We start from the raw sequence: 114044 nt of genomic DNA on the forward strand, positions 1-114044 counted from the left end.
CTGGAGGCCAACCAACCGCTCATGGTGGTCTACGTGATGAAAGAGCAGCTCAAGGCACTGTGGAACGCCCCAACGGCGCAAACGTGGCGTCGTGCATGGAAACAGTGGCTACGCCATGCCCATGAAAGTGGCATCCCGGCCCTGATCCACTTCGCCAAGTGCCTGAGGCCTTATTGGCGCGGCATCGTCAGCCGGGTGCGCTGGCCCATGCATACAGGCCTTCTGGAAGGCATCAACAACAGAATCAAGGTCATCAAGCGCATCGCCTACGGCTACCGCGATGACGCCTATTTCTTCCTGAAGATCCGGGCTGCCTTCCCCGGACTTGGGTGAAGAACCAATAAAAAGCCCCGCAGGCAGGGGGGGCCGGCGGGGCTGGGGAGCAGGACCTGGGGAGGGGTGCCTGCTCCGGGGATCACTCCAGGGGAGGGAGAGATCTGCGACAGGCGTTGCACCTGTCACGGTCTATATGACCACTTCCAACATGGATGGTTCGTGAAGATTCGGGTTAAGGATTTGTTGGATTCAGGAAACATTCATTACGGGAAAACCATCACAAATGCCGGCATCTCCGCCGTTTAGTGCGCTTCGTCCCAGTTTTGCCCGCTGCCGCTGTCCACCACCAGCGGAACCCGCAGTTCGGCGGCACCCGCCATGCGGCCGGAAACCTCCTCCAACAGCGTTGGCACAAAGTTCGCCTCCACTTCGAACACCAGTTCGTCGTGGACCTGCAGCACCATCAACGCGCGCTCACGGTGGCCCGCCAGCCAGCCGTCGATGTCGATCATGGCGCGCTTGATGATGTCGGCCGCGGTGCCCTGCATCGGGGCGTTGATCGCCGCGCGCTCGGCGCCAGCGCGCAGGCCCTGGTTGCGGGCGTGGATGTTGTCCAGGTACAGGCGGCGGCCGAACACGGTTTCCACGTAGCCGCGCTCGCGCGCTTGCTGCCGGGTGCGCTCCATGAACTCGCGCACGCCCGGGTAGCGGTCGAAGTACAGCGCGATGTAGTCCTGGGCTTCGCCACGGCCGATGCCCAGCTGCCGGGCCAGGCCGAACGCGCTCATGCCATACATCAGGCCGAAGTTGATCGCCTTGGCGGCGCGGCGCTCGTTGCCGCTGACCGCGTCGATGGCCTTGCCGAACACCTCCGCGGCGGTGGCGCGGTGGATGTCCGCGCCGGCGGCGAAGGCGCGCAGCAGGCCGGCGTCCTCCGACAGGTGGGCCATGATCCGCAATTCGATCTGCGAGTAGTCGCAGGCGACGATGCGGCGGCCCTCGGGGGCGACGAACGCGCGGCGGATGCGGCGGCCGTCGTCGGTGCGGATCGGGATGTTCTGCAGGTTGGGGTCGCTGCTGGACAGGCGGCCGGTCGCGGCACCGGCCTGGTGGTAGCTGGTGTGCACGCGGCCGGTGTCGGGATTGACCATCTCCGGCAGCTTGTCGGTGTAGGTGCTGCGCAGCTTGGCCAGGCCGCGGTACTCGAGGATCACGCGCGGCAGCTCGTGCTGGTCGGCGATCGCCTCCAGCGCCTCCTCGTTGGTCGAGGGCGCGCCGCCGGGGGTCTTCACCAGCACCGGCAGCTTGAGTTCGTCGAACAGCAAGGCCCCCAGCTGCTTGGGCGAATCGAGGTTGAAGGTGCGGCCGGCCAGTTCGGTAGCCTTCTGCTGCGCGGCCAGCATGCGCCGGGACAGGTCGGCGGACTGGCGCCGCAGTTCATCGCCATCGACCTTCATGCCAGTGGCTTCCATCCGCGTCAGCACCGGCACCAGCGGCATCTCGATCTCGCGGTACACGCGCTGCAGCATCGGTTCGGCGGCCAGCTTCGCCGCCAGCACACGGTGCAGGCGCAACGTGACGTCGGCGTCCTCGGCGGCATAGCGGCTGGCATCGTCGATGGCCACCTGCGGGAACGGGATGGACTTGGCGCCCTTGCCCGCCACCTGCTCGTACGGGATGGTCTCGTATCCCAGGTAACGCCGGGCCAGCGAATCCATGTCGTGGCGGGTGGCGGTGGCGTTGTAGACGAAGCTCTCCAGCATGGTGTCGTCGGCGTAACCGGCCACGTCCACGCCGTGGCGGCGCAGCACGTGCAGGTCGTACTTGCCGTGCTGGCCGAGCTTGCGCTTGCTGGCGTCGCTGAACAGTGGACGCAGCGCGTCCAGCACCGCGGCGCGGTCCAGTTGCGCCGGCACGCCCGGGTAGTCGTGGGCCAGCGGGATGTAGCAGGCCGCCCCTGGCGTCACGGCGAAGCTCATGCCGACCAGGTTGGCGCGCATCGCATCCAGCGAGTCGGTCTCGGTGTCGAAGGCAAATTCGTCGGCGGCGCGCAGCTTGGCGATCCACGCGCTGAGCTGCGCGTCGGTGAACACGGTCTCGTACTCGCCGGGCGCGGCGAGGGCCGGATCGAGCGCTTCGTCGTCGGCGCTGGAGCCACGCGCGTAGCCGGCCGCGGTGCTGCGCAGGCCGGTAGCGCCGCCGCCTGCGCGAGCTGACCCGCTTGCGCCCCCTGCGTCGCCGCCATCGCCGGCACCGCCCTCACCACTCGCGCCTTCCAGTTCCTTCAACGCCTGCTTGAAGCCATAGCGCGCGTACAACACCTTGAGGTCCTCTACGTGGCGCTCGCGCAGCGCGAGGTCGGTCGGTGCCTGCTCCAACTCGACGTCGGTGCGGATCGTGGCCAGCTCGCGGTTGAGCGGCAGCCGGTGCAGCACCGCGCGCAGGTTCTCGCCCAGCTTGCCCTTCACCTCGTCCGCATGGGCCATCACGCCGTCCAGCGTGCCGTACTCGTCCAGCCACTTGGCCGCGGTCTTGGGCCCGCATTTGTCCACGCCGATGATGTTGTCGACCTTGTCGCCCATCAGCGACAGGTAGTCGACGATCTGGTCGGCGCGCACGCCGAACTTCTCGATCACCGCCTCGTCCGAATCGGTGCGGCTGCCGGTCATGGTGTTGACCAGCGCGATGTGCGGGCGCACCAGCTGGGCGAAGTCCTTGTCGCCGGTGGAGATGGTGACGTCGATGCCGTGCGTGGCCGCCTGCACCGCCAGCGTGCCGATCACGTCGTCGGCTTCCACGCCGGGCACGCGCAGGATCGGCATGCCCAGCGCCTCCACCACCTGCATCATCGGCTCGACCTGCGCGCGCAGGTCATCCGGCATGGGCGGGCGGTTGGCCTTGTACTGCGGGTCCAGGTCGTCGCGGAAGGTCTTGCCCGGCGCATCGACCACGAAGGCGACATAGTCGGGTTTGTCCTTGAGCGTGGCGCGCAGCATGTTGACCACGCCGAACAACGCGCCGGTGGGCTCGCCGGCATCGTTGCTCAGCGGCGGGAGCGCGTGGAACGCGCGGTACAGGTAGCTGGAGCCGTCGATCAGGACGAGGCGGGGGCGCGGTGCGTTCATCCGGCGATTCTACGACGCCGCGTTCAGCGCTCCGTGGCCGCCGGCAACCCCAATCGGCTGCAGGCCGCCTGCCGGCGCGACTTGCCCGCCTTCACCTCGGCGCGCGTCTGGGCCAACGCACCGGCCCAGCGCGGATCGCGCCCGGGGTGGGCGTCCAGCACTGCCAGTGCTTCGCGACGACATCCCAGTTCGCCCAGCACGCTGGCGAAGTTGTTGGCCAGCACGGCATCCTGCGGTGCCTGCGCCAGTCCGTCGCGGTAGAAGCGCGCCGCGTCTTCACGCTGGCCGGCGGCATGCCGCAGGTTGCCCATGGCCAGCAGCATCGACGGCTGGGTGGGCCACCGGCGATAGGCCGCTTCGTAGGCCGGCCGGGCCGCCGCCGCACCCGCCACCGCTTCGAAATCGGCCACGGCGGCCAGGTACGGCGCGACGTCCGGCTTGGCCGGCAGCTCACCCGGACGCAGCGCCACCAGGCCCCAACGCCCGCCCCAATCCCACGTACGCAGGAAGCTGCGCGCCGGCATCGCCAGCGCGCGCCGGGTACCGCTGTGCAGTATGATCCGGTTGCGCGCCGGGTCCGAACCCACCACCACCGCGTAGTGCCACCGGGGCACGCTGCGGGTCAGCAGGTTCTGCAGCACCAGCACCGGGCGACCGGCGTGCACTTCCTGCAGCAGCCCTTCCGGCGATGACGCCACCGGATAGGGGATGCGCCCGGCGCGGCGCATGGCCGCCCCGAGTTCCACCTGCAGGCTGCCCTCGCGGCCCGGCAGGTACACCTGGTCTACCAGGGCATCCGGTTCAACCGTGACGCCGCTGGCCCCGAGCACCATCGCCAGCGCGGCAGGGCCGCACTGGTACGCGTCCTGCGGATGGAAGGGCACCTGTTCCAGCAGCACTGCCGGCGCGTCAGGCACGGCATCGGCCACCCGCAGCGCAGGCCCGATCGCGCAGCCTGACAGCGCGGCGGCGAGCAGGACGCCCGCGGCCGCCTTCATGCCAGCGGGCATCAGGCGCGCTTGAAGATGTCGATCACGCCGACCAGTTCGAGGATCAGCAGCACGACGAAGACCACGCCGATCACCGCCAGCGCACCGCCACCGGCCGGCAGCCGGTCGATCTGGCCCTGCACCTGCATCAACTCGGCATCGCTGAGCGAGGCCACGCGAGCCTCGGCATTGGCCGGGTCCACGCCCATCCGCTCCATGGCCTGGCGCACGTCGTCGCGGGCGAAGGCCTGCATTACCTGGGTTTCCGTGGCGGCGCGACGCTCGGCCGACAATGCCTGCTGGGTGCTGATCACCGCCGCCTGGGCGGTGCTGGCGTAGCCGCCGGCCACCAGTGCGGCGACCAGGACCGGCGCGACAACGAACTTGCGGAACATGGGGCCTCTCCTGTCATGGGACGCACCCGTAATGCCACGCCCGGGGTGAAGCTCCCGAGAAATAGGCGCCCGCGACCCATCCCCCGCCTGGAGCGGCCATCCCGTTCCGATCCGCACGCGACCGGGTATGCTGGAGTCCCGCCGCCACGGAATCCGGCCATGCGCCTGCTGCCCATCGTCCTGCTTGCCGCCTGCCTTGTGGGCACGTCGGCCTGCGCCAGCCTAGACAACAGCGACCCGACGGCGGCGCTGGAAGGCGCCACCGTCACCACCCGCAGCGGCGAGAACGGCGACGTGATCGAGGAGCACCGCGTCGCCGGGCAGCTGAAGGTGGTGAAGATCACCCCGCTGCGCGGTGCCCCGTATTACCTGATTGACCGCGACGGCGACGGCCACCTCGACAGCAGCAAGGGCGAGGGGCCGGTGTCGCCGGTGTACTGGAAGCTGTTCGGCTGGTGAGCCGGACAGCCGGGGTCACTTGACCTTGGCGTAGGTGCCCTTGAGCGCGACGCCCGCGACGAACGTGCCCGCGTGGCACTCGTAGTTCGTGCTGCTACGGAACTCGTTCTTCTTGTAATAGCTGACGATGTCCACCACCGCGTTGGCCCCGCGCGCCTTCGCGCTGTCCTGGAACGCGCGCAGCGCCGACAACGCCACCCAGCGGCAAGCCTCCTCGTCGGACTTGTTGGCGGCATTGGTCTTGCGGTTGGCCACGCCCTCGCCCATGCGGCTGGCCACGGCAACCTTCTGCCCGGCCAGGTGGAAGCTGACGCTGCCATCGATGCCCGCGGCCTTGGCGGCATCGGAGCTGACCAGTTCCTGCAACGACAGCTCCAGGCGCGTTTCGCGCGCGTCGGCCGTGGGGGCGAAGGCCAGCAGCGCGGCCAGCGTGGCAATGGTGATCCGGGTCATGCAACGTACTCCTTGTCGAGATGAAGGCATCGGCGCATGCCGGTGCCGGGGTTTGCCGTGGGCGTCAGTCCTGCCAGCGGCGGAAAATCAGCGAAGTGTTGATGCCGCCGAAGGCGAAGTTGTTGCTCATCACGTATTCGGTCTGCAGCGCGCGGCCGCCGCCGGTGATGTAATCCAACTCGCCGCAGCGCGGGTCGACCTGCTGCAGGTTGAGCGTGGGCGCGAACCAGCCGTCACGCATCATCTCGATGCTCATCCACGCTTCCAGCGCGCCACACGCGCCCAGGGTGTGGCCCATGTAACTCTTGAGCGAGGAGAACGGCATGCGCGTGCCGAATACCTGCCGGGTCGCATTCGACTCGGCGATGTCGCCGTGGTCGGTAGCGGTGCCGTGGGCGTTGACGTAGCCGATCGCCTCCGGCGGCAGGCCGGCATCGTCCAGCGCCAGGCGCATCGCGGTCGCCATCGTCTCCGCGCTGGGTTGGGTGACGTGCGCGCCGTCGCTGTTGGTGCCGTAGCCGACGACCTCGGCCAGGATCTTCGCGCCGCGCGCCTGCGCGTGCTCCAGGTCTTCCACGATCAGCGTGCACGCGCCCTCGCCCAGCACCAGGCCGTCGCGGTGGGCGTCGAACGGGCGCGGCGTCAGGTGCGGCTCGTTGTTGCGCACGCTGGTGGCGAACAGGGTGTCGAACACCGCCGAGGCGGTGGCGTCCATCTGCTCGGAGCCGCCGGCGAGCATGGCCACCTGCTTGCCGGCGCGCACCACTTCGTACGCGGCGCCAATGCCCATGCTGCCCGAGGTGCAGGCGCTGGAGGTGGTGATGACGCGACCGGTGAGCCCGAAGAACACGCCGATGTTCACCGGCGCGGTATGGCTCATCATCTTGATGTAGGTGGTGGCGTTGATGCCGGCGGTGGTGTGTTCGTTGAGCATGCGCCCGAAGTCGCCGATGGCCGCATGCGTGCCCGCGGAGGATCCGTTGGACACGCCGACGCGCCCACTGGTGAGCACCGGATCGCCGAGCAGGCCGGCGTCTTCCAGCGCGAGTTCGCTGGCGCGCACCGCCATCAGCGCCACGCGGCCCATGCTGCGCGTGGTCTTGCGGTTGTAGTGCGGCGGAAGTTCGAACGGTGCCGCCGGCGCGGCCAGCTTGGTGTTGAGGCCTTCGTAGACGTCCCACGCATCGATGCGCTGCACCGCGTTGCGGCACTCGCGCAGGCGCGCATGAATGCTGGCCCAGTCGTTGCCCAGTGGGCTGATGCCACCGGCCCCGGTGACGACCACGCGTCGTTGCAGCTGGCTCATCCGACCATGCCTCCGTTGACCGAGATCACCTGGCGGGTGATGTAGCCGGCGTCCTGCGAGAGCAGGAATGCGACCGTGGCGGCCACTTCCTCGGGGCGGCCGAGGCGGCTGGCGGGAATCAGTTTCATCGCGTGTTCGATGACCTCTTCGCCCAGCATCTCGGTATCGACCAGGCCGGGCGCCACGCAGTTGACGGTGATGCCGCGGCTGGCCAGTTCCAGCGCCAGCGCCTTGGTCGCGCCGATGATGCCGGCCTTGGCGGCGCTGTAGTTGGTCTGCCCGCGGTTGCCCACCAGCCCCGACACGGATGACAGCGTGACGATGCGGCCCGGCTTGCGCCGCCGCACCATCGGCATCACCAGCGGGTTGAGCACGTTGTAGAAACCGTCGAGGTTGGTGTGCACCACGCGGTCCCACTCCTCGCCGGTCATCGCCGGGAAGGCGGTATCGCAGGCGATGCCGGCGTTGCACACCACGCCGTAGTAGGCGCCGTGCGCTTCCACGTCGGCGGTCAGGACCTGTGCGGCGGCATCACGGTCGGCGATGTCGAAGCCGAGCACCCGTGCCTGGCGACCGAGCGCGCGCACCTGCGCGGCCACGGCCTCGGCGTCCTCCGCGCGGCTGCGGTAGTGCACGACCACGTCGAAGCCGTCCTGTGCCGCACGCAACGCGATGGCGCGGCCAATGCCGCGGCTCGCGCCCGTGACCAGCACGGTCGTGTCCATCCCCATTCCACTGCCCCCACTCATGCTTCGTTTTCCAGGTAGGCCATCGCGTCCGGTGGTTCGAACACCGATACGTTGGCCGTGGCCAGCTCCCGGCCTTCGGCCAGGATGCGGCAGGCGAAAACCCCCAGGCCATTTTCGCCCAATATCTCGCGGCGCGCCTCTACCCGCAGCCGCTGCCCGCTGTCGAAGGCGGGCACGGCGCTGTCGTAGCGGCGGGTGCCGAGCAGGAAGCCGACCGGCGGCGGCATGCCGCGCTCGCGCGCCTGGCACCCGGCCCAGCAGGCCACCGCCTGCGCCATGTACTCCACGCCGACATAAGCGGGCACGCCGCCATCCACGTGGAAGGCGCTGTCGATGGGCACCGTGAGCTCGACGGCGACGGACTCCGCATCGCAGTCCAGCACGCGATCCAGCAGCAGCATCGCCCCACGGTGCGGGATCACCTGCTCGATGTCATGGATGGGAAACCCGTGCGCCATCAGCCTTCTCCCAGCAACAGCACGGCATTGCTGCCGCCGAATGCGAACGACTGGCTGAGCACGTAGCGCAACGGTGCCTGCGTGCGACGGCCAGGGACGACGAAATCGAGCGGGGGCAGTCCGGGATCAGCCGCGCCGTCCCACCAGTGCGGCGGCAGGTGGTTGCCCGGGTTGCGGGCCATCGCCAGCCAACACAACCCGGCTTCGATCGCACCGGCGGCACCGAGCGCGTGCCCGGTCAGTGGCTTGGTCGAACTCATGGGCACCGCCTCGCCCAGCGTGGCGAACACCGCCCGGCTCTCCATGGCATCGTTCTGCGGCGTCGCGGTGCCGTGCAGGTTGACGTAGCCCACGTCGTCGGCACCGATGCCGCCGCGCGCCAGCGCCTGTGCGATCGCGGCGATGGCGCCGGTGCCCTGCGGTTCGGGCGCCGACATGTGGTGCGCGTCCGAGCTCTCGCCCCAGCCGGCCAGCCGCACCGGGCCGGGGCCACGGGTCAGCAGGAACAGTGCCGCGCCTTCGCCGATGTTGATCCCGTCGCGGTGGCGTGAGAACGGATTGCAGCGGCGCGCGGACACCGATTCCAGCGCACTGAACCCGCCGATGGTGAACGCGCACAGCGAGTCCGCACCACCGGCGATGACCGCATCGACGATGCCGGCGCGCAACAGGCGGGCCGCCGAGGCCAGCGCCTTGGCACTGGACGAACACGCGGTCGAGATCGTCCACGCCGGACCGCGCGCGCCGGACTCGCGGGCGACGAAGCGCGATGGCGCGCCCATCTCCTGCTGCTCGTAGTGGAAGTCCGCCGGCCACTGTCCGTGTGCCAGCAGGTGCGGCAGCGCGCGCTCCGGCTCGCCGATGCCCGAGGTGCTGGTGCCGATCACCACGGCCACCCGGTGCGCGCCATGGCGCTCGATGGCGGCGGCGGTTGCCTCGCGGATCTGGGCGAAGGCGGCGCGCAGCAGGGCGTTGTTGCGGCTGCGGAAGGGCATTTCGCAATCGGCGAGGTCGGGCAGCGCAGACTGCACCGCGCCCAGCGGCAACGGTCGCCCCGGCGTGTAGCCATCCGTGGTCGCCACGCCGCGCGCGGCGTCGGCGGCGAACAGCGCGCCGGCAACGGCCTGCTGGCCGCATCCCAGCGCACAGACGATGCCCAGTTCGTTCAAGTACACCGGCGGCGCGCTCATCGACGCCCGCCCTCGGCCGATTGCGATCCGGGCGTCGCGTCTTCACTGGCGATGGTGGCGATGTCCAGCCGATAGCCTTCGGCCAGGTTCTCCAGCCGCAGCCCGCCCGCTTCACCGCGGGCCACCGACAGCCACGCGCGCCCGTCGTGCATCAGCTGGCGGACGTCGCCGGCCTCGTGCAGGGTCCATCCTGGCGGCAACGCGCGGCGGATCGCATCGACCGGCCACAGCGCGAACTGCAGGTCGTCCAGCACCCGTTCGGCACGCACCGCGGGCGGCAACCATGCGGCACGCTGTTGACGCAGCGCCTGTCCGTCCCAGAACAGCCGCACACCGGCCTGCCCCATGGCCTGCACCACCAGCCGCACCTCGCCTGCCTCGACCTCCAGCAGCGCGTCCATGTCGCGCGCCTGCGTGCCGAAGCTGAAATGCAGTTGCTGCTGGACCGCGACCTCCCGACCCAGCGAGGCCGGCGACAGCCGCAGCGGCGGCAGCTCGATTGCTGGGCGCGGCGGTGCATGCGCGCACGCGGCCAGCACGAGCACGGCCAGCAGTGCGGCGATCAGGCGGCGCACGCGGCGTCCTGCTGGCGCTTCACCACCTTGGTCACGGTGTGGCTGATGCCCACGCCATCGACCTCCTCGGCCACCGCCAGTCCGGCGCGCTCGATGCACCGGTGCAGCACCGAGGAGTGGTACATCTGGCTGTTGCCATTGGCAATGCAGGTGAAATACAGCGAGGTCTGCTGCAGGCAGAACGCGGCATTCTCGAAGCGCTGCCGGTCCCAGTACGTTTCCATGATGTACAGCCGGGTCCGCGGCGTCATCACCCGCGCCGCCTTCTCCAGGACCATCACGATCTCGTCCTCGGAGAAACAGTCCAGGAACTGGCTCATCCAGATCACGTCATGGCCGCCGGGCAGCGGCAGCTCCGGCCGCAGAATGTCGATGGGGTGTTCGGCCACCCGGTCGCCGAAGCCGCGCGCATCGACGTGCACGCGTGCCTGGGCCAGTTGCCCGGGCAGGTCGCACATGGTCACACGCACGTCGGGCGCATGGTTGGCGCAGGCGATGGCCCACTTGCCGGTGTTGGCGCCCACGTCGAGGATCGACGCCACCGGCTCGCTGAAGATCAGCGGCAGCACGCTCTGGAAGGAATTGTCCGAGTAGTAGTGGTCGAACCTGAACCAGCTTTCGCGGATGTGGCCCGGCAACGTGGCCAGCGCCTCGTACACGGTCCGTGATCCGGGCGCGATTTCCTTCAGTCCGGCGGGTCGGCCCTCGACCAGGCTTTCCTGCAGGTGGAACAGGCCCTTGTAGTTGACGTCGTGGGTGAAGTCCATGTTCACCTGGGTCATCGGGTCGTTGAGCAGGTACCAGCCCAGCTTGCTGAGCACGAAGCGGTCCTGCTTCAGCACCAGGCTGCCGATGCCCAGTCCCGCTTCCGCCAGCACGCGTACGGCATACGTGGACAGCCCGACCCGCTCGACGATCTCCTCCAGCGCCAGCCCGTCGTCGCCCGCGGCCTCGATGGCGCGCAGCACGCCCAGGTCACGGAGCGCCTTGGAGGCCTGGAAGACGAACGGGCCGAAGGCGATGCGCTGTGCTTCCTGTTTCGCCTGCAGGGCGCTGTGTCGGTCTTGGTCGAAGTGGTTCACGTGTCGGGTCCGAGGGTGGTGGAATGCCGGCAGGCCTTTGCGCGGCAGGTAGGGAGGCCGGCATGGCCGGCAGCGGCAGTCGGGGAATACGTGCCGGTCGCCCGGCGGATGTGGGTGCGGCGGACAGTGGCCGCGATGTGGCGGGAACGGCTAGCCATGGCCCTGCTCCGCACGCGGCCGGAACAGCGGCGACAGCAGCCACACCAGGCCGATGCCCAGCAGCAGGGTCAGGCCGAAGGCGCGCAGCGCGGGCGTGGCCGACAACGCGAGCAGGCCAAACGACAGCCACGTGCTGGCCGCGCCGACGCACACCGCCAGCCAAGCGGAGGCATCGCCGCGGTGTTCGAGCAGGAAGATGCCGTAGTCGATGCCCATGCCGAGCAGCAACAGCAACGCGAGCACGTTGAACAACTGCAGTGGCAAGCCCAGCCAGCCCAGGGTGGCGACGGTGAGGACGCCGGCCAGCAGGGTAGGCACGGTGGCGCGCCACGCATCGCGGCGGTAGCGCATCGCCAGCGTCACCGCCACCAGCACCATGCCGGCCAGCAACAGCCAGCCCATCATCTGCCGGTAATGGCCAAGCAGCGCGGAGAACTCGGCGGTGCGGTTGACCCAGCGCACGCCGTCGAGGCCGTCCGCCTGGGCCTGTAGCGCGGCCAGTGCCGCGGAGCCACCCACCGCGTCGACCAGCACCACGCTGCCGACACCGTCGCCACTGCGGCCCAGCCAAAGGTGGCGCAGTGGCTGCGAGGCGGGCGCGGCCAGCCACGCCTGCAACGTCAGCGGTTGCGATGCGAAATCCGCGCGCACCAGACTTTCGCCGGTGGCGGCCGATACGCGCTCCAGCACCGCCCCTTCCACCCGTGCGCCCAGGCGCGCATCGGCGCCCTGCTGGCGCTGCGACGGCAACCAGTCGCTGATCGCGCGGTATCCATTGATCCCGCCCTGCGCGTGCAGCGCCGCCAGCCGCGTGGTCAACGCCTGTTCGCGTTGCAGCAGCGTCTCCGCGTCGGGCGCCCGCACCAGGAAGAACTGCGCCGGGCTGGGCAGGCCCAGCAGGCGGCTGATCTCCATCTGCTGATCGACCAGCGTCTTGGGCGAGGACTGCAGGTTGCGCAGGTCATCATCGCTGCGCAGCTGCCACAACCCGCCGAGCGCCAGTGCACCGGCGATGACCGCCGCGATCGCCCACGCACGGGTGGCGTGCACACGCGGCCAGCGCGCCAGCCAACCGGCGATCGCCTTCGACAGCGGCGTGGCCGCCGGCGCGTCACGCTCCAACCACGGGAACCAGCAGACCACGGTGGCGAATGCGGCGGCCAGCCCCGTCACCGAGAACACCGCCATCTGCCGCAGTCCCGGGAACGGTGCCAGGCCCAGCGCGAGGTAGGCCAGTGCACTCGTCAGCCAGGCCAGGAACATGCCGGGCAACAGCCAGCGCAACAGGCGCCATTGCGAGCGCCGTGGATGGCCCTGGCGAGAGGCGAACCAGTGGATGCCGTAATCCTCTGCCACGCCCACCAGGCTGGCACCGAACACCAGGGTGAGCAGATGCACCTGGCCGAACATCAGCGCTGTCACCGACAGCGCGGTGGCCACGCCCACCAGCAGCGACATCGCCACCAGCAGGATCGGCGTCAGCGAGCGGAAGGCCAGCCACACCAGCAGCAGCACCGCGGCCAGCGAACCCAGGCCGATGATGTTGACCTCGTGGCTGGCCCGCACGGCGGCGGTCTCGGCGTGCAGCGGAACGCCTGCGCGCAGCTCGCGCAGGCCCGGTGCCACGCGTTGCGCCGCGGCGCCGGCCTCATCCAGCGCAGCCTCGATCACGCGCTCGCCATCAAGGCGGAATGCCGAGCCGCGGGTCTCGAACTGCAACACCGCCCAGGCGCGGCCTTCGGCGTGCAGCAGGCCTTCGCCATCGAAGCGCAGCCCCGTGCCGGAGGCGCGCTCCTGCCACCACTGCGGCCAGAGGTTGAGCGGGTCGGCGCGCCAATCGGTCAGGCGCGGTGCGCCCATCGGGCCGTACAGTGCGGCCAGCGCTTCCTCGGCCAGCATGTCCGCGGATTGCGTGAGTAGCCGCTCGCGTTGCGCGGCGGTCAGCAGCCGATCGCGCCAAGGCGCGTAGAACGCGCGCGAAGCCTCGAACCAGCCGGCCATCGACGCACCCTCGGCGAACGGCAGCGGCTGCCGGCGTTCGGCCGCCTGCAACGCGGTGCGATATGCCGATGCGGCCGCCTGCGCCTGCGCCGCATCGGCTGCACCCAGCAGCACCACCATCTGCCGCGCGCTGGCATCGGCGATGCGCCGGGTGGCTTCCGCCAGCACCGGGTCGTGCGCATCCTGGGGCAACAGGGCAAGCACGTCGCTTTCCAGGCGCGATTCGCCCCAGAAGCGCAACTGGTGCGCACCCACCGCCAGCACCACGCCGAGCCACAGCCAGGCCAGCCAGCGCCAGCGACGGCGTGTGCGCGCCTCAGTCAAAATGACGCGCCTCGTCCGCGGTCAGGCGCGCGGGCGCCTCCGCCAGGCCGGTGAACCGCAGTTGCGTGCGGTCTCCGCTGCGCTCGTCGATGTCCACGCTGCGCACGTAGCGGTCGCCCTGCAGCGTGACCCGCTGGAACGCCTGCGCCATTGCGCCGGGCCGCGGGCTCAGCACCAGCCGCCAGCCGTTGTCCGGCAGCAGGGTCGGCTGCACATCGAAGCGCGCGGCCAGCACCTGCAGGTCGCCGCTCATCAGCGCGAACATCATCGCGTTGACCTCGCGCAGCGCAGGCTGCTGGCGTGCATCGACCTCCACCCGCGAGCGGCCGTCGGCCTGGCGGGTGAGGATCCGGTCGCGCGTCAGCACCACCTCGGAAGGAAAGGGCTTGAGCGTGGACCACACCACCCCGCGGTCGCGCGCGATCAGGAAACGGCCCTGCGATCGCAGCGGGTTCCGGAAGCCCTGCAGGCGCTTTTCCTGGGTGAACTCGCCGCGCAGCACCGGCACCTGGGCGATACGGCGCTGGACCTGGGCGACCGCACCTGCGCTGGCCGCGGGCCCTGCGGCATTGGCGGCTCCGGCCGCTGCGACCGCCGCGGCGGTCGTGCGCACGCCGGACGTCGCCGTGGCCATCGATGCCGGGGCAAGGGTTGCCGCTGCCGTTGCGAGCGCAAGGGGCGCGACCGCGGCCACCAGCATGACGACAACGACCCGCATCGGACCGCGCGTGCGGGATATCGCATTCGGCGGGTGGCCGTTTCCTGGCGTGTCGGCGCGCTGTTCGCTTCGCGGCACCACGGCCTTGCGGGGCGGACTCATGCCGGCTGCACCCCCAGCCGCTCCCAGAGCACCGGGGGGCACACGTAGAGCATCTCGCCCGACTCCGCGCCCACCGCGACCTGGATGGTGTGGGCGCGGGTCAACACCTCGCCGCTGGCGGCATCGCGGATCTCATAGTCCATCTTCAGCCGGTTCTCCCATTCGGTGATCCGCGCGCGCACCTTCAGCGGCTGGGCGAAACGCAGCGGGCGGATGTACTTCACCCGCGCGTCCACCACCGGGAACAGGTAGCCGGACTCGGTCATCTGCGGGTAGTCGTAGTCGTGGCGCTGCAGCAGTGCGCAGCGCGCGATCTCGAAGTACTTGAAATAGTTGCCGTGCCAGACCACGTGCATCGGGTCACAGTCGTGGAATGCCGGCGCGAGGTCGATCTCGATCGCCAGCCGGTCGCTGGCCGGCACCCCGAAGTGAACATGCTCAACGTTCATACAGGCTCCAGCGCTGCGCACGCACGTCGTCCAGCAGCGCGCGCAGCTCGCCATCCAGCGCGCGGTCCTCCTCCACCAGCGGGATGCGCGCCGCCAGATCGTCCAGCATCGCCGCAGGCGCGCCTTCGATCCGCGTGTCCGGTGCCACGCGCTGGCGCAACGCCACGCCCTGGCGCGCGGCCACCAGCATCGCCGCCACCACCTGTTCGGTCAGCTCGATCACGCGCAGGCAGTCGCGCGCGGCAATCGTGCCCATGCTGACCTTGTCCTGGTTATGGCACTCGGTGGAGCGCGAGAACACCGACGCCGGCATGGTCTGCTTCAGCGCCTCGGCGGTCCACGCCGACACGCTGATCTGCAGCGCCTTCAACCCGTGGTTGATCGCCGCGCGCGGACCGCTGGCGGCCGACAGGTTGGCCGGCAGCCCATGGTTGAAGCGCGTGTCGACCAGCAGCGCCAGCTGGCGGTCGAGCAGGTCGGCGAGGTTGGCCACCGCGTTCTTCATCGCATCCATGGCGAAGGCGATGTGGCCGCCGTAGAAGTGGCCGCCGTGCAGGATCTGTTCGCGGTCGGGATCGACCAGCGGGTTGTCGTTTGCGCTGTTGAGTTCGGTCTCGATCAGCTGGCGCAGGAACGGCAGCGCGTCCTCCAGCACGCCGATCACGTGCGGCGCGCAGCGCAGCGAGTAGCGGTCCTGCAGGCGCTGTTCGTTGCGCGATGGACGGTCGCTGTGCAGATCCTCGCGCAGGCGCGTGGCGATGCGCGTCTGCCCCGGGTGCGGCTTGGCGGCGAACAGCACCTCGTCGAAGTGGTGCGCGTTGCCGGCGCTGGCCACCACGTTGTACGCGGTCAGGCGCGTGGCCAGCCGGCACAGGTACTCGGCGCGGTCGTAGGCCAGGCAGGCCAGCGCGGTCATCACCGCGGTGCCGTTCATGATCGCCAGGCCTTCCTTCGGACGCAGGCGCAACGGGGTGAGGCCGGCCTCGCGCAGCGCCTCCGCGGCGGGACGGCGCACGCCGTGGTGCAGCACCTCGCGCTCGCCGCACAGCACCGCGGCCACGTACGACAGCGGCGTCAGGTCGCCACTGGCGCCGACCGAACCTTCGGCCGGGATCAGCGGCAGGATGTCGTGCTGCAGCAGTGCGGCCAGGCCTTCCAGCAGCGGCAGGCTGACCCCGGACATGCCCACCGACAGCGAGGCCAGCCGCGCGACCAGCACCGCGCGCGTCTCCCCGGCATCGAGGAAACGGCCGAGGCCGCAACCGTGGTAGGTGAACAGGTGGTGCGGCAGCTCGGTGAGCAGCTCCGGCGGGATCACCACCGTGCACGAGTCGCCGTAGCCGGTGGTCACGCCGTAGACCACGCCGTCCTCGCGCAGCAGGCGATCAAGGAATTCGGCGCCACGGGTGATGCGCGCACGGAACGCGGGATCGGCCGAAAGCGCTGCGCCGCGCTGGCGGCGGGCGACGGCGACGACGTCCTCGATGCACAGGCGGCCATCGCCGAACATCAGCGGCGTGGGGTCAGCGGGAAGCGGGGTCATGCGGCACCTGGTCCCAGAACGGGAAGAAGTTGAACCAATCCAGCGGCGAGTGGCGCACCTGCGCCTCCAGCCAGCCGGCGAAATGGGCGACCTGCTCGGCCAGGGCGGCGTCGCGCGTACCGCGCGGCAGCACCACGCGGTCGCTGAAGCGCTCGAAGCGCAGGCGGTAGCCATCGCCCTCGTGGGTGCAGGCCATCGCGAACAGCGGGCAGCCCAGCGCCGCCGCCAGCACGTACGGCCCCACCGGGAACGGCGCCGGCCGGCCGAGAAAACCGGCGAACACGCTGCGCCCACCGTGCACCGGCACGCGATCGCCGGTGATGGCGACGAACTCGCCGGCAGCGACGCGCTCACCCAACCGGACCGCCATCGCCGCATCCAGCTCGGTCACTTGCAGCAACTCGACGCGGGTATCGGGATTCAGGCGCTTGAGCAGCCGATTGAAGTCGTTGGCGTGGGCGGTGTGCACCAGCGCGGTCAGGCGGAAGCCGGGCACCGTGTCCGCCAGCGCCTGGCACAGCTCCAGGCAGCCGATGTGGCCGGTGACGATCACCCCGCCTTCGCCACGCGCGATCTGCTGCAGCATCACCTCGCGTTCGGCGCGCACGCGTGCCACCGGGTAGCGGCTGTGGGCGGCCAGCAGCTTGTCCAGCAGCGTTTCGGCGAAACAGGCGAAGTGGCGCAGGCTCAACCACCTGCCAGGCGCGCGCGGGAAGGGCGCGTGCGTGGCCTGCAGGCGCGCCAGGTACTCGCGCGAGGCCTGTCGCGCGGTGCGGTTGAGCAGCCAGTGCACGAGCACCACCGGGTACAGGCACAGCCGGAACGGCCAGCGTCCCAGCCAGCGCTCCACCAGGCACAGGAAGCGGATCCCGACGACGAACGTGGATTCCTCGATCCCGGCCCAGTGCGGCGCACGCACCACGGCGCTCATCGCCACTTCCTCGCCAGCAACCACGGCAGGCGGCGCAACATGCCGAAGAACAGCCGCGCGTGCATGCGGCTGATGCGCACGTTGTCGCCCCACACGTCGAAGTGCGACACGCCGTCGCTCGGGTAGCGCACCGGGGTGGGCACGTTGCGCACCGGCACGCCCTCCCAGCACAGGCGCACGATGATCTCCGGGTCGAAGTCCATGCGGCGGCCGATCGACGCGGTCCGCACCAGCGCCAGCACCGGCGCCAGCGGGTAGACGCGGAAGCCGCACATTGAGTCGCGGATCGCCAGCGACAGGGTGTTGATCCACACCCATACGTGGGTCAGGTAGCGACCATACAGCCGGCCCCTGGGCACGCTGGCGTCGTACACCGGCGCGCCGTTGATGATGGCGGCCGGCTCCGCGGCGGCGGCGGCAAGGAAGCGCGGGATGTCACCCGGGTCATGCTGGCCGTCAGCGTCGATCTGCAGCACGTGGGTGGCGCCCAACCGCGCCGCTTCGTGGAAGCCGGCGATCATCGCCCCGCCCTTGCCCTGGTTACGGTCCAGCCGCAGCAGGTGCACGCCCTCGCGGCGTGCCAGTTCGCGCAACACCGTGGCGCAGGACTCCCGCGAGCCATCGTCCACCAGCAGGCAGTCCTGTCCGCCCGCGCGCACGCCATCGACCATCGCGCCGATGGCGTGCTCGTGGTCGTACACCGGGATCACCACCAGCGGACGGAATGCCCCGGTCACTGCGCCGACGGGCAACGCGCTCATGCCGTCGCCTCCGCCGGGCCCAACACCACGCGGCCACTGGCGTGTGTCCCGAGCTCGGATTCATAGCGGAACGCCAGCACCGACTTCGCCTCCAGCCATTCCAGATGCAGGTGGATGCGCATGCCCGGCCGCGCCACGCGCTGGAATTTCAGCGCCTCGGTGCGCAGGAAGCGTGGCGGCAGCGCGAACGCTTCGCGCCCGAAGCGCACCGCCCAATCGAGCTGCGCCACGCCGGGCAGGATCGGCATCCGCGGGAAGTGGCCGTCGAAGACCAGCAGATCGGCATCCAGCGCGAGCTCAAGCTGCGCCTGCGTGGCGTCGCACCGCACCCACACCGGCGCCGGACGTTCCGGCCGGAACAGTGCACGCAGTGCGGCGTCGGTGGTCTTGCCCTGCGCGTTGCCGGGCAACGCATCGACAAAGCGCCAGCGGCGTGGGCGCGTCACCGCGTCCTGTCCATCGGCCAGCGCCTGGCCCAGCGATTGCGCCACTCGGCGACGTCCGTCCGCACGCAGGCGGGCCTGCCCCTCGCCCGTCAGCACCACCACCGCTGCGAGCTCGGCGCGCGGGCCCTCGACCAGCACGACGCGTGCTTCGGCGACCTCGGGCCGTTCGCCCAGCTGGCGCTCCAGTGCGGTCAGCGACACGCGGCGCTCTTCCACCTTGACGATGCGGTCGGCACGACCGAGCAGGCGGAAACCGGCCGTGCCGTCCGCCTCCACCCGGTCGGCGCTGCGCCACCACGCGGCATCGGGCAGGTGCGGCGACGCCACTTCCAGTTGGCCATCCGCAATGCGCCAGTCCACGCCGGGCAGCGGGGTCCACGCGGGCCCGTCGGTATCGTGCTGGCGCCACGCGATGCCGCCGGTTTCGCTGCTGCCATAGATCTCGATCGGTGCGTGGCCCAGCATGGCATGCGCCGCGGTCGCCGCCTCCGCCGGCAACGCCCCGCCGGAGCTGAACACCGCACGCAGCCGGGTGCGCGCGCCGTTCCAGTCCAGTGCTTCGGGGATGCGCTTGAGGTGGGCAGGGCTGCTGACCAGCAGCGCCGGTGCGTCCATCGCCGCGGCGATTTCCTCGTGGAAGAACAGCCGCGGCGCGATCGCGCGGCCGGCCGCCAGCGGCCACAACACACGGAACAGCAGCCCGTAGATGTGCTGGTGCGACACCGTGCCGTGCACCACCGCCCCGTCAAGCCGCTCGCCGAACGTGGCCTGCAACGCTTCGACCTCGCGCACAAGCTGCGCCAGGCGTTTATCGATGGCCGCGGCTTCGCCGGTGGAGCCCGAGGTGTAGACCACCAGTCGCGTGGCCTGCTCGTCCAGCGGCATCCATGCGCTATCGGCATCACTGGCACCCACCGCGTCCGCGGGCGGTGCCGTGCCAGTCAGAGCGGAGTTCGCCTGCGTGTGCAGCGCGATTGCCGCGCACGCCTCCGGGAAGTCGCCGGCGAAGCCATCGACCCCGGCTTCCAGTCGCGCCACGGTCACCGGCAGCGCGTCGGCGCACAGGCAGACCGTCTTGCCCGCATGCCAGGCACCGAACAGGGCCGCGGCGAAGGCCGCGGTATCGTCGAAGTGCAGCGCCCAGCGTTCGCCGCCGCGTGCGGTGAACGCATCGCGCCAGCGCGCCGCCTCGGCACGAAAGCCAACATGGTCCAGGCATGACCCCGCACCAAGCGCCACCACGCGCCCCGGCACGGGCCGCGCCGCCACTTCCGCCAGCGCGATCCACTCAGCCATGCGCGCGCGCCTTCACCCGCTGCCGCACCAGCCATTCGACGGCGAACAGCGTGCCGATCAGCCCGTAGGCGACCAGGCCGTTGTACAGCGCCCACACGCGTTCGCTGGCCCACAGCGCGGTGGCCAGCGCCAGGCTGCCGTTGAGCACGAAGAAGCCGCACCACACCTGGGTGACACGACGGGTATAGGCCACCGCCGCCGCGGGCAGGTCCGGCTGCTGCAGCCGTGCCAGGCGTTCGGCGACCGGCGCACCGAAGCGCAGACTGAGGCCGAACACCAGCAGCAGCACGCCGTTGACCAGCGCCGGGTACAGCTTCAATGGCAGGGCCGCATTGGCCAGCATGGCCCAGGCGGCCAGCAAACCGGTGCCCAGCGCCGCCCACAGCCAGTGCTTCTCGCGGGTCGCGAATGCGCGCAGCAGCGCCAGCGCGAACAGCAGCACCGCCAGCCAGCGCGGTTCGAAGCGGCCGAGCATGGCGTACACAGCCAACGGATACGCCAGCGACAACAGGATGAACAGCAACATGCGCACCCGGCCCACGGCGTCCCCTGGCCGCCGGCGGATCAGGCGGCTTCGCGGATCAGGCCGTGCAGCACGTCCACGACGTCCTGCACCGTGCGCACGGACTTGAACGCATCCGGCTGCAGGCGGCCACCGAGCAGGGGCTTGAGCTGCACGATCAGGTCGACCGCATCGATGCTGTCGATGTCCAGGTCGGTGTTGAGGTGTGCTTCGGGGGTGATCCGCACCGGATCGATCTCGAAGGTGTCCTGCAGGATGCCGCTGATGCGGTTGAAGAGTTCGTTCTTGGTCATGGTGCCTGCTCCCCTGCGCTCATGCCGGCCGCGCGGAAACGAACCGGGCCAGCGCATCGACGCTGGCGAAATGCTGGCGGGTTTCCTGCGAATCGGCGGACAGGGTCACGCCGTAACGCTTCTGCAGCGCCAGGCCCAGTTCGAGCGCATCGATGGAATCCAGGCCCAGGCCCTCGCCGAACAGCGGCGCGGCGGCATCGATGTCGTCCGGCGTCACGTCTTCCAGTGACAACGACGAAATGATCAATTGCTTGATCTCAAGCTCAAGTGGCTGCACGCAGGTCCCCCGCCGCGAAATACTGGGTCAGATGTTCGGTAAGTTGGCGCGCGGCCAAGGCCTCCCCCTGTGCCCCGCCCAGGAAAGGCGCGATTTCGAGGTCCGGCTGGACGTCCACCACCACATGGAACCGGCGCGCCGGGACACGATACCACTTCTCGCCTTTGCCCAGCGTCATGGGCGTGCAGGTCAGGCGAACCGGGGTTACGTCCAGGCCGCCACGCACGGCGATGTTGGCCGCCCCACGTTGCAGTTGCATGGACCCGTCGCGCCGGGTGCGGGTGCCCTCCGGAAAAACGACAAGGGTGCCCCCACGGCGCACCGCCGCGATGCAGTCCTCGACCAGGCCCGCGCCATCGTCGTTGAACACATAGCCGGCCGCACGCACCGGGCCACGGGTGAACGGGTTGCGGGCCAGCGACGACTTCACCACGCAATCGGCATTGGGCAACAGGGAGACCAGGAACACCACGTCGATCAGCGTCGGGTGGTTGGCCAGGATGAGCAGGCCCTCGCGCTGCAGGCGTTCCCTGCCGTGGACCTCGTAGGTCAGCACGCCCAGCACGCGCATCAGCTCGATGTGGAAAGCGAAGCTCTTCTGCACCAGCCGCCGGGCCCGGCGTCGGCGCCGCGCGGGATCGCGCACGGCAAGGTTGATCAGCGGAAACACCAGCACGCCCAGCAGCAGCCCACCCACGCCGAACGCGAGGAAGCTCAGGCCGGTGGCGACGATCCGCCACAGGCGGTTGAGCCGCCCGGAGGCGGGCAGCATCGCGGCAGCCTCAGCCATGGCGCCGCCACCGCCAGCACAGACCGTCGGCCCGGTGCACATGCATGGGCTCGCCGGCCAACAGGAAGCGCAGTACTTCAAGGCCAGCGGGGAGCGCAGCGCCTGCAGTGGCGGGCTGTCCGGTCGCCGTAGGCACGCCCGCGATGGCGTGGGGCGAGGTGCCGGAGGCGCGCTCGTCCTCACCCACCCCAGCGCTCTCGGGAGTTCCTGGTCCGCCGACGTGGTCCACGTCCTCCGTCCACCCCAGCGCAAGCCGCGTGCCCTCGCCGTCCGCGCGGACGCGCCAGCTCCATGCATGGAACGGGTCCGGCTCGTCCACGAAGCCGGCATAGGCTTCCGGCATGCTGGCGTCGTATACCACCACCAGCACTTCCGGCGCGCCATCGGCCAGCAGGCCGGCCGCCTCCACCAGCGCCGCCTCGGCGGTGGCCTGGCCGGCGGCAAGCGCCAGGTAGTTGCCGCGCTCGCCACGCACGATGGAATACAGCGCGGCGATGGCGTTGTGCACCGACAGGCCAAACTGGGTCGGCGACATCGGCTCGCCACGGGTCATCTGCTCCAGCAGCACGAACGAGCGCTGCACGTCGCCATGGCGCGAGGCGAACACCAGCGGCACGCCGGCCGCCTCCGCCTGGCTGCACCACCACGCGACCTGCACCGCCATCCGGCCCAGCCGGTCGATGCGGCGGCGCTGCATGGCCGGCACTTCCGCCAGCGCCGGGGTATCGTCACCTGATGGCACGACCGGCGCCTTCGACCACGCCTGCCATGTTTCGCGCTCGTGCAGGCCGGGGGCCCACGCCGCCCAGTCCGCCACGGTGAATTCGATCATGCCCCTGTCATCCGCCAACGCCCCGCGCACATTCTAGCGTCCGGCACCCGCGTGAACCTGAGCAGGGCGATGGGTAAATGTCGCGCTGCCCATCAAGCCGGTTGCAGGTTGGCGTACGCCAGCACCAGCCACTTGCTGCCGGCGTCATCGAAATTGACCTGCACCCGCGCGTGGGCACCGCTGCCCTCGTAGTCGACCACGGTGCCCGTGCCGAAACTGGGGTGGCGCACCTGCGCGCCCAGCTTGACCGGCGGCGCCTCCAGCGACGCATGCCCGCGCCCACCGGCAGGGAACGCGCGCGGCGCGCTGCCATGCACCGGCCGCGACACCTGCACCTTGGGCCGCACCTCGTGCAGCAGGTGCGACGGGATCTCGCGCAGGAAGCGCGACGGCATGCCGTACATGTCCTGGCCGTGCAGGCGCCGGCTTTCGGCATAGCTGAGCACCAGCTTCTGCCGTGCGCGGGTGATGCCCACGTAGGCCAGCCGCCGCTCCTCCTCCAGCCGGCCGGATTCCTCGCTGGACTTGGCGCTGGGAAACAGCCCCTCCTCCATGCCGCCGAGGAACACCAGGGGGAACTCCAGGCCCTTGGCGCTGTGCAGGGTCATCAGCTGCACGCCTTCCTCGCCGGCCTGGGCCTGGCCTTCGCCGGCCTCCAGCTGCGCGTAGCTGAGGAAGGCGATCAGTTCAGGCATCGCCGCATCCACCTCGTCGTCGCCGCGGGTGAAGCGCGAGGCCACCGACACCAGTTCATCGAGGTTGTCCACGCGCGAGTCGAGCTGGCCGCGCGACTCGTTGAAGTAGTGGTCACGCAGGCCGGAACGGATCAGTGCGTGGTCGATCTTCTCCGGCAGGGTCATGTGCTGTACGTCGGTGTCGATCGCATCGAGCAGGGTGAGGAAGCCGCCCAGTGCGTTGCGTGCACGCGCGGTCATGCCGCCTTCGTCGACGATGCGGCGCGCGGCGTCCCACAGTGCCACGGCATCAGCGCGCGCGCGGCGTCGCACTTCGTCCAGCGTCTTCTCGCCGATACCGCGCGCCGGGGTGTTGACCGCGCGCTCGAACGCCGCGTCGTCGCTGCGGTTGGCGATCAGGCGCAGGTAGGCGAGCGTGTCCTTGATTTCGGCGCGTTCGAAGAAGCGCATGCCGCCGTACACGCGGAACGGCACCTGCTCGGCCAGCAGCAGCTCTTCGAACGCGCGCGACTGTGCATTGCTGCGGTAGAGCACGGCGCAATCACCGTAGCTGCCGCCGTCGCGCACCCATTGGCGGATGCGTTCGACCACGAAGCGCGCCTCGTCCATCTCGTTGTACGCGGCGTACAGGTCGATCGGCTCGCCCTCGCCGGTATCGGTCCACAGTTTCTTGCCGAGACGATCGGGGTTGTGCGCGATCACCGCGTTGGCGGCATTGAGGATGTTGGCGCTGGAGCGGTAGTTCTGCTCCAGGCGGATGGTCTGCGCACCGCCGAAATCCTTGAGGAAGCGCTGCACGTTCTCCACCTTGGCGCCGCGCCAGCCGTAGATGGCCTGGTCGTCGTCGCCGACCACGAACACGTGCCCCGTGTCGCCCGCGAGCACGCGCACGAACGCGTACTGGATGGCGTTGGTGTCCTGGAACTCGTCGACCAGGATCTCGCTGAAGCGGTGCCGGTAGTGCGCCAGCAGGGCCGGGTTGTCGCGCAGCAGCTCGTGCGCGCGCAGCAGCAGCTCGGCGAAGTCGACCAGGCCGGCGCGTTCGCAGCGCTCCTGGTAGGCCTCGTAGGCGCGGCGCATCACGTCGGCCCACGGGTCGTTGCTGGCCTGGATGTGCTGCGGGCGACGGCCCTCGTCCTTCTGCGCGTTGATCCACCACGCGATCTGCCGCGGCGGGAATCGCACGTCGTCCAGCTCGAGCTGCTGCACCACACGCTTGACCAGGCGCAGCTGGTCGTCGCTGTCCAGCACCTGGAAGCCTTCGGGCAGCTTGGCGTCCTGCCAGTGCAGGCGCAGCAAGCGGTGCGCGAGGCCGTGGAACGTGCCAACCCACATGCCGCGCGCGCCGTGGCGCAGCTGCGCATCCAGGCGGTGGCGCATCTCGCCTGCGGCCTTGTTGGTGAAGGTCACCGCGAGGATGCCGTGCGTGGGCACGCCGTGGACTTCGTTCAGCCAGGCGATTCGGTGGGTGAGCACGCGGGTCTTGCCGGAGCCGGCGCCGGCCAGCACCAGGTAGTGGCCGGGCGCCGCGGACACGGCCTCGCGTTGCGCCGGGTTCAGCGCGTCAAGCAGGTGGGAGACATCCATCGCACCATTCTACCGGGCGCGGTGGTCCACCAGCCGAATGCGGCGCCATGCAGCCCACATGCCGCAAGCTGCGGCATGCTTCCGGCTCGGCGGTGGCTCAGTGGTGCGCTTCGTGCTCGCGCTTGGCCGAAACACCGGTCATCAGCTTGTCGGTGTAGGCGATGCCGATCGCCGACAGGATGAACACGCAGTGGATGATGGTCTGCCACATCACCCCGGTGGCACTGGCCTTGGTGCACAGCACGCCGGCCTCGACCGCACCGCACATCGGCAGGCCCAGCTGCCCGGCCTCGATGAAGGTCTTGAGCAGGTGGATCGAGGAGATGCCGATGATCGCCATCGCCAGCTTCACCTTGAGCACGCTGGCGTTGACATGGCTCAGCCACTCCGGCTGGTCCGGATGGCCTTCCAGACGCAGGCGGGACACAAAGGTTTCGTAGCCGCCGACGATCACCATCACCAGCAGGTTGGAGATCATGACCACGTCGATCAGGCCGAGCACGATCAGCATGATGCCCTGCTCGGTGAGCGAGGTGGCACTCCGGATCAGGAGCCACAGTTCATGCAGGAACAGGTACACATATACGCCCTGCGCCGCGATCAGGCCCAGGTACAGCGGCAACTGCAGCCAGCGCGAGCTGAAGATCAGGGCGGGCAAGGGGTTGAGCGTGGGGCGCGGCTGGGACATGGGGGCGGTTCGGGGCGTGAAAGGCGCCTAGGGTAACGGTCGGCCCGGCCTTCGCCAACGGACACCACGGCTCGGCCGGCCATGGCCTCAGCGCGTACACTCGCCGTTCCCCCCGCCCGGAGCCACGCCATGATCGATCTGTACTACTGGCCCACGCCCAACGGCCACAAGATCACGATCTTCCTCGAGGAGGCCGGCCTGCCCTACACCGTGCACCCGGTGGACATCGGCGCCGGCGACCAGTTCAAGCCGGAGTTCCTCGCGTTTTCGCCCAACAACAAGATGCCGGCGATCATCGACCGTGCGCCCGCCGACGGCGGCGCGCCGATCAGCGTGTTCGAATCCGGCGCGATCCTGCAGTACCTGGCGGGTAAGACCGGGCGCTTCCTGCCCGCCGATGCCCGCGCACGCATCGAAGCCAACGAGTGGCTGTTCTGGCAGATGGCCGGACTGGGGCCGATGACCGGCCAGTACGGGCACTTCCATGTCTACGCCCCGGAGCCCATCGCCTACGCCAGGGACCGCTACCGCAACGAGGTCCTGCGCCTGCTCGGTGTGCTCGACCGCCGCCTGCAGGGCCGCGCGTTCGTGGCCGGCGACGAGTACACCATCGCCGACATGGCCATCCACCCGTGGGTCAACGCCTACGACAAGGCGCCGCTGGACCTGTCCGGGTTCCCCGATCTCATCCGCTGGCACGCCGCGGTCGCCGCGCGCCCCGCCGTGCAACGCGCCTACGCGCTGGGCGAGCAGTACGGCGCGCAACGCGAAATGACCCCCGAAATGCGCAAGCACCTGTTCGGAACCCCGACCCCGTAACCCATGAACGACACCCTTCGCCGCGGCCTTGCCGCCAGCCTGCTCGCCATGTCGATGATCGCCCCCGCCGCCGTTGCCGCCACTACCGCGCCGGCCTCCGGCAAGCTCACCCTTGAAGCCATCACCGGCAGCACGTCGCTGTCCGGCCCCAGCCTGATGAAGGCCAAGGTCGCACCCGACGGCAGCCGCGTGACCTTCCTGCGCGGCAAGGATGCGGACAAGAACCGCCTTGACCTGTGGGCCTACGACATCGCCACCGGCACCACCGCGCTGCTGGTCGACTCCAACGACGTGCTGCCCGGCGCAGAGGTGCTCAGCGACGAGGAGAAGGCGCGCCGCGAACGCCAGCGCATCGCCGCGCTCAGCGGCATCGTCGACTACCAATGGTCGCCGGATGGCAAGCAGCTGCTGTTCCCGCTGGGCGGCGAGCTGTACCTGTACGACCTGGCCAAGCCGGGCAAGGCCGGCGTGCGCAAGCTCACCCATGGCGAAGGTTTCGCCACCGACCCGAAGCTCTCGCCCAAGGGCGGCTTCGTCAGCTTCATCCGCGAGCGCAACCTGTGGGTGATCGACCTGGCCACGGGCAAGAGCGCGCAGCTGACGAAGGACGGCAGCGCGGTGATCGGCAACGGCGTGGCCGAATTCGTCGCCGACGAGGAGATGGACCGCCACACCGGCTACTGGTGGGCGCCGGACGACAGCGCCATCGCCTTCGCCCGCATCGACGAAAGCCCGGTGCCGGTGCAGAAGCGCTACGAGGTCTACCCGGACCGCACCGAGGTGGTCGAGCAGCGCTATCCCGCCGCTGGCGACAAGAACGTATTGATGCAACTGGGCGTGGTCGCGCCCAAGCCCGGCGCCAGGCCCACGTGGATCGACCTGGGCCAGGAGGCGGACATCTACCTGGCGCGCGTGGACTGGCGCGATGCGAGGCACGTGACCTTCCAGCGCCAGTCGCGCGACCAGAAGCGGCTGGACCTGGTGGAAGCCGACCTCGCCAGCGGCAGGCAGCACGTGCTGCTGACCGAGAACAGCAAGACCTGGGTGCCGCTGCACAACGATCTGCGTTTCCTCAAGGACGGCCGCCTGCTGTGGAGCAGCGAGCGCAGCGGCTTCGAGCACCTGTACCTGATCGGTACCGACGGCGCCGCCACCGCACTGACCACTGGCGAGTGGCCGATCGATGCGCTGCTGGCGGTCGACGAGGCCGCGGGCTTCGCCTACTTCAGCGCCGGCAAGGACACTCCGCTGGACGTGCAGGTGTACCGGGTACCGCTGGCCGGCGGCGCCATCGAGCGCCTGTCCAAGGTCGATGGCATGCACAACGCCACGTTTGCCGCCAACGCCAGTGTGTACGTGGACAGCTGGTCCAACCCGACCACGCCGCCGCAACTGCAGTTGTTCCGCAACGACGGCACGGCCATCGCCACGCTGCTGGCCAACGACCTGGCCGACGCCAAGCATCCCTATGCGCCCTACCGCGATGCGCAACGCCCGGTGGAATACGGCACCCTCACCGCCGCCGACGGCCGCACGCCGCTGCATTACAGCGTGATCAAGCCCACCGGCTTCGACCCGAAGAAGCAGTACCCGGTCGTGGTCTACGTCTACGGCGGCCCCGCCACGCAGACCGTGACCCGCGCCTGGCCCGGCCGCGGCGACCACTGGTTCAACCAGTACCTGGCGCAGCAGGGTTACGTGGTGTTCTCTCTGGACAACCGCGGCACCCCGCGCCGCGGCGCGGCGTTCGGCGGCGCGCTGTACGGCGTGCAGGGCACGGTGGAAGTGGCGGACCAGCTGGCCGGCGCGAAGTGGCTGCAGAACCAGTCGTGGGTCGATGGCAAGCGCATCGGCGTGTACGGCTGGTCCAACGGCGGCTACATGACCCTGATGCTGCTGGCCAAGGCCTCGGATCGCTACGCCTGCGGCGTGGCCGGTGCACCCGTCACCGACTGGGGCCTGTACGACACCCACTACACCGAGCGCTACATGAACCTGCCGGCGGCCAACCCGGACGGCTACCGCGACGGCCGCGTGCTCACCCACATCGACGGCCTCACGTCGCCGCTGCTGCTGATCCACGGCATGGCCGACGACAACGTGCTGTTCAGCAACTCCACCGTGCTGATGAGCGCGCTGCAGAAGCGCGCGCAGCCGTTCGAGCTGATGACCTACCCGGGCGCCAAGCACGGTCTCACTGGCGCCGACCTGCTGCACCGCTTCCGCCTGACCGAGGACTTCTTCGGGCGTTGCCTGAAGCCGGCCGCACGTTGATGCAACACGCCGCCGGGGCGCCCCGCCCCGGCGGCGAGCACGCGCAGGCGGTGACGGGTGACTTCCGGCGGTCGCGACCGTGACCTTCGGCCGATGACCCCCTCTGCCTCCAACGGCGATGCTGGGGCCTTTCCGCCCGGGGCCACCCACATGACCAAGCCGCTCGCCCTTGCCATCGCCGTAGCGCTGCTCGCTCCGGTGCCGGCCTTCGCCACGGCCGCACAACTCGCGCCAGCCGCCCTCACCGCCACTGCCGCAGCCAACGCACCTGCCGCCAAACCCGCCCCGGCCTGGGTGGCACGCAGCAACGAGTACACCGCGATCCTGCTCAAGGCACAGGGCGAATTCATGCCCGAGCAGCTGTCGTTCTTCGGCATCCCCGGCTACGACGACAAGGCCTTCGATTTCGGCCCCGAGAACGGCAAGCGCTTCCGCGCCGCCACCGCCAAGGCCCGCACCGAGCTGTCGACCAAGCTGCAACTGGAGCGCGATCCCAACGTCCGCCAGGACCTGGAGATCCTGATCAAGGCAGCCGATGACGCGATCGAGGCCAGCGAAGTCAACGAGCGCCTGACCCGGCCGTGGGCCGACGTCGGCCAAGCCGTGTTCCAGGGCATGCAGGGCCTGCTCAGCGACCAGACCCCGCCGGCACGGCGCGCGATGGCGCTAAAGCGCCTGCAACACTACGTCGGCCAGGTGTCCGGCAGCATGCCGCTGGCCACCCAGGCCCGCCAGCGCTACGACGAGCGCCCCGACCCCACGCTGTTGCAGCCCACCCAGCTGTCGGTGCAGCAGTCCATCGACAACCTGCCCGCCTACCTCAAGGGCATCCGCGCGCTGTTCGCCAAATACAAGGTCGAAGGCGCCGACGCCGCACTCGATGCACTGGACCAGCAGCTGACCGACTACGCCGCGTGGTCGAAGGCCAGCGTGCTGCCCACCGCACGCACCACCTACCAACTGCCCGACGAGCTGTACGCGCTGTCGCTGAAGAACGTCGGCATCGACATCGACCCGCGCGTGCTGATCGAGCGTGCGCAGCTGGAGTTCATGGAAACCCGCAACGCCATGCAGCAGATCGCACCGCTGGTGGCGAAGGAAAAGGGCTTCGCCGCCACCGACACCATCGGCGTGATCAAGGCGCTCAAGCACCCGCAGCTGGCCAACGACCAGATCGAGCCGTACTACCGCAACACGGTGATGCCGGAGCTCGACCGCCTGATCGCCAAGCATGACGTTGTGTCCCTGCCGCAACGGCCGATGCAGATGCGCCTGGGCAGCGAGGCCGAGAACGCCGCGCAACCCGCACCGCACTTCCTGCCCGCGCCGCTGGTCGGCAACACCGGCCAGCAGGGCACCTTCGTGCTGCCGCTGGGCAACCCCAACGCCGGTGCCGACGGCGCCTACGACGACTTCAACTACCCCGCTGGCGCGTGGACGCTGACCGCGCACGAAGGCCGCCCCGGCCACGAGCTGCAGTTCACCGCCATGGTCGAGCGCGGCGTGTCGCTGGCGCGCACCTTGTACGCGTTCAACTCGGTCAACGTCGAAGGCTGGGCGCTGTACGCCGAAGCCGAGATGGTCCCGTACGAGCCGCTGGACGGTCAGCTGATCGCGCTGCAGTTCCGCCTGCTGCGCGCCGCGCGTGCCATGCTCGACCCGATGCTCAACCTGGGCCTCACCGATCGCGACACCGCGTTCAAGGTGCTGACCGAGCAGGTCGGCTTCAGCAAGGCGATGGCGCGGCAGGAAGTAGACCGCTACACGGTCAAGGCACCGGGCCAAGCCGGCAGCTACTTCTACGGCTACGCGCGGATCATGCAGCTGCGCGCCGAGACCGAAGTCGCGCTGGGCGACCGCTTCGACCGCAAGGCCTTCAACGACTTCCTGCTGGACCAGGGCCTGCTGCCGCCGGACCAGCTGGCCAAGGCGGTGCGCGAGGTGTTCGTGCCGTCGCAGAAGGCCACGCCGCGGCGCTGATCGCCCGGATGATGGTGCCGGCGTCCACTCAGCGGGCGCCGGCCACGCACGACCGGCCGGTGAGCGGCAGAAGTGCGGGCGTGATGGCGCCGCCCCGTGCCTCCACCGCCAATACGCCCCGCCACACTTCACACCTGCCGGCACATTCCAGCCTGAATGGACGCGCCTGCCCGCGCGGGTGTCTGGCTTCCCCATCACGCGCCACTGCCTATACTTCCGACCAATGTCGGCCCTACGGCACAGTACGCAGGGCATCCGTCGCTCCCCCACGCCGGAACCCCGCATGCTCGATCGCCACAACGTCGCCGTCGTCATCCCCGCCCTCAACGAATCGCTGCGCATCCGCGGCGTGGTCGAATCGGCACTGGGCGAATGCGCGCACGTGATCGTGGTCGATGACGGTTCCGACGACGGCACTGCCGCCTGCATCGCCGACCTGCCGGTCACCGTACTGCGCCACCCCACGCGGCGCGGCAAGGGCGCCAGCCTGCGCACCGGCTTCGCAGAAGCGTTGCAGCGTGGACTGCGCGGCGTGGTGACCATGGATGGCGACGGCCAGCATCGTGCCGAGGACATCCCGCGCCTGCTCGACGCCGCCAACCGCTACCCCGGCCACCTGGTGATCGGCGCGCGGCTGCGCAAGCGCGCGCAGGCGCCGCTGTACCGCAAGCTGGCCAACCGCTTTGGCGACTGGGGCATCGCCTGGGGCACCGGCTACCAGATAGCCGACACCCAGAGCGGCCAGCGCTTCTACCCCGCCGAGGTGTGCGCGCTGCGCGACATCCCCGGCGAGGGCTTCGTGTTCGAGGCGCAGGTGCTGATCTCCGCCGCGCGCCAGCTCGGCACGCACGTGGTATCGGTGCCGATCGAGTCGCGCTACCAGCAGGCCGACGGCAACGAGCAGTTCCGCGCCAGCCATTTCCGTCCGCTGCAGGATCTGGGCCGCATCACCAGCCACGTGGTGGCGCAGGTGCTGCGCCGCGGCGGCATGTGGTCGGTGTACCGCAGCATCCGCGCCCACCCGCCGCTGATTGATGACCCCAACGGCGAGTTCGCTTCGATGATGGCCACGCAGCACACGCCTGCTCCCTGAGCGTTCCGTCCTGGCATCGCACCGCCAGGACGGTCGCGCGCAAGCGACAGCGCGTCGCCCTTTGCCGGCTATTCCTCGATGACGTAGATCGCCACGCCCGCCGCCTGGCGCTGCGTGGTCGGGATGCCCATGCTGCCGTAGACACCCACGTGGCTGCGGTGCACGCCGGTGCCCACGCCGACCGACACCGGTGGCGCGACGCTGCCCACGCCCAGCAGCAGCACGCCGTTGGCGCCCAGCTTGGCGGCCTCGCGGCGCAGGCGCAGGATGGCGGCATCGGTCTGCCCCGACGTGCCGAAACCGATCGCGCTGGAGGACTCCAGCCGCGCGATCTCCTGGAACCGCCTCGGTGCCACGTGGTAGACCTTGACCTGCTCGACCGCGACCGCCGGGCGCGGCGGCGCAAGCATCACCCGGTGGGTGCTGGCGCATCCCCCCACCAGCAGCAGGGTGGACAGGGCGAAGGCGGGCAACAGGCGGCGCGGCAGCATGGCGGCAAGGCTCGGTGGGCTTTGCTGAACATACTCCGCGCACGCGGCTGAACCGGATCCCGCTGGCGCGAAACGACGGCGGGTCCGTGTGGCCGGCCGGCCGGGCGCTTCGGCCCGGTATCATGCCGCCATGACCTCGCCACACCCGACCGCTGGCCGTCCGCCCGTGGCCGACACCCCCTCCCCGCTGCCCACGCCGACCCCGCGCTGGACCGTGGACTACACCGACGCCGACCTCGACGCATTGCTGGCCCGCGACGACACCCTCGCCGTGTTCGGCTTCGGGGCCGATGCGCCACGCCACGGGGATCCGCGCTATCTGCGCGTGTCGTTGCAGCCGCACGGCGCGGCGCCGCTGGAAGTGTGGCGCGTGGCCGGCCCGGTATCGCACGGCCGCGACGGCGGCATTGCCTGGTCCGAGGACGGCGCGCTGCAGTTCGGCGCCATCGAACTGGATGAGCCGCCGGGTGAAGAGGACAGCGACATCGAGCGCACCGCCGAGGCCATCTACCGGCGGCTGCCGGCCTTCCTCGCCGCGCGCGGCTACCCGCACCTGCTGCGGATGTGGAACTACCTCGACGGCATCACCAGCGGCCACGGCGACGACGAGCGCTACCGCCGCTTCTGCGTCGGCCGCGCGCGCGCGCTCGGCACCGTCGACCCGGGCACCCTGCCCGCCGCCACCGCCATCGGCCGCGTGGACGGCGAGCGCCGGATGCAGGTGTACTGGCTGGCGGCGCGCACGCCCGGCACGCCGCTGGAGAACCCGCGCCAGGTCAGCGCCTGGCGCTACCCACGCCAGTACGGTCCGCAGCCGCCCGGCTTCGCCCGCGCCATGCTGCCGCCGGACGGCAGCGCGATGCCGCTGATGCTGTCGGGCACCGCGGCCATCGTCGGCCACGAGTCGCAGCACCGCGATTCGGTCGAAGCGCAACTGGACGAGGTGCTGGTCAACCTCGACCACCTGGTCGACCGCGCGCGCCAGCAGCGCCCGGAGCTGCCCGAGACCTTCGGTCCCGGCACGCGGCTGAAGGTGTACGTGCGCGACGCCGCCGAGTTGCCGCATGTCGCCCAAGCGCTGGCCACGCGCCTGCCGCCGTCGGTGTCGCGCATCGTGCTGCACGGCGCGGTATGCCGCCGCGAACTGCGTGTGGAGATCGACGGCGTGCACGGCCACTGAGCCGCGTTCCCCAAAACCGCCACAGCCCGTGCCGATGCGGCATGATCACGCCATCGGCGCACGCGCCTTCGTCAAGGAGACTTCCGGATGGGATTGATCAGCCTGCTGTGGGGCATCGTGGCGATGCTGTGGATGATCGTCGCGCTCATTCCGCTGCTGGGATGGGGCAACTGGTTCCTGATTCCGTTCGCGGCCATCGGCGCGATCATTGCCGCGCTCGGCGTCCTGCTGACCGCGCCGGGCCAGCGCGGCCGGGCGAAAGCCGGGCTGGTGCTCAACGGGCTGGTGATCGTGGTCGGCATCGTCCGCCTGGGGATCGGCGGCGGCGTGATCTGAGCACGGCAGGCTCCCGGGCGGCCACGTCCGGCCCGCCCGGCGCCCATGCACGCCACGATGATCGCCCCGGCCGCCACGCGACCGGGGCGATCATCCACCCACGGGGATCAGGCCTTCTTCGCCCAGGCGCTGCACCAGCCCTTGGCGGCCACCGTGTTCTGCGGGAACAGGGTGCACGGCCCGTATGCCTGGCCCTTGGCGCCCTTGTACAGGGTGCAGTTGGCGCAGTTGCTGCCGGCCTTGAACACCGGGTGCTTCACCGCGGCCGCGTTCTCGGTGTAGGCCAGGGCCTTGGCCTGCGGGTTGGCGAGGGTCAGCTTGGGCAGTGCGGCGGGGGCGGCCTCGGCAGGCAGCGCCTTCAGCACCAGCGGAATGGCCGCGGCAGCGGCGGAATAGGCGAGGAAACGGCGACGACCGGGGTTGCTGAGATCCATGGCTGGGAACAGAGAGTGGCTAGGATGGCCTTACTTTAACCATCGGCCAGATGGGCGCATTGACCCTCGTCAAATGAGGGCCGCGCGCGAGGCGTACAATTCACGGCCATGAGCTACCCCTTCACGCGCCCGCGGCGGATGCGCCGCGACGAGTTCTCGCGCCGGCTGATGCGCGAGACGGTCCTCACCGCCAACGACCTGATCTACCCGGTCTTCGTCCACGAGCTGAAGGGGCGCGAGGCCGTCGCCTCCATGCCCGGCATCGAACGCCTGTCGATCGACGAGCTGCTCAAGGTCGCCGAGCAGGCCAGCGAGCTGCGGGTACCGGCACTGGCCTTGTTCCCGGTCACCGCGCCTGACGCCAAGTCGCTGACCGCCGAGGCGGCGTGGCAGGACGACGGCCTGTGCCAGCGCGCCGTGCGTGCGTTGAAGGAGCGCTTCCCGCAGCTGGGCGTGATCACCGACGTCGCGCTGGACCCCTACACCGTGCACGGCCAGGACGGCCTGCTGGACGACAACGGCTACGTGATGAACGACGAGACCGTCGAGGCGCTGGTCAAGCAGGCGCTTTCGCACGCGCGTGCCGGTGCCGACGTGGTCGCTCCCAGCGACATGATGGACGGCCGCATCGGCGCCATCCGCGGCGAGCTGGAGGGCGAAGGCCACATCCATACCCGCATCCTGGCCTACAGCGCCAAGTACGCCAGCGCGTTCTACGGCCCGTTCCGCGACGCGGTCGGCAGCGCCGGCGCGCTGGGCAAGGGCAACAAGTACACCTACCAGATGGACCCGGCCAACTCGGACGAGGCCATGCGCGAGATCGCGCTGGACCTGGACGAAGGCGCCGACATGATCATGGTCAAGCCGGGCCTGCCGTACCTGGACATCGTGCGCCGCGCCAAGGACGAGTTCGGCGCGCCCACCTTCGTCTACCAGGTCAGCGGCGAGTACGCGATGCTCAAGGCCGCCGCGCTCAACGGCTGGATCGACGAGCGCGGCTGCGCGCTGGAGGCGCTGACCAGCATCAAGCGCGCCGGTGCCGATGGCGTGCTGACCTACTTCGCGCTGGATGCGGCGCGGTGGTTGCGCGAGGCAGGTTGATGCAAGCGGCACCCGTCCCCGCGTCGCCGCGGGGACGATGGCGCCATGCCACTTACCCGGCACACCCGCGCTTGCCCGTCCCTGCCGGCGCCTTCATCCGGTACAGATCCAGCCCGCCGGCGCGCGGCGCGCGCGCACTGCCGCTCACCAGCAGCTCACCGGGCTTGTTCCACTCCACCACTGGCCCGAGCGTGGTCGCGGTATCGGTGTTGAACGACAGCTTCAAGGGCGCGATGCCCGCATAGCGCTGGCCATCGCACTGCGCCAGCTGCAACTGGACCGGTTTCGCCGTCGCGTCGGCCGAACGCGCGAACACGATCGCCTCGCCGTCGCCCAGCCACGCGCCATCGAACTCGTCGTCGCGGGTGTTCACGCCGGGCACCGGCTTGACGTCGCCGAAGGCCTTGCCATCCCAGCGCGCGAAGAACAGGTCGTGGCGGCCGGCGCCGCCGTGCCCGTTGCTGGCGAACATCAGCAGTGCGACGTCCCGGCCAAGGGTCGGCGCCCACTCATCGCCAGCGGTGTTGACCCCCGCACCGAGGTTCTCCGGCTTGCCGTGGCCGCCGCCGCGCACCGCGACCCGGTACAGGTCGTCACCGCCTTGTCCGCCTTTGCGGTTGCTGGAGAAGTACAGCCAGCGCCCATCGGCGCTGAACATCGGGTCGAACTCCTTGGCCCTGGTGTTGAGCGCCAGCGGCGCGGGGTCCTGCCAGCGGCCGTCCTTGCGCGTGGCCTGCCACAGGTCGCCGCTGCCGGGGCCGCCTTCGCGGTCGGGGCTGCCCCAGACGATGCGTTGGCCATCGGGGCTGACCGTGCCGTGCATCTCGCTGGCCCTGGTCGAGACCACGCCCATGCCTTCGATGCCGAATTCGGCCAGTGCGTACGCGGCGCCGCCAAGCAGCAACAGCGGGAGTAGACTGAAACCAGCGAAGGCCGGGTTGCGCTTCATCGTGCGTCTCCTGGGTACGTGTCACGCACTCTAGCGAGGGAATTGCCATGTCGAATCCGAACGCCGTTGCAAAACGTTTCGCGGTCATCGGCCATCCGGTTGCCCACTCCTTGTCACCGCGCATCCACGCCGCGTTCGGACGACAGACCGGTATTCCGCTGGAGTACACCGCGATCGACGCGGCGCCGGAGGACTTCGACGCGGCCCTGGCCGCCTTTGCCGCCGAAGGTGGCGTGGGCGCCAACGTGACCCTGCCGCACAAGGAACACGCGGCCAGCATCTGCAACCACCTGACCGAGCGCGCGCGACGCGCGGGTGCGGTCAACACCCTGGTCCGCACCGCCACCGGCTGGGACGGCGACAACACCGACGGCGCCGGCCTGGTCCGCGACCTGACCGAGCGCCACAGCCGCGACCTGCGCGGGCGCAAGGTGCTGCTGATCGGCGCAGGCGGCGCGGCACGCGGCGTGGCCCCGACCCTGCTTGAAGCGGGCATCGCCAGCCTGTATATCGTCAACCGCACCGCCAGCCGGGTGGATGCGCTGGCCGATGCGCTGGGCGACCCGCAGCGCGTGCACCCGCGCTACTTCGACGACATCGGCGCGCTGGGCAACTTCGACCTGATCATCAACGCCACCTCCGCCGCACGCGGTGGCGGCCTGCCGCCGTTGCCCAGCACCTTGCTGGCGCCACGCTGCGATGCGGTTGACCTGAGCTATGGCGAAGTCGCCATTCCGTTCCTGGCGTGGGCGCGTGCCTCTGGTGCCCACCTGGTGATCGACGGACTGGGCATGCTGGTCGAGCAGGCGGCGGAAAGCTTCCAGCGCTGGCATGGCGTTCGCCCGTACACCGACGAGGTCTACGCTGCGTTGCGCGAACGCGATGATTCGTTGATTACCGCTGACTAAGACAGCCATGGATGGCAGTGCGCGCTGCGGCGCGTGCTGCACCACGCTCTCCATCACGCGCCCTTCCCGGGCATGCCGCATGGCAAGCCGGCGGGCCCGCCGTGCGCACGGCGGGATCCCGCGCAAGCGTCGTCGCGTCAGCGCACGATAACCGAGGAGGCGCCGTCGCCCATGCCCAGGTAGCGGTCCTTCAAGCGAACATAGTGGCCGGCGCTGTACTGCAGGTTTTCCAGCTCGCGCTCGCTCAGCTTGCGCGCGAACCGCGCCGGACTCCCCAGCCACAGCTCGCCCTCGCCCACCACCTTGCCCGGCGACACCACCGCGCCGGCGCCGACGAAGCCGAAACGCTGCACGTGGCAGCCGTCCAGCAGCCGGGCGCCCATGCCGATCAGCGCGAACTCGTCGATGGTGCAGGCATGGACGATAGCGCCATGGCCAATGGTCACGTCATTGGCGATCAGCGTCGGCAGCCCACCCGGGCGGGTGTACGGCCCCTCGTGGGTGACGTGGACGATGGTGCCGTCCTGCACGTTGGTGCGCGCGCCGATGCGGATATGGTTCACGTCGCCACGGATCACGCAGCCGGGCCAGATCGATGCGTCGTCGCCCAGCACCACATCGCCGATCACGGTGGCCGCGGGATCGACGTACACGCGCTCGCCGACGACGGGGAAATGCTCGAGGTAGGGGCGCATGGTCATGGCGGGATTTTACGCCCGGGCGGGGAACGGGTGCCGCCGCGCCCGGTGCGGACGATCGGACTACACTCGCCCGTATGGACATAACCGCCGACACCACGCCCCAGGAACTGGCCGCCACGCGCGAGCGCCTGCGAGTGGCGTGGCAGGCCCACAAGCCCGACCTGGCCCAGCGCCGCCGCGACCTGTCGCGCCTGCGCGACGCCTTCCGCGCCGCGGTGCCGGCGATGGACGCGGCGATCCGCGCGGACTTCGGCCACCGCTCCAAGCACGAGAACCTGATCTCCGAGGCCATGGTGACGCTGACCGAGATCGACCATGCGCTGCGCCACCTGCGCCGCTGGACGCGTCCGCAGCGTGTCGCGGTGGGCTGGAAGCTGTGGCCGGCTAGCGCCGAGTTGCGCCACGAGCCGGTCGGCGTCGTCGGCATCATCGCGCCGTGGAACTACCCGGTGAACCTGGCGCTGGTGCCGCTGGTCTCGGCGATTGCCGCGGGCAACCACGTGTACCTCAAGCCGTCCGAACACACGCCGCGCACCAGCGCATGGCTGCGCCAGTTGTTGGCCGACGTGTTCCCCACCGACCGCGTGGCCGTGGCCCTGGGCGACTCGGAGGTGGGTGCCGCCTTCGCCGCGCTGCCCTTCGACCACCTGCTGTTCACCGGCTCGACCGCAGTGGGGCGCAAGGTGATGGCCACGGCCGCGCCCAACCTGACGCCGGTGACGCTTGAACTGGGCGGCAAGGCACCTGCGGTGGTCTGCGCCGACTTCCCGATCGGTACCGCCGCCGCGCGCATCGCCACCGGCAAGTGGTTCAACGCCGGGCAGACCTGCATCGGCGTCGATTACGTGCTGGTCGATGCCGCGCGCCGTGACGCACTGGTGCACGCGCTGGTGCATGAGCTGCGCCAACGCTACGGCCCCGACTTCGTCCATACCGATGCCTACACCCGGGTCATCAACGAAAGCCAGTTCCGCCGGCTGCAGGGATACCTGGCCGATGCGCGCGAGCGCGGCCATACGGTCATCGAGCCCTTCGCCGACGCCGCGCACCGGCATGCGGCGCTGATCGAGGACGAACACCTGTTCCCACCGGCGCTGGTGATCGAGCCGGCGGCGGACAGCGACGTCATGCGCCACGAGATCTTCGGACCGATCCTGCCGGTGCTGTCGTACCAGAACCTGGACGAGGCCATCGCGCGCATCAACGCGCTGGAGCGGCCGCTCGCGCTGTACCCGTTCAGCAACGACCAGCGCCGCATCGACCATATCCTGGCCAACGCGCTCGCGGGCGGCGTCACCGTCAACGACACGCTGCTGCACTTCGGCGCGCACAGCCTGCCATTCGGCGGCATCGGCGCCAGCGGCATCGGCGCGATCCACGGCCGGCATGGTTTCGAGACATTCAGCAAGGCGCTGCCGGTACTGCGCCAGCGTCGCTTCGCTGCCAGTGACTGGCTCAAGCCGCCGTACCGTGGCCCCATCGACCGGATGATCCGCTGGCTGTCGAAATAGACGGCCCGTCACACGCTACCGTCACGCAGACGGGCACCGACGCCGCGTTCGTCTGCCTGCTTCAACAGCGCGCCCGCCTGGCGATGAACGCGCTCATTCACTGAACGAACGCAACGCTTCGATCGTCCGCTCCACGCCCACGTCGTCCACGTCGCGGTGCAGCACCAGGCGCACGCGCGGCGTGTAGCCCACCGACACCCGCACTCCGGCAGCCTCCATGTGCGCGCGGAAGCCGTCCGTGCCGCCCGCGACCACGTCGATGAACACCATGTTGGTGTGCTGCGCCGCCAACCGCACCGCCGACATGCCCTCCAGCGCGGCTGCCAGCCGCGCCGCGCGCGCGTGGTCATCGGCCAGCGCGGCCGCGTGGTGGTCCAGCGCATGCAGGCCGGCCGCCGCAAGGATGCCAGCCTGGCGCATGCCGCCACCGGCGACCTTGCGCCAGCGGCGCGCCTGCGCGATCAGCGCCTGCGAGCCCAGCAGCACCGAGCCCACCGGCGCGCCAAGCCCCTTGGACAGGCACACCGACACGCTGTCGAAGTGGCGGACGATGGCGCGCGGCGGCAACCCCAGTGCGACGGCCGCATTGAACAAGCGCGCGCCGTCCAGGTGCAGCGACAGGCCGCGCCGGTCGCACAGTGCGCGCGCCGCGGCGAGGTAGTCCATCGGCAGCACGCGCCCGTGCCAGGTGTTTTCCAGGCACAGCAGCCGCGTCCGCGCGAAATGCGGATCATCGGGCTTGATCGCCTGCTCCACGGCGTCCACCGGCAGGCTGCCGTCGGCGGCCTGCACCAGCGGCTGCGGCTGGATCGAACCCAGCACCGCCGCGCCGCCGCCTTCGTAGCGGTAGGTATGCGCGTCCATGCCGACGATGTACTCGTCGCCGCGCTCGCAATGCGCCAGCAACGCCAGCAGGTTGGACTGCGTGCCGCTGGGTACGAACAGCCCCGCCTCAAAGCCGAGCTCGACAGCCAGCCGGGCCTGCAAGGCATTGACCGTCGGGTCCTCGCCGTACACATCGTCGCCCACCTCGGCGCGGGCCATCGCCTCGCGCATGGCGGGCGTGGGCCGGGTCACGGTATCGCTGCGCAGGTCGATGACGGGCAAGGAGGTGGACATGGCAGGGGCCAACCGCGGATGGAAAATTCCATCATGCCATCGCCCCCGACTAGACTGTGCCGATGAAAATCGCCAGCTGGAACGTCAACTCCCTCAATGTCCGCCTGCCGCACCTGGAGCAGTGGCTGGGGGCCTTCGCGCCGGACATCGTCGGCCTGCAGGAGACCAAGCTGGAAGACAGCCGCTTCCCCGACACGGCGCTGGTCGGTGCCGGCTACCGCAGCGTGTTCGCGGGGCAGAAGACCTACAACGGCGTGGCCATCCTCTCGCGCGAGCCGGCGCAGGACGTGCAGGTCGGCATCCCCGGCTTCGACGACGAGCAGAAGCGGGTGATCGCCGCGACCGTCGGCGGGGTGCGCATCGTCAACCTGTACGTGGTCAACGGCCAGGACGTGGGCACCGACAAATACGCCTACAAGCTGCGCTGGCTGGAGGCGGTGCACGACTGGATCGGGCAGGAGCTGCAGCGCCATCCGGAGCTGGTGGTGCTGGGCGATTTCAACATCGCCCCCGACGACCGCGACGTGCACGACCCCGCGGTGTGGAACGACGAGCACATCCTCACCTCCACCGCCGAGCGCGACGGCCTGCGCCGGCTGTGCGCGCTGGGCCTGCACGATGCGTTCCGCCTGCACAGCCACGAAGCCGGCCTCTTCAGCTGGTGGGATTACCGCCAGGCCGCGTTCCGTCGCAACCTGGGGCTACGCATCGACCTGACGCTGGTCTCGGATGCACTGCGCGCGCGCTGCGTGGCGGCCGGCATCGACCGCGAACCGCGTACCTGGGACCGCCCCAGCGACCACGCGCCCGCCTGGGTGGAACTGGGCGCGTGAATCAGCGCACGCGCCCGCGGCGGAACAGGTTGACGATGCCCAGCAGGACGATCGCGCCGACCAGCGACAACAGCAGGCCGGTGACGGAGAAATTGCCGTCGTTGATGTCGCCGCCGCCCAGGCCCAGCATCCCGCCCAGCCAGCCGCCGATGAACGCGCCGACGATGCCGACGATGACGTTGAGGAAGATGCCCTGTTGGCCGTCGGTCTTCATGACCATGCTGGCCAGCCAACCGATGATGCCGCCGACGATCAGCCAGATGATGATGCCCATGGTGCGTTTCTCCTTGTGATGGTGGAAATGGTGGTGCGGGGTGGATCACATCCCGCGCCGTTGTGGTGGGCGCAGTGTCAGGCGCGGCACGTGATGGCGATGTCTGCAAAATCAGCAACTTGCGTGATGAGAAAGTGAGGACACGCCTACCGTTCATCATCGTGGCGACGGCGTGCAGGCCGCGCCGTCGAGCCCCGGCTTCGCGCATGGCGTGCGTACACTGGCGCGCATGAACCCGCCGACGCCGCAGCCGCTGTCCGACCTGGCCACGACCGCGCCGCACGCGGCATGGCTGCCGCGCGACCGCACGCAAACGGCGCAGGCACAAGCCGGCGCATGGTTGGCGAAAACCCTGTCGCGGCCACCGGCGCAGGTCGCCTTCGAACGCGATGCACACGGTCGCCCGCATCTGCACCCACCGCTGCAGGCCCTGGACTGCAACTGGAGCCACAGCGGCGAGGGACTGCTGGTGGCGGTGGGCGAAGGCATGCGCGTGGGCGTCGACCTTGAATGGGAGCGCCCGCGACCGCGCGCGCTCGCGCTGGCGGAGCGCTTCTTCGCGCCGCAGGAACTGCAATGGCTGCTGGCGCAACCGGAACCCGGACGCGAGCGGCAGTTCCTGCGCCTGTGGTGCGCCAAGGAGGCGGTATTGAAGGCGCACGGCCACGGCCTGTCCTTCGGCCTGCACCGGCTGGTCTTTGCCGAAGGCGACGCTGGCCTGCGCCTGCACGAATGCGATGCCGCACTCGGCGACGCCAATGCCTGGACCGTGCGCGAACTCGTTCCCGCCCCGGGCTACCTCGGCGCACTCGCATGGCGACCCCACGCCGGGTAGGGCACGTGGCGCGACCCTCGCGGGCCACGCGCACCGCTGGTTAGCGCCCCATACCCGCTGCGGTCATACTGCGCACCGCATGAACACCCCCGACCTGCCCGCCGACCTGCGCCCCATGCTGGAGTCCGGCCTCGTCCGCCTCGGCCTGGACCCGGCACTGGCCACCCCGCTGCTGGCCTACCTGGGCCTGCTGGTGCGCTGGAACAAGACCTACAACCTCACCGCCGTGCGCGACCCGCACGAGATGGTGACCAAGCACCTGCTCGACTCGCTGGCGATGCACCCCTACGTCGATGCCATCGCCGCGCGCGGCGGCGCGCTGGCCGACCTGGGCACCGGCGCCGGCCTGCCCGGCATCCCGCTGGCCATCGTCAAGCCGGGCCTGCGCGTGACCCTGGTGGAAAGCAACGGCAAGAAAGCGCGCTTCATGCGCGAAGCCGTGCGCCAGCTGGGGCTGAAGGACGTGCGCGTGGCCGAATCGCGGATCGAGGCCCTGGCCGAGCCGGGAGCCTATGACGCCATCACCGCCCGTGCCCTGGCGACGTTGCCGCTGATCATCGAACTCGGCGGCCACCTGCTCGGGCCCGATGGCGAGCTGCTGGCGATGAAAGGCGTGCACCCGGTTGACGAAATCGCCGGCCTGCCTGCGGGCTGGGCGGTACGCGCCTCGCACCCGCTCGTGGTGCCCGGACTGGTGGGCGAGCGGCACCTGGTGGTGGTTGGGCGCGCGTCCATCGGCTGACCCCCACGCCGCAGCCTCGCGGAGGATGGGGATCCCGGCCACCGCCCCTCGAGGCCCCCCGTGGCCCTTGTGATGTGTACCGCCCCACCGCCCCGGTGTGGCGCCTTGCGGCGCAGCACGCCACACGCGCGCCCCACGCGCGGCCCGCACCGCCAAAACCATCACGTTTTCGCCCGCTCGGCAGCGCCCTGCGGCAGCGTGCATAATCATCTGTCCGGCCCCGCGCCGGACCCTTTCCGTCACTGACCAGGACGAGCCGCATGGCCCGCATCATCGCCGTCGCCAACCAGAAGGGCGGGGTCGGCAAGACCACCACCGCCGTCAACCTGGCCGCCGCCCTGGCCAGGACGCCCAAGCGCGTGCTGCTCGTCGACCTGGACGCGCAGGGCAACGCCACCATGGGCAGCGGCATCGACAAGCGCGAGATCGACGTGTCCATCTGCGACGTGCTGCTGGGCGAGGCCGATGCGGCCAGCATCCTCAAGCGCACCGCCGAGGACTTCGACCTGCTGCCGGCCAACATCGAGCTGACGGCCGCCGAGATCACCCTCATGAACGAGGACGGCCGCGAGCAGCGCCTGAAGACCGCGCTCGCGCCGCTGCGCGCCAACTACGACTTCATCCTGATCGACTGTCCGCCGGCGCTGTCGCTGCTCACGCTCAACGCGCTGACCGCCGCCGACTCGGTGATCGTGCCGATGCAGTGCGAGTACTACGCGCTGGAAGGCATCAGCGCCCTGCTCGACACCATCAACGCACTCAAGGCCCGGCTCAACCCGGCGCTGGAAGTCGAGGGCGTGCTGCGCACCATGTTCGACGTGCGCAACAACCTGGCCAACGCGGTCTCGGCCGAGCTGACCAACCACTTCGGCAACAAGGTGTTCCGCACCATCGTGCCGCGCAACGTGCGCCTGGCCGAAGCGCCCAGCCACGGCCAGAGCATCGTCGGTTACGACCAGGCCAGCCGCGGCGGCATCGCCTACCTGGGCCTGGCCGGCGAAGTGCTGCGTCGCCAGCGCGAGCGCGAGCAGGCCGCCAAGGCCGCGTCGGCCGCTGGCCGGGAGGTCGCGGCATGAGCAACGCCAAGGGGGGCGGCAGCGCCAAGAAGCGCGGGCTGGGCCGCGGACTGGCCGCCCTGCTGGGCCCCGAGGCCGCCGCCGAAGCCCCCGCGCTGGAAGCCGTACCCGGCGACGTGCTGCGCACCCTGCCGGTGGACGCGCTGCAGGCCGGCAAGTACCAGCCGCGCAAGGTGTGGGACGAGGACAAGCTGGCCGAGCTGGCGGAGTCGATCAAGGCGCAGGGCGTGATCCAGCCCATCGTCGTGCGCGACCTGGGTGGCAAGACCTACGAGATCATCGCAGGCGAGCGCCGCTGGCGCGCCAGCAAGCTGGCCGGGCTGGCCGAGATCCCGGTGGTGATCCGCGAGGTGGACGACCGCACCGTGGTCGCCATGGCACTGATCGAGAACATCCAGCGCGAGGACCTCAACCCGCTGGAGGAGGCCAACGCGCTGCAACGCCTCATCGACGAGTTCGACCTGACCCACGCCCAGGCCGCCGAGGCCGTGGGCCGCTCGCGCGTGGCCGTGTCCAACCTGCTGCGCCTGCTGGAACTGTCGCCGGAGATCCGCGTGCTGGTGGAAACCCGCGCGCTGGACATGGGCCACGCCCGCGCCCTGCTGTCGCTGACCCCGCAGGCCGCGATTGCCCTGGCCCGGCAGGCCGCCGAGGCCGGCTGGTCGGTGCGCGAGGTCGAGCACCGCGTGCAGCAGCTGACCGCGGGCATGATCCCGACCAGCAGCAGCGCCCGGGCCAAGCCGGTCAAGGCCAAGCCGCAGGCCGACATCGCCGCGCTGGAGCGCGAACTGTCCGAGTCGCTCGGCACCAGGGTCAACGTACTGCATGGGCGCGGCGGCAAGGGCCGGCTGGTGATTCATTACACCGACCTGGACTCGCTGGAAGGCGTGCTGGAAAAGCTGCGCGGTCCGGTCGAGGCCTGAAGCCCGGCCCCGGCCCAGCTTGCCTTTCCGGCCGGCCCGGCTCGACCGCGCCGGTAACGATAATCGTCGACAATAGCGCGCAACCCACTGCCCCGTATCGCCCACGCCCCGCCGATGCCGCCTGCCAGCCCCCAACTTTCCGTCGTGGTCCCGGTGTTCAACGAGCGCGACAACGTCGCGCCGCTGGTGCACGAAATTACCGCGGCCCTGCGGGGGCGCGCCCCGGCCGACGGTGGCGACTTCGAGATCGTCTATGTCGATGACCATTCGAAGGACGACACGCTGGCCGTGTTGCAGCAACTCAAGACCGAGGTTCCGGAACTGCGCGTGGTGCACCACGTCATCCAGAGCGGGCAGAGCACCGCGATCCGCAACGGGGTGAAGGCCGCGCGTGGCGCGTGGATCGCCACGCTGGACGGCGACGGCCAGAACGACCCGGCCGACATCCCCAAGCTGATCGCCGAGCGCGCCAAGGCCACGCCTGAGGTCAAGCTGTTCGCCGGCTGGCGCGTCAACCGCCAGGACAGCGGCAGCAAGCGCTGGGCGTCGAAGTGGGCCAACGCGATCCGCAGCCGCATGCTGCGTGATGCCACGCCCGACACCGGTTGCGGCATCAAGCTGTTCGAGCGCGAGGCGTTCCTCGACCTGCCGCACTTCAACCACATGCACCGCTACCTGCCGGCGCTGATGCAGCGCGCGGGCTGGAAGACGGTGAGCGTGCCGGTGCACCACCGCCATCGCACCGCGGGCGTGTCCAAGTACAACAACCTCAACCGCGCGCTGGTCGGCATCAGCGACCTGCGTGGCGTGGCGTGGCTGATCAAGCGCGGCAAGGTCACGCGCGTGCAGGAGCTCTGAGCATGCCGGTGGACGCTCTCGCGGTGGACTTCATGAACACGCCGATCGCGTGGCTGGAGTGGACCGGGCTGCACATGTCGCCGTGGAAGCTGATCGGGTTGACCGGCGCGCTGATGTTCGGTGGACGCTGGGTGGTGCAGTTTCTTGCCTCGCGAAGGCATGGCAAGCCGGTGATCCCGCGGCTGTTCTGGTACATGAGCCTGGTGGGCAGCGCGATGACGCTGAGCTACTTCGTGTTCTCGCAGAAGCAGGATTCGGTGGGGGTTATCCAGAACCTGTTTCCGGCGTTTACTGCTGCCTACAGCTTGTACCTGGATATCCGGCATCGCGGTTGGAAGCGCGATCGCGCCAGTCACTGATCAAATCAGGGACTTCGGACGGGGCCGCTGAGCCCAGGGGGCATTGCTCCTCGGCTCCATCGGCACATCCTGTGCCGAGTCGCCGCCGCGGGCCAGTCCGGCCCGGCGCAGCGCGCCGGGCGTTCGATCGGGCCACGCGGCAGTGCCGCGTAAGCGGCCCGCCCTCACCCATGGCCCGCTCTCCGCAATGCCCCATGGACTCACCGTCCCTCAGCTCGTTTGGGTGACCAAACCCCACGAAAGAGCAAATGCGGGACTACCCCCGAGGTGCGAAGATCGGCCTTTCGCCACTGCTGGATGCCGCGCCTCGTGAAGCCTCTGCTGCCCACTCTTCTCGCTCTCCACCTGGCGGTTGCGCCGATCGCCGTGTCCACCGCCGCCACGCCAGCGCCCACAGCCTCGGCCTCGGCATCGGCATCGGCGGCGGATACCCGCTTCGAGGCGATCTACACCAGGGAATGGACCTGGCGCCAGCAGGAAATGGGCGACGCTGACGAGGACAGCGACACCTCCGGCGGCAACACGCGCCTGCCGTCGGTGGACGCGACCAGCCAGCAGGCACGATTGAAGGTGTGGAACGACGTGCTGCACCAGCTCGACACCATCGACGCTGGCAAACTCTCCGCCGAGAACCGCATCAACCTCGCCGTGTATCGCGCGCAGGTGCAGAACCTCGCGGCCGAGGTGCGGCTGGGCGGCTACGAGATGCCGTTCAATTCGGACTCCTCGTTCTGGTCCAACCTCGGCTTCATGGCGCGCACCACCTTCAAGTCCACGAAGGACGCCGAGGCCTACATCGCGCGGCTCAACGACGTGCCGCGCCACTTCGACCAGCAGATCACCAACATGCGCGCCGGGCTGGCCCGCGGCTTCAGCGTGCCGCGCGCGGTGCTGGACGGCCGTGACGTGTCCATCGCGGGCGTCGCCGAACTCAAGGACCCCGAGCAGGCATCGCTGTACGCACCCTTTCGCAAGTTGCCGGCCAACATTCCCGCCGCCGACCAGGCGCGCCTGCGCGCGGCCGCGCGCACCGCCATCCAGGACCGCGTGGTCCCGGCGTTCGGCACGCTGCTCACCTTCTTCCGCAACGAATACGTGCCGAAGGCGCGTACCACGCTGGGCGCCTCGCAGATGCCCGGCGGCGCGGAGTACTACCGCCAGCAGATCCGCGAATACACCACGCTGGACCTCTCGCCCGACGAGGTGCATGCCATCGGCCAACAGGAAGTCGCGCGCATCCAGGCGCAGATGGACGCGATCATCCGCGAAGTCGGCTTCAAGGCGCCGGAAGGCCAGGCCACCTTCCCCGCGTTCCTGCACTTCCTGCGCACCGATCCGCAGTTCTACGTGACCACCCCGCAGGCGCTGCTGGAGCGCGCGGCGTGGATCGCCAAGCGCGTGGACGGCGAAGTCGGCAAGGTGATCGGCACCCTGCCGCGCGGCCGCTTCACCATCATCCCGGTGCCCGACGACATCGCCCCGTTCTGGACCGCCGGTCGCGGCGGCAACGGCACCTACTGGGTCAACACCTACAACCTGCCCTCGCGCCCGCTGTACAACCTGCCGGCGCTGACCCTGCACGAGGCCTCGCCCGGCCATGCGCTGCAGGGCGCATTGGCCGCGGAGCAGACCGGCCAGCCCGATTTCCGTCGCAAGTCCTACATCTCCGCGTACGGCGAGGGCTGGGCGCTGTACACCGAGAAGCTCGGCCAGGAGATGGGTATCTACCAGACCCCGTACGAGGAGTTCGGTCGGCTGACCTACGAGATGTGGCGCGCGGCGCGCCTGGTGATCGACACCGGCATCCACGCCAAGGGCTGGACCCGTGAGCAGGCGCTGGCCTACCTGCGCGACCGCACCGCGCTGAGCGAGCACGAGGTCACCACCGAGGTCGACCGCTACATCTCCTGGCCGGGCCAGGCGCTGAGCTACAAGCTGGGCGAGATCGCCATCGTCAAGCTGCGCGCCGAGGCCGAGCGCGAACTGGGCACGAAGTTCGACGTGAAGGCCTTCCACGACGCCATCCTGCGCCAGGGCTCACTGCCGCTGCCGGTGCTGGAGACCGAGGTTCGCCGCTGGATTGCCGAGGCCAAGGCCTGAATCACCTCACCGCCGGATGAGGTCCGGTGCCACCCGGGCGTGCGTAGAGCGGGCAGGATTGCCCGCGCCCGGCGCTTAAGGCATGGATGCCGTCGCGCCGGCGGAGCACCCCCGGGTGGCGCCGGGCCGACCCGCCACGCCCCAGCAGCCAACCCCGCCCGTCCCCAAAGTTGCCCACAGACAAGGCTTCTGGAATAATGTGCGGCTCACTGTGTCCAGCCTGTCCACAAGGCAAGCACGGCGGAACCCCGGAAGCGCGATTCCGGCCCGCCCGGTTCCAGTGGCCGCTCCGCCCGCACGGGGGGCAGGATCCCACCCGTATCGCGCGCCGCCCGCGGATGTCCACGGCCGGCAGGGCCGCCCGCCTCCCTGGCCAAGGGAAGCACCAACTACCTTTCGAGGTGCGTATGTCCCGAGTTTGCCAAGTAACCGGCAAGCGCACTGTGACCGGCAACAACGTGTCACATGCGATGAACAAGACCCGCCGCCGTTTCCTCCCGAACCTGCATGAGCGCAAGTTCTGGGTTGCCAGCGAAAACCGCTGGGTGAAGCTGCGTGTTTCCACTGCTGCCCTGCGCACCATCGACAAGAACGGCATCGATTCCGTTCTGGCCGACCTGCGTGCCCGCGGCGAAAAGATCTGAGGAGGACTGACCCATGGCTTCCAAGCGTGACAAGATCCGCCTGATCTCGTCGGCCGGCACCGGCCACTTCTACACCACCGACAAGAACAAGAAGAACACCCCCGGCAAGATGGAGATCAAGAAGTACGATCCCGTCGTGCGCAAGCACGTGCCGTACAAGGAAGGCAAGATCAAGTAAGCCTTCCGGCTTGTCGGATGCAATCACGAAAGCCCGCCACCCGGCGGGCTTTCGCGTTTCCTGGGGTAGACCATCGCGCTCTACGTCACCGTCACGGCCAGCCCGCCTGCGGGCCTATTTCAACGGTGCAGCGGCCTTCATCACCCGGTCGCGCCCGGCCGCCTTCGCCGCATAGAGCGCGGCGTCGGCACGACCCACCAGCGCGTCGGCGGCCTCTTCACGCCCGGCGGCCGCGGTGCCGATGCTGACCGTCACGGCACGGCCCGGCCAACTCCACACGCGGAAGTACTGCACGATGCGCTCGGCCACGCGCACGGCTTCTGCCGCCTCTGTATCGGGCAGCAGGACGGCAAACTCCTCGCCACCGTAACGGGCGGGCACGTCGCCCGGACGCAATGCGCTGCTTAGCAGCTGCGCGGTCTGACGCAGCACCTCATCACCCGCCAGGTGCCCGTACGTGTCGTTGTAGTCCTTGAACCGGTCAAGGTCGAGCATCAACAGGGCGAAACTGCGGTCGGCATGGCGCCGGCCTTGGACCAGGCCGGCAATCGCCCCGTCAAAGGCGCGGCGGTTGGGCAGGCCGGTCAGCGCATCGGTGTGACTCTCGTCGCGCAGCGCCACCACGTTCGCCCGCTCCCGCTCCAGGCGGTCCAGCAACAGGGCCACCCACCAGATCAGCCCGGCCAGCGCACCCGCGCTCAGCAGCGCCAAGGCGGAAACCACGGTCGCCTGGGTCCACGCCAGCCAGTCACCCGCCACCCGGGCGAACAGACCCAGCAGGCTGGGCAACAACAGTGCCGGCAGCAACAACCGGCGCGCCACCAGCCCGCCCAGGCTGGGCGCATGCACCACCCGCATCAGCCCCTTGGGCGGCAGGCTGGCCAGCCATCCCAGCCCGGCCAGCAGGAACAGCAGGGCCGTGTGGATCGCTACCGGGGTCACGTCCGAGCGCTCGGACCGGAGCCCCCCCTGGAAGCCGAACGACGCCAGCGCGAACATCGCGATGGCCAGCACCAGCAGTGCCACCACCTGCTGCACCCGCCACCACGGGCTGCGGTCCGGCAACACGCCCAACAGGCCCAACAGGGCGAAGCCGATGGCGGTAAGTTCGGACATCCGCCCCGCAATGCGGCCGATGGCCAGCGCTTCCGGGTCGGGATACCAGTAGTCACTGGGCAACGACAGATCCGACGCATCGGCCAGAAGGCTGGTGACGCCGATCATGCCGACCACGGCCGACACCAGGCGGCACAGGCCGGGCACGGGGACGACGCTGCGGCGATTGAGCAACGCCAGCCCGGCCAGCATGAACGCCAGCGCCGCCACCGGCTTCATCGAGTTGGCGCCCGGCAACACGGTGCGCAGCGCCACCACGTCGAACTGCCACCCCAACAGCACGACCGCCGCCGCCAACATCAGCCCCACCCCGGCACGGCGGACGAACGTACGTCCCCACGGCTCCGACAGTGACGGGATTCCAGCCGTGGCGGGCAAGGGCTTGCGCGGTGAGGGGTTCATCGGGCGCAGATGATATGCCAACGCGCGACCGCCGCGCCGTCCCCGTACACTCGCAGAACCGGGTGTTTGGAGGCGTGCACGAGTGATTCCTGGCTGGTTGCTGCTGCTGGTATCGGTGGCCTACGTGGGCGTGCTGTTCATCGTCGCCTACTACGGCGACCAGAGCGACACCACGCCGCGGGCGAAGTGGCTGCGGCCGGTGGTGTACTCGCTGGCGCTGGCGGTGTACTGCTCGTCGTGGACGTTCTACGGCGCGGTCGGCACCGCGGCCCGTACCGGGCTGGGTTTCCTGCCGATCTACCTCGGGCCGCTGCTGCTGCTGGTGTTCAGCTGGCGCATCCTCGAGCGGCTGGTGCTGATCTCCGGCGAGAACCGCATCGTCTCCATCGCCGACTTCCTGTCCTCGCGCTATGGCCGCGCGCCCGGACTGGCCGCGCTGGTGGCGGCGGTGGCGCTGACCGCCGCCGTCCCTTACGTCGCGCTGCAGTTCAAGGCCGTGGCGATGAGCGTGCAGGTACTGGCCGGCACGCCGGCCGAGCCGGGCGTGCTGGGCGACCCGGCGTTCTACATCGCGCTGCTGCTGGCGGTGTTCTCGATCCTGTTCGGCACCCGGCAGATCGACGCCACCGAGCACCACCATGGCATGGTGCTGGCGGTGGCGCTGGAGTCGCTGGTCAAGCTGCTGGCGTTCGTGGCCATCGGCGTGTTCGCGCTGGTGCACCTGCCCGGCAACGGCGGCCTGCTGGAGCGCGTGGCCGACGCCACCCGCGTGGTGGTGACGCCGGGCCTGCCCACCGGCTTCGTCGCGCAGACCCTGCTCGCGTTCGTCGCGATCCTGTGCCTGCCACGCCAGTTCCACGTTGCGGTGGTCGAGTGCCAGGACCCCAACGACGTGCGCGCCGCACGCTGGATGTTCGGCGGCTACCTGGTGCTGTTCTCGCTGCTGGTGGTGCCGATCACGCTGGCCGGGCAGTCGATCCTCGCCGGCTCGGGCGTCTCGCCGGACACCTACGTGCTGGCGCTGCCGCTGGCGCTCGGCCATGACACGCTGGCGCTGATGGCCTACGTGGGCGGCTTCTCCGCCGCGACCGGCATGGTGATCGTGTCCAGCGTGGCCCTGGCGACGATGGTCAGCAACGACCTGGTGATGCCGTTGCTGTTGCGCAGCCAGACGCTGCGCCAGGGCCCCGGCATCGACCGCCAGGTGCTGTGGGTACGGCGCATCACCATCCTCGCGCTGGCGATGATGGCCTACGGCTACCACCGCGGCTCCGCCGGTGCGAACACGCTGGCGCAGCACGGCCTGCTCGCCTTCGCGGCGGTGGCGCAGTTCGCGCCAGCGCTGATCGGCGGCCTGTACTGGCGCGGCGCCAGCCGCCCGGGCGCGCTGGCGGGCGTGCTCGCCGGCACGCTGGTGTGGGTGTACACGCTGCTGTTGCCGGCGTTGGCGCAGGGCGGCTGGATCGCCGGCGACTGGATCGACACCGGGCCGCTGGGCATCCAGTCGCTGCGCCCGGAGCAACTGTTCGGCCTGGGCGGTTGGGACCGCCTCACCCACGGCACATTCTGGTCGCTGCTGTTCAACATCGCCGCATTCGTCCTTGTATCGGTGCGCCAGCGGCCGCGCCTGCAGGACCAGTTGGCGGCCGCGCCTTTCCTCGACCCCTACGTGCAGCGTCCGCCACTCGGCCCCGGCGGCTGGGCCGGCAGCGTGCGCAGCGGCGAACTGCTCGCCCTGGCCGAACGCATCGTCGGCGAACGCCACGCACGTCGCTCGTTCGAGGACTATGCGGCGCAGCAGTACGACACCTGGAACCCCGACCGTCCCGCCGACCGTGCGCTGGCGCAGTTCACCGAGCGCCTGCTCGCCTCCGCCATTGGCGCCGCCTCCGCACGCCTCACCCTGACCACCGCGCTGCGCGGCTCGGGCATGGAACTGGGCGAAGTGGTCGCCGTGCTGGACGAGGCCAACGAGGAACTGCGCTTCAACCGGCAGGTGCTGTCCACCACGCTGGACAACATCAGCCAGGGCGTGAGCGTGGTCGACCGCGACATGCGCCTGGTGGCCTGGAACAAGCGCTACCAGGAGCTGCTCGACTACCCCGACGGCATGCTCTACGTCGGCCGCCCGGTCGCCGACCTGATCCGCTGGAATGCCGAACGCGGCGAGCTCGGTCCGGGCGCCATCGAGGACAAGGTGCGCCGTCGCATGGACCACATGCGCGCCGGCACCCCGCACATCTTCGAACGCGTGCGCGCCAATGGCCAGGTGATCGAGATGCGCGGCCGTCCGCTGCCCGGCGGTGGCTACGTGACCAGCTACAGCGACGTCACCGACTACAAGCGCGCCGAACAGCAACTGCGCGAGGTCAACGAGACGCTGGAGCAACGCGTGGACCTGCGCACGCGCGAGGCCGAGGCGGCGCAGCAGTCCAAGACCCGGTTCCTGGCCGCGGTCAGCCATGACGTGCTGCAGCCGCTCAACGCCGCGCGCCTGTTCACCACCGCGCTGCGCGAGAGCCCCGACGGCACCGAACAGCAGCACCTCGCCGAGCGCATCGACGCCTCGCTGCGCGCCGCCGAGGACCTGCTCGATGGCCTGCTGGACATCTCGCGCCTGGATGCCGGCGTGCTCAAGCCGGAGATCACCGACTTCGATGCCGGCGAACTGCTGCGCGAACTGGCCGCGCAGTATGCCCCCACCGCCGCCGGCCGCGGCCTGCAACTGCGCGTGCGTGCGCCGATGAGTCCGTTGCCGGTGCGCAGCGACCGCCGCCTGCTGCGCCGCGCGCTGCAGAACTTCCTCGCCAACGCGTTGCGCTACACCCGCGAAGGCGGCGTACTGATGACCGCTCGCCAGCGCGATGGCGGCCGTATCGAGCTGCAGGTATGGGATACCGGCCCTGGCATCTCCGTGCACCACCTGGAACAGATCTTCGACGAGTTCCGCCGCTTCGACCAGCCCGGCGTGGGCGGCGAGCGTGGCCTTGGACTGGGCCTGTCGATCTGCCAGCGCATCGCGCGCACGCTCGACCACCCGCTGTCGGTGCGTTCACGCGTCGGCATGGGCAGTGTGTTCACCATCACCGTGCCGCTGGCGCCGGCGCTGCAGGCACCCAAGCCCGCGCCGCCGGAGGGCAACGTCATCGCCGATTCACTGGCCGGGTTGCGCGTGCTGTGCGTGGACAACGACCGTGAAATCCTCGACGGCATGCGCACCCTGCTGGAACGCTGGCGGGTGACCGTGCTTACCGCCGCGAGTGCCGACGACGCGATGGCGATGCTCGACGAGCGGCCGCACGTGCTGCTGGTGGACTACCACCTGCATGACCGGCTCGACGGCCTGGGCGTGATCGACGCCCTGCGCGAGCGCCTCGGTGCCCGGCTGCCGGCCGCACTGGTGACCGGGGACGGCAGTGACGCGATCAAGCTGGCCGCGCGCGAACGCGGCTGCCCGGTGCTGACCAAACCGCTCAAGCCGGCTTCGCTGCGCGCGTTCCTCGCCGCGCAGCGGCAGCCTCAACCGCGGACCAGCTCCAGCACCGTCGCCGGCCCGACACCGTCCTCGCCATAGGCGCGCACGCGGTCGCGGCCGCTGGCCTTGGCCTGGTACATGGCGACGTCGGCGTGGGCGAACATCGCCTCGAACGCGTAACCGGATCGGCCCGAGGTGGTGCAACCGAAGCTGGCGGTGACCGGCTGGCCGATGACGGACGTGTCGATGGCCGCCAGGTGCTCGCGGCAGCGCTGGGCGATACGCCGCGCCGCATCCACGTCACTGCCGCAGGACAGGAGGGCGAATTCCTCGCCACCGAGGCGCGCGCATATGTCGCCTTCGCGGCAAGCCGCCTGCAGCGCCACCGCGACCTGCTGCAGCACCCAGTCGCCCACTGCATGGCCGTGGGAGTCGTTGATGCGCTTGAAGTGGTCCAGGTCGAGCAGCACCATCGACGCATCACGCCCGGCGCTGGCGCAGCGCTGCAGCAGTGCCTCGCCGGTCTGGCGGAAGTGGCGACGGTTGCTGATGCCGGTGAGCCCGTCCACCTGGGCTTGGCGCCGGAACTTCACCTGCACGCGCTTGACCTTGTAGGCCCAGTAGGCGATGGCGGCCATCACCATCGCCAGTAGCACCAACAGCAACTGGTTGTTGCGTGTGGCCGCCTCGCTGACCTCCTGCTGCAGCGTCAGCACCTCGTTCTGCTTCTGCAGCAGTTCAATGGCCTGGTTCTTCTGCTGCAACTCGTGGCGGCTCAGCTGGAAGGCGAACTCCCGTGCCTTGATCTCGTCAAGACGCGCCTTGTCGGCTTCAGCGTAATTTCGGTACTCACGGAGCGCGACCCTCAAGTCGCCGCGCTTGAGGGCTGTTTCAAACAGCACTTTGTACGCGGTCACCAGTGGCTGCGAGAAAGCATCCCGCTCCCCCAATTCCAGCACCGTGCGGGCATCCAGTTCCGCACCCGCCAAGTCGCCTGTGGCTTGGCGATACTCGGCAAGCAGGCTATGAATTTCGCCGATCAGTCTCGGAAAGCCCGTTGCCTCCACTTCGGACAGATGGGCTTCGAGCAGTCCAATGGCTTCATTGTTCTTGCCCTCCGCTGCCCATAGCCGCGCCAGGTAACCACGGAGCAGCCCCGTGGCAATAGGCTCCTTTTGCGCGACGCAGTCGCTGATCGCGAAATTGATATCCTGCTCACTATTCGCGCCGGACCCAAGCTTCCACTCCGCCTCTATTTTCTTCTCGCGGGCCACACATCGGGTCCGTGGCGTGGTTTGAATAGCCAGAAGGTGCTTCGCATGGTGCAGCGTGAGCGAATGCTGTCCATATTCGGTGTACAGAACTGCGGCGACGAGGGAGCCCAGGTGGCGCTCGTCGGCCTCTGGAACCTGATCCTGCATGGCCAGGGCTGCTTCCAGGTAGCGCAAGCCCAATGAGAACTCCCGCGTAATCGCGGCGGTGTTGGCGGCCAGCAGCGCGGCCCGGAACTTGAGTGTTGGGTCGTCGGTACGCTTATGGATATCGATGGCGTCGGTGATGGCGGTCCGGTAGTCGCCGGTAAGCACCTTCTGGTACGTCTTCAGGAACCGGATTTGCAGCTTCTGCTTCGGCGTCGCCTCTGGCTCGAATCTGTCCAGACCGTCCAGCGCATTGGCAAATGCCTGTGGATCACGGGTACGAACCGACTCAGCCTGCTTCAGGGCGTTCTCGATATCAGCAGCCTGTGCTGGCCAAGCTGCCAATACCCCAGCCCCCAGGACAACGGCGATCAGCACGTCACGGATCGATTTGCACATCACGGTTCCTCTCGAGCCCACCGTTGGCGCAATGCTGGCCGCGCTCGGGACATCCGAGGCGCGGCTGGGCCAACGAGCCTGGTTACTTCAGCGCCGGCTCTTCGTCCGGCTTCTCCTCGCCTTCGTCGGTATGGTCATCGCCGGGAGGACTCTTTTCGTCGCCGTCCGGGCTAACGACAAAACTGAAACAGAACATCGGCGAGTTCGCATCCAGGGCGTGCACCAGTCCCTTGGCATCGCGCCGCAACAGCGCCTCGCGCGAAGGCTCGTCAACTTCCGCATCCATCACGGCCTGGGTGTAGTCCGCATCGGACAGCAGTGCCGGGTGCCGCCCCATGCTTTCAAGAAACTGCACGACATTCGACATCCTCAAACTCCTTCTTCCAGTGGTAACGAAGCGATAATCGGGGTAGCGGCCATATCGGCGCGCTCAACCGCCTCAATCCGCGCCAGCATGTCAGGATCAGGTTGCAGCATCGCGGCCGGGGGCAGCACCAGTGTGCTGTGCATGTGCAACTGCGCATCGGGCAGGTCGCGCAACTTCACCCGCTCCATCCGCGGCTCGCTGATCGGCAGGGTGGCGGCCTCGTAAACGATGACCTCGTGGTAGGCCGGGTAATCCTCGATCAGGCGCTCGACCAGCAGTCGGCGGAGGGCTGGCCCTGTGGCGAAGCGGGTACAGCTGCGGTCGCCGGCGATGCCGATCTGCCAGAGCACCAGATACGCCGCAGGATCGATCCGGCGGCGGTAGAACATGAACTGGCTGGCCTCGTAGTGTTGGCATCCGTAGCGACCCGGATCGATGCCAAGATCGGCATACAGGCAGTCCTCGGCCGAGACGCCGGGCTCCATGTGTGCAAGGAAGCCTTCACGTCGGGCTTGGGCGATGGCGTCATGCGCCACCTGAGCGAACACGCCGGGATGACCATAGAACGCACCGCAGACCTGTTTGCCAGCGCGGACCTCGACCAGCATGGCGTCGACCATTTCGCGGTAGGTCTGGCGGCGTGACTTGCCCACGGCATAGTACGGCTGCAGGCTGTGCACCTCCTGGTGCATCTGCTTCAGCCAGAGTTCCACCAACGGGTCGGACACAGCCGCGAACACCACATCGGATTGCTCGATGTGACTTCGGGCGCGCGGCCCGATATGGGCACCCAGCATCATCCCCAGACCAACGCAGACGAGGCGGCCAGGCTTGTCTCCTGCAGGCGTCCCCACGCGCTGCTCTCCTTGGATTAGGTATCCAATAGACAATACCGCGCCCACGGCAAAATGCAAAACAGGTCACATTTCAGGCGGCAGGCGCCGCCGTCAGTCGCCCTCTTCCGGCGGCGGCACGATCGCCCCCGGGTCCAGCGCCAGCCGCCCGGCGATCAGCACGGCCTGGGTGCGGTTGTTGGCCCCCAGCTTGCGCAGGATGGCGGTGACGTGGGCCTTGACCGTGGCCTCGGACACGCCCAGCTCGTAGCCGATCTGCTTGTTGAGCAGGCCGCTGCCGAGCATCTGCAGCACGCGGAACTGCTGCGGGGTCAGGTCGCGCAGGCGGTTGGCCGCGTCGTGCTCGTCGGCCGCCGCGGCGGGCGCGCTCAGCGCGGAAGCCGGGGCCCAGCGGTCGCCGTCCAGTACGGTGGCGATCGCCTGGCCCAGGGTCGCCGCATCGGCCGACTTGGGAATGAAGCCAATGGCGCCATGGTCCAGCGCGCGGCGCATCACCGCTGGCTCCTCGCGGGCGGAGACCACCACGATGGGCAGCTGCGGGTACAGCGCGCGCAGGTGCACCAGCGCGCTGAAACCCTGTGCGCCGGGCATGTTGAGGTCCAGCAGCAGCAGGTCGGCGTCGGGATACGACTCGACCAGCGCGTACAGCGCGTCCACGCTGTCGGCCTCGTGCAGTCCGGCGTTGGGCAGCACGCGCGCCACGGCGCCGCGCAGCGCCTCGCGGAACAGGGGGTGGTCGTCGGCAATGAGCAGGGTGGCCATGGCCATACCTTACGGCACCCGGCGCTCCTTCACGAGCGAGTCCACCACCGAGGGGTCGGCCAGGGTGCTGGTGTCGCCCAGCTGGTCCGGCGCGTTCTCGGCGATCTTGCGCAGGATGCGGCGCATGATCTTGCCCGAGCGGGTCTTCGGCAGGCCCGGCGCCCACTGCAGGTGGTCGGGCGTGGCGATGGGCCCGATCTCCTTGCGCACGTGCGCGATCAGCTCCTTGTGCAGCGCGTCGCTGGTGGCCTCGCCGGCGATCAGGGTCACGTAGGCGTAGATGCCCTGGCCCTTGAGGTCGTGCGGGAAGCCGACCACCGCGGCCTCGGCCACCTTGGGGTGGCTGACCAGCGCGCTTTCCACCTCGGCGGTGCCGATGCGGTGGCCGGACACGTTGATCACGTCGTCCACGCGACCGGTGATCCAGTAGTAGCCGTCGGCGTCGCGGCGGCAGCCGTCGCCGGTGAAGTAGGTGCCGGGGTAGGTGCGGAAATAGGTGTCGATGAAGCGCTGGTGGTCGCCGTAGACCGTGCGCATCTGGCCCGGCCACGAGTCCAGCAGCACCAGGTTGCCTTCGGCCTCGCCTTCGAGGATCTGGCCGCTGGCGTCGACCAGCGCCGGCACCACGCCGAAGAATGGCTTGGTCGCCGAGCCGGGCTTGAGGTCGATGGCGCCGGCCAGCGGGCTGATCAGGATGCCGCCGGTCTCGGTCTGCCACCAGGTATCGACGATGGGGCAACGGCCTTCGCCGACCACGTCGTAGTACCAGCGCCAGGCCTCGGGATTGATCGGCTCGCCGACGCTGCCCAGCAGGCGCAGCGATTTGCGCGAGGTCTTCTGCACCGGCTCCTCGCCTTCGCGCATCAGCGCGCGGATGGCGGTGGGTGCGGTGTAGAAGATGGTGACCTGGTGCTTGTCGATCACCTGCCAGAAGCGCGAGTAGTCCGGATAATTGGGCACACCCTCGAACACCAGCGAGGTGGCACCGTTCGCCAGCGGGCCGTACACGATGTAGCTGTGGCCGGTGACCCAGCCGACGTCGGCGGTGCACCAGTAGACGTCATCCTCCTGCAGGTCGAAAACCGCCTCGTGGGTATAGGCGGCAAACACCAGGTAGCCGGCGGTGGTGTGCAGCACGCCCTTGGGCTTGCCGGTGCTGCCGGAGGTGTAGAGGATGAAGAGCGGGTCCTCGGCATTCATGCGCTCGGGTTCGCACTGCGCGGGCTGGCTGTCGACCACCGCGTCGTACCAGCGGTCGCGCGGCATCTGCATGTCCACGGCGCCGCCGGTGTGGCGCACCACCAGCACGGTTTCCACGCTGTTGGTGCCCGGCATCTTCAGCGCGGCATCCACGTTGGCCTTGAGCGCGACCTTCTTGCCGCCGCGCAGGCCTTCGTCCGCGGTGATGATCAGCTTGCTGCCGCAGTCGGCCACGCGGTCGGCGATGGAGTTGGCCGCGAAGCCGCCGAACACCACGGTGTGGATCGCGCCGATGCGCGCGCAGGCCAGCATCGAAACCACCGCCTCCGGGATCATCGGCAGGTAGATGGTGACGCGGTCGCCCTTGCGCACGCCCAGGCCGCGCAGGGCGTTGGCCAGCTTGCACACGCGCGCATGCAGGTCGCGGTAGGTGATGTGCTGCGCGGGCTGGTCCGGCGAGTCGGGTTCGAAGATCAGCGCGGTCTTGTCGCCGCGCGTGGCCAGGTGCCGGTCCAGGCAGTTGACGCTGGCGTTGAGCTCGCCATCGGCATACCAGTGGATGCGGAAATGGTTGAGGTCGAAGCTGACGTCCTTGATCTGGGTGGGTGCGCGCATCCAGTCCAGGCGCTGGCCGATGCGGCCCCAGAACGCCTCGGGCTGGGCCACCGACTCGGCGTAATCCTGCTCGTAGCGCTCGCGCGTGTAGCGCGACTTCGCGGCGAACTCGGGCTTGACCGGATAGAGGTTGGCGGACTGGTTCATGGCGCACTCCCGTTGAAGGTGGCACTTAGGCATTGGCGCGGCGCCACGGTGGCGGCGCGTTACCCAAGTGTGCCGCAAGCACCACCCGCAACAGGGACGTGGCGCGTTTAGACCATGGTCTTAAAGTCGCGCATTCACACCGGTTTCCTAGACCAATGGCGAATGGTTGTGCAGCGCGATAGCCAAGCAGGCTGGCCGCGCCCGTGCAGACCGCACGGCTGTCCTTGGGAGGGAACATGTCCATTCGCAGTAGTTCGCACGGTCTGCCGGCAACGCCACGCAAGCGCGCGCTCGCCGCCGCATTGGTGGTCGCGCTCGGCGTGCCGGGCCTTGCCTTCGCGCAGAGCGCAAAGGAGCAGGCACTTGAAGCCCGCGTGGCCGAGCTGGAGAAGATGGTGCAGCAGCTGGTGTCCCAGCAGCAGCAACAGCAGGCCCAGATCGGCGAGGTGAAAACCGCGCAGGCCACGCAACCGGCGGTACCGGCCGGCAAGCGTCCGATCCAGTCCACGACGATCACGCCGGGCGCGGTGCCCGGCACCACGTTCAAGTTCGGCGGCTTCGTCAAGGCCGACTTCCTCGCCACCCAGACCGGTGACGGCCAGTTGGCCGATGACGCCACCGGCCGCTCGCTGTACCTGCCGGGGCAGACGCCGGTGCATGGCGCCGGCGGCAGCGGCGAGAGCTCCGGCGTGGACTACAACGCCCACGCCAAGTTCTCGCGCTTCAATCTGGGCGTGGACCACGTCGCCGAGAACGGTGACAAGGCCGGCGCGCTGTTCGAGATGGACTTCTTCGGCAACGCGCTGGGCAACCAGACCGCCACCAATACCTACGGCGTGACCCTGCGCCACGCGTACATGTACTGGAACAACTGGCTGGCCGGCCAGACCTGGTCCAACTTCATGGACGCGGCCTCGATCCCCGAAGCGGTGGATTTCGTCGGCCCCACCGATGGCGTGCTCTTCGTGCGCCAGGCACAGGTGCGCTACACCAAGGGTGGCCTGAGCGTCTCGCTGGAAAACCCGGAAACCACCCTGGTCAACGGCGCCTCCTCCGACCGCGGCACCATGCCCGACCTGACCGTGCGTTACGGCTGGAAGGGTGACTGGGGCACGTTCGGCATGGCCGGCCTGGTACGCCAGCTCAAGATCGACCGCCCCGGCTTCGACGACAGCGAGATCGGTGGCGGCGTGACCGTGGGCGGCAAATGGGTCATGGGCGGCAACGACGCGCTGCATTACCAGCTCACCGGCGGCGAAGGCATCGCCCGCTACGTGGGCCTGGGCATCGTCGGCGATGCATCGGCCGATGCCAGCGACGGCAGCCTGGACGCCACCGGCGTGCTTGCCGGCTACGTCGGCTGGCGCCATGCGTTCACGCCCAAGCTGCGCACCAACCTGATCTACGCCCGCAGTGACTATGACCACGAAGCGTCGATCACCGGCCCGCTGGTGACCAAGAGCGTGCAGAGCCTGCGCACCAACCTGTTCTACAGCCCGATGCCCAAGGTCGACGTGGGCGCCGAGCTGATGTACGGCGTGCGCGAAATCGAGGACGGCCGCAAGGGCGATATCCGCCGCGTGCAGTTCACCACCAAGTACAGCTTCTGAGCGAGGCCCAGCACATGTCCAGCATTACCGCGCCCCATGCAGCATCGGGCGAACTGACCAAAAGCCACAAGAAGGTCATCTTCGCCTCCAGCCTCGGCACCGTGTTCGAGTGGTACGACTTCTACCTGTACGGATCGCTCGCGGCGATCATCGCCAAGCAGTTCTTCAGCGGCGTCAACGAGACCACCGGCTTCATCTTCGCGCTGCTGGCCTTCGCCGCCGGCTTCGCGGTGCGTCCGTTCGGCGCACTGGTGTTCGGCCGCCTCGGCGACATGATCGGCCGCAAGTACACGTTCCTGGTCACCATCGTCATCATGGGCTTCTCCACCTTCCTGGTGGGCGTGTTGCCCAGCTACGCCAGCATCGGCATCACCGCGCCGGTCATCCTGATCGTGTTGCGGTTGCTGCAGGGCCTGGCCCTGGGTGGCGAGTACGGTGGCGCGGCGACCTACGTCGCCGAGCATGCGCCCGACGGCAAGCGTGGCCTGTACACCAGCTTCATCCAGACCACCGCGACCATCGGTCTGCTGCTGTCGCTGATCGTGATCCTGGGCGTTCGCGAGTCGATCGGCGTCGAGGCCTTCGAGGCCTGGGGCTGGCGCATTCCGTTCCTGGTGTCGATCGTGCTGCTGGGCGTGTCGGTGTGGATCCGCATGCAGCTGTCCGAGTCGCCGCTGTTCCAGCAGATGAAGAACGAGGGCAAGCTGTCGAAGGCGCCGCTGACCGAGAGCTTCTTCTCCAAGAACGGCCGCATCGTGCTGCTGGCCCTGCTCGGCGCCACCGCCGGCCAGGCCGTGGTCTGGTACGCCGGCCAGTTCTACGCGATGTACTTCCTCAGCCAGTCGCTGAAGGTCGACAGCACCACCACGTGGCTGCTGATCGGCGGCGCGCTGCTCCTGGGCACGCCGTTCTTCGTGTTCTTCGGCTGGCTTTCGGACAAGATCGGCCGCAAGAAGATCGTGATGGCCGGCTGCCTGATCGCCGCGCTGACCTACTTCCCGCTGTTCAAGGCGCTGACCCACTACGCCAACCCGGCCATCGAGGAAGCCAGCATCAGCGCGCCGGCCAAGGTCATCGCCGACCCGGCCACCTGCTCGTTCCAGTTCGACCCGATCGGCAAGAAGGTGTTCAACAGCTCGTGCGACATCGCCGCCTCGGCGTTGGCCAAGGCGGGCGTGCCGTACACGGTGGAAGCGGCCCCGGCCGGCACCGTGGCCAAGGTGATGGTCGGCTCGGTCGAGACCCCCAGCTATGAAGGCAAGGGCCTGGACAAGGCGGCAGCCAAGGCCGCGGCGGACAAGTTCCTCGGCGAGCTGAAGCCGGTGCTGAAGGAGGCCGGTTATCCGGAGAAGGCCGACCCGGCGCGCATCAACAAGCCGATGGTGCTGCTGATCCTGACCATCCTGGTGATCTACGTGACCATGGTGTACGGCCCGATCGCGGCGTGGCTGGTGGAACTGTTCCCGACCCGCATCCGCTACACCTCGATGTCGCTGCCGTACCACATCGGCAACGGCTGGTTCGGCGGCTTCCTGCCCACCATCGCCTTCGCCCTGGTTGCGGCCACCGGCAACATCTACTACGGCCTGTGGTACCCGATCGTGATCGCGCTGATGACCTTCGTGATCGGCTCGCTGTTCCTGCGCGAGACCAAGGACGTGGACATCCGCGACTGATCATCGCGCAATGTGCTGCAAGCACGACGCCGGCCCTCGGGCCGGCGTTGTTCTTTCCGGGTCCGTCCGCATTGCGCCGAACGCGCCTGCAGAACGGCGCTGCCTATTGCGGCGGTGCCGCCAACTCGCGCGCATCAAGTACGCCATCGCGGTTGCTGTCCTGCCGGCGGAAGGCCTCGGCCAGCCGCTGGCGGTGCTCGGCGAGGCTGACCTCGCGCCCGCGGCCGCCGGGCAGTTCATCCGCGGTAAGGCGGTCGTCCCGGTTGCGATCCATCTGCGCGAACGCATAACCCATCCATGCCTGGTATTCGGCCAGCGACACGCGGCCATTGCCGTCGGTGTCCATGCGCGCCAGGTAATCGCGCGTGGCGGCGACCTGCGCCCCGGCGACGCTCGACCATGCCAACGCCAGCACTGCGGCCGGCAACAGCCGGGCGCGCGCTGCGACCGACGGGCGGCGGGTAGCACCAGGGCCGGGGCTTGTGTTTCGGAAAGCCTTCACCAGGGCCTTCATGGGGTTGGGTGGGGCCCCGATCATGCCACCGTGCCGGCGGCGCCCGCATGAACGACAGCCCATGACCGTGCGCCCGTGCCATGCGCCGATGGCACGACGGCCGCGGACAGCCGGTAAGCTGCCGCCATGCCCGAACTGCCCGAAGTCGAGACCACCCGCCGCGGCCTGGCCCCGCATCTCGAAGGCCGCCGCGTGACCGGAGTGGTGCTGCGCCGGCCCGACCTGCGCTGGCCCATCCCGTACGACATCGTCGACACCCTGCCGGGGCAGCGCATCGAGCAGGTGCGCCGACGCGCCAAGTACCTGCTGCTGGAAACCGCGGCCGGCAGCCCGCTGCTGCACCTCGGGATGTCCGGCAGCCTGCGCGTGCTGCCCGCCGACACGCCGTTGCGCGCCCACGACCATGTCGACATCGCCCTCGACTCCGGCCAGGTGTTGCGGTTCAACGACCCACGCCGTTTCGGCTGCCTGCTGTGGCAGCCGGCCGGGCAGACGCACGACCTGCTGCGCAACCTCGGCCCCGAACCCCTGTCGGACGATTTCGACGGCGACTACCTGTTCGCCCGCAGCCGCAAGCGTGGGGCGCCGGTGAAGACGTTCCTGATGGACCAGAAGGTGGTGGTCGGGGTGGGCAACATCTACGCAGCCGAAGCGCTGTTCGCGGCCGGGATCTCGCCACTGCGCGAAGCGGGGCGGGTATCCCGCGAGCGCTACGTGGCGCTGGCCCAAGCGGTGAAGGCCATCCTGGGCCACGCCATCGACCGGGGCGGCACGACCCTGCGCGATTTCATCAGCCCCGATGGCGCCCCCGGCTATTTCGAGCAGGAGCTGTCCGCCTACGGCCGCGGCGGCGAGCCCTGCCCACGCTGCGGGCGGCCGCTGAAGCAGGCCAGCATCGGCCAGCGCGCCAGCGTGTGGTGCGCGCACTGCCAACGCTGAGCCGCCAGGTCCACGCCCAACCCCACGCCATGCACCCGGCGCAGCGTGGCCACCACGCGCTTGCACACCGCAGGTTTAGCAAATTCAGTGCCAACGGAGTTTCATCCGATGTGCACGCGACAGCGCGCGCCGAAGCGGTATAGTTCCCACGAAATGACCGCGGGTGGGGGAGGGTGGGATGTCCGATACCGCCGAAATCACGATGTTGCTGGATGCAGCGCGCGATGGCGACCGCGGAGCGCTTGATCGCGTGCTCGCGACGCTCTACCAGGAACTCCACACCATGGCCCGGCGCCAGCTCGCCGGCCAGCATGGCCACACGCTCGACGCCACCGCCCTCGTGCACGAGGCCTACCTCAAGCTCATCGGCCGTCGCGAGGCGCAGTTCGATGACCGCGGCCACTTCTTCGCGTACGCCGCATCGGCCATGCGCAGCGTGGTCGTCGACTATGCCCGGCAACGGCTGGCGCAGAAACGCGGCGGTGACCTGCACCGCGTGACCGACCTGCCTGAGGACATCTCCGGCGGCGTGCGGCTGGACGAGGAAACGCTGGGCCTCGACACCGCGCTCAACCGGCTGGCCGCGGTCGATCCGCGCCTGGTGCAGGTGGTGGAGCTGCGCTACTTCGGCGGCCTGTCCGAGCTGGAGATCGCCGCGCTGCTGCAGCGCTCCGAGCGCAGCATCCGCCGCGACTGGCAGAAGGCCCGGATGTTCCTGCTCGCGTCCCTGCGCGAGGCGTGATGGAGCCACGCGATGGACACCGAGCGCTGGCAACGCCTGTCGCCGCTGCTGGACGCATTGCTGGAGCTTGAGCCCGACGCCCGCGCACGGCGACTGGATGCGTTGCGCACGGAAGACGCCGGCCTGGCCGACGAACTGGGCTCGCTGATCGACCTGGACGAAAACCACGCGGACTTCCTGGCCGAGCCGGCGCTCAACCTGCCCACCGGCCCCGCGCCGGGCGCGCTGATCGGGCCTTACCGGCTGGAACGCCTGCTGGGCGAGGGCGGCATGGGCCAGGTTTGGCTCGCGGCCCGCGCCGACGGTCTCTACCAGCGGCGCGTCGCGCTCAAACTCTTGCGCCCCGGGCTGGCGGACACCAACCTGCGCGTGCGCTTCACCCGCGAGCGCGAGATCCTTGCCCGGCTGACGCACCCCCACATCGCGCGCCTGCTCGACGCCGGCATCAGCCAGGACAACCTGCCCTACCTGGCGCTGGAGTACGTCGATGGCGTGCCCATCACCGACTGGTGCAGCGAGCAGCACACGCCGCTGGACCTTCGGTTGCAGATGTTCCACCAGATCTGCGACGCGGTCAGCCACGCCCACGCCAACCTCATCGTCCACCGCGACCTCAAGCCGTCCAACATCCTGGTCACGCCGGCTGGCGACGTGCGGCTGCTGGACTTCGGCATCGCCAAGCTGCTCGACCACGACGCCCCGTTGGTCGAGCGCACGCGCACCGGCGTGCGCGCCTTCACCCTGCACTACGCGGCACCCGAACAGGTGCGCGGCGAGCCGGTCAGCACCATGACCGACGTGTATTCCCTGGGTGTGCTGTTGTACGAGCTGTTCACCGACAGCAAGCCGTACCGCCCCCCGCGCAAGAGTGACGCCGCCTGGGAGGAGGCGATCCTCAGCGCCGATCCACTGCGGCCATCGCAGGCGTTGCTGCGCGCCGCCGAACTGCATCCGGGCGATGCGCACGGCCTGCGTCGGCGGGCCAGGACGCTGGTCGGCGACCTGGACAACATCGTGCTCAAGGCCTTGGCCAAGCAGCCCGAACAGCGCTATGCCTCGGTCGAGGCGCTGGCGCTGGACCTGCGCCGGCACCAGCTCGGGCGGCCGGTGGCGGCCCGCCCGGACAGCGTCGGTTACCGGCTCCGCAAGTACCTGCACCGGCACCGCTGGGCACTGGCGACCGGTTCGCTGGTGGCGGCCGTACTGGTCGCCGCGCTCGGGCTGGTGGCCTGGCAGGCCCGCGAGGCGGTGCGCGAGGCCAGTCGCGCCCAAGCCATCCAGGACTTCATGATCAGCGTCTTCGAGACCGCGAGTGCCGGCGAGTCCGGGCAACCGCTTGACGTGCGCGGGCTGCTGGACGCTTCGCTGCAGCGCGGCCAGCGCGAACTGGCGCGCCAACCACGGGCGCGTGCCGAACTGATCGGGCTGGTGGCGCGGTTGCGCATCGGCCTGGGTGATTACGACGAAGCCCGCGCCCTGCTCGAGCGGCAGGCGGCCATCCTGGAGGCCAGCGACGACATCCCGGACAGCCTGCGGCTGGAATCGGTCACCCAGCGTGGCCGGGTGCTGCGGCTGCAGGACAAGCCACGTGAATGCATCGACCTGATGCAACCCGCCCTGGCCAGCGCGCGGCGGCAACAGGCCCAGCTGCCGCCACAGGTCGCCGAGTTCTATTCGCAGCTGGGCCGCTGCCGCCGCGAGAATGGCGAGCGACGCGGGGCGCGGCAATTGTTCGAGCGCGCCCTGGCCATCCGCCGTGACGGCAACGGCGATCGCATCGGCGAAGTGGCCAACCTGATGGACCTGGCCAACCTGCACGCCGATGCAGGTGAAATCGGCAGCGCGTTGCGCCAACTGGACGAAGCCCGCGAACAACTTCGCGCGGAAGCCGGGTCGCGCCACCCGCTGCTGGTAGGCATCGGCCGCAGCCTGGGCAGCCTGCACCGCGCGCGTGGCGACTTCGAGGGCGCCAGACGCGAAGTCGCCGGGGCACTGGCCGTCAGCCTCGCCACCAGCGGCAGCGACCATCCGGCCAGCATCGCCACCCAGCTGCAGCTGGCAGGATTGGAGATGGACACGGGCCATTTCCGCGAGGCCCGCGAGGCGCTGGACACGGTGTACCGGCACCTGGAGGCCCGCCTGGGGTCGAACCACCCCGACACGATCCGCAGCCTGGTCGGGCGCGGGCGCGCGGAGCGTGAGCTGGGTGACATCGTGCGGGCCATGGACACGCTGCTGCAGGCCGCGGCGGCGGCCCGCAGGGTCGATGATCCGACGCTGCGCAGCGAGGTCCTGATTGTGCAGGGTGCGGTCCTGCGCGACGCGGGCCGGGCAGCCGAAGCCCTGCCGCTATTGCAGGAAGTGGTGCGCCTGCGGCGGGAGCGCGAAGGCGACGGGCATTTCGCCACCGGAGCGGCGCTGCTTGAACTGGGCTTGGCGCAACAGTCGCTTGGCGACGCCCACGGGGCCAGCACCAGCCTGCGCAATGCCGCCGCCATGACCCGGCGCGCGCTGGGCGCCGGTCATCCGGATGCCCGCAATGCCGCAGCCGCCTCGGCGCGGTTGCGCGCGCAGGCTGGCGACGCCGGCGCCCGGCATGAACTGGAAAACCTGGCCCGCCGGCAGGGTGCCCGGCCGGACGCGACCCTGGCCAGCGTGCGCGCGGGTGCCTATCTTGCCGAAGCAGGGTGTCCGCACAGTCCTGCCGCGGCCACCGCCGCCCTGGCCGCGCTGCAGGCGCCGCTGGCGAAGTGGCAACCCGAAGGTGGCGTGCTCACGCGCGAAGTGACGGCCATCGATGCGGCCTGCCGCCACGACCCGCCGTGAGCGCGGCTCACAACAGCGGCGGCTGCGACGGCTCGATCACGCCTTCGCCACGCATCACCTTCTTGAACTCGGCGCGCGACACCGACACGTAGCGCTCGTTGCCCCCGATTTCCACCTGCGGCCCGTCCTGCACCGCGCGTCCCCGTGCATCCACGCGCACCGTCATCGTCGCCTTCTTGCCGCTGTGGCAGATGGTCTTGATCTCGCTGATCTCGTCGGCCCACGCCAGCAGGTACTGGCTGCCCTCGAACAGCTCGCCGCGGAAATCGGTGCGTAGGCCATAGCACAGCACCGGGATGCGCAGCGCGTCGACCACCTCACTCAGCTGCCACACCTGCGCCTTCGACAGGAACTGCGCCTCGTCCACCAGCACGCAGTGCAGCGGTCCCTGCGTGGCGATGTCGGCCTGTACGATGGCCAGCAGATCCGAACCGCGGTCAAAGGTGATGCCCTCCGACTGCAAGCCGATGCGCGAAGCCACCGTGCCACTGCCGCCGCGGTGGTCCAGCCGCGGCGTGAGGATCAGCGCGCGCATGCCACGCTCTCGGTAGTTGTACGCCGACTGCAGCAGCGTGGTGGTCTTACCGGCGTTCATCGCCGAGTGGTAGAAATAGAGCTTGGCCATGGCGCCAGTGTAGCGGGGCGGACTAGCGTTCACGGACCAACACCGCGCAAGCGCCCACGCGCTGCCGGGCCGTCGCTGCGGCATCCCGGCGGACGCGGGTAAACTGACGGGCCAATGCCGGCACGCCGGCCTTCGAAGCACCCATGCACGGCCTCAATCCCCCCCAACACGCCGCCGTCCTGCACACCGACGGCCCCCTGCTGGTGCTTGCCGGCGCGGGCAGCGGCAAGACCCGCGTCATCGTCGAGAAGATCGCGCACCTGATCGCATCCGGGCGGATGCCGGCCAAGCGCATCGCCGCCATCACCTTCACCAACAAGTCGGCGAAGGAAATGCGTGAGCGCGTGGCCAAGCGGATCAGGGGCGATGCTGCCGATGGCCTGACCATCTGCACCTTCCACGCACTGGGCCTGCGCTTCCTGCATATCGAGCACGCGCACGCCGGCCTGCGCCGCGGCTTCAGCGTGTTCGACAGCGACGACAGCACCGCGCAGATCAAGGACCTGCTGCCGCCTGGCAGCAAGCCCGACGTGGTCGATGACGCGCGCAACCTGATCTCGCGCGCCAAGAACGCCGGCCTGTCGCCGGACGAGGCGCTGGCCGCCGCGCGCAGCACCCGCGAGACCGAGGCCGCGCTGCTGTATGCGCGCTACCAGGCGCGGCTGGCCACCTTCAACGCGGTGGATTTCGACGACCTGATCCGCCTGCCGGTGCAGCTGCTGGAAGCGCATGAAGACCTGCGCCTGGCGTGGCGCGAGCGCATCGGCTACCTGCTGGTGGACGAATGCCAGGACACCAACGACGCCCAGTACCGCCTGCTCAAGGCCATCGCCGGACCCAAAGGCCTGTTCACCTGCGTGGGCGACGACGACCAGTCCATCTACGCCTGGCGCGGCGCCAATCCCGACAACCTGCTCTCGCTCGGCGTGGATTACCCCGCGCTGCAGATCATCAAGCTGGAGCAGAACTACCGCTGCTCCAACCGCGTACTGCGCACCGCCAACGCGCTGATCGCCAACAACCCGCACGAGCACCCCAAGACGCTGTGGTCCGACCAGGCCGACGGCGAGCGCATCCGCGTGTGGGAGTGCCGCGACAGCGCGCACGAGGCCGAGAAGGTCGCCGCCGAGATCGCCTTCGTCGCCAGTGCCAAGCAGGTGCCGTGGAGCGACTTCTGCATCCTGTTCCGCGGCAACCACCAGAGCCGCGCGCTGGAGAAGGCGCTGCAACTGCTGCGCGTGCCCTACCACCTGACCGGCGGCACTGCGTTCCTGGAGCGCGGCGAGGTCAAGGACGCGCTCGCGTGGCTGCGGCTGATCGCCAACCCCGACGACGACGCCGCGTTCCTGCGCGCGGTCACCTCGCCCAAGCGCGAGGTCGGCGCCACCACCCTGGCCAAGCTGGCGGAGATGGCGCAGCACGGCGGCATGCCGATGGCGCGCGCGGCCGAGCAGATCGGCGTGCTCAAGCAACTGGCGCCACGCGCGGCCAACGCCGTCGATGGCTTCAGCACCATCATCAAGACCCTGCGCCGCGATGCGCAGCGCCTCACGCCCGCTGAACTGGTGCGCGAACTGGCGCAGCGCAGCGGCCTGCTCAATGCCATGCGTGCGGAGAGCAAGGACGAAACCGGCTTCCAGCGGCGCAAGGCCAACCTGGAGGAGCTGGCCGACTGGTTCGACGGCGGCAAGGGCGCCGGTCCGGGCGAACTGGCCGCGCAGCTGGCGCTGCTGTCGCACGCCGACAAGGGCGACGCCGGCAACCAGGTACGGTTGATGTCGATGCACGGCTCCAAGGGCCTGGAGTTCCGCTACGTGTTCATCGTCGGCGTCGAGGACGGCAACCTGCCGCACGACGCCAGCCTGGACGAGGGACGCATCGACGAGGAGCGGCGCCTGCTGTACGTGGGCATCACCCGTGCCAAGGAACGGCTGTGGCTGTCGCATTCGAAGGAGACGCAGCGCTGGGGCGAGAAGATCCGTCTCAAGCCCAGTCGCTTCCTCGACGAATTGCCCACGGCGGAATTGCAGCGCGACGGCGCCGACCCCGCGCTGGACGCCGAGCACAAGAAGGAGCGCGCCAAGGCCGGCTTCGACGCGATCCGCGCGTTGCTGGAAAGCTGAGCGCACCGGCAGACGAAGGATTGTCATTGGTGTGGGCTACACTCGCCCGTCCCTGTATCGCCCCGGATTGCCATGCATTTCCGCACCCCTGCCCTGACCATCCTGGCCTGTGCCGTCGCGCTGACTTCCTGTCGGCACACCGGCTCGCTGGCCGAGGCACCGGCCGCGCCGCCCGCACCCGAAGCCGTGGCCGTCGTGCCATCCACCGAAACCGTCGCCGCCAACGACAACCTCAACGCCGTGCTGTGGATGCAGCGTGCCGCCGAATACCGCGCCGCCAGCATGCAGGCCTACCGCGCCGCCGCCGCCAACCTCGACCGCGCGCTCAAGACGCCGGGCTGGGACGCGCTGGTGCCGGAGGAGCGCGCCAACGCCGCCGGGAAGCTCAAGCCGGCGGTGGTGCTCGACATCGACGAAACCGTGCTCGACAACTCGCCGTACCAGGCGCGCCTGGTGCGCGAAGGCGGCGAGTACAACGAAGCCACCTGGGATGCCTGGGTGCGCGAGGAGAAGGCCGCCGCGGTGCCCGGGGTGGTCGAGTTCGCGCGCGCCGCCACCGAGCGCGGCGTCACCCTGCTCTACCTCTCCAACCGCGCCGTGCACCTGAAGGATGCGACCATCGCCAACCTCAAGGCGGTCGGCATGCCGGTGGCGCATGACGATGTCTTCCTCGGCCTCGGCACCGTGGTTGCCGGATGCGAGCAGGAGGGCAGCGAGAAGAACTGCCGCCGGCAACTGGCCGGCCGCCGGTATCGCGTGCTGATGCAGTTTGGCGACCAGCTGGGCGACTTCGTCGAAGTCGTGGCCAATACACCCGAGGGGCGTGACGCGCTGTATGCCCAACACCAGGCGTGGTTCGGCGAGCGCTGGTGGATGCTGCCCAATCCCAGTTACGGTAGCTGGGAGCCGGCGGTATTCAACAACGACTGGCGCCAGCCGCTCGAAACCCGACGTCAGGCCAAGTTCGAGGCTCTCAACGTCGCGCGCTGAGGCGCCACAATAAATCAACAAGTTATGCAGCACTTCGACTGTGTTGCATTACATTGTCGGCGCAGGTAGGCTGTTCTGAGTCCCGGCACCGCCGGGAACCGCGCCACAACTCGATGTCTTCCGGCTCCGGCCGGCTTTAAGGGAGGCCTTCGGCCTCCTTTTTCTTGCCCGTCGCATCCCGATCCGGAACTGGCTTGGCTTGTTCCGCCGGCCCGCCCCCGCCAAGATGCAGTGGCGACTTGGGGAAGGCCGCCTGCATGATCCTGTTCCGACGCCTGTTGACCACGCTCGCCCTGGCCCTGTTGCTGGGCGGGTGCGAGCGTGCGCCGACCCCGCCGCCGCCGCCACCCAAACCACTCGGTCCCGCGGAGGCCCTCACCCGGCTGATGCAGGACCTGCGCCGCAACGACCTGGCCGGCTACGCCCGCCACGCGGTGCCCCCGGCCCTGCATCGTCGCCTGGCCGTGGCCTGGCAACAGGGCCACACCGTCTGGCCATTGACCGAGTTGCCGCTGGACGACCGCATCGCGCCGATGATCACCGCGCTGGCCGCACCCGGTGCCGAGCGCAGGCTCACCGCCACGTTCAAACAGCAATTCTCCGGCGCGGGGCGGGAGCTGCGCTCCGCCGCCGCCACGCTCGGCCTGTTCGCCGGCCAGTACGTGACCAGCGCCGAGGAGTACAGCGACGAGGAGCGCGACCACTACCTGCAGATGATTGCCGCGTTCAGCCAGTGGGGGCAGCGTGCACCGCTGGCCGAGGGCAAGCGTGCCAGTGCGGCGCTGCCGCGGCTGATCGGTGCCGCGCGCGGCACAGGGCTGGGGGGGGACGACGCATTCCCCCGTGCCGGCATGGACAAGGCCCTCGGCCGACTGGGCCCCTTCCTGCGCACCACCAAGGACGTGCTGCGCACGTACGACCTGGACCTGGACGCCACCCTCGACAGCGTCCACCCCACCCTGGCCGAGCAGACCGGCGACACCGCACGCCTGCGGGTGCGCTATACCCTGGCCGGGCGCCCCATTGACGCCTACGTGCGCGCCGAGCGCCGCGACGGCCAGTGGTATATGAGTGACCTGTTGCGCCATGCCGAAGCCGAAGCGGCCAAGGCGACGACACCGGACGCCGCACCCGGTACGGACCCGGCCGCTCCAGCCACGAAACGCCGGAAGTCGCCACCGGTCGCGCCCCGCCAATCGGCGGCCGGTGCCAAGCCGGCATAATGGTGCCGATGCAGAACCAGACCCACCTGCCGTTCCCCGAGTCCGAGCGCCCCCCCCAGGGGAGCCCGGCGTCCACCGATGGCCGGGCGACCCCGACCGAGCCCGACGTGCCCGCCGGGGGCGAGGGCGCACCCCCGCTACCGACCGCGGGCAACCCCGATGAAGCGGACGAACCCGCCTCCGCCGAGCCGTCCGCGTCACCGCCGACCGGCCCGGAGCGTCGCCGGTCCATACCGGCCCGCCGCCCCTGGTGGGCCCGCCTGCTCGGCCGCCTGCTGGAGCCGTGGATCGCGCTGACCGTGGAGCCCGAATCCCCCGGCGACTACGCCCGCGAGTGGACCGGCGGCCCGGTCTGCTACGTGCTGGAGGACTACGGCCTGTCCAACGCGCTGATCCTGGAGCGCGCCTGCCGCGAGTACGGCCTGCCCTCGCCGATGCAGCCGCTGCCCGGCGATCCGCTGGGACGCAAGCGCGCGTACGTGGCGCTGTCGCGGCGCAATGCCAGCGCGCTGGCCCCGTCCGGGCCGCCTTCCGGCAAGACCCGCTCGGCGTCGTTGTCGCGCCTGCTCGAAGCGCACCGCACCGACCCGGCGCTGGACGTGCAACTGGTGCCGGTGTCGATCTTCGTCGGCCGCGCCCCGGACAAGAACAGCGGCTGGTTCTCGGTGCTGTTCTCCGAGAACTGGACGCTGGTCGGCCGCTTCCGCCGGCTGATGGCCATCGCGCTCAACGGCCGCAGCACCCTGGTGCGGTTCTCGCCACCGGTCAGCCTGCGCCAACAGGTGGATGAAGGCCTGCCGCCCGAGCGCACCGTGCGCAAGCTCTCGCGCGTGCTGCGCGCGCACTTCCGCCGCATCCGCGCCGCGGTGATCGGCCCCGACCTGTCCACCCGCCGCCTGCTGGTGGATGCGGTGCTCGCCGCCGACACCGTCAAGGACGCCATCGCCGACCAGGCCCGGCGCGACAAGAGTTCACTCAACGATGCGTGGAAGAAGGCGCATGCCTACGCCTACGAGATCGCGGCCGACTACTCGCACCCGGTGGTGCGTTCGGCCAGCTTCATCCTGGCCCCGGTGTGGAACCGCATCTACCGCGGCGTGCTGGTGCACCACCTGGACAAGCTCAAGCAGGCCGCGCCCGGGCACGAAGTCATCTACGTGCCCTGCCACCGCAGCCACATGGACTACCTGCTGCTGAGCTACCTGCTGTACACCAAGGGCATCGTGCCGCCGCACATCGTGGCCGGCGTCAACCTCAACCTGCCGGTGGTGGGCACCATCCTGCGCAAGGGCGGCGCGTTCTTCATCCGCCGCAGCATCCGCGGCAGCGCGCTGTACTCGGCGGTGTTCTCCGAATACATGGCGCAGCTGGTGTCGGGCGGCTACTCCATCGAATATTTCATCGAAGGCGGACGCTCGCGCACGGGCCGGCTGCTGCCACCCAAGGGCGGCACGCTGGCGATGACCGTGCGCGCCTACCTGCGCCAGCCCACACGCCCGGTGATGTTCCAGCCGGTGTACATCGGCTACGAGAAGCTGATGGAAGGCACCAGCTACCTCGACGAACTCTCCGGCAAGCCCAAGGAGAAAGAATCGATCTGGCAGCTGCTGATGGGCATCCCCAAGGTGCTGCGCAGCAACTACGGCCAGGTGGTGGTCAACTTCGGCGAGCCCATCTACCTCGGCGAGGTACTGGGCGAGCACGCGCCGGACTGGGACGGCAAGCCGGTGCCCGAAGACGAGAAGCCGACGTGGCTGGCCAACACCGTCAGCGCGCTGGGGCAGCACATCCAGGTCAACGTCAACCGCGCCGCGGACGTCAACCCGATCAACCTGCTGGCGCTGGCGCTGCTGTCCACGCCCAAGCATGCGATGGGCGAGGGCGACCTGCTGGCGCAGATCGCGCTGTCGCAGCACCTGCTGGCCGAGCTGCCGTACTCCGACCGCGTCACCGTCACGCCGCACACGCCCGCCGAGATCATCGCCCACGGCGAGGAGATCGGCGTGCTCACCCGCACCGCGCACCCGTTGGGCGACGTGCTCGGCGTGGGCGGAGACAATGCGGTGCTGCTGAGCTACTTCCGCAACAACGTGCTGCACCTGTTCACCGCGGCGTCGTGGATCGCCTGCTGCTTCCAGAACAACCGGCGCATGAGCCTGCGCACGGTCGAACGCCTGGGTCGAAGCGTGTACCCGTTCCTGCAGGGCGAGCTGTTCCTGCCGTGGACCGAGGACCAGTTCGCCGACCGCCTGCACCGCACGGTCGACGCGTTCATCCGGGAGGGCCTGCTGGAACGGGTCAGCGACGACGACGGCGGCATCCTCAGCCGTTACGCCGGACAGACCGACGAAGTGTTCCGCCTGCGCGCCATCGGCCACTCGCTGCAGCAGGCGTTCGAGCGCTACTACATCACCATCTCGGTGCTGGCCAAGAACGGTGCCGGCACGCTCAGCGCCGGCGAGCTGGAAAGCCTGTGCCAGCAGGCCGCGCAACGCCTGTCGCTGCTGTACGCCCCGGCCGCGCCGGAGTTCTTCGACAAGACCCTGTTCCGTGGCTTCATCCAGAAGCTGCGCGAGCTGAAGCTGGTATGGGTGGACGGCAACGGCAAGCTGACCTTCGACGAGCGACTGGATACCTGGGCCAAGGATGCGAAGGTGATCCTGGGCCGCGAGCTGCGGCATACGATCGAGAAGGTGAGCCCGGAGGCCGCGTCAAAAGCCCCGCTGCCGGGGTCCCCGGAGAGCTGAACCATGGCGTCGCCCGCGTCCGCGGGCGCCACGCCCGGACACGTTTGCGCGCGGCACGCAAACGTGGAAAACAGGGGACGTCAGGCCGGCTCGTCCGGGATCAGCGACGATTCCAGCCGCGCGATGCAGTCCTTGAGCCACAACTTGCGCTTCTTCAGCCGCTTGATCGCCAGATCGTCGGCGGCGATGTCGGCCTGCAGACGCCCGATCGCGCCGTCCAGGTCGCGGTGCTCCTGCCGCAGCTCGGCCAGCTGGCGGGCAATGGTGGCGGGGTCGTCGCACTCGTGCATGGGCGGAGCTTACCTGTCGGACGTGGCGTCGTCATGGCCGGAACGGGATGGGACGGCACGGCGGTACTGCTTAACCGGCGGCGCGGCCCCAGCCGGTAGAATGGCGGGTTCATGAGTACCGTCCTGCCCCTGCACCCCGATTCCCTCCCCGCGCTCGCGCCGGGCACGGAACCCCTCGCGTTGGCCGAGCCGGCGGCGTTCGTGCCTCGCGCACGCCGCGCCGCGCACGAGGCCAACAAGCTGGCCAAGCGCCTGCGCCACCAGGTGGGCCGCGCCATCGCCGACTTCGGCATGATCGAGGACGGCGACAAGGTCATGGTCTGCCTGTCCGGCGGCAAGGACAGCTACACCATGCTCGACATCCTGCTGCAGCTGCAGGCCAAGGCACCGGTGCGCTTCGAGATCATCGCGGTCAACCTCGACCAGAAGCAGCCCGACTTCCCCGAGCACGTGCTGCCCGACTACCTGGCGTCCATCGGCGTGCCGTTCCACATCATCGAGCAGGACACCTACTCGGTGGTCACGCGCGTGGTGCCCGAAGGCAAGACCATGTGCTCGCTGTGCTCGCGCCTGCGCCGCGGCGCGCTGTACACCTGGGCCGAGGAGAACGGCATCACCAAGATCGCGCTGGGCCACCACCGCGACGACCTGGTGGCCACGTTCTTCCTCAACCTGTTCTTCCACGCCAAGCTCAGCGGCATGCCGCCCAAGCTGCTGTCCGACAACGGCAAGCACGTGGTGATCCGCCCGCTGGCCTACGTGCGCGAGGACGACATCGCGGCCTACGCCGAGGCCAAGGCGTTCCCGATCATCCCGTGCAACCTGTGCGGCTCGCAGGAGAACCTGCAGCGCAAGCAGGTCAAGCGGATGATGGACGCGTGGGAGCAGGACACGCCGGGGCGCATCGAGACCATCGCGCGTGCGCTGGGCGACATCCGGCCCTCGCAGCTGAGCGATCCCAACCTCTTCGACTTCCTGGCGCTGGGCGCGCACGGCGCCAAGGCCGACGCGCATGCGTGGCTGGCCGGCGAGACGTCCGGTGAGGCCGCAACGCCCACGGACTGACCCGCGCGTCGCAACGGCTGACACCGCAACCGTTTCTGATACTGCTGGCGCCGCCACGGGCGCCTCACCCGCATCGACCAAAGGCCTCTGATGTTCTTCCGCAACCTGACGCTGTTCCGCTTTCCGACCACCACCAAGCTCGACGACCTGGACACCGGCCTGGACGAATGCCAGCTCAAGCCGGTCGGTCCGCTGGAGTTGTCCAGCCGCGGCTTCATCAGCCCGTTCGGCCGCGACGCCGAGGCGCTGTCGCACCGCCAGGGCGACGCGATCTGGCTGGCCATGGGCGGCGAGGACAAGATCCTGCCCGGCGCGGTGGTCAACGACATGCTGCAGAAGAAGCTGGCGGAGATCGAGCAGAAGGAAGGGCGCAAGCCCGGCGGCCGCACCCGCAAACGCTTGAAGGACGAGCTGGTCACCGACCTGCTGCCGCGCGCGTTCGTGAAGCCCTCGCGCACCGACGCGCTGCTCGACCTGGGCCACGGCATCGTGGTGGTCGACACCAGCAGCCGCAAGAACGGCGAGAACGTGGTCAGCGAGATCCGCCGCGCGCTGGGCAGCTTCCCCGCGCTGCCGCTGAACGCCGAAGTCGCGCCGCGTGCGGTGCTGACCGGCTGGGTGGCCGGCGACCCGCTGCCCGAGGGCCTGTCGCTGGGCGACGAATGCGAGCTGCGCGACCCGATCGACCAGGGCGCGGTGGTGAAAGTGCAGCGCATGGAACTGCAGAGCGACGAGATCGCCAAGCACCTGGAGTCGGGCAAGCAGGTCACGCGTCTGGCGCTGACCCTGGACGACCACGTGTCGTTCGTGCTCGGCGAGGACCTGGTGGTGCGCAAGTTCAAGCTGCTCGATGGTGCCGTCGACGAGTTGGAAAGCACCGAGCGCGACGACCTGCGTGCCGAACTGGACGCGCGTTTCATCCTGATGTCCGCCGAGGTACGCCGCCTGTTCACGGTGCTGGAAGGCGCGCTGAAGCTGAGCAAGGCGGAGGCCTGATCCGCGCGCGGGTCGCATCAGCGCGGGCCTGCGATGAACGGCGCGTGCGTCGTCACGCACGTCGCGCGTTGATCCGTACAATCGTGGCAAGCCACCCCACGGCCATCGCATGACCTCCCTGTTCCGCCTGTTGACGCCGTCGCCGCGTGCGATCGAGCGCGACGCGTTCGAGCTGGTGCTGCCCGACGGCCGCACCATCGAGATCGCCCGCGTGCGCGATCCGCGCGCGCGCCGGCTCAAGCTGTCGGTGGACGAGCGTGGCGCACGTTTGACCCTGCCGCCGCGCACCAGCGCCGCCACCGGTGAGCGCTTCGTCGCCGAGCACGCCCAATGGCTGGCGGCGCAACTGCAGCGCTTTGCCAGCGACGGCGGTGACACGCTGGTCCGCGACCAGACCACCCACCTGCCGCTGCGCGGCCGCGCCGTGCCACTGCGTTGGGAAACCGGCCGCACCACCCGCCTGCAGCCTGATGGCGACGCGGATGCGCTGGTGTTCTCGCTGCCCACGCAGGCACGCGATGCCGCCATCCAGCGCGCTGCGCGTGATTTCTTCGAGGCGCAGGGCCGTGCCGACGTCGGCCGCTGGCTGCCGCGCTACCTGCCGGGGCTGCCGCGCGCGCCGCGCCAGGTGCGCTTCAAGGTGATGTCGTCGCAGTGGGGCTCACTGGCGCCGGACGGCTCGGTCACGCTGGACCTGTCGCTGGTGCTGGCGCGGCCATCGGCGTTCGAGTACGTGCTGGTGCACGAGCTGTGCCACCTGATCCACCACGACCACTCGCGCGCGTTCTGGCGTGAGGTGGAGGCGCGGTTCCCGACGTGGCGCGACGAGCGGCGCTATTTCAACGCCGAGGGCCGGCGGTTGAAGGCGATGTTGCGCGCGCTGATCGGCGGCTGATCGCGCAACCTCCGCATTCACAGCCGAGGCCCCAGGGGCTCGCGGAGCCCGCTATCGGTGAAAGAAGTCGCCGATCGCGGCGGCCACGCCCGCCGGGTCTTCCATGTGCAGGTGGTGGGTGCCGGGCATCACCACCAGCTCGCCATGCGGCAGCAGGGCGGCGCGGGCGCGGCGCACGTCATCGGGGAAGTACGACTGCGGCGGATCGGCGTAGATCACCCGCGTCGGACACTCGATGTTCCGCACCAGGTCGTGCACCTGCGCTTCGCTGATCCGCACCGCGGTCGGCTGGGTCAGGCGCGGGTCGCTGCGCCACACGAAGCCGCCTTCGATCGGCGCGATGCCGCGTTCCACCAGCAGCCGCGCCACCGGTTCGCTGAGCCCGTTGACCTGCATGCGCGCACGCACCGCGGTGGCGATGTCGTCGAACACGCGCAGCTGGCGTCGTGGCATGGCCATGGCGGCAAACGCATCGCGCAGGCGCTGGCCGGTGCGGTGCTCCGCCTCCGACAGCGCGCCCAGTGCCTCGATGGCGACGAAACGCTCCACCCGTTCCGGCGCGGCTGCGGCGACCACGCTGGCCACCGCCGCGCCGAGCGAATGCGCCAGCAGGCTGAAACGCTCCCAGCCCAGCGCGTCGGCGGTGGCGAGCACCGCCCGCGCAAACACCACGCTCAGGTAATCGGCGGCGGGCGGCAGGTGCGCGCTGGCGCCGTGGCCCGGCATGTCCAGCGCGGCGATGTCGAGCGCCGGCAGGTGCGGCGCCAGCGGGACGAAGCTGGCCGCGTTGTCCAGCCAGCCGTGCAGCGCGATGATCCGCCGCCCGCCCGGCGCCTCGCGGCGCAAGCCGCACAGCCGGCCAAAGATCGTGTCGACGCCGAACTCGCGCATCGCCGTCGCGCTCATGCCCACGCGGCCAGTTCGCGCCGCACGATCCCGGCGATCACCTCGGCGTGCGCGGGCGAATCGTTGAGGCAGGGGATGTAGCGCAACGTACCCCCGGCGTGGGCCACCTGTTCGGCCAACCCGATCGCCACTTCCTCCAGCGTCTCCAGGCAATCCACCGAGAAACCGGGCGCGATCACGTCGATGCTGCGCACGCCGCGCTCGGTCAATGCCTTCAACGTGGTGTCGGTGGCCGGCCCCAGCCACTTCTCCTTGCCGAAGCGCGACTGGTAGCTCAGCGTCCACGCGTCGCCGGCCAGGCCCAGCGCCGCGGCAATCGCACGCGCGCCGGCCTCGCACTGTTGCTGGTACGGGTCGCCACGGTCCACCAGGCGCTGCGGCAGGCCGTGGAACGAGAACACCAGGTGCTCGCCGGCACTATGCGCCGCGCGATGCGTGCGCACCGAATCGGCCACCGCCGCCACCCACTGCGGGTCCACGTGGTAGTCGCGCACGGTGCGAACCGGCAGTCCCGCCACCGTCGCCACCGCATCCTCCACCGACAGCGTGGTGGTGGTGGAGTACTGCGGGTACAGCGGCAGCACCAGCACCCGGCGCGTGCCCGCGGCGCGTTCGGCCTGCAGCGCGGCCTGCAGCGATGGCGCACCGTAGCGCATCGCATCCAGCACCTTCAGCCCCGGCAGGCGCGCCTGCACGCCGCGCGCCAGCCGCCGCGTGTACGCGGTCAGCGGCGAGCCGCCGTCCTCGCCGGACAGCCACACCTGCGCGTACTTCTCGGCCACCACCGGCGAGCGCCGCGGCAGGATCACCCACTGCAGCAGAGGCTGCCACAGCAGCCGCGGAATCGACACCACCCGCGGATCGAGCAGGAACTCGCGCAGGAAGCGCGCCACCGCGGGCGCGGTGGGCGCCTCGGGCGTGCCCAGGTTGACGAGGATGACGGTGGTGTCGGAAACGGTTTCGGAGGACGTCATGATGGTGGCGATGATAGCCGGCCAAAGGCGGGCTGCCCCTGCGGATTCGTACCGGGGCCGTCCGCCACCCGAGGCGAGCCCGCGCCGGACGGTTCCAACGCGATTCATCCGCGCGTCACTAGCCTGAACCGCGCCATGGAACCCCGCACTCGTCAGCGCGGTCCCATTCCCCGTATAACGCAACCTCCCCCGATCATTGGAGTCCGCCATGTCCCGACTGCCGCGCGTTGCCGTCCTTGCCCTCGCCCTCGGACTCGCCACCAGCGCGATGGCCGGCCCACGCGAGGACGAACGCGCCCGCAACGCGGTCCGCGTGCTGACCGACATCCAGGCCATTCCCGAATCGGCCATCCCGGACAAGCTGCTGGATGACGCCCACGCGATCGTGATCGTGCCCGACACGGTCAAGATCGGCCTGATGGTCGGTGCGCGCCGCGGCCACGGCCTGCTGTCGGTCAGGAACCCCGACGGCACCTGGTCCAACCCCAGCTTCGTCAAGCTCACCGGCGGCAGCATCGGCTTCCAGGCCGGCGTGCAGTCGGCCGACGTGGTGCTGGTGTTCCGCAGCGACCGCGGCCTGGACTCCATTGTCAACGGCAAGGTCACCCTCGGTGCCGATGCCGGCGTGGCCGCCGGCCCGGTCGGCCGCAACGCCGCCACCGCCACCGACGGCCAGCTCAAGGCCGAGATCTGGTCGTGGTCGCGTGCCCGCGGCCTGTTTGCCGGGGTGGCCCTGGACGGCGCGGTGCTGAGCATCGACGACGGGGCCAACGAGTCCGTGTACGGCCACGGCACCACCCCGCGCATGATCTTCGAAGGCCGCGCCAAGGGCGTGCCCTCCAATGCCGTGGTCGACTTCCGCGACCGGCTGGAGGAAGCCAGCGCCAACGCCAGCGCCAACCGCACCGGCGCTGCGCCACGTCGCGCCAGCGGTGGCCAGGTGCAGGTGGGCGCGCCGGAATCGCCGGCCAGCAGCCAGACCCAGCCGCTGCAGCCGGCCGGCCAGGCCCAGCCGGGCGGTTTCGAGACCGTGGAAAGCCCGACCAAGGTGGAACCGCTGCCGCGTTGATGTCGCCCGGCGGCCGTTACGGGCTGCGCTGACACCAGCAGGACACGCCTGCGGTATCCTGAGCACTCCTACCTTTCGAGCACTCCCATGGGCGGTTTCAGTCTTTGGCACTGGCTAGTCGTGCTGGTGATCGTGGTGCTGGTGTTCGGCACCAAGCGCCTGAAGAACGTCGGCCAGGACCTCGGCGAGGCGGTGAAGGGCTTCAAGAAGGGCATCCAGGACGAGGACAAGCCCTCGCCCCAGCTGCCCGACCAGCGCCGCGACGGCGACAGCACCACCACCGGCGCGCAGCAGCGCGACGACGAGCACACCCCGCGCTGAGCGGGGCATGGCCCGGGCACTGACCCGGGCCAACTGCCATGTTCGACATCGGTTTCTCCGAGATCTTCGTCATTGCCGTCGTGGCCCTGCTGGTGCTGGGCCCCGAACGGCTGCCCAAGGCCGCGCGCTTCGCCGGCCTTTGGGTGCGCCGCGCGCGTGCGCAGTGGTATTCGGTGAAGGCCGAGCTGGAGACCGAGCTGGCCGACGAGGAACTCAAACGCAGCCTGCGCCAGGCGCAGGAGCAGCTGCGCGCCGCGGAGACCGCGCTGCGCGAGCAGGCCGCGGGCGTGGAGCAGGGCGTACGCGGCATCGCGCATGACGTGCAGACCGGCATGACCGGCGAGCAGGCCGGCACCACGACCGAGCGGCATGACGCTCCGCCGGCCGACACGGACCACGGGCCGGCGTCGACGCCTTCGACCCCGCCATCGTCCGATGATGGCCGGGCCTGAGCCCATGGATGCCGAGCCGATGAGTGACGCCACGCAGACGCCGGACGAACCGCGCCTGATCGACCACCTGATCGAATTGCGCGCCCGCCTGCTGCGGGCCGTGGTGGGGCTGTTCGTGGTGCTGCTGGCGTTGCTGCCGTTTGCCCACCGGCTGTATGCCTATTTCGCCGCACCGCTGCTGGCCAAGCTGCCCGCCGGTGGCCAGCTGATTGCGGTGGAAGTGGCCTCGCCGTTCTTCGCCCCGCTCAAGCTGGCGTTCTTCGTCGCGCTGATGGCCTCGATGCCGTGGCTGCTGTACCAGGCCTGGGCCTTCGTCGCGCCCGGCCTGTACCAGCGCGAGAAGCGACTGGCGGTGCCATTGCTGGTGTCGGCCGTGGGCCTGTTCTACGCCGGCTGCGCGTTCGCGTTCTACCTGGTGCTGCCGACCGTGTTCGGGTTCCTCGCCAAGATCACCCCCGAGGGTGTGGCGATGATGACCGACATCAACGCCTACCTCGACTTCGTGCTGGTGATCTTTGTCGCGTTCGGCTTCAGTTTCGAGCTGCCGGTGGCGATGGTGATTGCCGCGGCGTTGGGGTGGGTGACGCCGACGCAGCTGAGGGAGTCGCGTGGCTATGCGATCGTGGGCGTGTTCATCATCGCGGCGGTGATCACACCGCCGGATGTGGTGTCGCAGTTGATGTTGGCGATTCCGATGTGTCTGCTTTATGAGGTGGGGATCGTGGCGTCGGGGTGGGTAGTGCGCGGTCGCGGGCAATCATAGGGCTCGAGCAACTGCGACGATGGCACCGCCAAAGATAACTGACCTCCATATTCACGCCTGCTTACGCTCATCCCAAGTCGAGACATTAGCAAACCGCTGCTGAGTAGGACGCCATCCGCTACCGGCAACCTTTCCGCTCCCCCTGGCCGAGATATCGCGCCACCTTCCCCATAGAGAGGGGGCAGACTGAGGTCGTCAACCGAAGCGAGGCGTCACGCATGGCGTCACCTCCCGACACGTCTGCCCATTGGTATCAACCTTCGGACTCGGAGGCCTCGCCGCGCTGAAACAAGCGAACCGAGCGCTCACGACCGTTGTCCTGCGCCTGCAGACTGTCGCAGGTGTTCTTCTGCACCGCAATCGCCGCAAACAGGCTCAGCGCATAGGCCATTCCGTAGAAACCTTTTTCGCTGAGCGTGAGCCCGGAATTCCAGAGTCCGATGAACAAGAGTAGCAACGCCGAGATGGTGGCAAACCACGACAACCCATAGTAGAGACTTGTAACAGCAATACCCTCCTGCCGATCACGAACGCTTTTCTGCACCGAGATCGCAGCGAACAGGCCGTATAGCAGCAGGGTGAAGTAGTAACCCTTCTCGTTGAGTTGCATCTGGGCGTTCCAAAGACCGACCAGATAAGCCAGTGCGCCAAGTAGCAGCGCAAACCAGGAAGCGCCGACAAAGGCGGGGGACGGCTTGCTCGTATGGTTCGTTTCCATTTCTTCTATCATCCTTTTTCAATAGTTTTCATTGTTCGTGAAACAGATTGTTGCGTTTTGCCCTCGGCTTCACCCAACCCTGATTTCTCGTTACGAGTCACTTGAGTGCAGGCGTACGACCGCTGCATGAGGCGGCAGTACCAGGCTCCTGACTTCAACTGAATAATTGCATTTCATCGGTCAGCGTTCCTTGCCCTGCGCACCTTCTTCAGTAAGTCATACGATTGACGGCAAAGATCTGTCGTTTGTGCAGATAGCTCCAGTCCGGTTCTCGTCGCCCGCCCATTTGATTCACCAGGTCCAGCAGATCAGTCACGCCATCCGTGCTTGAGGATGGCGCTCGGTCGGTATACAGGGGCTTTCGACCCTGGCGGTATAGTTCAAGAATGGATCTTTGTCGCACTGAGAGCGGGTCGGACGGTGGGCGCGTTATAACTCCAACGCGGTGATGGCCACTCCGATAGGCACGCTCTGACGCCACGGCATCACGATGCCGCTTCAGAGCCGCGCGATAGTCCGCGTCCTCCTTCTCCAGCCGATCACGGATGGCCTCGTGGTCGCGCTCGCTCTGTGGATCGGTCAGCAGGAGATGCGCGCGGGAATCATGGACGTATTGCGCGAAGAACGATGCGACACTCCGCCGCGGCACCGCTGCCTGGTGCCAATCCTCATGGAATTCATAGCCAATTGGGACACGCGGCGCACTCGCCTGTCTCGACCTCCCGTCCAGTCTAGCCGAGCCGTTCAGCCAAGCGCGCTGCTTGGCTGGGAAGGCTTCGATCTCCCTCAGCTGCCGGCCGAACTCCTCGTTGGCCTCGATCATGTCATTGCGATCCTGCCCTCCTGAGCGACGCACAAACGGCTGCCCGGCAAAAATCTCACTGTCGAGGATCTGTTTGCGCCACCCCAAGTAAAGCCGGCGATGCGCCAGCAGCTGTTCTTCCACGGACGCCTTGCCAGTGCCGAGGTCCGTAGCGGCCATGTAGGCATCGAAGGCCGACTGAAGCTCGGGACGGATGGCAAAATCGTCTTTCAGACCCGCTCGGTCAATCTCCTCGCGGCTACGCAACGGTACGCCTGCCGCCACCGCGCGCTCGTACATATCGTTCAACGGGATCTGCGATAGTTTATCGGCCTGGGTATTGGCCACCCGGCCGTTCGAAAAGTATGTTCCCTTGCCTTGGCTGTACAGTCCGTAGCCCCCCCCCACGTCCGAGTGCATCCCGGGGTACACCACCTCCAGACAGTTTCTCTGATATGCGTGTGGCCGACGCGCAAGATCCGCCGGGAACGAGTGGCGCGCCTCGTGGGCTGCCACCAAGTGCACACATTGCTCGACCTCCCCGGGGTCCGGAATGGTCATCAGGGACTCGTCACCCCACCCTTGGTGGCCTGTCACAGGCCCGGGAACGGAGTCGGCATACCCCACCGACACCACGGTGTCGAACAGCCCCAGGAAGCGCACCCGCATCGGTACGCCACAATAGAAACCGCGCACATCACAGAAATGGCGACGCAACTGGTTGAGGAAGGAGCGCGCTTCCGCCGCACCGCGCGAGAAACCGAACACGTCGAATACGATCGAGTCTATCTTCGGATTTCTAGAGCTGCTTAGCGCGTGAGTAAGCTGTCGTTTCCATCGTTCGAAGAGGTCGTCGTTCTTAACTGCGTTTTTGATACTTTCCGACGAATCCGCAACCAGGAGTTGCCTGGTCAGCTTCCAGTAAATTCGGTTGGCGGCAAATAGGAGCGCATAGCGGATTCGCTCCGCGCCCATCGCCCCCTTGGCCGCTCCGTCAGGGTGCGGCGTGTTTTCGCCAATCTCCGGAAACGGCGTGCCGACACCTTGGAGATAGAACGCATATTGGCCATCCTCAGGTTTGTCGAACGTCGCCTTGTATAGTTTCGCAACATTACTTTGCGACCCGGAAGACGCATCTTCCGCGAGGTGGTTGCGGGTGCCATCAAAGAAGATCGAGAAGCTGAGCGTCAACCGGCACGTGCGCCCAGACTCGCAGAGATTCGGCGGTTGGGGCGGTGTGTCAACAGCTGCTGGCGCGGCAGCGGGAGTGTAGGCAAGCTTGCTCATGACAATCCTTATCTTTTGAAGAAATCCTTTTTCGGAAGATCCGGCCCGGGATAGTCCGGATGGCCTGGCCCCAGCATGCTCGGGATAATTAGCACCTCGTCGTCACTGACGATATGCAGCCACGCCATGCCGACCTCGTCATAGCGGTGGATCGACACCATTTTTTCGTGCCACTGACAGTTTTTCCCATACGGCTCGCACCTCTCCCAGCGCACCTTGGACTGCAGACCCTGATGCCAGCGGACTGGCAGTGAAATGCAGCACACGGTCTTTCCTCCGCGCCCGCCTTCTCCGGCCCAACTGTCATCCACGAACACATTGCGCACGAACGTGTCGCTGGGATCATGGTCCATCGTCGTCACACTGGTGCCGAAGCGAGCGTTCGGGTCCTCGCCACACGCGGCCAGCGCCGGCACCATCATCAGCGACAGCAGGACCAGACACGCACGTGTCCACGCGCTGCGGCCAAACACGGCGACTGAATGGTTCATGGCAATGCCTCCCGTTCGCTCATCCATCGATCTCCTGCATGGTGCTGCCATGCTCTTCACTTTCATGTCCGTCCTCCGAGCCAGTCCTCCAGCGGGGCCAACGATCATCCGCCATCACCGCATGCCACAAATCTGCGCCTGTACGGCCGGCCTGCACTTCAGGATGAAATCGCAGGGCTTGCGCTGCGCCTTTTCCCTGCCTCACGGCACCTCCAATAAGACTCATCCAGTCACCGGTGGCGCTATATCCCAACTCCTTTGCCACTTCCAAAGTACGCACGGCTTCCACGTGGCGTTGCTCGCGGGAAGACAGCGAGGAATGCGGCTTCACGTGACGTTTGAGCTCGTGCAACAGTTGGTCCGGGACGCTGCTGTCGAGCAGAAGCCGGTACTGAATGTCGGACAAGCGAGCCGACACTCCACCTCGCGGGATGGATCCCGTTTCGGCAGGGGACAGAACAGGCGTCATCCAAGCCTCCCCGTCACGATCGGCACAGCAGATTCGCTGCCAGGGCGCCAGAAACGCGGCCCGCTGGTTTGGGCTCCATATTTCCAACATGGCGCGCAGCACGCGACCGTCGCCAAGACGCAGATAACCACGCGCCACGCCATCGGGAAGGGGACCAATCATCCATGATCGCAGGTGCACAATAGCCTGTGACAGCTCCAGCTTGCCGTCGAGCCAGGTGATCCCGCGCGCGATGCCATCAACGCCCGCATCCTGTGCCTGTTGCGCGCTCAACAGCCAAGGTCCAAGCGCCTTGGCCTCTGGCGAATCGCCTTCAAACAGGCTGTTGCCGTCGTAGCGGTTCGCGCTTAACGCCTTGCCGAGCTCCCGCTGCATGGCGCCGTCCATCAGAACGAAATGGCGTATCACCGATTCCGCGCGGGTGTTCCATATTTCCGGCAGGGGGTTCATAGAGGTACGACGGGCGTGCCGCTCAGTGCCGCCTTGGCCAGACAGTCCAGACACACTTCCTGGAACTGGACGAGCTCGCGCTCGAGGCTGGAACCACCCACAAACGACTTCTTCCCCGCATGCACGGTGATGCTGCCCGGGCATGCGACGGTAATGTTGCCGCCTTCAATCGTGACGCTCGCACCGCCACTGGTTGCAAGGTGCACAGCCTTGCCCGCTGCCAGTTCGACCTCGCCATTGGCACTGACCAGCTTTAGCCCATCGCGCGACTGCAACTTGAGCTGGTCGTGCTGCGCTTCGAATTCCAGCTTGCCTTCAGCCGTGACCAGGCTGAACGCAACGGCTTCTTCGCTCGCATCTTCAACCGCGCCGGCGAGCCAGCCAAGCGCTTGTCCCGCATGAACGCGCAAGTCGCCTGCGGTAGCCACGTTGCTCGCACCGCCGCTGGCCAAGGTCAGCGTCTCGCCCATGCTCCACTGCAAACTCTGGCCGGCCACCAGGCCGATGCCGGCAGGAGCGCTCAGGCCCAGCAGTGCGTCGCCGGTATGCGGGACACGGCCGGTACCACTGCCAGGCTGGCGTTCCGAAGCGTCAGCGGCCGCCGCATCCCAAGCCTCGCCGCCGACCACGGTGCTCGCACTGGTCAGCAGCGCCTTGAGTGGTGCCTGATCGGCGATCAGGGCCGACTGGGCGGGTCCACTCGTGCCTTCGTGCGCCGCGACACGCGGCGTAAGGTGGGTTCCGGCGATGCCGGACAGGGTTTCGCCCAGCTTCGTGGCTTGTTTGAGCAGGGCGGTGGCCGCAACGTGTTCGCCGGCGGGTGCCTCCTCGCTTCCGCCGGCTGCACGACCAACGCCCGTTCCGGTCGCGGGCGCGCCATAAGCACTGATCCACAACCCACGCTCTGCACGCACCGCACCCCATTGGTCGGTACGCAGTTCGAAGCCTTCGCCGCGCGCCTCGCCACGACGGTTGTCATCCTGCCGGATCAGATAGCCCAGGTTGAGCTCGGTCGCGGCATGGGTGGTGGCCAGTTGCAGCCGCAGCTGGCCGTCACTGTCGTCGAACACCAGGCGGTTGTGGCCGCTGCCGCCGAACTCCTTGGACTTCACGCCCAGCATCGCCGCGGCGTTCCGGTCGTCGGCGGCGCGGGCACCGTGCCACGCTGGAGCGGCGCCGCCGGCGTGGTTGCCCTGCGCGTCATCGCCGCGGCCGTTGTACAGGGCACCGACCACCACGGGGCGGTCGATGTCCCCGTCGAGGAAGGCGATCAGCACTTCCTGGCCGATGCGCGGCAGGAACTGGGTGCCGACGCCGGGGCCGGCGTAACGCTGTGCCACCCGCAACCAGCACGAGTCGCCGGCGATGCAGCTCGCGCCCGCTGCATCGCTGCCGTCGCGCGCGCCCTGCCAGTGGAAGCGCACGCGGATGCGGCCGAGCGCGTCACAGTGCAGCTCGCGTGCGCCTTGCGGCTGGGTTTCGCCCTGCGCGCCGACCACGATCGCGGTCTGGTAGCCGGGCGCAGTGGGCCGAGGATTGAGACGCGGCACGATGGCCGCGGGCTGGTCGGCCAGCGTCACTTCTGCGGCGAGCAGCGGCCGCCATGGCAGCGTACGCGGCACCGCGAGGAAGGCGTTGGCATAGCCCACCGCAGCCGCGCGTTCGGTCACCGCGTGCCACGTCGCCGGTGCCAGGCCGGGCATGCGTTCGGGCAGGCGCGCGTGGGTCGCCAGTCCTTCTGGCAAGGGGTTGATGCCGGCGTGCCAGACGGCGGTCAGCAGCACCTCGTCGGGGACCGCCGAGCGGTCGGCCGGGGCGCCCAGCAGGGCAAACCAGCGGCCCGCGGCGAAGCTGCGGACGGTGCCGCGCCCCAGCCAACGCTGGCGGTGCACGTCGTGGGCTTCGGCCAGCAGTTCGGCCACGCGTTGCGCGGCAACGCGGTCGGCGAAGGCGTAGGCGCCGACCGGGTCGTAAAGCTCCAGTGCCAGTGCGTCGCTGCTGGCGCCGCGATCGTCCGTGCCCGCGGCGGCGTAGCCACTGGACCCATCCGCACGTTGACCCGTACCCGATCCCACACCCGCGCCAAGCGCGACATTGGCCGTGGTCGCGGCCACCGTCTTGTAGTCATGGCTGAGCAGGGTCAGCGAGGTCGCGCCCAATGCCCTTAGCGCACCGAACGCCTGCACCGCATCGGCCTGTTCAGTGGCGTCACTGCGGTGGAAACGGATGCCGCCGCGGATCGCCGCGCTCAGCTCCTGCGGCAGCTGCGCGCTGTCGGCGAAGACCACCAGCCGGTGGCCGGCGCTCGCATCGGCGCACGCTTCCATCCGCAGGCCCAGTCCCTCTTCCGCGAGTAGGCGGCCGAGGAACGCGGCATCGGTCTCGCGGTACTGCACGCAGTAGCTGCGCGGCGGCACGGCGCCGAGGAACGGCCCGACGTCGTCCGCGACCTGCCAGACCGCATGCGGCGCGTAGTCGGTCAGCACGGTTTCCACGATCTGCAGCACGCTGCGGTCCTGGAACACGCGGCTGTGCCGGCCCTGCGCCAGCAGCCAGGTCCACGGCACCAGCTGCAGCCGATAGCGGGTAAACGCCTGGTCGCGACCCAGTTGCTCGGCCGATGCCACCAGGCCGGTGCGGGCCACGCGCTCGCCAGTGGCGGTGCGCGTCCACAGCGTGGCCGGCTGGCCGAGCATGGCATCCAGCGGCAGCGCATCGTCGGTGCTGACCAGGTCCACCCACCATTGCTGGGTGACCAGGGCGGCATCGGCTGCAAGGCCATGCGGGCCAAGGGCCTCGTGCCCGTGCCAGCTGGCCACGACCCAGGCGCTGTCCAGCGGCGCGATGGCCGGCAACGACAGGCTATGCGGGCGGTCCGCACCCGACAGGTGCAGCAGTTCGGCCAAGGGGCCGGGAACAGAAACTCCGCTGTTCATGTGTCTCTCCGTGACAACCTGTGCAGACTACCATTTCGGAACCCTGCGTAGGCTCCGCGCCCAGACGATCGCATGGGCGGTCCAACCGCTCAGGCGGTGATCTGCACCACGTGCAACCCGCCCCGGTCCAGGCAGCGCAGGTGATGGCTGCGGCCCGCGACCTGGACCGTGATGTGCGGCCGCGGATCGGCACCGCGCGCGGCGTCGCCGAAGCCACCGCTGTGCACGGTCGCGCCGATGCGCCATGGCCCCATCGCCATCTTGCGCAGCAGCACCCGCGCGTCGGTACGGGCCGCTACCGCGGCGTCTTCCAGCAGGGCCACGACGTGGGCCGGGCCGAGCTTCTGCCACACGCGCACCGCGCGTCCGTCAGGCTGGTACTGGCCGCGCCACTTGTCATTGCAGTTACGAAGGATCTGTTCGCGCTGGTTGGCGTGCATCAAGTTGCTCCTGTCCTTGGATGAAGGGGGTGCTCAGGCGATCTGGTAAGTGAAGGCACCGTTGTCGTCGGCCGCGACGGTCACGCGCTCCACGCGCGCACCTTCGGCCATGCGCGCCAGCACTTCCTCGGCGATTTCAGGCAGCAGAGTGCCGTTGAGGATGTGGTCGACGTTGCGCGCGCCGGAATCCACTTCGGTGCAGCGCGCGAGCACGGCTTCGACCAGGCTGTCGTTCCACTCGAACGCTGCCTTGTGATTGGCGCGGATGCGGTCGCGGATGCGGCCCAGCTTCAGCGTGATGATCTGCACCAGCACGTCGTCGCTGATCGGGTAGTACGGCACCGTCTTCATGCGGCCGAGGAACGCCGGCTTGAAGGTCTTCATCAGCACCGGACGCAGCGCTTCGCCCAGCGCATCGGCGGCGGGGATCTCCTCGGCCGGCTTGTTGAGGCAGGCCTGCATGATCTGCGCCGAGCCGACGTTGCTGGTGAGGATGATCAGGGTGTTGCGGAAGTCGATGGCGCGGCCTTCGGCATCGCCCATCTCGCCCTTGTCGAACACCTGGAAGAACATCTCCAGCACGTCGGGGTGGGCCTTTTCCACCTCATCCAGCAGCACCACGCTGTAGGGGTTGCGGCGCACCGCTTCGGTCAGCACGCCGCCTTCGCCGTAGCCGACGTAACCCGGGGGCGAGCCCTTCAGGCCGGAGACGCTATGCGCTTCCTGGTACTCGCTCATGTTGATGGTGACCAGCTTGCGCTCGCCGCCGTAGAGGATGTCGGCCAGCGCCAGCGCGGTCTCGGTCTTGCCGACGCCGGAGGGGCCGACGAACATGAACACGCCACGCGGCTTGTTCGGGTCCTCGAGCTTGGCGCTGGCGGTGCGCACGCGCTGGGCGACGGCCTCCAGCGCGTGGTCCTGGCCGATCACGCGTTCGCGCAGCAGTGGCGCGAGCTGGCGCACGACACGAATCTCGTCCTTGACCATGCGGCCCAGCGGCACGCCGGTCCAGGCGCTGACGATCTCGGCGACGATGGTGCCGTCGACCTGAAGCGGCACCAGCGGGGCTTCGCCCTGCAGGGCGCGCAGTTCGGCGAGCAGGGTTTCCAGTTCGATGCGGGCGGGGTCGATGGGCGGTTCGGCCGCGCCGTGCGATGCCGGTGCGGAGGTTGAGGTCGATGCGGCCTTGGCCTTGGCACTCTTACGCCGTGTCGGCGTGGCTACCGCGGCATCGGTCGATGCGCTGTCGGTGGTGGCTTCGATGCTGGCGCCTTCGCCTCCGCGCTCGGCCTGCGCGTCCTGTCGCACGGGTGCATCCGCGGGCGTGGCCGAGGTCCGGTTGATCGTGACGGCAGGATCTGCCAAACCACCGCCAGCGACATGCGGTGCCGAAGCGCCATCGTTGGCAGCGGCCACCCGCAATGCGTCCTCCTCCAGCTGCGCGCGCAGTGCTTGGATCTTCTGCGCCAACGCGCTTTCGTCGCGCAGGCGGGCCTCGACGTCGACCAGTACCTGCTGTGCCTGCTGCTGTTGCGCGTGCAGCTCGCTGAGGCGCTCGTCATGGCGCGCACCGCTCCGGGTTTCGCGCTGCAGCGCACCGATCTCCGCGGCGAGACGATCCAGGTGCTTGCGAGCGTCGTCGATGATCGCCGGGGTGGCGCTCTGGCCCAGCGCGACCTTGGCGCACGCGGTATCGAGCACGCTCACCGCCTTGTCCGGCAGCTGGCGTCCGCTGATGTAGCGGTGCGACAGACGCACCGCCTCGGTGATCGCCTCGTCCATCACGCGGATGCCGAAGTGCTTCTCCATCAGCGGCACCATGCCGCGCAGCATCGCCGCGCACAGCGTCTCGCTTGGCTCCTCGACCTTGACCATCTGGAAGCGGCGGGCGAGCGCGGCATCCTTCTCGAAGTACTTCTTGTACTCGCTCCACGTGGTCGCGGCGATGGTGCGCAGCTCGCCGCGCGCCAGCGCCGGCTTGAGCAGGTTGGCGGCGTCGTTCTGCCCGGCCTGGCCGCCGGCGCCGATCATGGTGTGCGCTTCGTCGATGAACAGCACGATCGGGTGCGGGCTCTTCTTGACCTCGTCGATCACGTTCTTCAGGCGGTTCTCGAACTCGCCCTTGACGCTGGCGCCGGCCTGCAGCAGGCCCAGGTCCAGGGTGTGCAGCTCCACGCCGCGCAGCACTTCGGGCACGTCGCCCTGCGCGATGCGCAGCGCCAGGCCTTCGACCACCGCAGTCTTGCCCACGCCGGCCTCGCCGGTGAGGATCGGGTTGTTCTGGCGGCGGCGCAGCAGGATGTCGATCGCCTGGCGGATCTCGGCGTCGCGGCCGATCACCGGGTCGACCTTGCCGTCGCGCGCGCGCTGGGTGAGGTTGGTGGTGAACTGGTCGAGTGCGGGGGTCTTGGACAGGCCGCCCTGCGCGGGATCGACGGCGCGTTCCGCGTCGCCCAGCGCGCCGGGGCCGGCATCGGCGAAGCGCACGTCGCCGCCTTCGTGCGAGCCTTCCACCAGCTTGGTGAAGTTGTGCTTGAGCTCGTCGCGCTTGATCCGCGCGAACTGGGCGGAACCACGATAGGCCAGCTGCGACAGCCCGGGCTCGGTCAGCAGTGCCAGCAGCAGGTGGCCGCTACGGATGCGGGTGGTCTGCGAGTCCAGCGAGGCGATCAGCCAGGCGTGCTCGAACAGCGTCGGCAGGTGCGGCGAGAACACCGGGGTGCGGGTGTTGCCGTTCTTGAAGTGGGCGAGCTCGCGTTCGAGGTCATCGCGCAGGGTGTCGGGCTTGATCCCGCTGCGTTGTGCGATCAGCGCGACGTCGCCCTGCGGGTGTTCCAGCAGCGCCAGGAACAGGTGCTCGAGGTCGACCTCGTAATGGCCGCGCGCCAGGCACAGGTTGGCGGCACGCTCGGCCGATTGCCGGCAGGTGTCGTTGAGTTTGGCGATCAGGGTCTTGAGGGTGGTGCTCACGGATGCGCTCCTTCGCGTCGGGCCGTCAATGCAGGGTCTGGATGAAGTAGGTGGTGTCGTGGCGTGGCGTGGTGGCCGGTTGCGAGCACAGGTAGCTGTCCCAGCCAAGGCGTGGGGCTGCCGATCCCATCGCCATCCCCTGTACACACTCGGCCTTCAACCCCAGCCGCACCTCGTACTCCAGCGTGCTGCCGGTCAGCAGGGCCAGCCACTTCGTCAGCGCCTTGGCCGCCTTGCCACCGGGCAGGAAGTCGTCGAAATGGCGTCGGTCGAGCGGCCCGATCCACAGGCGCACGCGCAGGTCGCGCTGCCACACGCGTTCCCCGGCCAGCGCGCTGGTGCCCAGCCGGGCATTGCCCATGCCCAGCCGGGTGCGCTGCTCGACGGGAACGTCGTACCACGCACCGACGAACGGTTCGACCCGCAGCGGCACGTCGAAGTAGTCGGCCAGCACTCGCTGCAGGGTCGCCAGCGACACCGGGCGCTGCCCCAGCAGCCCCGCATGATGCGCCAGCGCCTGGTCGAAGACGTCACCATCGCCATCGCACAGGCGTTCGCGCAAGGCGGGCATGCCCACGCCCGCGAGGGCAAGCACCAGCGGCAGGAAGCGTTCGCGGTTGTCGAGTTCATACTGCAACGCGGGTCGGTGTTTCTTCCAGCCGGCGAAGTGCAGCGCCACCGCGCGGGTGCTGAAAATGTCGAGGAAGGCGCGGGCGGCGCGATCGCGCTGGAACACCTCGCGCTCGGCCAGCGTCTCGGTGTAATGCAGCGGCAGCGCGCCGTGGCCGCCAAGCAGGCCCATGAACGCGGGCGTCAGGTGCACCTCGCCCAGTTCTTCCATGGTGATGGCGTGGGCCACCGCCACGTCGCGGTCCAGGGCGACGCCGTCACCGGCGTAGGCGGTCACCGACTCGATCTCGCTGGCGGGAAAGCCCAGCGACATCGAGTTGCGGAAGCGCACGCGCGCGGGCACCGCCTCGGCCGGTTTCAGGCCCTGGCGGACGAACAGCCGCTCCAGCACCCGCATCGCCTGGAAGAACCCGAAGCGCTGCGGTTGTGCCAGCAGCTGCTGGGCTACACCAGGATCGATTCGCCGCATCGCGGCTCACCCCGGAACAGAGTCCGGCCGTCGTGGCTGGACAGCACCCACAGGCGAGTGAAGCTGTTGGCGTGCACGTACAGGCCGAAGAAGCGTTCGAGCACGCGCACGAAGGCAGCCAGCCCGGTGCCGACGAAGGCGTTCTCGTCCACCGTCAGCCGCACTTCCACGCCGCGCACCACGCTGGGGAAATGTCGGCCCGGCAACCACGCGGTGCTGGCCACGTGCTCCAGCCCGAGCAGGCCATCGATCTGCCGCGCGGACACGCTGCTGCGCGCCAAGTCGTACAGGCGCAGCATCTCCTTCAACGCCGGCAGGCCTCTGGCCGTCAGCGACAAGTGGTTCAGCGACAGGTGCGAGATCAGTCGCCATTGCGCGCCGCGGCCTCGTTCGAACCGCAGCGGCCGGCTCGGCTTGCGCAGCAGGGCGATACTGCGCGCCACGCCGCCGCCGTCCATGGTCAGGTCGCCGCCGGCCACGCCGTAGGCCAGGTGGCACGGCAGATCGCGGTTGCTGCAGGTCAGCTCGATGCTGACTACATCGGTCTGCGGCGCGACCGGGTTGAAGTCCAGGTCGACGAAGGCCAGTTCGGTCTCGAAGCCGGGGCTGTGCCGGGCGACGTCGGTATCGCGGCGCGCCACCCAGTACTGGCCGGACTGCTCCGGCGATTCACCATGGTTGAGCGCGTAGAACGGACGGAACTCGGTGATCTGCTCGCCCTGCGGGGTCTGGCGGATGCGGTGCACCGAATCGATCGACACCACTTCGTAGGCGAAGGCGCGGCGCGCGTCGGCGACCACCGGGTAGTGCGCGGTACGGTGGGTCACGCGGATCGGCTCGCCGCGCTGGGCGAACAGGTTGACCACCGGGGTACAGCCCAGCCGTACGTGCTCAGCCGACAACGCTTCCAGCACGCGCGCCACCGGCGCATCGGCGGGCATCGCGTCCAGCACTAGGTGCACGGTGAAGCGGGTGCCGGTGGTGGCGCCCAACGCGCGCAGGTCCAGGTCGAAGAAGCCGAACTTCTCCGGGAAGGCGAACAGTTCGGTCAGCAGCCGGTACGCGGGATGCGAGCGGTCGGGGACATCGATCAGCGCCTCGTCCGCCTCGAAACCGACCTGGCACAGCGGCACCTCGGCCAACGCCGTCCAGCGACCGCCGTTGCCGGCCTCCAGGTACGCGGCGCGCACGCCCAGCGCCAGCGTGTCGCGCAGCGCCGCGCAGAACGACGGCTCGCCATCTATGAACAGGCGCAGTTGCTGCAGCCCCAGTGCAGCGACATGCGGCTGGTCGCCCAGCAGTTCGAAGGTCAACGCGATCGATCCGCCGCTGCCGGCGGGCAGGCTGACCGCCATCGGCGCATCGGCGACCCCGCTGAAGCGCGCACCGGCAACGCGGATCGGCGCGAGCACCACGTCGTGGGTGCTGCGGAAGCGACAGGTCACGCCGCGCACGCCGCGCGAGTGCAGCAGGGTGTCGCGCAGCACCACCACCGGCGCGGTCAGCTTGGCTGCGGCCGGGCCCGGGTCGAAGCAGGCAATGGAACAGGACGGAAACGGGCGCAGGTAGTGCGGATACAGCACCTCCAGCAACGCCTCGGTGAATTCCGGGTAGTCGTCCTCGATGCGCTTGCTGGTACGGGCGCCAAGCAACGCGAACGCCTCGATCATGCGCTCGACGTGCGGGTCCTGGCTGCCGTCGGCCGACAGCAGCAGTCGCCCGGCGATCTTCGGGTAGCGCTCGGCGAACTCGCGGCCATAGCGGCGCAGCCAGCCGAGCTCACGCTCGTAGTAGGGCAGCAGTTCTTCCATCAGGCCGCTGCCGAACGCCGCAGTCGGCTGACCGAGTACTGCATGGTGCTGGGTTGCAGCAGCGCGTCGAAGCTGACCGGCTCGCGCGCGGGTTCCACGTCGAGCAGCGCGTGGATCGCGAAGCGCAGCGCCGACGGCCCGCGACCATTGCCTTCCAGCATCACGCGCACGCCATGCAGGCGCGGCTCGTGGCGGGCGATGGCCTGCTCCAGCGACCGGCAGATCGTGGCGCGGTCGTGGCCGTTGGCCAGACTCATGGTGGAGAAGTCGCGCAGGCCGTAGGTCAGTAGCGAACGACGGCACTCGGGCCAGGCTTCCAGTCCGTCCTCGCCGAAGGCGGCGCGGCTGTTGAGCAGGCCTTCCAGGTCGCGTGCCACCGATTCCTTGTACTGCTCCAGCGTCAGGCTGCGGAACATGCCCGCGCCGCCGGGCACGCGCGGCACGTCGTCGAACAGCTTCTCCAGCAGGCTGGGCTCGAATCCTTTCATGGCAGCGTCGCGTCCAACGCGGTGGCGGCCGAAGCCGCCACCGCATCGAACCATCAGGCGACCGAGTAGGTCGGCTTGTTGGTGGTGTTGCTCCACTGGGCGATGGTCTTGCCGCCCACGCCGCCGCCCTGCTTCTGCTGGGTGTACGACCACTTGATGGCGCCGAAGCTCAGCTGCACGGTCTCGGCCGGCATGCCGTCATGGCCCATGGCGGTGTTGACGCGGTGCACCAGCACGTTCAGCAGCTCGATCGTGTAGTAGTTGATCGCATTGCCGTCTTTGTCGGCGCGCATGAACTGGATCTGCGCCTTCGGAAAGGTGGTGCCGTTGGCGCAGGCCTGGAACAGCGCGGTGCTGGCCAGGTCGATGCGCTTGGTGAGTTCCAGCGGGCTCATCTCGACACGCGCGGCGGTACTGCCTCCGGCGGTGGAGGCGGTGGCCGAGCGCGGCTGCAGGACGTCCTGGGTGAAGGACTCGATTTCGATCCAGTCCTTGTGGTCAGCGTCCTTCGACTCGCCCTTGATGGTGTCGATGCTCAAAAATGCGTGCTGCATGATCTGGTTTCCTTTGTTCCGTTCTTCCGTGAGAAAACCGCCAGCGTCTACCGGCGGGGTGTTACAGCCGGCCCGCGACCACCAGACAGCGTGGCCGCGTGCCGCCGGGGCGCGAAGCCCCGTGCTGCAATGCAATCCGTTGCCTTACTTCTTGGACCCGGCCGGCAGCTCGGCCACCAGGCGCAACGAAACCGACAGCTCGTCGAGCTGGAAATGCGGACGCAGGAACGCCACCGCGCGGTACACACCGGACTTGCCCGGCACTTCGGCGACTTGCACCGAGGCCTCGCGCAACGGGAACTGGGCCTTGGCCTCCTGCGTGGCGTTGTCGTCCAGCAGCACGTACTGGGCGATCCAGCGGTTGAGGAATTCCTCCACGTTGCCGGCCGAAGCGAAGCTGCCGATCTTCTCGCGCATCATCGCCTTGAGGTAATGCGCCACGCGCGACACCGCGAAGATGTACTGCAACTGTGCCGACAGGCTGGCGTTGGCGTTGGCCGCATCGGTGTTGTACTTCTTGGCCTTCTGTGCCGACTGCGCGCCGAAGAACGCCGCATAGTCGGTGTTCTTGCAGTGCACCAGCGGGATGAAGCCCAGGTCGCTGAGTTCCTTCTCGCGGCGGTCGGTGATCGCCACCTCGGTCGGGCACTTGAGCGCGACCTCGCCGTCGTCGGTGCGGAAGGTGTGGGTCGGCAGCTCCTCGACCAGGCCACCGCCTTCCACGCCGCGGATCGCCGCGCACCAACCGTAGTCCTCGAACGCGCGGGTCAGGCGCGCGCCGAACGCGTAGGCGGTGTTGCACCACAGGTACTTGGAGTGGTCGGCGCCGTCCACTTCCTCGACGAAGTTGAAACCTTCGGCCGTGGTGCCATCCTTCGGGTTGTACGGCAGGCGGCCGAGGAAACGCGGCAGGGTCAGGCCGACGTAGCGGCTGTCCTCGGAGTCGCGGAACGACTTCCACTTGGCGTATTCGACCGTGTCGAACACCTTGGCCAGGTCACGCGGCTTACCCAGCTCGGTGAAGCTCTCCAGGCCAAACATGTCCTCGTGCGCGGCGGCGATGAACGGCGCGTGCGCGGCGGCGGCCACGTGCGACATCTGCTCGATGAAGTACATGTCCTCGGGCTGGCGGCCGACCTGGTAATCGCCGATCAGCGCGCCGAACGGCGAGCCACCGAAGGTGCCGAACTCTTCTTCGTAGACCTTCTTGAACAGCGCGCTCTGGTCGAAATCAATCGCCGACTTGAAGTCCTTGACCAGGTCCTTCTTCGGCGCATTGAACGCCTTGATCTTGATCTGCGCGCCGGTGGATGTCTGGCCGCACAGGTAGTGCAGGCCGCGCCAGGTGCCTTCCAGCTGCTGGAACTCCTGCGCGTGCATGATCGCGGTCAGTTGCTCGGAGATCAGCCGGTCCAGCTCGGCGACGCGCGCATCGAGGGTCAGGTTGAGGTTGTCGGACACCACCACGGTGCCCTGCATCACCTCACGCGCCAACTCGCCGATGATGTCGCGGGCGCGCTGGTGCTCGGCGTCCGAGCGCGCGACCTTGCTCTGCTCGATGATCTGGTCCAGCAAGCCCAGTTCGACGATCTCGTTGTCGGCCAGCGCGGTGGCTTCCATTTCGCGGTTCATGGCTTACTCCTGCGCCTGGCCGAGCTGCTTGAGTTGCTCGGTGTTGTTGAGCACGTCGGTCAGCAGGTCCTCGAGCTTATCATTGCCGGCCAGCTTGTTGCGCAGGTCGGCGAGCTTGGCGCGCGCTTCCAGCAACTGCCGCAGCGGCTCGACCTGCTGCACCACCGCCTCGGGGCGGAAGTCGTCGATCGAGTTGAACTTGAGCTCCACCGCGAACTCGCCGCCGGCATCGGACAGTTTGTTGGGCACGCGATAGGCTGCGCGCGGGGCCATGCCGGCCATCACCTCGTCGAAGTTGTCGAGGTCGACGTTGACGAACTTGCGTTCCTTGACCTTGGCCAGCGGCTGCTCTGGCTGGCCGCTGAAGTCGCCCATCACGCCGACCACGAAGGGGATCTCCTTCTGCTCGATGGCGTCCCCCTTCTCCACGTCGTAGGTGAGCTGCACGCGCGGCGGGCGCACCTTCTGCAGGCGCTTCTGGACACTTTCCTTCTTGGACATCACTCGTCTCCCTACGGTCGGATGCGGATGTGGCGGACTCAGCGGTTGAGCGCGTCAAACGGATTGGCGGCACCGCCAGCGGCCTTGGGTGCGGGGCGTGGTGCCACTCCGGCCGCGCGGCTGGGCGCCGCCGGGGCAATGGGTTCGCTGGCGGTGGCTGCGGCACGTGCCACCGGCTTGCTGCGCCGGGGCTTGGGCGCGCGGCGCGGTGCCTCGCGCGGCGTGGTGGCCTCGGGTGCGGCCTTGTCCAGCGTCTCCCGCACGGCGCCTGCGAGTTGCTCGGCCTCCTTACGCGCGGTGTCGGACACCGACAACGCACCGCTGGCCTGCAGCCTCTGCAGCGATTGCCCGGCCAGGCGCATGCCGGCGATGGTCAGCACGCTGTCGGCCACGCGGTCCTGCGGATCGCGCTGCAGTACCTCTTCGGCGGCGACGATGGCGCGGCCGTAACGGCCGGCGTCGAACAGCAGCTGCGCCGATCGCACCCACGGTTCCTTGCGGGTGGGATCGGCCTTGGCGGCGTCGGAAAAAGCGATCAGCGCGGGTTCGATGCGGCCGGCGGCTACATGCGCTTCGGCAGCGCTGAACAGCTTCGCGTATTGCTTGGGCTTGGCCGCCCACGCCGGTGCGGATGCGGCCAGCGCCAGCACGAGCGCGAAGAAGGCGGGGGCAAGTTGGGCACGCGCAATGGCGGCCGAGCGTATGCAACGCATGCGGTTCACTCTCCATGTGTGGGCCCGCGTACGGGCCTGGTCCTTGTGGTCAAGCGTGGCACCCGTGGTGCCCGGAGCCGGTATAGTGGCCCCGGCCGCGATCGTCAACCCGACGCCGCAGCTTGGATATTCTTACCCGAAACCGTGACCGTTGCCAGCGCCACCCGTGCGCGGCGGTCCGGTAGACCGGATTGCAAGGAGCGTCACGCCATGGAATGCCCCTCTACCGCCTGCCGGTCAGCGCGTGCGTCTACGCACGCGGCCATGCGCGCGTCGGCAAGGTTTCGCCACCCGCTGCGAGCGTTTGCAGTCTTCACCTTCCTTGCTGTTGCCACTGGCTGTGCCAGCAGCGGTGGGCTGGGTGGCACGGTGGACCGCACGCTCGCCGCCGTGGGACTCAAGGATGCGCGGGCCGTCGCCGACCAGCAGCACAGTGTCGCACTGGAGCTGCACGGTGCCGGGAATCTCAACGCCGGTCGCGGCCACAAGGGCGTGGCGCTGGTGGTGCGGGTGTACCAGCTGCGCGATGCGCAACGCTTCGAGCAGTTGCCGATGGCGCGCTTCCTCGATGCGCAGGACGAGCGCCTTGCGCTGGGTGATGATCTGGTCGACGTCAGCGAGCGCGTGCTGCTGCCCGATGATACGCAGCAATGGCGGCTGCGATTGGCCGATGATGCGCGCCACGTCGGCGTGGTCGCGCTGTTCCGCCACCCGGGCGATGGACCGTGGCGCCTGCTGTTCGATGGACGCAAGGCGCGCCAGCATGGCGTGGTCATCGGCGCGCACGCGTGCGCGCTGACGACGGCCAGCCCGGCGCTGGCCACGGTGATGTCAGGTGACCCGATGAGCCTGTCAGGCGTGCGCTGCGGCGGTTGAGACCCTGCGTTTGTAGTAACCTCGCCGCGCGGCAATGGACGGCCGGCCCACCCAGCGGGTGGTGCATGCGCTGGCGCCACCGCGGTTGCCACCACGGATCACATGCAGGGATGCCATGAGCAGGATGTCGAAGGTTTTCTGGGGCGAAGGACTGTTCCTGCGCCCGCAACACTTCCAACGCCAGGACGCGTACCACGAGGCGCGCGTACACGATCTTGGCACCGCATTGCACCCCTATCCGTGGGGCCTGCGCGAGGCACGCTTCGACCTGCAGGCCATCGCCAGCGGTACCTTCCGCGTACTGCAGCTGTCGCTGGTGTTTCCCGATGGCGAATGCCACCACGCGCCCGGCACGCAACCGCTGCCCGAGCCGCTGTCGCTGGCCGCGCTGCCGGCCGGCGTGCAGGCGACCACGCTGTATGCGGCGCTGCCGTTGTTACGCGAGCATGGCGGCAACTGCGCCAACAGCGAATCCAACGCGGCGGCGCGCTACGCGCAGGCCAACCAGCCCACCGCGGACCTGTATACCGATGCGGGCGAGGCGGAGCTGGCCTACCTGCGCCAGCGCGTGCGCATCCTCACCGAGGACGAGCCGCGCGATGCGTACACCGCGCTGCCGATCGCACGCATCCGGCGCACCGCCACCGGCGGCTTCGAGCTGGACGATGAGTTCATCGCGCCGGGGCTGCACCTGGCCGCATCGCCGGTGCTTCTGCTGCGCCTGCGCCGCCTGCTCGACGGACTGCAGGCCAAGACCGAAGCGCTGTACGGGCACCACCGCGCGCCTTCGCAATCGGTGATCGAGTTCCGCTCCGGCGACATCGCCTCGTTCTGGCTGCTGCATACCGCCAACAGCGCCTTCGCCGCACTGTCGCACTGTTTCCGCCATCCGGGCCTGCATCCCGAGCGGCTGCACCAGGAGCTGCTGCGGCTGGCGGGCGGACTGCTGACGTTCTCTTCCACGCATACCTTGGCGGACCTGCCGGCCTACAACCATGCGCAACCCGAGCGCGGCTTCGAACCGCTGTTTGCGATCATCCGCGAGCTGATCGACACGGTGATCTCGTCGCGCTATTTCCAGATCGCGCTGAGCGAGGTCAAGCCGTCGTTCCACCTCGGCCGGCTGGATTCGCAGCGCATCGACGAGGGCTGCGCGTTCTACCTGGGCGTGGCGGCCAACCTGCCGGGGCCGGAGCTGGTGCAGACCGTGCCGGTGCGGTTCAAGGTCGGTGCACCGGACGACGTGGACAAGTGCGTGCTGTCGGCGCTGCCCGGCGTGAAGCTGGTGCACGCCGCACAGGTGCCGGCGGCGATCCCGGTGCGGCCTGGCATGCATTACTTTGCAGTGGAGCCACGCGGGCCGCTGTACGAGCGCATGCTCAAGGCGCGGTCGCTGACCATCTACGTGCCTGTCGGCATACCCGACCTAAAGCTTGAACTGATCGCGGTGGCCCCATGACCTACCCCCAACCCCCGATTCCGCAGGGCATGCCTTCGCTAACCCCAGCGCTGGCGCAGCAACCGGGTGAAGCCATGGCGACGCCCGTGCGCCGTCTGGTCGACCTGTTCGGCGACGGTTTCCACCTGTTGATGCTGCTCAAGCAGGGCCGCCTGCCAACGGATGCGGAACGCTTCTCGGCTTCGGTGCAGCAACTCCTGGACCGGATCGAACGCGGCGCGGTCAAGCTCGGCGTGGCCGCCGAGGACGTGTATGCGGCCAAGTACGCGTTCTGTGCGGCGGTAGACGAGGCGCTGTTGTCGCAACCGTTCGCGCTACGCGAGGACTGGGAGCGCAACCCGCTGCAGCTGCGCCTGTTCGGCGAGCATCTGGCCGGCGAGCACTTCTTCGAGCGCCTGGAGCAGTTGCGAGCGCAGGGCGCGCCGCGGCTGGCGTCGCTGGAGGTGTACCACCACTGCCTGCTGCTGGGCTTCGAGGGCAAGTACCGGCTGGAAGAACCGGAGAGGCTGGGTTACCTGACCGCGCGGCTGGGCGATGAGATCGCCTACCTGAAGGGGCGTCGTGCCGCCTTTGCCCCGCACTGGTTGCCGCCGGACCGGGTGGCACATGCGCTGCGCCGGGTGCTGCCGGTGTGGGCGCCAGTGGCGGTGTTCGGGACGCTGGCACTCCTGGCGTTCCTGGGCTTAAACGGCCTGCTCGGCCGCGATACCGAGCAGCACCTGAGCCAGTACCGGGACATCGTGGAGCTGCCGGCCCGGACCGCGCACCTGACCATCAGCCTGCCTTGAGCCGGAACGCACTCGGTATTCGAATGCCTACGGCAGCCCGGCGACGCTCACGACCGCGCCCGAGTGCGATAAACTGACCGGCGGAATGCCCGGTGAAGCTGCCGGTCCGGCGGTGGCCTGCCCTTGGCAGGAGCGGCCAGGCCACGCCCAACGGGGTTCAACTGAATAGCGGTCGCACCCGGTGCGGCCTTGGACTGACGACTACGCGCGGCCCTCACCGGACGTGCGCCATAGGTGGATCGTGCGCAATTACGACCTCGAATTCCTCAAGCACTTCTCGATGGTGATCGGCTTCCTGGTGGTGCTGACGCTGGGCCTGATCCTGGGGGCGATGTACCTGCACGGCAGCCTGCCGACCGAGATGGACCCGAAGACCGCCGCCCGCACCGAGGCGCGCATCGCACCGGCCGGTGCGGTGTACGCCGGTGCTACCGGCGCGGCCGCACAGCAGGCGGCCGCCGCCGCCGCCGCGGCTTCCGCCGCGTCGCAGGTGGCCTACGGTGGCACCACGGATGGCGCGGTGATCTTCGACAACCTGTGCGCGGGCTGCCACAAGTCCGGCGCCGGCGGCGCGCCGACCATGGACAAGGCCCATTGGGCCGCGCGCATCGCCCAGGGCGCCGACCTGCTGCACAAGCACGCCATCGAGGGCTTCACCGGCGCCACCGGCGTGATGCCGGCCAAGGGCGGCAATCCGGCGCTGACCGACGAGCAGGTCAAGGCCACGGTCGACTGGATGGTCGGCAACCTGCAGTAAGCCGCGCCCGTTTCGATACGCGCACGACGCCGCCCCCGGGGCGGCGTTGTCGTTTCCGCGGTCCGGCGTTGCGTCAGCCACCCCGATTTTGGTGTGCGGCGTCATGCGCGCGACCGATAATGACCGCTTTGTCGTCCTGCCTGGAGCCGCGATGATCCGTCCGCAACGCCCACACCTCCGCCGCAGCGCCTGGGCGGCCACGGCCCTGCTGGTCGCCGCCGTGGCCGGCTGCACCACTGCGCCGCCACTGGCTTCGCTGCCGCTTCCGCCTGCGGAACTGACATCTGCGCCGGTCGACTGGTCCGCGCTTGACCGGCAGCGGGTCCGGGTGCGCGCCCCGCTGACCCTGATCGATGCCGGTGGCGAAGGCGTGCTGGTGCGTTTCGACGGCCGCGCGTGGACGCCCACCGAGCGCGCCCGCCCGGGCAGCGCCGAGGCGTTGGCGCTGGCGAACGCCAATGACGCCGGGCAACTGCGGCTGGTGGTCACCGGCGAAGCGGGCGCCGCACTGGAATCGGCGCGACTGGGCAGCACCGTCGTCAATGTCGAGGCGCTCGTCAGCCTGGAGCCGGCGGGGCCGGTATTGCGGACGGACACGGCGCCCGCGCTGCAGGCGGCACCCCGCCCAGCCGCTCCGATGGTGGCCGGCAACGTCCGCGTGGCCGCATTCAACCTGGAAAACCTGTTCAACGGCGACGGTCGCGGCAATGGGTTTCCCACGCCGCGCGGCGCACGTACCCCGGCCGAACACGCGGCGCAGCAGGCCAAACTGGTCGCCGCCATCCAGGCGCTGGACGCGGACGTGGCCGCGCTGATGGAACTGGAGAACGATGGCGACGGCGAGCATGCCGCCCAGGCGCAGTTGGTGCAGGCACTCAATGCGGACGGCGCCGATTGGCGCTTCGTGGCCACGGCCGGGCGGGTGCCGGGTTTCGCCTCCGCGCTGGACCTGGACGACCCGATCAAGGTGGGGCTGATTTACCGTGCCTCGCGGGTGCAGCCGGTGGGCCGCCCGGCGGCGCTGCAGGGTGGACCGTTCGGCCCGCGCAGCCGGCCGTCGCTGGCGCAGGCGTTCCGCGCCGGTCGCGGACCGGCGTTCGTCGTGGTGGCCAATCACTTCAAGTCCAAGGGCTGCGGCGAGGCCGAGGGCGCCGACCGCGACCAGGGCGACGGCCAGGCCTGCTGGAACGCCACCCGCACCGACTCAGCGCGTCGGCTGGCGGCCTGGCTTGCCAGCGATCCGACGCGAACTGGCAGCCAACGCACGATGATCCTCGGCGATTTCAACAGCTACGCGCAGGAAGACCCGATCCACGCCCTGGCCGCCGCCGGCTGGCGCGACGCCTTCGCCGTGACCGGGGCGGAGGCACCGTACAGCTACGCCTACCGCGGCGCCGTGGGCCGTCTGGATCACGCGCTGCTGAGCCCGGCGCTGGCCGCCGACCTGCGCGGCGCGGCCGAGTGGCACGCCAATGCCGACGAGCCACGCAGCGCCGGCTACCGCGACGGTGGCGACGGTCCGTGGCGCAGTTCGGACCACGACCCGCTGCTGCTGGGCTTCGACCTGCGGCGCTGACAGGACAACGCCTGCACCGGGCGCCAGCGCTCCTGGCGCTCCGGGCACCGGATACCCCAGGCAACACGGCGTACCGCGGGTGGTACGAGGGCATACCGGGGGCGCGGCGTAGAATGCAGGGATGAACCAGCCCGCCTTCCCCACCGGCGACACGGCTTCGCTGCTGATCAACGGCCCCGCCGGGCCGCTGGAGGTGGCCGTCGACGGTCCCGACGCCGACGCGCCGGCCCGGCCCGCGATTGCCGTGGTCTGCCACCCGCTGCCCACCGAGGGCGGCACCATGCACAACAAGGTGGTGACCATGACCGCGCGCGCCCTGCGCGAGTCGGGGCTCACCACGGTGCGCTTCAACTTCCGCGGCGTGGGCGCCTCGGTCGGGCATTTCGACCATGGCGAAGGCGAGTCCGACGACCTGCGCGCGGTGGTGGCCTGGGTGCGCGCGGCGCATCCCGAGGCCGAACTGTGGCTGGCGGGCTTCAGCTTCGGCTCGTACGTGACCATCAAGTGCGCGGCCGAGCTCAAGCCGGGCATGTTGATCTCCATCGCGCCGCCGGCGGCCGGTCGGCGTTGGGACTTCTCCGCGATCACCCCGCCGGACTGCCCGTGGCTGATCGTGCAGGGCGAAGCCGACGAGATCGTCGACCCGGAGGCGGTGTATGCGTGGGTGGATGGCCTGAAGGACCTGCCGCAGCCGCCGGAACTGGTGCGCATGCCCGACACCAGCCATTTCTTCCACCGCCGGCTGATGGACCTGCGCGGCGTGATCAAGAACGGCGTGAAGCCGTACCTGCCAGCACTGCTCGACCATGGTTGATCGGCCGACACGATGGCCCGCTGCGGCGGGAAACGCTGCGCATGCCTGCGACACGGTGCGAACGGGCGTGGAAGTGCTCGCATGAGCGCCGCTGACGGCGTCGCCGCGCGCACCGCGCCTTCGATGGCCTACGCCGCAGGCGTGACGCGCGGTGACTGGAACGACGATCCGGCGCAGCACGCGGCGCTGCGGGAACTCGACCGCTTGCATGCGGCGCTGCTGGCGCCGCGCAAGCGCGGCCTGCTCGACAACCTGCTGGGCAAGCCGCTGGAACCGCCACAGGGCCTGTACCTGTGGGGCGGCGTGGGCCGCGGCAAGACATTCCTGATCGATCTGTTTTTTGACTCACTGCCGTTCGCGGAGAAGCGCCGCACGCACTTCCACCGCTTCATGCGCGAGGTGCATGCGCAGCTGCGCGCGCACGCGGGCGAGAGCGATCCGCTGGTGAAGATCGCGCGGCACTGGGGCAAGCAGATGCGCGTGCTGGTGCTGGACGAATTCTTCGTCAACGACATCGGCGACGCGATGCTGCTGGGCCGCCTGCTGGAGCGACTGTTCGCCGAAGGCGTGGCGCTGGTGACCAGCTCCAACACCGACCCGCAGCACCTGTATGCGCATGGCCTGCAGCGCGAGCGCTTCCTGCCCGCGATTGCCCAGCTGCAGAAGCACTGCCGCGTGCTGTACCTGGACAGCGTGCATGACTACCGGTTGCGCGCGTTGACCCGGTCACCGGTGTATCGCGTGCCGCTGGACGACGGCGCCGATGGCTGGCTGGCGCAACGCTGGGACGAGCTCAGCGCGGGGATGCCGCGCGAGGCCGGGCCGCTGGTGGTCGACGAGCGCCCGATCCCGGTCCGCTGCCTGGCCGAGGGTCATGCGTGGTTCGACTTCGCCGCGCTGTGCGAAGGGCCGCGCGCGGCCGGCGACTACATCGAGATCGCCACCGAGTACCACACGGTGCTGGTGGGCGGCATCCCGCGCTTCGACGGCAGCAACGACGATCCGGCACGGCGCTTCGTGCACCTGATCGACGAGTTGTACGACCGCCACGTCAACCTGGTGTGCACCGCGGCGGAGGCGCCGCCGGGGCTGTATACCGGGCAGAAGCTGGCGGGTGCGTTCGAGCGCACCGCGTCGCGGCTGATCGAGATGCAGTCGGCGGAGTATCTGGCGCAGGAGCATCGGGGGTAGGATCGGGTGTCGCGTTTGCCCACCTCCGGAGACCCCATGCGCCGTCCGCTGCTCGCCCTTGCCATCGCCGCCCTGCTGCCCGCCGTGGCGGCGGCCCAGACCGCGCCCGTGGAGCGTCCCGAAGTGACCGCCGCGGCGAAGGCGCAGCATGATCAGGTCATCGCGTGGCGGCGCGACTTCCACCAGCACCCCGAGCTGTCCAACCGCGAGCAGCGCACCGCGGCCAAGGTGGCCGAGCACCTGCGCGCGCTGGGGCTGAAGCCGCAGACCGGCGTGGCGCGGCACGGCGTGGTGGCCATCATCGAGGGCGGCCGACCGGGACCGAAGATCGCGCTGCGCGCCGACATGGACGCCCTGCCGGTGCGCGAGCAGACCGGCCTGCCGTTCGCCTCCACCGCCACCGCCGAATACCGAGGCGAGACGGTGGGCGTGATGCACGCCTGCGGCCATGACGCGCACACCGCCACGCTGCTGGGCGTGGCCGACGCGCTGGTGAAGATGCGGAAGGACCTGCCCGGCCAGGTGATGCTGATCTTCCAGCCCGCCGAGGAAGGCGCGCCGCCGCCGGAGGAAGGCGGTGCGGCGCTGATGCTGAAGGAAGGCCTGTTCGCCAGGTTCAAGCCCGAGGCGGTGTTTGGCCTGCATGTGTTCTCCAGCGTGCAGGCCGGGCAGATCGCGGTGCGCGGCGGCCCGCTGATGGCGGCGTCGGACCGCTTCGCGATCAAGGTCACCGGCCGCCAGACCCACGGCTCGGCGCCGTGGGGCGGGATCGATCCGATCGTGGCCACCGCCGACCTGGTGGGCACCGCGCAGACCATCGTCAGCCGGCGCACCAACATCGCCAAGCTGCCGGCGGTGGTGACGTTCGGCGCGATCAAGGGCGGCATCCGCTACAACATCATCCCCGACGAGGTGGAGATGGTGGGCACCATCCGCACCTTCGACCCGGCGATGCGCCAGCGGATCTTCGCCGACCTGCGCAACGTGGCCGAGCACACCGCGGCCGCGCACGGCGCCAAGGCAAGCACCGAGATCTTCGAGGCGGATGGCAACCCGGCCACGGTCAACGACCCGGCGCTGACCGCACGCATGCTGCCCAGCCTGCAGGCCGTGGTGGGCAAGGACAACGTGTACGAGCCGCCGCTGCAGATGGGCTCGGAAGACTTCTCGCTGTACGCGCTGGAAGTGCCGTCGATGTTCTTCTTCGTCGGCTCCACCGGCAAGGGCATCGACCCGGCCACCGCGCCGAGCAACCACTCGCCGCAGTTCCTGCTGGACGAGTCGTCGCTGGACGTGGGCCTGCGCGCGCTGCTGCAGGTATCGCTCGATTACCTGCACGGCGGCGCGAAAGGCTGACGCGGGCGCACGCGCGCGGCGCCTTCCGCCAGGTGCGTCGCACGCCGCATGAACGCGAGACCGGGGCCGGCCGCCGGCCGGTGCCCGGCAGGCGATAATGCGCCGATGACCACCCAGGACAATTCCGTCGCCGGCTCCGCGCTCGGCCGCCACGTCGACTACCCGCAGGGCTACGACCCGGGGTTGCTGTACCCGATCGCGCGCACGCTGGGCCGGCACGCGATCGGCCTGCGCGAGGAAGCGCTGCCCTTCATCGGGCACGACCGCTGGCATGCCTACGAGCTGAGCTGGCTGGATGCGAAGGGCAAGCCGGTGGTGGCGACGGCAACGTTCGAGGTGCCGGCCGACGCGCCCAACCTGGTCGAGTCCAAGTCGCTGAAGCTGTACCTCAACTCGTTCAACGCCAGCCGTTTTGACGATGCGGACGCGGTGCGCGCGAGCATCGCCGGGGACCTGTCGCGCGTGGCCGGCGCACCGGTGCGCGTGGCGTTCGGGCTGCCGCCGATGGCGACGGGCGATGACGATGCGGTGTCGATCGATGCGCTCGACGTGGCCATCGACCACTACGGCCCGCCGCGCGCGGACTTCATCCGCATCGATGCCGATGACGTGGTCGAGGAAACCCTGGCCAGCGCGCTGCTCAAGTCCAATTGCCCGGTCACCGGCCAGCCCGACTGGGCGCACGTGCGCATCGCCTACCGCGGTCCACGCCTCGACCGCGCGGGACTGCTGCGCTACCTGGTCTCGTTCCGCGACCACGCCGAATTCCACGAGCAGTGCGTGGAGCGGGTCTTTGCCGACGTGCTGGCGCAGGCGCGCCCGGAACGGCTGTCGGTGGAGGCGCGATACACCCGCCGCGGCGGGCTGGACATCAACCCGTGGCGGGCAACGCCCGGTTCCGTGACGCCGGTCGCGCGGCGTGAGGATCGCCAGTAGCGCCGCCGGACAGGCTTTCACTCCAGCGCCATATTTTCTTAACAACCGTCGTGCCAACGTGCTCGCGTCGTAGTGACGCCGGGGAGGAGCCCCCCACATCATGAGCACTGAAAAGAAAGCCGACTTTTCCAACGTGCAGGGCAGCGTGTCCAGTACGGAGGAGATCCGCAAGCAAGCCGATTTCAGCAACGTGCAGTCGTCCGTGTCCTCGACCGAGGAGATCACGGCCAGCACCGCCGGCAGCGAACAGAGCTATACCGTCGAGAAGGGTGACACCCTGTCGGCAATCGCCAAGCAGTTCTATGGCAAGTCCGGTGCGTGGCGCGACATCTTCGAGGCCAACCGCGACCAGATCGACGACCCGGACCGGATCTTCCCCGGCCAGGTGCTGAAGATTCCCGCCATCAACGCCGGCAAATGAGCCGCGAGCGTCCGACCAGCCCCCTTTTTCAGGAGCCACACATGATCCGCAATCGCACCCATCTTGCCCTCGCCGCCGCGCTGGTCGCCTCGCTCGCCGTGGTGGGCTGCAAGAAGAAGGAAGAACCGGCCGTAGCTCCGCCGCCGGCCGCATCCGAACCGGCGCCGATGCCGGCTCCGGCGCCGGTGGCCGCCACCGCGTCGGTCACAGGCGTGGACCTGGGCACCGCCGTCGGTGCCGACATGAAGGTCACCGCGCCGGCCACCACCTTCAAACCGACCGACACGATCTTCGCAGCGGTCGCCACCAGCACCAGCGACCCGATGGCCACCGTGCCTGGCAAGCTGGGCGCCAAGTGGAGCTTCCAGGACGGTCAGACGGTCAACGAGGAAACCGTGGACGTCAACCTGACCGGCGCCGGCGTCACCAATTTCAAGATCAGCAAGCCCGATGGCTTCCCGACCGGCAAGTACAAGCTGGAGGTGTCGCAGGACGGTGCGGTGGTCCAGACCCGCGAGTTCGAGGTCAAGTAAGACGGTTTTGGCGGCGGATGGGCCACCTTCCCCTCCCGGTCCCGTCCGCCGCCCACCCATTGCTCTCTCCCCCGCCTTCGGGCGGGCAAGCCGGGCGCGACGCAGGTCGCGCCCTTTTTTTGCTGCCGCTCCTGCCCGTGCACGCGCCTGCACCCAGGCATTCACCGGCGGGCGCTTCCATCCACAACGGGCGCGTCGTCCCGTTCGACAACGGTGCCGGAAGCGCGCTCAACGCGCCGGAAAGATGCCGTCCATGTAGTACCAGCGTCCGTCCTCGCGAACGAAGCGGCTGAGTTCGTGCAGGCGCACGGCGGGTGCGCCGCCCACCTTGCAGCGCGCGATGAATTCCACCGTGGCGTGATCGGCATCCAGCGGCGTGTGCTGGCGCACTTCCAGGCCCAGCCAACGGGTGGCGGCCGCATCGTCCATGTCCACCGATGCCGGACGCGTGGACGGATGCCAGCTGGCCAGCAGGTAATCCGCATCGGCGCGCACGAACGCGCTGTAGCGCGAGCGCATCAGCGCCTCGGCGGTGGCGGCCTGCGCAATGCCGGCGTGCAGCGGGCCGCAGCAGTCGGCATAGGCGCGGGCGGAGCCACAGGGACAGGAAGCAGCAGTCGAAGGCATGGCGGGATCCACAGCGGAGACGAGGCAGCACGTGTCACCCGGCGAAGGGCCGGATGACGACGCGCGGTCCACCGCGATTGTGGGCGTACGCGCCCACCGGCGATACCATGCACGCCTGACCCCCGCGAGCCATGCCCATGAAAGCCCCCGCCTACCTCGACGACGCACAGATCGAGCGCCTGTCCGACCTGCTCGACCAGCGCGCGGTGCCGTTCAAGGGCCTCAACCTGGAAGCGCTGGACGGGTTTCTGTCGGCGCTGGTGGTGGGCCCGGAGCCGGTGGCGCTGCCCAGCGAGTGGACGCCCATCGTGTGGGGCGGCAAGCCGCCACGCTGGGACAGCGAGGACGAGTTCGCCGAGGTGCAAGGGCTGTTGATGGGCCACTGGAACATGGTGGCCGCGCGCGTGCGTTATGGCGACGATGACCTGCCCGACCACCTGGCGCCGCTGCTGTGGCTGCCCGAGGAGGCCGAAGCCGAGCATCCGGACGAACTGGACGTGGGCCGCGACTGGGCGCTGGGCTTCTTCACCGGCGTGGAGCTGCGCGAGGCGCAGTGGGACCAGTGGCTGGACGAGAACGAGTGGATCGAGCAGATCTTCGGCCTGCTCGACCAGATCGCCAGCGGCGAGATCATCGGCGAAGACCCGACCGCCGAACCCACGCCGATCAGCTACCGCGAACGGCTGGAGATCGTGGCCGGCCTGCCGGGCATGCTGGCCGACCTGCACCACCACCGCATCGACGCGCTGACCCCGCGCGAGCCGATCCGCAAGGACGCCACGCCGGGCCGCAACGATCCGTGCCCGTGTGGCAGCGGGAAGAAGTACAAGGCCTGCCACGGCGCCTGAGCCAGACGCCGCCCCAACGTGCCGCAGCGCAGCGCGCGGCACGGGTTCCTTTGGAGCACGCGGCCCCTTAGCGGAACTCGAAATGCTCGTAGCGCAGGTTGGCGGCGGGCACGCCGTTGTCCTGCATCCGCGCGCGGACCTGCGCCATCAGCCCCTTCGGCCCGCAGAACGCGACATCGACGCCGGCCGGATCGCCGCTGCGGCAGATCTCGGCGAACCGCTGCACGAAGGCGGGGTCGGACGCCCCCGACCGCACCGGCACCAGCTCCGCGCCGCGCTCACGCGCCATCGCCTCCAGCACCGAGACATCCGGGAACTCGCGGCCCGGGGTGTAGAAATAGAACAGGGTGACCTTGTCGAAGCCATTCGCGCTGGCGTCCTGCAGCCAGGCGATGAAGGGCGAGATGCCGACGCCGCCGCCGATCCAGACCTCCCGCCGTGCGGTGCGATTGCGGTCGAACCGGCCGAACGGTGCATACACGGTGGCGCGCATGCCGACCTTCGCCTCGGCCAGCAGCTTGCGGGTGAAATCGCCCAGCGGACGGATCACGAAATCGACCCGCCCGGCGTCACCGCCGGATGCGATGGTGAACGGGTGGGGTTCGCGCAGGCCTTCTTCCTCCATCCGCATGAATCCGAACTGGCCAGGGGTGAAGTCGAGCCCGCGTCCGACCGGTTCCAGTTGCAGGTGCAGGCCTGATTGGTTGCGGTGCTGGTCCACCACCCGGTACTCGGCGTGGCTGGCCACGTGCGGATACAGCAGCAGCTTGTAGAACGCCGCCACCACGCCGAGCAGCGACCACGCCAGCA

Annotated in this window: 107 protein-coding genes (1 of these 107 running past the window's edge); 50 read left to right on the forward strand and 57 right to left on the reverse strand. The window is 69.1% G+C overall.

From position 1 onward, the window contains the following. Positions 1-333, forward strand: a 333-nt coding sequence (locus IP93_RS02270) for a transposase (protein WP_144811546.1), incomplete at its 5' end; no start/stop codon positions are given. Positions 334-578: 245 nt separating this feature from the next. Here IP93_RS02270 and polA read toward each other — a convergent pair. Genes polA through IP93_RS02285 form a run of 3 tightly spaced genes read right to left on the reverse strand, consistent with a single transcriptional unit; the run spans position 579 to position 4785 of the window. Beyond that, positions 579-3401, reverse strand: coding sequence for a DNA polymerase I (gene polA, locus IP93_RS02275; RefSeq protein ID WP_144811548.1), 2823 nt, complete (start codon positions 3399-3401; stop codon positions 579-581). A 23-nt stretch (positions 3402-3424) separates the two neighbouring features. Beyond that, positions 3425-4411 carry a PA2778 family cysteine peptidase gene (locus tag IP93_RS02280; protein ID WP_144811550.1) on the reverse strand — a complete coding sequence of 329 codons (987 nt, stop codon included), beginning with the start codon at positions 4409-4411 and terminating at the stop codon, positions 3425-3427. Continuing rightward, positions 4411-4785 (reverse strand): PA2779 family protein, encoded by a 375-nt coding sequence (locus tag IP93_RS02285; protein WP_144811552.1) that lies wholly within the window; start codon positions 4783-4785, stop codon positions 4411-4413. Before IP93_RS02285 ends, IP93_RS02280 begins: the two co-directional genes overlap by 1 nt. Before the next feature lie 159 nt (positions 4786-4944). Here IP93_RS02285 and IP93_RS02290 point away from each other — a divergent pair, with 159 nt between their 5' ends. Continuing rightward, on the forward strand, positions 4945-5244 hold the full coding sequence (locus IP93_RS02290; protein WP_242006704.1) for a DUF2782 domain-containing protein: 300 nt from the start codon (positions 4945-4947) through the stop codon (positions 5242-5244). A 15-nt stretch (positions 5245-5259) separates the two neighbouring features. On the opposite strand, the gene IP93_RS02295 is transcribed toward IP93_RS02290, so the two are convergent. From IP93_RS02295 to IP93_RS02395, 21 genes are all read right to left on the reverse strand, one after another. Continuing rightward, positions 5260-5697, reverse strand: a complete 438-nt coding sequence (locus IP93_RS02295; RefSeq protein ID WP_144811554.1) for an excinuclease ATPase subunit — start codon at positions 5695-5697, stop codon at positions 5260-5262. A 64-nt stretch (positions 5698-5761) separates the two neighbouring features. Beyond that, positions 5762-7003: a beta-ketoacyl-ACP synthase gene (locus IP93_RS02300; protein ID WP_144811555.1), complete on the reverse strand. Its 1242-nt coding sequence runs from the start codon at positions 7001-7003 to the stop codon at positions 5762-5764. Next, a complete protein-coding gene (fabG, locus tag IP93_RS02305) occupies positions 7000-7728 on the reverse strand; it encodes a 3-oxoacyl-ACP reductase FabG (protein ID WP_199747060.1) in 729 nt (242 codons plus the stop codon). The genes IP93_RS02300 and fabG overlap by 4 nt, the downstream gene beginning before the upstream one ends. Before the next feature lie 20 nt (positions 7729-7748). After that, positions 7749-8210, reverse strand: a complete 462-nt coding sequence (locus IP93_RS02310) for a hotdog family protein (RefSeq protein WP_144811557.1) — start codon at positions 8208-8210, stop codon at positions 7749-7751. Then, complete coding sequence (locus tag IP93_RS02315) at positions 8210-9400, reverse strand: beta-ketoacyl-ACP synthase (protein WP_144811559.1); 1191 nt, start codon at positions 9398-9400, stop codon at positions 8210-8212. The genes IP93_RS02310 and IP93_RS02315 overlap by 1 nt, the downstream gene beginning before the upstream one ends. Next, positions 9397-9975 carry a DUF3261 domain-containing protein gene (locus IP93_RS02320; protein ID WP_144811561.1) on the reverse strand — a complete coding sequence of 193 codons (579 nt, stop codon included), beginning with the start codon at positions 9973-9975 and terminating at the stop codon, positions 9397-9399. The genes IP93_RS02315 and IP93_RS02320 overlap by 4 nt, the downstream gene beginning before the upstream one ends. Next, the gene (locus IP93_RS02325; protein WP_144811562.1) at positions 9963-11057 is read right to left on the reverse strand and encodes a class I SAM-dependent methyltransferase; all 1095 of its coding nucleotides are present in this window, start codon (positions 11055-11057) and stop codon (positions 9963-9965) included. Before IP93_RS02325 ends, IP93_RS02320 begins: the two co-directional genes overlap by 13 nt. A gap of 150 nt (positions 11058-11207) precedes the next feature. Further along, positions 11208-13541, reverse strand: coding sequence for an MMPL family transporter (locus IP93_RS02330; protein WP_242006705.1), 2334 nt, complete (start codon positions 13539-13541; stop codon positions 11208-11210). After that, a complete protein-coding gene (locus IP93_RS02335; RefSeq protein WP_338419398.1) occupies positions 13534-14361 on the reverse strand; it encodes an outer membrane lipoprotein carrier protein LolA in 828 nt (275 codons plus the stop codon). Before IP93_RS02335 ends, IP93_RS02330 begins: the two co-directional genes overlap by 8 nt. Further along, positions 14358-14810, reverse strand: a complete 453-nt coding sequence (locus IP93_RS02340) for an acyl-CoA thioesterase (protein ID WP_144811566.1) — start codon at positions 14808-14810, stop codon at positions 14358-14360. The genes IP93_RS02335 and IP93_RS02340 overlap by 4 nt, the downstream gene beginning before the upstream one ends. Next, positions 14800-16353 (reverse strand): HAL/PAL/TAL family ammonia-lyase, encoded by a 1554-nt coding sequence (locus IP93_RS02345; protein ID WP_144811568.1) that lies wholly within the window; start codon positions 16351-16353, stop codon positions 14800-14802. The genes IP93_RS02340 and IP93_RS02345 overlap by 11 nt, the downstream gene beginning before the upstream one ends. Further along, positions 16334-17284 (reverse strand): lysophospholipid acyltransferase family protein, encoded by a 951-nt coding sequence (locus IP93_RS02350; protein ID WP_144811570.1) that lies wholly within the window; start codon positions 17282-17284, stop codon positions 16334-16336. The genes IP93_RS02345 and IP93_RS02350 overlap by 20 nt, the downstream gene beginning before the upstream one ends. Next, a complete protein-coding gene (locus IP93_RS02355; protein WP_144811571.1) occupies positions 17281-18045 on the reverse strand; it encodes a glycosyltransferase family 2 protein in 765 nt (254 codons plus the stop codon). Before IP93_RS02355 ends, IP93_RS02350 begins: the two co-directional genes overlap by 4 nt. Next, a complete protein-coding gene (locus IP93_RS02360; RefSeq protein WP_144811573.1) occupies positions 18042-19787 on the reverse strand; it encodes an ApeI family dehydratase in 1746 nt (581 codons plus the stop codon). The genes IP93_RS02355 and IP93_RS02360 overlap by 4 nt, the downstream gene beginning before the upstream one ends. After that, positions 19780-20313 (reverse strand): COG4648 family protein, encoded by a 534-nt coding sequence (locus tag IP93_RS02365; RefSeq protein ID WP_144812288.1) that lies wholly within the window; start codon positions 20311-20313, stop codon positions 19780-19782. The genes IP93_RS02360 and IP93_RS02365 overlap by 8 nt, the downstream gene beginning before the upstream one ends. 38 nt (positions 20314-20351) lie before the next feature. Beyond that, entirely contained in the window at positions 20352-20603 is a 252-nt protein-coding gene (locus IP93_RS02370; protein ID WP_144811575.1) for an acyl carrier protein, read from the reverse strand. Positions 20604-20622: 19 nt separating this feature from the next. Beyond that, on the reverse strand, positions 20623-20880 hold the full coding sequence (locus IP93_RS02375) for a phosphopantetheine-binding protein (RefSeq protein ID WP_144811577.1): 258 nt from the start codon (positions 20878-20880) through the stop codon (positions 20623-20625). After that, the gene (locus IP93_RS02380) at positions 20867-21670 is read right to left on the reverse strand and encodes a lysophospholipid acyltransferase family protein (RefSeq protein ID WP_242006706.1); all 804 of its coding nucleotides are present in this window, start codon (positions 21668-21670) and stop codon (positions 20867-20869) included. Before IP93_RS02380 ends, IP93_RS02375 begins: the two co-directional genes overlap by 14 nt. Further along, entirely contained in the window at positions 21663-22502 is an 840-nt protein-coding gene (locus tag IP93_RS02385; protein WP_144811578.1) for a beta-ketoacyl synthase chain length factor, read from the reverse strand. Before IP93_RS02385 ends, IP93_RS02380 begins: the two co-directional genes overlap by 8 nt. Before the next feature lie 92 nt (positions 22503-22594). Further along, a complete protein-coding gene (gene uvrD, locus IP93_RS02390) occupies positions 22595-24784 on the reverse strand; it encodes a DNA helicase II (protein ID WP_144811580.1) in 2190 nt (729 codons plus the stop codon). A gap of 97 nt (positions 24785-24881) precedes the next feature. Next, positions 24882-25472 carry a TIGR00645 family protein gene (locus IP93_RS02395; protein ID WP_144811582.1) on the reverse strand — a complete coding sequence of 197 codons (591 nt, stop codon included), beginning with the start codon at positions 25470-25472 and terminating at the stop codon, positions 24882-24884. A gap of 129 nt (positions 25473-25601) precedes the next feature. On the opposite strand from IP93_RS02395, the gene IP93_RS02400 reads away from it, so the two are divergent. From IP93_RS02400 to IP93_RS02415, 4 genes are all read left to right on the forward strand, one after another. Continuing rightward, positions 25602-26291, forward strand: a complete 690-nt coding sequence (locus IP93_RS02400; RefSeq protein WP_144811584.1) for a glutathione binding-like protein — start codon at positions 25602-25604, stop codon at positions 26289-26291. Positions 26292-26339: 48 nt separating this feature from the next. Then, positions 26340-28565 carry a S9 family peptidase gene (locus IP93_RS02405; RefSeq protein WP_242006729.1) on the forward strand — a complete coding sequence of 742 codons (2226 nt, stop codon included), beginning with the start codon at positions 26340-26342 and terminating at the stop codon, positions 28563-28565. Between the two features lie 150 nt (positions 28566-28715). Next, complete coding sequence (locus IP93_RS02410) at positions 28716-30545, forward strand: DUF885 domain-containing protein (protein WP_144811587.1); 1830 nt, start codon at positions 28716-28718, stop codon at positions 30543-30545. 283 nt (positions 30546-30828) lie between these two features. Further along, on the forward strand, positions 30829-31638 hold the full coding sequence (locus tag IP93_RS02415) for a glycosyltransferase family 2 protein (RefSeq protein WP_144811588.1): 810 nt from the start codon (positions 30829-30831) through the stop codon (positions 31636-31638). Positions 31639-31706: 68 nt separating this feature from the next. Here IP93_RS02415 and IP93_RS02420 read toward each other — a convergent pair whose 3' ends face one another. After that, a complete protein-coding gene (locus IP93_RS02420) occupies positions 31707-32129 on the reverse strand; it encodes a hypothetical protein (RefSeq protein WP_144811590.1) in 423 nt (140 codons plus the stop codon). A gap of 130 nt (positions 32130-32259) precedes the next feature. On the opposite strand from IP93_RS02420, the gene IP93_RS02425 reads away from it, so the two are divergent. Then, positions 32260-33309, forward strand: coding sequence for a chorismate transformation FkbO/Hyg5 family protein (locus IP93_RS02425; RefSeq protein WP_242006707.1), 1050 nt, complete (start codon positions 32260-32262; stop codon positions 33307-33309). An 87-nt stretch (positions 33310-33396) separates the two neighbouring features. Then, complete coding sequence (locus IP93_RS02430) at positions 33397-33645, forward strand: hypothetical protein (protein ID WP_144811592.1); 249 nt, start codon at positions 33397-33399, stop codon at positions 33643-33645. Positions 33646-33752: 107 nt separating this feature from the next. On the opposite strand, the gene IP93_RS02435 is transcribed toward IP93_RS02430, so the two are convergent. Continuing rightward, on the reverse strand, positions 33753-34079 hold the full coding sequence (locus IP93_RS02435) for a high-potential iron-sulfur protein (RefSeq protein WP_144811594.1): 327 nt from the start codon (positions 34077-34079) through the stop codon (positions 33753-33755). Positions 34080-34187: 108 nt separating this feature from the next. Here IP93_RS02435 and hemB point away from each other — a divergent pair, with 108 nt between their 5' ends. Then, positions 34188-35180 (forward strand): porphobilinogen synthase, encoded by a 993-nt coding sequence (gene hemB / locus IP93_RS02440; protein WP_144811596.1) that lies wholly within the window; start codon positions 34188-34190, stop codon positions 35178-35180. A 52-nt stretch (positions 35181-35232) separates the two neighbouring features. Here hemB and IP93_RS02445 read toward each other — a convergent pair whose 3' ends face one another. Further along, positions 35233-36129: a TolB family protein gene (locus IP93_RS02445; RefSeq protein WP_144811597.1), complete on the reverse strand. Its 897-nt coding sequence runs from the start codon at positions 36127-36129 to the stop codon at positions 35233-35235. Between the two features lie 47 nt (positions 36130-36176). Here IP93_RS02445 and aroE point away from each other — a divergent pair, with 47 nt between their 5' ends. Further along, positions 36177-37037, forward strand: coding sequence for a shikimate dehydrogenase (gene aroE, locus IP93_RS02450; RefSeq protein WP_144811599.1), 861 nt, complete (start codon positions 36177-36179; stop codon positions 37035-37037). A gap of 137 nt (positions 37038-37174) precedes the next feature. On the opposite strand, the gene IP93_RS02460 is transcribed toward aroE, so the two are convergent. Next, positions 37175-37738, reverse strand: coding sequence for a gamma carbonic anhydrase family protein (locus IP93_RS02460; protein ID WP_144811601.1), 564 nt, complete (start codon positions 37736-37738; stop codon positions 37175-37177). Positions 37739-37812: 74 nt separating this feature from the next. Here IP93_RS02460 and IP93_RS02465 point away from each other — a divergent pair, with 74 nt between their 5' ends. Beyond that, positions 37813-39249, forward strand: coding sequence for an aldehyde dehydrogenase family protein (locus IP93_RS02465; RefSeq protein WP_144811602.1), 1437 nt, complete (start codon positions 37813-37815; stop codon positions 39247-39249). 93 nt (positions 39250-39342) lie between these two features. On the opposite strand, the gene ltaE is transcribed toward IP93_RS02465, so the two are convergent. After that, the gene (gene ltaE, locus IP93_RS02470; protein WP_144812297.1) at positions 39343-40356 is read right to left on the reverse strand and encodes a low-specificity L-threonine aldolase; all 1014 of its coding nucleotides are present in this window, start codon (positions 40354-40356) and stop codon (positions 39343-39345) included. 74 nt (positions 40357-40430) lie between these two features. On the opposite strand from ltaE, the gene xth reads away from it, so the two are divergent. Next, positions 40431-41201 carry an exodeoxyribonuclease III gene (gene xth, locus IP93_RS02475; protein ID WP_144811604.1) on the forward strand — a complete coding sequence of 257 codons (771 nt, stop codon included), beginning with the start codon at positions 40431-40433 and terminating at the stop codon, positions 41199-41201. A gap of 1 nt (position 41202) precedes the next feature. Here xth and IP93_RS02480 read toward each other — a convergent pair whose 3' ends face one another. Then, positions 41203-41475 (reverse strand): GlsB/YeaQ/YmgE family stress response membrane protein, encoded by a 273-nt coding sequence (locus IP93_RS02480; protein ID WP_144811605.1) that lies wholly within the window; start codon positions 41473-41475, stop codon positions 41203-41205. Between the two features lie 229 nt (positions 41476-41704). Between IP93_RS02480 and IP93_RS02485 the strand changes: the two genes are divergently transcribed. From IP93_RS02485 to rpmG, 9 genes are all read left to right on the forward strand, one after another. After that, positions 41705-42310, forward strand: coding sequence for a 4'-phosphopantetheinyl transferase family protein (locus IP93_RS02485; protein ID WP_144811607.1), 606 nt, complete (start codon positions 41705-41707; stop codon positions 42308-42310). Positions 42311-42389: 79 nt separating this feature from the next. Next, a complete protein-coding gene (gene rsmG, locus IP93_RS02490; RefSeq protein ID WP_144811609.1) occupies positions 42390-43052 on the forward strand; it encodes a 16S rRNA (guanine(527)-N(7))-methyltransferase RsmG in 663 nt (220 codons plus the stop codon). Positions 43053-43312: 260 nt separating this feature from the next. Further along, positions 43313-44128 (forward strand): ParA family protein, encoded by an 816-nt coding sequence (locus tag IP93_RS02495; protein ID WP_144811611.1) that lies wholly within the window; start codon positions 43313-43315, stop codon positions 44126-44128. Continuing rightward, complete coding sequence (locus IP93_RS02500) at positions 44125-45051, forward strand: ParB/RepB/Spo0J family partition protein (protein ID WP_144811612.1); 927 nt, start codon at positions 44125-44127, stop codon at positions 45049-45051. Before IP93_RS02495 ends, IP93_RS02500 begins: the two co-directional genes overlap by 4 nt. 114 nt (positions 45052-45165) lie before the next feature. Beyond that, positions 45166-45909, forward strand: a complete 744-nt coding sequence (locus tag IP93_RS02505) for a glycosyltransferase family 2 protein (RefSeq protein ID WP_144811614.1) — start codon at positions 45166-45168, stop codon at positions 45907-45909. 32 nt (positions 45910-45941) lie between these two features. Next, positions 45942-46268, forward strand: coding sequence for a lipid-A-disaccharide synthase N-terminal domain-containing protein (locus tag IP93_RS02510; protein ID WP_425480020.1), 327 nt, complete (start codon positions 45942-45944; stop codon positions 46266-46268). 297 nt (positions 46269-46565) lie between these two features. Beyond that, complete coding sequence (locus IP93_RS02515; RefSeq protein ID WP_144811615.1) at positions 46566-48368, forward strand: DUF885 domain-containing protein; 1803 nt, start codon at positions 46566-46568, stop codon at positions 48366-48368. Between the two features lie 407 nt (positions 48369-48775). Next, positions 48776-49012 carry a 50S ribosomal protein L28 gene (rpmB, locus tag IP93_RS02520; RefSeq protein ID WP_144812302.1) on the forward strand — a complete coding sequence of 79 codons (237 nt, stop codon included), beginning with the start codon at positions 48776-48778 and terminating at the stop codon, positions 49010-49012. Between the two features lie 13 nt (positions 49013-49025). Next, on the forward strand, positions 49026-49190 hold the full coding sequence (gene rpmG / locus IP93_RS02525; RefSeq protein ID WP_036137644.1) for a 50S ribosomal protein L33: 165 nt from the start codon (positions 49026-49028) through the stop codon (positions 49188-49190). 114 nt (positions 49191-49304) lie between these two features. On the opposite strand, the gene IP93_RS02530 is transcribed toward rpmG, so the two are convergent. Continuing rightward, on the reverse strand, positions 49305-50708 hold the full coding sequence (locus IP93_RS02530; RefSeq protein WP_144811617.1) for a GGDEF domain-containing protein: 1404 nt from the start codon (positions 50706-50708) through the stop codon (positions 49305-49307). Positions 50709-50790: 82 nt separating this feature from the next. Between IP93_RS02530 and IP93_RS02535 the strand changes: the two genes are divergently transcribed. Then, entirely contained in the window at positions 50791-54282 is a 3492-nt protein-coding gene (locus IP93_RS02535) for a hybrid sensor histidine kinase/response regulator (protein ID WP_144811618.1), read from the forward strand. Here IP93_RS02535 and IP93_RS02540 read toward each other — a convergent pair. The 5 genes from IP93_RS02540 to acs form a co-directional block, all read right to left on the reverse strand. Next, on the reverse strand, positions 54228-56000 hold the full coding sequence (locus IP93_RS02540; protein ID WP_144811620.1) for a GGDEF domain-containing protein: 1773 nt from the start codon (positions 55998-56000) through the stop codon (positions 54228-54230). The genes IP93_RS02535 and IP93_RS02540 overlap by 55 nt on opposite strands. A gap of 82 nt (positions 56001-56082) precedes the next feature. Next, positions 56083-56367, reverse strand: a complete 285-nt coding sequence (locus IP93_RS02545) for a hypothetical protein (RefSeq protein ID WP_144811622.1) — start codon at positions 56365-56367, stop codon at positions 56083-56085. A 2-nt stretch (positions 56368-56369) separates the two neighbouring features. Next, complete coding sequence (locus tag IP93_RS02550) at positions 56370-57167, reverse strand: SAM-dependent methyltransferase (RefSeq protein ID WP_144811623.1); 798 nt, start codon at positions 57165-57167, stop codon at positions 56370-56372. A 147-nt stretch (positions 57168-57314) separates the two neighbouring features. Then, positions 57315-57983, reverse strand: coding sequence for a response regulator transcription factor (locus IP93_RS02555; RefSeq protein ID WP_144811625.1), 669 nt, complete (start codon positions 57981-57983; stop codon positions 57315-57317). A 9-nt stretch (positions 57984-57992) separates the two neighbouring features. Further along, complete coding sequence (gene acs / locus IP93_RS02560) at positions 57993-59978, reverse strand: acetate--CoA ligase (RefSeq protein ID WP_199747064.1); 1986 nt, start codon at positions 59976-59978, stop codon at positions 57993-57995. 203 nt (positions 59979-60181) lie between these two features. Here acs and IP93_RS02565 point away from each other — a divergent pair, with 203 nt between their 5' ends. Further along, a complete protein-coding gene (locus tag IP93_RS02565) occupies positions 60182-61555 on the forward strand; it encodes a DcaP family trimeric outer membrane transporter (protein WP_144811628.1) in 1374 nt (457 codons plus the stop codon). Positions 61556-61569: 14 nt separating this feature from the next. Next, the gene (locus IP93_RS02570) at positions 61570-63231 is read left to right on the forward strand and encodes an MFS transporter (RefSeq protein WP_144811630.1); all 1662 of its coding nucleotides are present in this window, start codon (positions 61570-61572) and stop codon (positions 63229-63231) included. 103 nt (positions 63232-63334) lie between these two features. On the opposite strand, the gene IP93_RS02575 is transcribed toward IP93_RS02570, so the two are convergent. Then, positions 63335-63658, reverse strand: a complete 324-nt coding sequence (locus tag IP93_RS02575) for an EF-hand domain-containing protein (RefSeq protein ID WP_158636268.1) — start codon at positions 63656-63658, stop codon at positions 63335-63337. A 213-nt stretch (positions 63659-63871) separates the two neighbouring features. Here IP93_RS02575 and mutM point away from each other — a divergent pair, with 213 nt between their 5' ends. The 3 genes from mutM (at position 63872) to IP93_RS02590 (ending at position 68252) form a co-directional block, all read left to right on the forward strand. Then, positions 63872-64684, forward strand: coding sequence for a bifunctional DNA-formamidopyrimidine glycosylase/DNA-(apurinic or apyrimidinic site) lyase (gene mutM / locus IP93_RS02580; protein ID WP_144811632.1), 813 nt, complete (start codon positions 63872-63874; stop codon positions 64682-64684). A 178-nt stretch (positions 64685-64862) separates the two neighbouring features. Further along, entirely contained in the window at positions 64863-65426 is a 564-nt protein-coding gene (locus IP93_RS02585; RefSeq protein WP_144811634.1) for an ECF-type sigma factor, read from the forward strand. Between the two features lie 12 nt (positions 65427-65438). Continuing rightward, positions 65439-68252, forward strand: coding sequence for a serine/threonine-protein kinase (locus IP93_RS02590; RefSeq protein ID WP_144811635.1), 2814 nt, complete (start codon positions 65439-65441; stop codon positions 68250-68252). A 7-nt stretch (positions 68253-68259) separates the two neighbouring features. Here the strand turns inward: IP93_RS02590 and IP93_RS02595 are convergent, their stop codons facing one another. Further along, positions 68260-68877 (reverse strand): thymidine kinase, encoded by a 618-nt coding sequence (locus tag IP93_RS02595; protein ID WP_144811637.1) that lies wholly within the window; start codon positions 68875-68877, stop codon positions 68260-68262. A gap of 143 nt (positions 68878-69020) precedes the next feature. On the opposite strand from IP93_RS02595, the gene IP93_RS02600 reads away from it, so the two are divergent. From IP93_RS02600 to plsB, 4 genes are all read left to right on the forward strand, one after another. Continuing rightward, a complete protein-coding gene (locus IP93_RS02600) occupies positions 69021-71000 on the forward strand; it encodes a UvrD-helicase domain-containing protein (protein WP_144811638.1) in 1980 nt (659 codons plus the stop codon). Positions 71001-71072: 72 nt separating this feature from the next. Further along, entirely contained in the window at positions 71073-71990 is a 918-nt protein-coding gene (locus tag IP93_RS02605; protein WP_144811640.1) for a 5'-nucleotidase, lipoprotein e(P4) family, read from the forward strand. A gap of 257 nt (positions 71991-72247) precedes the next feature. Continuing rightward, the gene (locus tag IP93_RS02610) at positions 72248-73213 is read left to right on the forward strand and encodes a hypothetical protein (RefSeq protein WP_144811642.1); all 966 of its coding nucleotides are present in this window, start codon (positions 72248-72250) and stop codon (positions 73211-73213) included. Next, entirely contained in the window at positions 73213-75960 is a 2748-nt protein-coding gene (plsB, locus tag IP93_RS02615) for a glycerol-3-phosphate 1-O-acyltransferase PlsB (RefSeq protein ID WP_425480015.1), read from the forward strand. Before IP93_RS02610 ends, plsB begins: the two co-directional genes overlap by 1 nt. A gap of 80 nt (positions 75961-76040) precedes the next feature. Here plsB and IP93_RS02620 read toward each other — a convergent pair whose 3' ends face one another. Next, positions 76041-76250, reverse strand: coding sequence for a YdcH family protein (locus IP93_RS02620; RefSeq protein ID WP_144811645.1), 210 nt, complete (start codon positions 76248-76250; stop codon positions 76041-76043). A gap of 111 nt (positions 76251-76361) precedes the next feature. On the opposite strand from IP93_RS02620, the gene ttcA reads away from it, so the two are divergent. The 3 genes from ttcA to IP93_RS02635 all read left to right on the forward strand — a co-directional run bounded on the left by ttcA (position 76362) and on the right by IP93_RS02635 (position 79206). Further along, the gene (gene ttcA / locus IP93_RS02625) at positions 76362-77315 is read left to right on the forward strand and encodes a tRNA 2-thiocytidine(32) synthetase TtcA (protein ID WP_144811648.1); all 954 of its coding nucleotides are present in this window, start codon (positions 76362-76364) and stop codon (positions 77313-77315) included. Positions 77316-77405: 90 nt separating this feature from the next. Next, on the forward strand, positions 77406-78311 hold the full coding sequence (locus IP93_RS02630; RefSeq protein ID WP_144811650.1) for a recombination-associated protein RdgC: 906 nt from the start codon (positions 77406-77408) through the stop codon (positions 78309-78311). Between the two features lie 109 nt (positions 78312-78420). Then, a complete protein-coding gene (locus IP93_RS02635; protein WP_144811652.1) occupies positions 78421-79206 on the forward strand; it encodes a M48 family metallopeptidase in 786 nt (261 codons plus the stop codon). 51 nt (positions 79207-79257) lie between these two features. Here IP93_RS02635 and IP93_RS02640 read toward each other — a convergent pair whose 3' ends face one another. Together IP93_RS02640 and hemH are read right to left on the reverse strand one after the other, a co-directional pair. Continuing rightward, positions 79258-80097, reverse strand: coding sequence for an alpha/beta fold hydrolase (locus IP93_RS02640; RefSeq protein WP_144812307.1), 840 nt, complete (start codon positions 80095-80097; stop codon positions 79258-79260). 11 nt (positions 80098-80108) lie between these two features. Beyond that, complete coding sequence (gene hemH / locus IP93_RS02645) at positions 80109-81086, reverse strand: ferrochelatase (protein ID WP_144811655.1); 978 nt, start codon at positions 81084-81086, stop codon at positions 80109-80111. A gap of 208 nt (positions 81087-81294) precedes the next feature. Here hemH and IP93_RS02650 point away from each other — a divergent pair, with 208 nt between their 5' ends. The 4 genes from IP93_RS02650 (at position 81295) to tatC (ending at position 83691) form a co-directional block, all read left to right on the forward strand. After that, the gene (locus IP93_RS02650; protein ID WP_144811658.1) at positions 81295-82155 is read left to right on the forward strand and encodes a lipid-binding SYLF domain-containing protein; all 861 of its coding nucleotides are present in this window, start codon (positions 81295-81297) and stop codon (positions 82153-82155) included. Between the two features lie 87 nt (positions 82156-82242). After that, positions 82243-82476 carry a Sec-independent protein translocase subunit TatA gene (tatA, locus tag IP93_RS02655; RefSeq protein ID WP_144811660.1) on the forward strand — a complete coding sequence of 78 codons (234 nt, stop codon included), beginning with the start codon at positions 82243-82245 and terminating at the stop codon, positions 82474-82476. A 38-nt stretch (positions 82477-82514) separates the two neighbouring features. Continuing rightward, positions 82515-82928, forward strand: a complete 414-nt coding sequence (tatB, locus tag IP93_RS02660; protein WP_144811662.1) for a Sec-independent protein translocase protein TatB — start codon at positions 82515-82517, stop codon at positions 82926-82928. A gap of 19 nt (positions 82929-82947) precedes the next feature. Beyond that, positions 82948-83691 carry a twin-arginine translocase subunit TatC gene (gene tatC, locus IP93_RS02665; protein ID WP_144811665.1) on the forward strand — a complete coding sequence of 248 codons (744 nt, stop codon included), beginning with the start codon at positions 82948-82950 and terminating at the stop codon, positions 83689-83691. 253 nt (positions 83692-83944) lie between these two features. Here tatC and yiaA read toward each other — a convergent pair whose 3' ends face one another. The 14 genes from yiaA to IP93_RS02735 all read right to left on the reverse strand — a co-directional run bounded on the left by yiaA (position 83945) and on the right by IP93_RS02735 (position 101052). Then, the gene (gene yiaA / locus IP93_RS02670; RefSeq protein ID WP_199747066.1) at positions 83945-84409 is read right to left on the reverse strand and encodes an inner membrane protein YiaA; all 465 of its coding nucleotides are present in this window, start codon (positions 84407-84409) and stop codon (positions 83945-83947) included. 208 nt (positions 84410-84617) lie between these two features. Then, positions 84618-86498 (reverse strand): T6SS phospholipase effector Tle1-like catalytic domain-containing protein, encoded by a 1881-nt coding sequence (locus IP93_RS02675; protein ID WP_144811671.1) that lies wholly within the window; start codon positions 86496-86498, stop codon positions 84618-84620. An 8-nt stretch (positions 86499-86506) separates the two neighbouring features. After that, positions 86507-86989, reverse strand: coding sequence for a DUF3304 domain-containing protein (locus IP93_RS02680; protein ID WP_158636253.1), 483 nt, complete (start codon positions 86987-86989; stop codon positions 86507-86509). A gap of 19 nt (positions 86990-87008) precedes the next feature. Then, a complete protein-coding gene (locus tag IP93_RS02685) occupies positions 87009-87908 on the reverse strand; it encodes a DUF4123 domain-containing protein (RefSeq protein ID WP_144811676.1) in 900 nt (299 codons plus the stop codon). After that, positions 87905-90844, reverse strand: a complete 2940-nt coding sequence (locus IP93_RS02690) for a type VI secretion system Vgr family protein (protein WP_144811679.1) — start codon at positions 90842-90844, stop codon at positions 87905-87907. Before IP93_RS02690 ends, IP93_RS02685 begins: the two co-directional genes overlap by 4 nt. An 89-nt stretch (positions 90845-90933) precedes the next feature. Continuing rightward, entirely contained in the window at positions 90934-91284 is a 351-nt protein-coding gene (locus IP93_RS02695) for a hypothetical protein (protein ID WP_144811682.1), read from the reverse strand. A gap of 33 nt (positions 91285-91317) precedes the next feature. Next, the gene (locus IP93_RS15830; RefSeq protein ID WP_144811684.1) at positions 91318-94254 is read right to left on the reverse strand and encodes a type VI secretion system ATPase TssH; all 2937 of its coding nucleotides are present in this window, start codon (positions 94252-94254) and stop codon (positions 91318-91320) included. Positions 94255-94279: 25 nt separating this feature from the next. Next, on the reverse strand, positions 94280-95353 hold the full coding sequence (gene tssG / locus IP93_RS02705; RefSeq protein ID WP_144811687.1) for a type VI secretion system baseplate subunit TssG: 1074 nt from the start codon (positions 95351-95353) through the stop codon (positions 94280-94282). Continuing rightward, positions 95329-97164, reverse strand: coding sequence for a type VI secretion system baseplate subunit TssF (tssF, locus tag IP93_RS02710; RefSeq protein ID WP_144811690.1), 1836 nt, complete (start codon positions 97162-97164; stop codon positions 95329-95331). Before tssF ends, tssG begins: the two co-directional genes overlap by 25 nt. Then, the gene (gene tssE / locus IP93_RS02715) at positions 97164-97652 is read right to left on the reverse strand and encodes a type VI secretion system baseplate subunit TssE (RefSeq protein ID WP_144811692.1); all 489 of its coding nucleotides are present in this window, start codon (positions 97650-97652) and stop codon (positions 97164-97166) included. The genes tssF and tssE overlap by 1 nt, the downstream gene beginning before the upstream one ends. Before the next feature lie 53 nt (positions 97653-97705). Further along, positions 97706-98341 carry an Hcp family type VI secretion system effector gene (locus tag IP93_RS02720; protein WP_277874008.1) on the reverse strand — a complete coding sequence of 212 codons (636 nt, stop codon included), beginning with the start codon at positions 98339-98341 and terminating at the stop codon, positions 97706-97708. Positions 98342-98350: 9 nt separating this feature from the next. Further along, the gene (tssC, locus tag IP93_RS02725; RefSeq protein WP_242006710.1) at positions 98351-99838 is read right to left on the reverse strand and encodes a type VI secretion system contractile sheath large subunit; all 1488 of its coding nucleotides are present in this window, start codon (positions 99836-99838) and stop codon (positions 98351-98353) included. 3 nt (positions 99839-99841) lie between these two features. After that, positions 99842-100339 (reverse strand): type VI secretion system contractile sheath small subunit, encoded by a 498-nt coding sequence (gene tssB / locus IP93_RS02730; protein WP_144811698.1) that lies wholly within the window; start codon positions 100337-100339, stop codon positions 99842-99844. Between the two features lie 38 nt (positions 100340-100377). Continuing rightward, entirely contained in the window at positions 100378-101052 is a 675-nt protein-coding gene (locus IP93_RS02735; RefSeq protein ID WP_144811701.1) for a tetratricopeptide repeat protein, read from the reverse strand. Positions 101053-101316: 264 nt separating this feature from the next. On the opposite strand from IP93_RS02735, the gene tssJ reads away from it, so the two are divergent. The 11 genes from tssJ to IP93_RS02790 all read left to right on the forward strand — a co-directional run bounded on the left by tssJ (position 101317) and on the right by IP93_RS02790 (position 111759). Beyond that, the gene (gene tssJ, locus IP93_RS02740; RefSeq protein WP_144811704.1) at positions 101317-101928 is read left to right on the forward strand and encodes a type VI secretion system lipoprotein TssJ; all 612 of its coding nucleotides are present in this window, start codon (positions 101317-101319) and stop codon (positions 101926-101928) included. A 124-nt stretch (positions 101929-102052) separates the two neighbouring features. Beyond that, entirely contained in the window at positions 102053-103387 is a 1335-nt protein-coding gene (tssK, locus tag IP93_RS02745) for a type VI secretion system baseplate subunit TssK (RefSeq protein WP_144811707.1), read from the forward strand. Continuing rightward, positions 103384-104175: a DotU family type IV/VI secretion system protein gene (locus tag IP93_RS02750; RefSeq protein WP_144811708.1), complete on the forward strand. Its 792-nt coding sequence runs from the start codon at positions 103384-103386 to the stop codon at positions 104173-104175. The genes tssK and IP93_RS02750 overlap by 4 nt, the downstream gene beginning before the upstream one ends. A gap of 241 nt (positions 104176-104416) precedes the next feature. After that, positions 104417-104932 carry a c-type cytochrome gene (locus tag IP93_RS02755; RefSeq protein ID WP_144811711.1) on the forward strand — a complete coding sequence of 172 codons (516 nt, stop codon included), beginning with the start codon at positions 104417-104419 and terminating at the stop codon, positions 104930-104932. 151 nt (positions 104933-105083) lie between these two features. Further along, complete coding sequence (locus IP93_RS02760) at positions 105084-106508, forward strand: ExeM/NucH family extracellular endonuclease (RefSeq protein ID WP_144812312.1); 1425 nt, start codon at positions 105084-105086, stop codon at positions 106506-106508. 121 nt (positions 106509-106629) lie between these two features. Then, on the forward strand, positions 106630-107322 hold the full coding sequence (locus tag IP93_RS02765; RefSeq protein WP_144811713.1) for an alpha/beta hydrolase: 693 nt from the start codon (positions 106630-106632) through the stop codon (positions 107320-107322). Positions 107323-107403: 81 nt separating this feature from the next. Beyond that, a complete protein-coding gene (gene zapE / locus IP93_RS02770) occupies positions 107404-108513 on the forward strand; it encodes a cell division protein ZapE (protein WP_144811716.1) in 1110 nt (369 codons plus the stop codon). A gap of 36 nt (positions 108514-108549) precedes the next feature. After that, complete coding sequence (locus IP93_RS02775; RefSeq protein WP_144811718.1) at positions 108550-109869, forward strand: M20 family metallopeptidase; 1320 nt, start codon at positions 108550-108552, stop codon at positions 109867-109869. A gap of 105 nt (positions 109870-109974) precedes the next feature. Continuing rightward, positions 109975-110805 carry an NADPH-dependent 7-cyano-7-deazaguanine reductase QueF gene (queF, locus tag IP93_RS02780; RefSeq protein ID WP_144811721.1) on the forward strand — a complete coding sequence of 277 codons (831 nt, stop codon included), beginning with the start codon at positions 109975-109977 and terminating at the stop codon, positions 110803-110805. 100 nt (positions 110806-110905) lie between these two features. Then, complete coding sequence (locus IP93_RS02785) at positions 110906-111226, forward strand: LysM peptidoglycan-binding domain-containing protein (protein ID WP_144811724.1); 321 nt, start codon at positions 110906-110908, stop codon at positions 111224-111226. A gap of 41 nt (positions 111227-111267) precedes the next feature. Next, positions 111268-111759, forward strand: coding sequence for a hypothetical protein (locus tag IP93_RS02790; RefSeq protein WP_144811726.1), 492 nt, complete (start codon positions 111268-111270; stop codon positions 111757-111759). Positions 111760-111987: 228 nt separating this feature from the next. Here the strand turns inward: IP93_RS02790 and IP93_RS02795 are convergent, their stop codons facing one another. Beyond that, positions 111988-112386, reverse strand: coding sequence for a YchJ family protein (locus tag IP93_RS02795; protein WP_144811728.1), 399 nt, complete (start codon positions 112384-112386; stop codon positions 111988-111990). A gap of 137 nt (positions 112387-112523) precedes the next feature. On the opposite strand from IP93_RS02795, the gene IP93_RS02800 reads away from it, so the two are divergent. After that, the gene (locus IP93_RS02800; RefSeq protein ID WP_144811731.1) at positions 112524-113234 is read left to right on the forward strand and encodes a UPF0149 family protein; all 711 of its coding nucleotides are present in this window, start codon (positions 112524-112526) and stop codon (positions 113232-113234) included. 67 nt (positions 113235-113301) lie between these two features. Here IP93_RS02800 and IP93_RS02805 read toward each other — a convergent pair whose 3' ends face one another. Continuing rightward, on the reverse strand, positions 113302-114044 hold the 3' portion of the coding sequence (locus IP93_RS02805; protein WP_199747068.1) for a ferredoxin reductase family protein. It continues 520 nt past the right edge of the window; only the last 743 of its 1263 coding nucleotides appear in the window; its start codon lies off the right edge, out of view — the gene reads right to left on this strand; the stop codon is at positions 113302-113304.

Origin of the sequence: Aerolutibacter ruishenii, from assembly GCF_007830115.1 — a bacterium.
Classification (GTDB): domain Bacteria; phylum Pseudomonadota; class Gammaproteobacteria; order Xanthomonadales; family Xanthomonadaceae; genus Aerolutibacter; species Aerolutibacter ruishenii.

Coding starts and splice junctions, on each gene's coding strand:
- IP93_RS02480 (WP_144811605.1), bottom strand. CDS start 41,475: ATGGGCATCATCATCTGGCTGATCGTCGGCGGCATCATCGGTTGGCTG.
- mutM (WP_144811632.1), top strand. CDS start 63,872: ATGCCCGAACTGCCCGAAGTCGAGACCACCCGCCGCGGCCTGGCCCCG.
- IP93_RS02285 (WP_144811552.1), bottom strand. CDS start 4,785: ATGTTCCGCAAGTTCGTTGTCGCGCCGGTCCTGGTCGCCGCACTGGTG.
- rsmG (WP_144811609.1), top strand. CDS start 42,390: ATGAACACCCCCGACCTGCCCGCCGACCTGCGCCCCATGCTGGAGTCC.
- IP93_RS02350 (WP_144811570.1), bottom strand. CDS start 17,284: ATGAGCGCCGTGGTGCGTGCGCCGCACTGGGCCGGGATCGAGGAATCC.
- IP93_RS02775 (WP_144811718.1), top strand. CDS start 108,550: ATGCGCCGTCCGCTGCTCGCCCTTGCCATCGCCGCCCTGCTGCCCGCC.
- IP93_RS02495 (WP_144811611.1), top strand. CDS start 43,313: ATGGCCCGCATCATCGCCGTCGCCAACCAGAAGGGCGGGGTCGGCAAG.
- IP93_RS02300 (WP_144811555.1), bottom strand. CDS start 7,003: ATGAGCCAGCTGCAACGACGCGTGGTCGTCACCGGGGCCGGTGGCATC.
- IP93_RS02400 (WP_144811584.1), top strand. CDS start 25,602: ATGATCGATCTGTACTACTGGCCCACGCCCAACGGCCACAAGATCACG.
- IP93_RS02605 (WP_144811640.1), top strand. CDS start 71,073: ATGCATTTCCGCACCCCTGCCCTGACCATCCTGGCCTGTGCCGTCGCG.
- IP93_RS02565 (WP_144811628.1), top strand. CDS start 60,182: ATGTCCATTCGCAGTAGTTCGCACGGTCTGCCGGCAACGCCACGCAAG.
- IP93_RS02555 (WP_144811625.1), bottom strand. CDS start 57,983: ATGGCCACCCTGCTCATTGCCGACGACCACCCCCTGTTCCGCGAGGCG.
- IP93_RS02550 (WP_144811623.1), bottom strand. CDS start 57,167: ATGATGCTGGGTGCCCATATCGGGCCGCGCGCCCGAAGTCACATCGAG.
- queF (WP_144811721.1), top strand. CDS start 109,975: ATGACCACCCAGGACAATTCCGTCGCCGGCTCCGCGCTCGGCCGCCAC.
- IP93_RS02650 (WP_144811658.1), top strand. CDS start 81,295: ATGTCCCGACTGCCGCGCGTTGCCGTCCTTGCCCTCGCCCTCGGACTC.
- IP93_RS02385 (WP_144811578.1), bottom strand. CDS start 22,502: ATGATCGAATTCACCGTGGCGGACTGGGCGGCGTGGGCCCCCGGCCTG.
- tssB (WP_144811698.1), bottom strand. CDS start 100,339: ATGTCCAAGAAGGAAAGTGTCCAGAAGCGCCTGCAGAAGGTGCGCCCG.
- IP93_RS02800 (WP_144811731.1), top strand. CDS start 112,524: ATGAAAGCCCCCGCCTACCTCGACGACGCACAGATCGAGCGCCTGTCC.
- IP93_RS02420 (WP_144811590.1), bottom strand. CDS start 32,129: ATGCTGCCGCGCCGCCTGTTGCCCGCCTTCGCCCTGTCCACCCTGCTG.
- IP93_RS02630 (WP_144811650.1), top strand. CDS start 77,406: ATGTTCTTCCGCAACCTGACGCTGTTCCGCTTTCCGACCACCACCAAG.
- IP93_RS02405 (WP_242006729.1), top strand. CDS start 26,340: ATGTCGATGATCGCCCCCGCCGCCGTTGCCGCCACTACCGCGCCGGCC.
- IP93_RS02685 (WP_144811676.1), bottom strand. CDS start 87,908: ATGAACCCCCTGCCGGAAATATGGAACACCCGCGCGGAATCGGTGATA.
- tssE (WP_144811692.1), bottom strand. CDS start 97,652: ATGAAAGGATTCGAGCCCAGCCTGCTGGAGAAGCTGTTCGACGACGTG.
- IP93_RS02425 (WP_242006707.1), top strand. CDS start 32,260: ATGACCTCGCCACACCCGACCGCTGGCCGTCCGCCCGTGGCCGACACC.
- hemH (WP_144811655.1), bottom strand. CDS start 81,086: ATGACGTCCTCCGAAACCGTTTCCGACACCACCGTCATCCTCGTCAAC.
- IP93_RS02500 (WP_144811612.1), top strand. CDS start 44,125: ATGAGCAACGCCAAGGGGGGCGGCAGCGCCAAGAAGCGCGGGCTGGGC.
- IP93_RS02435 (WP_144811594.1), bottom strand. CDS start 34,079: ATGGATCTCAGCAACCCCGGTCGTCGCCGTTTCCTCGCCTATTCCGCC.
- IP93_RS02430 (WP_144811592.1), top strand. CDS start 33,397: ATGGGATTGATCAGCCTGCTGTGGGGCATCGTGGCGATGCTGTGGATG.
- IP93_RS02680 (WP_158636253.1), bottom strand. CDS start 86,989: ATGAACCATTCAGTCGCCGTGTTTGGCCGCAGCGCGTGGACACGTGCG.
- IP93_RS02765 (WP_144811713.1), top strand. CDS start 106,630: ATGAACCAGCCCGCCTTCCCCACCGGCGACACGGCTTCGCTGCTGATC.
- tssG (WP_144811687.1), bottom strand. CDS start 95,353: ATGCGGCGAATCGATCCTGGTGTAGCCCAGCAGCTGCTGGCACAACCG.
- tatA (WP_144811660.1), top strand. CDS start 82,243: ATGGGCGGTTTCAGTCTTTGGCACTGGCTAGTCGTGCTGGTGATCGTG.
- uvrD (WP_144811580.1), bottom strand. CDS start 24,784: ATGGATGTCTCCCACCTGCTTGACGCGCTGAACCCGGCGCAACGCGAG.
- IP93_RS02595 (WP_144811637.1), bottom strand. CDS start 68,877: ATGGCCAAGCTCTATTTCTACCACTCGGCGATGAACGCCGGTAAGACC.
- IP93_RS02310 (WP_144811557.1), bottom strand. CDS start 8,210: ATGGCGCACGGGTTTCCCATCCATGACATCGAGCAGGTGATCCCGCAC.
- IP93_RS02515 (WP_144811615.1), top strand. CDS start 46,566: ATGCCGCGCCTCGTGAAGCCTCTGCTGCCCACTCTTCTCGCTCTCCAC.
- IP93_RS02510 (WP_425480020.1), top strand. CDS start 45,942: ATGAACACGCCGATCGCGTGGCTGGAGTGGACCGGGCTGCACATGTCG.
- IP93_RS02540 (WP_144811620.1), bottom strand. CDS start 56,000: ATGTGCAAATCGATCCGTGACGTGCTGATCGCCGTTGTCCTGGGGGCT.
- IP93_RS02445 (WP_144811597.1), bottom strand. CDS start 36,129: ATGAAGCGCAACCCGGCCTTCGCTGGTTTCAGTCTACTCCCGCTGTTG.
- IP93_RS02315 (WP_144811559.1), bottom strand. CDS start 9,400: ATGAGCGCGCCGCCGGTGTACTTGAACGAACTGGGCATCGTCTGTGCG.
- hemB (WP_144811596.1), top strand. CDS start 34,188: ATGAGCTACCCCTTCACGCGCCCGCGGCGGATGCGCCGCGACGAGTTC.
- tssK (WP_144811707.1), top strand. CDS start 102,053: ATGTCGAAGGTTTTCTGGGGCGAAGGACTGTTCCTGCGCCCGCAACAC.
- IP93_RS02600 (WP_144811638.1), top strand. CDS start 69,021: ATGCACGGCCTCAATCCCCCCCAACACGCCGCCGTCCTGCACACCGAC.
- IP93_RS02585 (WP_144811634.1), top strand. CDS start 64,863: ATGTCCGATACCGCCGAAATCACGATGTTGCTGGATGCAGCGCGCGAT.
- IP93_RS02750 (WP_144811708.1), top strand. CDS start 103,384: ATGACCTACCCCCAACCCCCGATTCCGCAGGGCATGCCTTCGCTAACC.
- IP93_RS02695 (WP_144811682.1), bottom strand. CDS start 91,284: ATGCACGCCAACCAGCGCGAACAGATCCTTCGTAACTGCAATGACAAG.
- acs (WP_199747064.1), bottom strand. CDS start 59,978: ATGCCTAAGTGCCACCTTCAACGGGAGTGCGCCATGAACCAGTCCGCC.
- aroE (WP_144811599.1), top strand. CDS start 36,177: ATGTCGAATCCGAACGCCGTTGCAAAACGTTTCGCGGTCATCGGCCAT.
- tatC (WP_144811665.1), top strand. CDS start 82,948: ATGAGTGACGCCACGCAGACGCCGGACGAACCGCGCCTGATCGACCAC.
- IP93_RS02360 (WP_144811573.1), bottom strand. CDS start 19,787: ATGGCTGAGTGGATCGCGCTGGCGGAAGTGGCGGCGCGGCCCGTGCCG.
- rpmB (WP_144812302.1), top strand. CDS start 48,776: ATGTCCCGAGTTTGCCAAGTAACCGGCAAGCGCACTGTGACCGGCAAC.
- IP93_RS02635 (WP_144811652.1), top strand. CDS start 78,421: ATGACCTCCCTGTTCCGCCTGTTGACGCCGTCGCCGCGTGCGATCGAG.
- IP93_RS02785 (WP_144811724.1), top strand. CDS start 110,906: ATGAGCACTGAAAAGAAAGCCGACTTTTCCAACGTGCAGGGCAGCGTG.
- IP93_RS02545 (WP_144811622.1), bottom strand. CDS start 56,367: ATGTCGAATGTCGTGCAGTTTCTTGAAAGCATGGGGCGGCACCCGGCA.
- IP93_RS02570 (WP_144811630.1), top strand. CDS start 61,570: ATGTCCAGCATTACCGCGCCCCATGCAGCATCGGGCGAACTGACCAAA.
- IP93_RS02465 (WP_144811602.1), top strand. CDS start 37,813: ATGGACATAACCGCCGACACCACGCCCCAGGAACTGGCCGCCACGCGC.
- tatB (WP_144811662.1), top strand. CDS start 82,515: ATGTTCGACATCGGTTTCTCCGAGATCTTCGTCATTGCCGTCGTGGCC.
- IP93_RS02365 (WP_144812288.1), bottom strand. CDS start 20,313: ATGTTGCTGTTCATCCTGTTGTCGCTGGCGTATCCGTTGGCTGTGTAC.
- tssF (WP_144811690.1), bottom strand. CDS start 97,164: ATGGAAGAACTGCTGCCCTACTACGAGCGTGAGCTCGGCTGGCTGCGC.
- tssC (WP_242006710.1), bottom strand. CDS start 99,838: ATGAACCGCGAAATGGAAGCCACCGCGCTGGCCGACAACGAGATCGTC.
- yiaA (WP_199747066.1), bottom strand. CDS start 84,409: ATGGAAACGAACCATACGAGCAAGCCGTCCCCCGCCTTTGTCGGCGCT.
- IP93_RS02675 (WP_144811671.1), bottom strand. CDS start 86,498: ATGAGCAAGCTTGCCTACACTCCCGCTGCCGCGCCAGCAGCTGTTGAC.
- IP93_RS02295 (WP_144811554.1), bottom strand. CDS start 5,697: ATGACCCGGATCACCATTGCCACGCTGGCCGCGCTGCTGGCCTTCGCC.
- IP93_RS02395 (WP_144811582.1), bottom strand. CDS start 25,472: ATGTCCCAGCCGCGCCCCACGCTCAACCCCTTGCCCGCCCTGATCTTC.
- IP93_RS02505 (WP_144811614.1), top strand. CDS start 45,166: ATGCCGCCTGCCAGCCCCCAACTTTCCGTCGTGGTCCCGGTGTTCAAC.
- rpmG (WP_036137644.1), top strand. CDS start 49,026: ATGGCTTCCAAGCGTGACAAGATCCGCCTGATCTCGTCGGCCGGCACC.
- IP93_RS02290 (WP_242006704.1), top strand. CDS start 4,945: ATGCGCCTGCTGCCCATCGTCCTGCTTGCCGCCTGCCTTGTGGGCACG.
- ttcA (WP_144811648.1), top strand. CDS start 76,362: ATGAGTACCGTCCTGCCCCTGCACCCCGATTCCCTCCCCGCGCTCGCG.
- IP93_RS02280 (WP_144811550.1), bottom strand. CDS start 4,411: ATGCCCGCTGGCATGAAGGCGGCCGCGGGCGTCCTGCTCGCCGCCGCG.
- IP93_RS02690 (WP_144811679.1), bottom strand. CDS start 90,844: ATGAACAGCGGAGTTTCTGTTCCCGGCCCCTTGGCCGAACTGCTGCAC.
- IP93_RS02590 (WP_144811635.1), top strand. CDS start 65,439: ATGGACACCGAGCGCTGGCAACGCCTGTCGCCGCTGCTGGACGCATTG.
- IP93_RS02735 (WP_144811701.1), bottom strand. CDS start 101,052: ATGCGTTGCATACGCTCGGCCGCCATTGCGCGTGCCCAACTTGCCCCC.
- IP93_RS02640 (WP_144812307.1), bottom strand. CDS start 80,097: ATGCGCGAGTTCGGCGTCGACACGATCTTTGGCCGGCTGTGCGGCTTG.
- plsB (WP_425480015.1), top strand. CDS start 73,213: ATGGTGCCGATGCAGAACCAGACCCACCTGCCGTTCCCCGAGTCCGAG.
- IP93_RS02485 (WP_144811607.1), top strand. CDS start 41,705: ATGAACCCGCCGACGCCGCAGCCGCTGTCCGACCTGGCCACGACCGCG.
- IP93_RS02340 (WP_144811566.1), bottom strand. CDS start 14,810: ATGAACGTTGAGCATGTTCACTTCGGGGTGCCGGCCAGCGACCGGCTG.
- IP93_RS02790 (WP_144811726.1), top strand. CDS start 111,268: ATGATCCGCAATCGCACCCATCTTGCCCTCGCCGCCGCGCTGGTCGCC.
- zapE (WP_144811716.1), top strand. CDS start 107,404: ATGAGCGCCGCTGACGGCGTCGCCGCGCGCACCGCGCCTTCGATGGCC.
- fabG (WP_199747060.1), bottom strand. CDS start 7,728: ATGGACACGACCGTGCTGGTCACGGGCGCGAGCCGCGGCATTGGCCGC.
- IP93_RS02370 (WP_144811575.1), bottom strand. CDS start 20,603: ATGACCAAGAACGAACTCTTCAACCGCATCAGCGGCATCCTGCAGGAC.
- IP93_RS02460 (WP_144811601.1), bottom strand. CDS start 37,738: ATGACCATGCGCCCCTACCTCGAGCATTTCCCCGTCGTCGGCGAGCGC.
- IP93_RS02610 (WP_144811642.1), top strand. CDS start 72,248: ATGATCCTGTTCCGACGCCTGTTGACCACGCTCGCCCTGGCCCTGTTG.
- IP93_RS02335 (WP_338419398.1), bottom strand. CDS start 14,361: ATGAGTCCGCCCCGCAAGGCCGTGGTGCCGCGAAGCGAACAGCGCGCC.
- IP93_RS02760 (WP_144812312.1), top strand. CDS start 105,084: ATGATCCGTCCGCAACGCCCACACCTCCGCCGCAGCGCCTGGGCGGCC.
- IP93_RS02345 (WP_144811568.1), bottom strand. CDS start 16,353: ATGACCCCGCTTCCCGCTGACCCCACGCCGCTGATGTTCGGCGATGGC.
- xth (WP_144811604.1), top strand. CDS start 40,431: ATGAAAATCGCCAGCTGGAACGTCAACTCCCTCAATGTCCGCCTGCCG.
- IP93_RS02410 (WP_144811587.1), top strand. CDS start 28,716: ATGACCAAGCCGCTCGCCCTTGCCATCGCCGTAGCGCTGCTCGCTCCG.
- IP93_RS02415 (WP_144811588.1), top strand. CDS start 30,829: ATGCTCGATCGCCACAACGTCGCCGTCGTCATCCCCGCCCTCAACGAA.
- IP93_RS02380 (WP_242006706.1), bottom strand. CDS start 21,670: ATGGCTGAGGCTGCCGCGATGCTGCCCGCCTCCGGGCGGCTCAACCGC.
- IP93_RS02355 (WP_144811571.1), bottom strand. CDS start 18,045: ATGAGCGCGTTGCCCGTCGGCGCAGTGACCGGGGCATTCCGTCCGCTG.
- polA (WP_144811548.1), bottom strand. CDS start 3,401: ATGAACGCACCGCGCCCCCGCCTCGTCCTGATCGACGGCTCCAGCTAC.
- IP93_RS02795 (WP_144811728.1), bottom strand. CDS start 112,386: ATGCCTTCGACTGCTGCTTCCTGTCCCTGTGGCTCCGCCCGCGCCTAT.
- IP93_RS02530 (WP_144811617.1), bottom strand. CDS start 50,708: ATGAACCCCTCACCGCGCAAGCCCTTGCCCGCCACGGCTGGAATCCCG.
- tssJ (WP_144811704.1), top strand. CDS start 101,317: ATGCGCGCGTCGGCAAGGTTTCGCCACCCGCTGCGAGCGTTTGCAGTC.
- IP93_RS02620 (WP_144811645.1), bottom strand. CDS start 76,250: ATGCACGAGTGCGACGACCCCGCCACCATTGCCCGCCAGCTGGCCGAG.